This window comes from Vreelandella olivaria (assembly GCF_023507745.1).
Taxonomy (GTDB): Bacteria; Pseudomonadota; Gammaproteobacteria; order Pseudomonadales; family Halomonadaceae; genus Vreelandella; species Vreelandella olivaria_A.
Window position 1 is genome coordinate 1 of sequence record NZ_JALPZO010000034.1, and the last position, 105,459, is coordinate 105,459.

Below are 105,459 nucleotides of genomic sequence, written 5' to 3' on the forward strand. Positions count from 1 at the left end.
GCTGATCACCAGGGTGACGGTCTCGCCTGCGGCGACGTCGACGGTGGTGCCGCTGATCTCGACACTGGTGACGTCATCCAGGGCGCCCAGGGTGACGCTGAGGCTGCCGTCGAGGGCATCGAGTTCGACCGTGTCGGTGGCATCGATGGTGTTGCCGTTGTTGTCCGTGGCGGTGGCGACCACGGTGAGTTCCCCGTCGGTCAGGCTGTTGACGTCGACAGCGTCCACGCTATAGCTGCCGTCCGGGTTAACGGTGGCGGTGGTGTCGACGGTGGTGCCGTTCTGGTCGGTGATGGTGAGGACGACCGTTGAACCTGCGGGCACATCCTGGGTGGTGCCGCTGATATCCAGGGTGGCGGTGTCGTTGTCGACGGTGGCCGCCACGGTGATGCTGGACGCGACGGCATCGAGTTCGACCGTGTCGGTGGCATCGATGGTGTTGCCGTTGTTGTCCGTGGTAGTAGCGACAATTGTGAGCGGGCCATCAATCAAGCCGCTGACATCGATATCACCCACGCTGTACGAACCATCTGGGTCCACGATGGCGACCGTCTCGACACTATTACCACTTTGATCAGTAATAGTAACAGTAATAGTGTTGCCAATAGGAACACTACTCACTGCACCACTAACCGCTAACGTGCTTGTACCAGTACTAGGGGGCTCAGCAACGACCGTCAGCGAACCATCAGGAGATGGCTCAACAATGGATTCGTCTTCCGCCACTAGTGCCGCAGAAGCACCATCGAACTCAACAAACTCAGCTTGTTCAAGCCCTCCTGAGGTTTGGAAACTTAGGGGGTCGGTTTCTTCTGCAATACGAGCAACACGTACGAAACCGTGCCCATCACCACCGCCACCACCGGCACCACCTGCTGCAGCTGCATCAAGTAGCTCAAGAAGGTCCCCCTCTCCTTCTTCTAAGGCTGCTAATAGCGCTTCGACATCATCGTCAAGTGCGCTTGCATCTTCCGTGGCAACAATCTGTTCACTGTTTAGCTCAGGGCTAACCGCAACCTGCTGGCCGCCCTCAACAACGTTGGAACCGCTACCGTCAGCGAAATCTAACTCAATACGACCATCGCTGGAGGTAATAAGCGTTTCACCTTCCTGAAGCACATCACCGATGCGCAGTTCGCGTAAATTGCCAGCTTCATCACGCGCCCAAGCCTGGCCCGAAATAGCGATAACGGTTGCGATTGCCATATGTAATCCTCGATCATTGTTGAGAGCCGTATCACTGGCGCATCGGCACTAGTTCCAATAACGGCATATGCATTGATCGTAGGAGAGAGAGGAATAAAAAAATATTGTACCGATGGACAAAAATAGCGTTTCCAAATGCCCCCTGTAATACCTTCACCATTTATCCAATAGCACTATTATGAACATGAAAGGCCAGTAAAACTTCACATTACTCCTTGGCCCGCTCGGCAATTGGTGCAAGTTTTAAGATAAGCTGAAGGCGATCCCGAACCGCCAGCTTTTTGAAAATAGCGCTGAGATGAGCTTTGACTGTGCGCTCAGTAATATCAAGCTGGCGTGCAACTTCCTTATTTGTAGCCCCTCGTGCCACTGCCAGGGCGACGCCCCGCTCACGCTCTGTTAAACACGCAAGATGCTCACCGTGCAGAACCCTATCGCCTTCACCACGCTGCTGGAGTGCTTTAAAGGAGCCTCCCAACACTTTGGCAAGTAGTTCCTGGCCAACCCACACCCCTTGGTTAGTGACTACCAACGCGACTTGTTTGAGCACTTCGGGGGCAGCGAGTGTATGTACATATCCTCGCGCCCCAAGGTCCAGCGACCTCAACGCTTCATGGTCATTGGGCGAGTAACTTAATACAACCACAATCGCGTCCTGGGCTGCTGCGGCACTAATAAGCTCCGCCCACCCTTCAACAGTCGTTGACAACCACACCACGTCATTTGGCTGTGCTTTACCAATAAATACATCTGGTTTAGAAGCTACCAGCTCAGGAAACGCCTTTTTCCAGCGTTCCTTGAGGCTCCCATCTGTTGTTATAAACCAATGCTTCATTAGTTAGCGCTCCCCCATGGAATCTCGCCACGCCCTTAAAACAGGCTTAAGCAGAAACTGCATTACTGTCCGCTTACCCGTCACAATATCCACTTGCGCCGTCATGCCTGGTATTACCTGCAACCTGTCAGCGACGCTTTCATTCTCTAAGCTGCGCACTCTCACCAAGTAGAAGGTATTGCCATCATCATCGGTGATGGTATCGGCACTAATATGCTCCAGTTCAGCCTGTAAACCACCATAGATGGCGTAGTCATAGGCGGTAAGCTTGATAGTGGCAGGCTGACCAGGGTGCAGAAACGCAATATCCTGCGGGGCAATACGAGCCTCTACCAATAGCTGGTCATCACTGGGAACAATCTCTACAACTTCCTGGCCAGGCTGAGCCACACCGCCGATGGTGTTGATATGAATGCGTTGAACAACCCCATCCACAGGTGAACGAATTTCGGTAAGGCGTACCCGATCCTGTAACCCCGTTCCAGACTGTTGCAAAGCATTTAAATCACCGAGCACCTGAGCCAGATCGTTACGCCATTCACTGCGTCTTTCCGCCCCCAACTCTCGCAGTTGCGTTTGCGCCTCTTCCACCGCTGCCTGCAAGCGAGACACGGCTGCATCTGCCTGGCTGCGCTCACCTGTTGCACGGGAAACTTCCCGCTGCAAACGCAGCACCTCAACCTCAGACACCGCACCCGAAGCAAGAAGGGGGCGGGTTAAATTGAGTTCCTGGCTGGCCATACTGGCTTCACGCTGTGCAGTGTCGCGTCGCGCCTGAGCTTCTCTGAGTTCCTCTTGGCGTTGCCGGATACGGTCATTGAGCACATTCTCTTGCTCACGTAACTCTTCACGCCGACTTTCATATACCTCACGCTCCTGGATCACGATATGAGGTACTTCCTGACGCAGTTCTTCGGAAGGTTCAAAAGGCGTATTGGTAGCTAGCGCACGCAGCCGTTCGGCCCGTGCTTCCAACGCAAAGCCCTGCGCTCGATTTTCACGAAAATCTGAAACAAAGCGGGTTGGGTCAATCTGCATTAGCACCTCGCCAGCACTCACCACCTGCCCTTCCCTTACCATGATTTGCTCGACCACCCCTCCATCAAATGACTGGATGCGCTGTAGCTGACTGGCTGGTATGACTCGCCCCGCCCCACGAGTAACTTCATCAATAGCAGCAAAATACGCCCATACAAGCAGCGCAACGATGGTAATCAGGACGGTATAGAGAAACAGTCGTGCCCGAATGGGTTCTTGCTGCATACGGGCCCAGTCAGTATCACTGGCCCAATCACGGCTGAGGTGCGCAGAAGTAACCCGCCGGGCAAATATCCGGTCAATAAAGGGACGAAACGGTTTCTGGCCTTTTTCAGAGAAACGGCCTATCGCCTCAAAACCTTTCTGCTCTGATGTTGAAGAGGGTGCCTTCGCCATTACGACGCCCTCCCAATCTGCCCTTTACGCAAAGCATCCACAACGGTATCGCGCGGGCCATCTGCAACGACTTTACCTGCATCCATTACGATAATGCGGTCAACCAAGGAGAGCAGCGAAGTGCGGTGTGTCACCACCAGGATCGTTTTACCTGCCGCCACATTAATAAGGTTCGCCTTAAACGCTTCTTCGCTGGCGTTATCCATCGAGCTGGTGGGTTCATCCAATAGTAAAATGGGAGGATCCTGGACGAGTGCCCTGGCAATGGCTACCGACTGTTTTTGACCTCCTGAGAGAGCCTGCCCACGCTCGCCTACCTGAAGGTCCACCCCACTTGGATGACTATTGACCAATGGCTCCAGCCCGGCGATTTCGATTGCCCGGAGCAGAGCCTCATCATCCACACGATCGCTTCCTCCTCCGGCTACAATATTGTCACGCAAGGAGCCTGCAAACAGGCTGACATCCTGAGGTACATAGCCAATGTGACGACGTAGTTGGAGAGGGTCCAACTGGCGAATATCGACACCATCGACAAGTACGGCACCAGAGGATGGCTGGTAGAAGCCAAGTACCAGCTTATTGAGAGATGATTTGCCACAACCAATGCGTCCCAGAAGCGCTACTTTCTCTCCTGCTTTAATGGAAATGGAAACATCTCTTAGCGCTTCCCGCTCTTCGTTAGGGTAGCGCAGGGTGACTTTTTCTAAACGGATGCTGCCAGTGAGGTTTGGTTTTTCCACATAGGCCTTGCCCTCATGACGCTCTACTTTTTTATCCATCACACCATTTAACGACTCCAGCGCCGTGGATGACTGATGGTATTGGGCGAGTAACGCCGCGGCCTGGCTAATAGGAGCCATCGCTCGCGACGACAGCATATAAGCAGCAATCAGCCCCCCTTGGGTCAAATTGCCCTCAATAATCTGGTATACCCCAATGATAATGACGCTAACAGCCACACTATGCTGCGCCCACTGGGCGACATTAGAAACCGATGTGCTCACCAGTCTTAGCTGCGCTGACGTACGGGATAAAAACGCGGTTGCCTTTTCCCAGTGGCGCTGAATACGGCTTTCCGCTCGCAATGCCTTGACATTTTCCAATTGGGAAATTGACTCAACCAAAAGGGCATTACGCTGAGCCCCTACTTCCCAGGTGGTTTGTGAGAGCTCGTGCAACTTACCTTGCGCGGCTAAAGCGTATAACAGTACAAATGCAACCCCAACCAGTACAGGCAACACCAGCCAGGGGTTTACAAGCGCAATAATGGCTGCAAATAGCAAAACGAAAGGCAGATCGACAATCCCCAAAATGGTTGCCGAGCCAATAAAGGCACGCACCGACTCAAATGATTGAAGCGTTGATGTAAATGACCCCGTTGAGGCTGGTCGCTCTTCCAGGCGCATACCCAGTGCTTTCGCCATGATTGAGGAAGATAACTTTACATCAGCGCGACTTGCGGCAAGATCAACAAAGCTACTGCGCATCAAGCGCAACGCCAAATCAAAACACAAGACAATAAATATGCCGATCGCAAGCATCCAGAGGGTTTCAGTCGCCTGATTGGGTACCACGCGGTCATAAACATTGAGTACAAATAGCGGCATCGCCAATGCAAACATGTTAATCGCGATAGAGCCCAAGACAATATCACGGTATAACCGCCTGTTTTCCTGAATCACTCCCCAAAACCAATGCTGATCCTGGCGTTTTTTCACACCAGCATCTGCTGTGTTGTCCACTCTAAACTTGGGCCGTACGTAAATGGCTTCGCCACTATAGCCTGCAAATAGCTCATCCAGCGGTACTTCAATATCTGCTTCGGAGAGTTCAGGAAAGATAACTTTCGCTTTTTTCTGCTTGAGATCCAGCCCAAGCAGTACGCAGGCACGACCAGGCTCCAGCAGTAGAATAGCGGGAAAAAGCGCAGGATTAAGACCTGATAAATTGCTCTTAACAATTCTTGCGGTCAGCCCAGCCCGTGAAGCCGCTCGCCCAAACACAGAAGGGATAAGCTTGCCTTGCTCCAAAGGCAGGCCTGCTTTCAATGCTTCTGATGACACTTCGTGCTGATGGTATGATGCAACTGCTTTTAAACACTCCAGTAGCTCATCGCTTGTTTCCTGCCCATCGTTACGGGCAGTCCTCTGCACTGTCAGCTTATTTTGTGCCACAGAGTCCTTCTCTCCCTTTCAGAACCTGCATGTTCCTACTGTGTTTACATGAATATGGCTTGCGGCCTGCAGAAAGCATTAATCACCCGGCCGCCTGTACATCGATATTCTGCATCATATACACAACCATGAGTGAGGGTTGTGACAGCAAATTCAGTCACGTCCCTGAGGGTGAAAGGCCGCCAGCCGCTACTACTCACACGTCATTAACCAGTTTGTGGTTTAACTGGTTAGCCAGCAACTCCGTATACCCAGGGTCAGCGTATGCCGTTGGGTACATACTATCGGGTAATGCGGAAATTCCGCGGGTGAAGTCCTCTAGAGTAAAGCCGCTTGGGCCATCTATCGCGCAGGCCTGCTCTGCACTCAGGGTCGCGCCTTCGTAACCCAGTTCAGCCAAGCTTGGAATATCATCACGGGCTACCTGTAGGGCCTGCATGAGTTGTCCCATCGCCGCCAGGGTACGAGCCTGTGCCAGCGTCAGGTCAAACTGTGCATTGGCATGGGCACGGCTTGCCTCGAAATATTCGTTCTCGCTGTCCAGAACGTCCAGCAGTGTGCGTTGACCTATATCGAATTGTTGTTGGTAAGCGCCACGCACCCGGTCAATCGACTGGCGATGCTCATTCAGATAACTTAGTTGCTCACTTAAACGCTGCGAATCGTTATAGGCAATTTGGGTTGTCTGCCTAACGTTAGTACACGCCAATTCGCGCTGATTTTCGGCCTGCTCAATACGCGTTGTCGCTGCATTAAAGGCCGCCAGATCAGAGCCACCGCGATAAAGGTTCATACTGGCAACCAGTTGGATACTATGCTCATCCCGGCGGCCGGCAATTGCATCATCCTGGTTATTAGTGCCTGTACGTCCCTGAATATCCAGGCGCGGCATAAAGGCAGATCGTGCACCTTCACGCTCTGCGCGTTGTACCGCAATATTTTCAATAGCGGCGTGGAAGTCGGGATTACCCTGAAACGCCATTTCCACGGCTTGGCTCACATCAGCCGGAAGCTCACCGGAGAGTGAAGGTACAGGCGACATATTTTGCGCTGGCAATGTACCCACAATGCGCTGAAAACGCGCCGTAACATCATGAAGATTTGATGCTTCCGACATTAAATTTGACTCAGCCAACGCCAAGCGGCCACTGATTTGCTCCAGGTCAACACCACGCCCTGCGCCGGAAAGTGCACGCTCTTCAATCTGCCCAAAGACACGCTGGTGCTCACGGTAGTTATCCTGGGCAAGACGGACCAATTCCCGGTAGCGCTGCACATCTAAATATGCCCGGAATGCTTCAAGAGTGACTTCCTCGCTTGCTCCAAGCAGTTCGAAGTAGGCAATCAGTCTTGTACGGTCCAAACGCTCCACTTCACTTCGTGTAGCAAAGCCATCAAACACCATCTGGGTGAGGGTTAATTCCGCAAAGTCACTGTTATAGCTACCTCGACCATCATTTTGCTGATCCTGTCGCCCTACCCCGGCGGACACATCAATAGATGGTAAGTAATTGCCTCTGGCAACCCTGACATCGCTGCCTGCAGCGCTAAAGTTAGCCCATGCAGCGTTTACCTCAGGGTTGGTAATAATGGTTTGCTGAATAGTACCCGATAAATCTATTGCACCAGGTGCATATAGGCTTGCCGGTAGCGACTGAGCCATTAATGGCAAAGGAGCACACACCAACGACGCCAACGCAAGAGGGGTTAATACATAGCGTAAGGTTGGCTTTCGTGAATACAGTGCTATTTTATCCATTGCGATTCCCTTTCTACTATTATCCCACCCGCTCCTATTGCCTGCTGTTTATTCATGTCAGTTTGCTTGGCTTTAGTCAGGTGGAGAACGATGCCCTTTGTGCGCTTCCCGAGTGAAGATCGGTATTCAAGCGCCCCCTTAGGCAACCACTTCCATACGAAAAGATTACTTCCACACAAGAAGAGTTGCCATACCCACTCATTACAAAACCAAAAGTAACAAAAAATTACAAACAAAACCACATTAAAAAAGCCTGTCACCAAAATATTATTCAGATGATGTGACACCAAGCGTTTTGGTTAGCAAGTCATATGGTTCAGTAATAGCAGGGTAGCAGAGCAATCATCGTCAGGCGCCCAAGACGCGAGAAATTACAATAGCGCTCCATTATTCATAGCCAGACGCCGCAAAAGGTGACCTATAAACGACTTACTGACGCTGCTGGAGCCCCAATCCGGTCAGGATAAGTACCAAACCAAACAGAGTGGAAGGCAGAATGGGCTCCCCGACAATTGCAAACAACAGCAAGAGCGAGACGGGTGGAGAGAGAAAGATCAGGTTTGAAACCTTGGCGGTTCTGGATACTTTATGTACGGCTGTCTGCCAAAGAATAAAGGCAATGCCCATTTCAAAAAGCCCCACATACACCCCCGCCCCCAGTGCTGGCCAGCCATGCCACTGTAAGCCAGGCCCTAATAGCAGCAATAGTGTTAGTACAGGCAGTCCGACACTAAAGTTTTGCCATTGCCCTACTAGCGGCAAACGCTGATCCCTGGCATTCAAAAGCCAATAGAGAGCCCATAGAATGGTCGAGGCAAGCGCAAATAAAACCCCCAAAAGATCCGCAAACGCTATATTGAACACACTGCCACGGGTGGCAATCACCCAAACCCCAGCATAAGCGATAAACCCCGACACAATATCCATGCGTGTCAATCGCTGCTTAAGAATGGGAACTGCCAGCAACCCCATCGCCAACGCCCAGGTATAATTTAGCGCCATCGCTTCCTGCCCTGGCAGGCAATCGTAAGCAGCAAACAGAGCCAGATAATAGGCAACAGGGTTCATTAAGCCAGCCCAGGCTGCAGTACGCCAACCCGAGCGCAATGCCAGCGGGAAGTGACCTTGGTGCCAGAGAATACCCCCCATCAGCACCCATGACACCAAAGCGGCCAACCACATCAGCTCAAGGGGACTCATCCACGTAAGCGCAAGTTTGAACGCAGTAGCAACTGTCGACCATAAAGCAACAGCACCTAGTCCATACAGAACAGCCTGACGATCCTGAGTCACCGGTCAAGGTGCCCTAAATCACGCGTGGGTTCGATGTGATCCCGAACCTGTTGCTTAAGCGACTTAATATCGGGAAAACCTCCGTCGCGCTTGCGCTCCCATAGCAGCTTGTCGTCACACCAGATTTCAAAAGTCCCTCCATGGGAAGGAGTTAATGCGACTTCCGCTAGACTTTCACCGAAAGTGGAGAGTAGCTCCTGCGCATACCATGCGCTGCGAAGCAGCCACTGACATTGAGTACAGTAACGAATTTGAATGCGCGACATACTTGAGTTCCTTAAAGCGTTTTAATATGGCATCCAGCACCGCCATTCTGTCAGCTTATATTAGTAATCGCCAAGGAACCAAGATGACAAAAAACAATGTTTATCAATCTCGTTTATATGAGTGGTTGACTGGTGATGAAGACAGTCGCATGTGTGATGACATACCCGATGGCGCCTGTAAGGAGCAGCCCCGCAACTTCGCCTTACACCTATTTGCCGCGTTGGGTAATAAACTTGCTGATGAGCTGTCCAGTGCTCGCCTGATCCTCCCATGGCTAATGGGCATTATTGGCGCTCCAGTATGGATGGTGGGGCTACTGGTTCCCATCCGGGAAGCTGGCGCCCTTCTACCACAATTGTTTGTGGCGGGTTTTATTCGCTTGAGACCTAAACGTAAATGGGTATGGGTGGCCGGAGCCATCCTGCAAGCAATAGCCGCGCTGGCTCTCGCCATACTTTCGCTCATGGGCAATGGCTCCATAGGAGGCATACTTGTATTAGGTGTGCTTGTTTTGCTCTCGTTAGCACGAGGCCTGTCCTCAATTGCCACTAAAGATGTATTAGGAAAAACCATCGCCAAGCGGCGGCGGGGTACACTCATGGGCTGGAGTGGAAGCGTGGCTGGCGCCGTTACGTTACTGGCAGGCGTTGTTCTTATGTGGTTCGGCGATCAACCTAGTAACGTCGCCCTAGCGCTATTACTTAGCATTGCTGCGTTAGGTTGGTTTCTGAATGCCTGTTGCGCCGCATATATTCAAGAGGTACCGGGGGCCGTCGAAGGCGGAGAAAACGCCTGGGACAGTATTCGGCTGGGATTATCTTTGATGCGATCTGATCGTACCTTTTTGCACTTTAACCTTTCCCGTGCCCTGCTGCTGTCTAGCGCCTTGGCCCTCCCGTATCTGGCACTGCTGGGTCAGCAGCAAAGTGGTACCGAGCTGGGAGGGCTGGGCCTTTTAGTCGTGGTATCAGGCATTGCAGCCATGCTGGCAAGCCCCATATGGGGCAAGCGCGCTGACCAGTCGAGCCGCCGTGTAATGCGCGACGCAGCCGTTGGTACTGTACTGTGTTGCCTGTTAGGCGCCTCCCTGGTTTGGCTTCCCGGCGAATGGACACAAACCGTGTGGCCCTATGCAGTGATTTATGCCCTGCTGGTCATCGTACATCACGGCGTACGGATTGGGCGTAAGACCTATCTTCTGGATATGGCCAACCAGGATAACCGTGCGTTATACGTTGCCCTTTCCAATACGCTAACAGGTGTTTTGATGCTAATAGTGGGCAGCGCTATTGGCGCCGTTGCACAGTGGCTAGGCAGTGCGACGCTGCTGCTCGTGCTGGCAGGTACTGCCTTTTGCGCCATGTTAAGCGCACAAAAATTGCCTGAGGTAGAGTGATGACTTAAATTGCACTATCTACAACACCCGCCAGGATGGAAGCAAATAGCGGTAATTAGCCTGTTTTTTGCTATTCTACCTGTGTTGTTGGTACGCCATACAGCCAAGCCCCGCGTTGATGGACATCGCCATAGCAGTGGCAGAGTGAAAGCAGCAACAGGAACCCATTGATGAAACAACCTCCCCTGATCAGCCCAGAGCTACTTGAGCGCATTGTTGATGCTTCAGAAGATGGCATTGTCGTTGCAGAGCGAGAGGGCGATGACAATATCCTCATCTATGTTAACAAAGGATTTGAGCAATTAACCGGCTACAGCGCCGATGAAGTCCTTTACCGCGACTGTCGTTTTTTACAAAATGAAGACCGCGACCAGGACGCTCTGGCAGTCATTAGAGATGCACTGAAGAATGGCCGCACATCCCGGGAAGTGCTGCGTAATTATCGTAAAGACGGCACTATGTTTTGGAATGAACTCTCCATTACCCCCGTGTTCGATCAGGCAGATAACCTGATGTACTTCATCGGGGTACAAAAAGATGTAACCGAGCGCGTCGAGACACACAAGGCGCTGGCTACTCTTCAACAGAAGCAAGCTCAATAGCCAAAATCCACAACAAATTGTCATCAAGGACTTGAATTTCAATCCAAGTGGCGTTATACAGCGGCTAAGCGCTTACAGTAGTGCTAGGCGCTTCTTATCCAATCAACGTGTTAGATAGGAAGCCGTTGTGATGCCGGTACGCCGGCTTGGGTTGGAGGGCATACCATGAGCCGTAACCCCTTAAATCGTGAAACCTATATCAGCGATGGGCTTGACGCTGACGAGTTCGATAACGTAGACGCCGTCAACGACGATCATTACGGTAAGAGCAAACCCAGCAAGGCAGACACTCTGCGCGCCCGGCGCCAGGTTGAAGCATGGCTTGAAGAACGACGATTACAACGTGCGATTGAAGACGATTGGGATGAAGAAGAGTAGCCACACTTACACTTAAGTGCAGTACCAACGTCCTACTGACAACCTTTGTCCGTTGACCGTCCTGTCTTTGAAATACAGTATTATTGCAGCAGTAACAGCATAGCCAGCAGGATTGTTGTTGCAAATCGCTACTGTTAAGACAGTAGCTCCTTCTACCACTGCTCTAAACTTTAGGGGCAATAGCATTACCGCCCCTTACCTGTGTATTTCCACGAATTGTTCGTGATCAGGGTGGCCTGTCTTCTGGCCTTTGGCCGCACTGGGCACTATCATCTGAACCTCATGCCAGCACTCTGCTGCGTCTCTTTTTTTCAACAACCTAATGGATTTCCATGGCGCAATACGTATTCACCATGAACCGGGTTGGCAAAGTTGTGCCGCCCAAAAAGCAAATTCTCAAGGATATTTCGCTATCGTTTTTCCCTGGCGCCAAGATCGGTGTACTGGGTCTGAACGGTGCCGGCAAATCCACACTGCTGCGTATCATGGCCGGTGTCGATCAAGAGTTTGAAGGTGAGGCTCGTCCGATGCCAGGTATCAATGTGGGTTACCTGCCACAGGAGCCCCAGCTTGACGACGAAAAGAGTGTCCGTGATACCGTCGAAGAAGCCTTAGGCTCGATTAAAGAAGCCCAAGAGAAGCTGGACGCGGTATACGCCGCTTATGCTGAGCCTGATGCCGATTTTGACGCCCTGGCGAGCGAGCAGGCGAGACTTGAGAACATCATTGAAGCCGCTGACGCTCATAACCTCGAGCGTAAGCTTGAAGTCGCTGCCGAAGCACTGCGCCTCCCCCCCTGGGATGCCAAAGTAGGTAACTTATCAGGCGGTGAGCGCCGCCGGGTTGCACTCTGCCGCTTACTGCTTTCCAGCCCGGACATGCTGCTGCTTGATGAGCCTACCAACCACCTGGATGCGGAATCCGTCGCATGGCTTGAACGCTTCCTGCACGACTACAATGGCACCGTGGTTGCCATTACCCACGACCGCTACTTCCTCGATAATGTGGCAGGCTGGATTCTAGAGCTTGACCGGGGCCAGGGTATTCCATTCGAAGGCAATTACTCCCAGTGGCTGGAGCAGAAAGAGCAACGCCTCACCCAGGAAGCCAAGCAGGAGGCCTCACGCCAGAAAGCGATCAAGCAAGAGCTGGAGTGGGTGCGCAGCAACGCTAAAGGTCGACAGGCGAAAAGCAAAGCTCGCCTTAACCGCTTTGAAGAGATGCAGTCGGGCGATTTCCAGAAACGTAATGAAACCAATGAAATCTATATCCCACCTGGTCCACGCCTGGGTGATAAGGTCATTGAATTCCATAACGTGACGAAACGCTTTGACGAAAAGCTACTTTATCAAAACCTTACCTTCACCATCCCCCCTGGCGCCATTGTGGGCATCGTGGGTGGCAACGGTGCTGGTAAGTCCACACTCTTTAAGCTGGTGACAGGTAAAGAGCAGCCTGATGAAGGCGAAGTAGTCATTGGTGAAACGGTTGATATCGCCTATGTCGAGCAGTTGCGCGACGCGCTAGACGATAAACAAACAGTTTGGGAAGCTGTTTCTGACGGCCAGGATATTCTCAATATTAATGGCTACGAGGTCTCCTCGCGCGCCTATGTTGGTCGCTTCAACTTTAAAGGCAACGACCAGCAGAAGCGCTTGGATGAGCTTTCCGGCGGTGAACGGGGCCGCCTCCAGCTTGCACAAACCTTAAAGCTGGGCGCTAACGTATTACTGCTGGATGAGCCCTCTAACGATCTGGATATCGAAACCCTTCGGGCCCTGGAAGAAGCGCTGCTGGCCTTCCCTGGCTGTGCCATGGTGATTTCTCACGACCGCTGGTTCCTTGATCGTATTGCGACCCATATTCTGGCGTTTGAAGGTGATTCAGAGGTTGTCTTCTTCGATGGCAACTACACTGAATACGAGGAAGATCACAGAAAGCGTGTTGGCAACGACACACCTAAACGCATGAAATATAAACGTATTGATGCATAATTCAATAAGCAGAAACGCAAAAAGCCCCTGCTGAGGGGCTTTTTGCTGAGAGGAGAACCTCCGTTGGAGCGGAATAATAGCTAACGGCGCCGCCCAGTAAAGAGTGATATCACAAATAAAATTAAGAACAGCGCAAATAGCACCTGGGCAATGGTTGAGGCCACACCGGCAATACCAGAGAAACCTAATACACCTGCAATTATCGCGATAATCAAAAACAGCATTGCATTGCCTAGCATCGTCTTTCTCCTTTTCCATGGTGACGTTATTTATATAACCGACATAAATCCTGTTGGCGGTATAGATCCTACCGTCTGTCGGCTGCCTGCACATACAACAGCAATTCCCTATTAAGGGTTGGCAATAATTCGCCATTCGTCAAGTTAACAAGTAAAAGTAGGCCCTAGGTGTAATAAGCGACTTTCAGCATTCCGCCCACAACCAGACGCATGCCCCACTTAATCGGTGCAGGAAATCGGGCGCCCCCCGCCTCGATAGCAAGTTGGGCGTGATGGGTATTATCTGCCGCTATCTGTCGAAAAAGAGTGCGCGAACGTTGGTCACTCACCGGTAACTTAAGTAGTTGCTCATTTAACTGCCGTCCCATCAACTCTTTCGTGGCAGCAACAACGCCCAACCCAATACGCTCGCTGACACTGCCTGCCGTTAATCCCAGACCAAGAGAGGCACCATAGCAAACGGGGATAAAGTGGCTGGTACGGCTATGCAACTGGGTCAGCCGCTGATTGCACCAGGCAAGATGATCCATCGCCTCTTGCTGTGACTGCATTATCTGACGACGGGAATCCGGCAGCTTGATAAGCCCGGCCTGCCCCTGGCAAAGCCCTTGAATACTCACCGTAGCCATATGAGTAACACGCATTAAACTTGCTACGTGGCGTCGCTCAAGCTCATCCAGAGCAGCTTCTGAGGCCGCAGCAGCAGGGTTGGTGCGTTGCGCAACAACAGCATTGGGAACCACAGTGCGTAAGGCACTATCAAAGTGGGCAATCAAACGATCAGAACGACTTAGGTGACGCTCTATCATAACGCTTACTCCGTTAAGCAGTGTGCAGAGCTGCAGGCGCGCCCTTTAACCTGCTGGCCAGGTAAATTGGCGTCCCCCCATTAAGTGCATATGAATATGGTAGACCGTTTGCCCACCCATTTCGTTGCAGTTCATCACCACGCGATAACCATCATCGGCAAAGCCCTGCTGTTTGGCTAGTTGGGCAGCAGTATATTGCAAACGCCCAATCATCGCTAAATGGTCAGGCTCAATATCGTTTAGGGTTGCAATATGCTGTTTGGGGATTATCAATTGATGCGTTGGCGCCTGGGGACTTATGTCGTTAAAGGCGAGAACGTATTCGTCCTCAAATACGATATCAGCAGGAATGTCGCGATTGATAATTTTGCAAAACAGGCATTCCATAACAGCCTCCTTCATTTTTATAAGAAAACAAAACAGCCTACTTAGCGAAAACGACGCTGAGCAAGCAGATGACGCACCAATGGCGCCAATATCAACTCCATAGCCAGCGACATACGTGCGCCCGGCACCACCAGGGTATGCGGACGGGTCATAAAGGCATCTTTAATCATTGCCAACAACCAGGGGAAATCCACCGTGGACGGATCTCTAAAACGTATTACCACAAAGGATTCTGCATCAGTAGGAATATCCTGTACCTCAAAGGGATTCGAGGTATCCACCGTGGGTACCCGCTGAAAATTGATGTGAGTCCGGGAAAACTGGGGTTGGATATAGCGAACATAATCATCCATCCGCCCCAGGATGGTATCGATAACCGCTTCCTGTGAGTACCCGCGCAGCTTGGTATCGCGATCAATTTTTTGAATCCACTCCAGATTCATCGTTGGCGCCACCCCCACCAACAGATCAACGTGACGAGCAATATCGTACTCTTGGGTAACCAGCCCACCATGTAAGCCTTCATAGAAGAGCAAGTCCGTACCGCAAGGCAGCGATTGCCACTCTGTGAAGGTACCAATGCGGTATCCTGCTTCAATTTTCTGTTTATCTTCTGCGTGAATATAGTGGCGAAAGGTCCCTGTACCATGTTCCCCATACTCAATGAACAATCCTTCCAACCGATCCAACAGGTTGGCTTCAACCGCAAAGTGAGACAGTTCATCTTTACGCTCGGGCTCTTCACGGAAAATACGCTGCAGATCATCCCGTGTATAACGATGAAAAGCGTCGCCATCGACCATGGCGGCATGCACATCTTCACGCAGGAACATGTGCTCAAAGCTACGCCGGACGGTAGTCGTCCCGGCTCCAGAGGAGCCGGTTACAGCAATGATCGGATACTCCCGGGACATTTACACCCCCCTCGCCTGAGCTAATGCCTGTTTCACTTTTTCAGGCACTTCAGCGGGGCGTCCCGTTGTAAAATCCAATAACAGTTGATTGACCCTGGCGGTTGCGACCACTTTATCTGTGTCAGGGTTACGAATACGCTGATATACCGTCAGGGCTTTACCCTGCGGCTGAGGTACAGCGGTTTCAATGATCAGCGCATCCGGCCAGCGGGCCTCATGCTGATACTGCACAGCTAAATCCGCTACAACACTTGGATAACCCTGCATATCCCACTCAGGAAGGTCGAGGGCCGCAAAAGCCTGCGCTCTGGCTTCATGAAGCAACGACACAAGGGTATCATGCCCCAGGTGTCGCCCGTAGTTCATATCGGTTACCCGCACCGTTAAGGGGTGACGATGAATAACCGCTTCTGCTGGGAAATCCAGCGTGACACGCTCCATGCCTTACTCCTTATCGGTGACGACGTATGTGACTCGTTTTTACTTACGCTTCCCTGGCCATGGCGCGAAACGCGATATCACGGCGAAACTCAGCACCATCCCAGTGAATAGCGCTTACCCCTTGGTATGCCTGCTGCTGTGCCGCTGAAACACTTTCACCCAAGGCAGTGACACACAACACGCGCCCACCTGCCGTAGTAATATCGCCATCGACGGTTTGGGCAGTACCAGCATGAAACACCTTGCAGTGTGCTCGTTCAGCCTCTGCCAAACCATGGATCACATCTCCCTTACGGTAGCTTCCTGGATACCCGCCCGCCGCCATGACGACACCTACAGCTGCCCGGCTATCCCATTCACACTGCTTGCCCGCAAGCTGCCCTGTGGCACCAGCCAGGCAGAGCGCAGCCAGATCAGATGTCAGACGCATCATAATAGGCTGGGTTTCAGGATCGCCAAAACGGCAGTTGTACTCGATGACTTTCGGGTTGCCTTCAAGGTCGATCATCAGGCCCGCGTAGAGGAAACCGGTATAGGCATTACCCTCTTCCGCCATGCCCCGCACAGTGGGCAAAATCACCTGCTCCATGATACGGGCATCCACTTCGGGAGTGACCACCGGCGCAGGAGAGTACGCCCCCATACCACCGGTATTGGGGCCGGTATCGCCATCGTAGGCACGCTTGTGATCCTGACTGGTCGCCATGGGAACCACATTTTCACCATCGACCATGACGATAAAACTGGCTTCTTCACCCTCAAGAAACTCTTCAATTACCACACGGGCACCAGCCCCCCCAAACGCGTTGGCTTCGAGCATATCGCGTATGGCCGCTTCCGCTTCCACTTCGCTCATGGCGACGATAACGCCTTTGCCTGCCGCCAGACCATCTGCTTTGATGACAATAGGCGCGCCCACTTGCGCCAGATAGTCAAGCGCTGGCTCAACCGCCGTAAAAGTTTGATAGGCGGCGGTAGGGATGTTGTGGCGAGCCAAAAAATCTTTGGTGAACGACTTGGAACCTTCCAATTGTGCCGCCTTGCGGGTGGGGCCAAAAATGGTCAATCCTGCTGCCTGGAAACGGTCTACCACCCCTTCAACCAAAGGCGCCTCAGGCCCTACCACGGTTAAGCCAATTTGTTCGCGCTGGGCAAAGGCGACTAAACCCGCCAGATCGGTGGTGGCAATATCGACATTAGTGAGCGCAGGCTCTATTGCGGTTCCAGCATTCCCTGGTGCCACAAACACCTGTTTAACATCTTTGGATTGCGCCAGCTTCCATGCCAGCGCATGTTCACGGCCACCACCGCCTATCATCAAAACTTTCATGGTCGTCCTTCTCAAACGGGAGAGCGTTTATGGGCCGCATTATGCCACAACGTGGCTCCCAAGTGACGTTAAGAGCAGTGATGTCAGGAGCTTTTGTCCTCTTCTTCGTCGTCATCAGTTTTAGTTGGCTGGTTAAGGGCATTTTGCCAAAAACGCATGTTTTCCTCCGCCAACTCACGCATAAACTCTATAGGAGAGTGACGCATGGCTTGCTGCCATTGGCTCTGCATACGCTTCTGCTGCTCCAGCATCAGCCGGGTACCCTGCTCAAGATAGCGTGCCAACGGCAGCGGGGATGACATATCATAGACACGAATCAACTGGGCCAGCAGATCGTTTGAGAACACTTCAGCTTCACTATCCGCTTGCTCTTGTTCGATAATAATCGACAACAGAATCGTGCGCGTCAGGTCTTCACCACTTTTGGCATCCTCGACGCGGAAGGGTTCTTCTTCGATAATCAGACGCCGCAGATCCTCAAGCGTGACATAACGACTTTGCTGAGTATCGTACAACCTACGGTTGGCATATTTGCGAATCACGCGCACAGCGCATCTCCTTAAACGCGATAGAGGCTTTTGTCGCCGTTGCTGGTATTGTGCCTGCAACGCGTACCCATGCAAGCCAGCTTAACTGATTAGCATGGTTAAGCGAGCCACACTTATGACCAATAGACGACCATCATGAACCTGATATTGCTTGACCCCAGGGATATAGACCCCGACCACCACGCCCGTATTGTGGACTCCCGCCGCCTTAAGCATTTAACCGAGGTGCATCGAGCCACTGAAGGCGACAGGCTCACCGTTGGCATCCAGGGTGGCCGCATGGGAAAAGCACAACTTATAGAGCTAAGCAAAGATCAGGCTATTTTTGCATTGGAGGGTCTTGATGAGCTTCCACCTCCCTCCCTGCCGGTACATCTCGTACTGGCACTGCCCCGTCCTCGCATGCTGGCGCGTACGCTAGAGCATGTCACCGCTCTTGGAGTGAAAGAGATCACGTTACTACACACCAAGCGGGTTGAAAAAAGCTATTGGCAATCGCCTGAACTTCGCTCCGACAAAATCCATCAACACCTTGTGTTAGGCCTGGAGCAGGCACGGGATACGCAGCTACCCCGCATTACACTATGCAAAGGATTCAGGCCCTTTATTGAAGAGCAGTTACCGCAGTTGCTAAGCATACGACGGGGATTAGTTGCCCACCCTGGTATGCCCAACGCCTGCCCAAGAGGGATTAGCGATAATACATTGCTACTGGTAGGCCCGGAAGGTGGATTTATTCCGTGGGAGGTTGAACAACTGCTTGCCGCAGGCTGCGAGGGCATGCATCTTGGCCCTCGCATTCTGCGGGTTGAAACGGCTGTTACCGCACTCTTATCACGACTGTTTTAAACAAGATTAAGACTGGTCGTCCTCAGGGTCATGCGGTACATAATCCGCATTTTCCCCACACTCAGGGCTTTGCAGAAACGTATTACGCACATCCAGCAACCCCAGGTGGCTTATGGTGCGACGCCCCAAGAGCATCGGGTAGATCATCTCTTCCCGGTCTCGCAGGCTGAATTGCTCTTCATAAACAGTATCCCCCATGCATATATCCATGAGCACTACCGGGCGCTCATCACGACCACCAGCGCCACGGACAGCTTGCTCACGGTAAAGCGGGCGCTCAATTTCATCGCTGAATGTTTCACCGCTTGCCTGATCTTCAAGCTTTAGGCGAAAGCGCACCCACTCTTCACCGTCGTTGTCAAAAATTTCAATATCCCTGGCGTCCAGCGATGAAGTAAGCGCACCGCTGTCCAGTTTAGCTTTAACCGCAATTCCCCAAGGTTCAATAATGGTATTTTCCACCCAGCCAAATACCTCAGGTTCTTCCGCATGAGCAGTCGCACTAAATAGCAACGCACCTGCTAACGTACTGCCCCAAACAACTCCTAACAACGTTTTACCCATCGCATCTCGTCCTTGGTGGAAAGTTAACTAACCAGTCAACAGCCATGAATAGCGCTTTAGCGGCTAACGAAGACGTTCCAACAACGCTTGAGTGGCAAAGCCATCGGGCGTAAGCCCTTGATCACGTTGGAAAGCACGCACCCCTTCCCGTGTATTGGGTCCCATAATACCGTCTGCGGCACCCACTGGGTAACCAGCACTATTCAAACGCTGCTGGAGGGCTCTGACATCATCACGGGTCAAAGGTGCCTGGTCTCTTGGCCAAGACTGAGTAATACCTTCCCGCCCGGCAAGCGCATCTGCCAGGGTTGCAACGGCCAGAGCATAGCTGGTGGCGTTGTTGTAACGCAAAATAGCGCGAAAATTAGGTCCTACAATAAAAGCAGGCCCCTTCACACCGGCAGGTACGATCACTGCCGCACTATCAAAAGAGGGAAGCTCGCCCCTTACTGCACGCACCCCCTGGCTGGCCCAGACAGCACTGCTACGGCGATCCGTTTGCGCATAATCAAACGATGCTGGCAACTCCACCTCTACCCCCCAGGGCTGGCCGGCCTGCCACCCCGCCCGGGCGAGGTAATTAGCCGTGGATGCCATAACATCAGGAATGCTCCCCCAGATATCGCGGCGGCCATCATTATCGCCATCCACTGCGTAGGCCTCAAAACTACTGGGAATAAACTGGGTGTGCCCCATTGCGCCGGCCCATGAACCTTTCATCTGCTCCGCAGCAATATCTCCCTGGTCAATAATACGCAGAGCAGCCAGTAACTCCCCACGGGCGAAATCGCGACGGCGACCGTCATACGCCAGCGTTGCTAGCGACTCAAGCGTTGAGAAATCCCCAAAATTGCTACCGTAGTTACTCTCAATACCCCAGATCGCCACTATAATTTCAGCGGGCACACCATAGCGCTGTTGCATCTGCTGCGCGGTAGCCCGGTGCATCTCAAGCTTCTCACGACCATTGTTAACGCGCGTATCTGAAACCGCTGTATCCAGGTATTCCCATATAGGGCGTACAAATTCAGGCTGGTAACGATCCAGTTCAATGACCCGTTCCCGATAGCGTACGCCATCAAGTGCAGAAGCAAGTGTGGCCTCGCTAATCCCCTGACCCGCGGCATAACGTCGAAACTCGCTTAGCCACTGGTTAAAGCTCGCATAGCGAATTTCTTCTGCAGCGCGTGCATCCACCTCGGTCATAAGTTGCTGGCTCGCCTGTGCGCTGACACTCATCAACGACGCAGAACTGGTCACGAGCATTAATGACAAGCAAAATACAGAGCGACACCCTAGCGACCCTTTCACTTTCAAAGACATAGCATTGATCTCTCGGCAATCCTTAGCATGAGACTGATAATGGCGCAGAAACGCAGCAGATGCCAGCCCTCCCCATGGTCATGCATCAGAACCACCGACAACAGCGTGTTCTGCTTTTACTCGTTATGCCTACCCATAGAAAAAGCCATTCAAATCTGGAATGGCTTTAGAAACTGGCCCTGCATGCTTAACGCGATCAGTCCGGATCAGTATCCCGTGGATGACGTTTGGCATTTTCATGGGTTTCAAGACCACTTTTCAGCTCATGAGTCAGCGGGTCGTAATTTGGACGCAGCTCATCCTTCACTGTGCCACTCCATAACCGCGAGCCAACAAAGTATCCTGCACGCCCAATCACATGGGCAGCCACAGGAGCTGTCATCAAGATAAAGACAATAATCGCAAAGGAGCGCGCGACAATGCCTACCTCCGCAAAATGCATAGCCGATGCAAGCATAATCAGGATAACCCCCAGTGCTGCCGCCTTGGTGGTAGCATGCATACGCGTTAATAGATCAGGCAAGCGCAGCAGGCCAATGGCAGCCAGCAAAACAAACAGCGCCCCTGTAATTAACAAAGTGCCTTTAATAAATTCAATCATCCCGCGGCCCCCCGCGTTCCAAAAAGCGTGCAAAGCCAATCGCGGCCAAGAACCCCATCAGCGCAATCACAATGGCAGCGTCAAGAAAGCTCGCCACACCGGACTGGATAGCGTACACCCCAACCATACCGACAACAGTCGTTGAGAAAAGCTCTAAAGCGACTACCCGATCAGGCAGACTTGGACCTCGCACAACACGTACGAAGGTGAGAACAAGCGCCAGCCCCATTATGACCTGACTAATTAAAATGACGGTATCCATCAACGAAATAACTCCAGTGCACGATGCTCCATCTCTTTCAGGCTACGCCGTAACTCATCTTCGTCATCAAGGAACATGGCATGGATGTACAGCACTTTACGATCATCCGAAACATCCAGACTCAAGGTTCCTGGCGTCAGCGATATCAAATTGGCCACCATGGTGATTTCCATTTCCGTGCGTGCCGAAAGCGGCAGTGCAATTACCCCTGGTTTCATATGCCAGGGAGGGGTCAGAATATCGAACGCAACACGCAAATTGGCTTGTACCAACTCTTTGATAAAGAAGCCAATAAAACCAATAATACGCGGTAAGCGTGCGGGATAGCCTTGTAGTGCGCCCACCTGAGGCTCAATGAGCACCAGTGCGATATAGCCAAACACCATGCCCACCAGGAGGTTCAGCCCGGAGAAGTCCCCGCTGAGCAGTACCCAGGCCAACCCCAATAAAAGATTCCAAATTGCACCGGTCATGGGGCCTCCTCCAGGCTGTCACCTGCCAGCTCCGACGAAAGCTCAACGGGCTCCAGCAGCGCTGCCTCAGCGCTGGTAGAAGCTCCCAACACTGCTTCAATATAGTTTGAGGGGGTCATAAGCTGATCACCGATAAGGGTCATCACATACATAATGGGCTCCGCAAAGATACCTATCAGCAGCGACATCATGGCCAGCACAATAACTGGCAGATACATCATCCACAGGCTTGGTTTCAACAACCGGCCATCATCCCCCACTGGCGTTTGCGATGCAGGCACATGGTTATCTTCAGGCAATGCTTTCCAGAATACCTCGTTCCAAATTTTTACCATCGAGTAGAGCGTCATCAGCCCAACCGCCAATGCAATCCCGGTGGCCACATAGGCTTCCGCCTCCAGACCCGCCCGCACTAAAACGAACTTGGCAAAAAAGCCTGACAAGGGGGGAATCCCCGCCAATGAAAACGCAGAAATAAAGAAGGCCACCGCTAGCCAGGGCCGCTCCCGGTATAGCCCTCCCATCTTTTTAAGTTGGTAGGTACCTTGCAGGCGGTGAGTGATACCACTGATGAGGAACAGATTCGTTTTCACCACAATGTTATGCATGATGGCAAATACACCACCGGCAATGGCAAGTGGCGTGTAAAGCGCCAATCCCAAAATCATGTAACCAATCTGACTAACGATGTGAAAAGAGAGAATACGCCTGAACTCATACTGGGCAGCGGCACCCAGTACACCCGTCACCATGGTAAACACGGCCCCCCACAGCATAATGTCCTGCAGATATCCCATTGTTTGATCAAACATCAGCGTAAACACACGGAACAGCGAGTAGACGCCAACCTTGGTTAACAAGCCAGCAAACAGGGCCGACACCGCAACGGGTGGTGTGTGATAAGACGCAGGTAGCCAGAAAAAGAGTGGAAATGCAGCAGCTTTGATGCCAAATGCCACCATAAACATCACCGCCAATACTTCCACCATACCGCTATGCTCAGCGGCATCCAGGCGCAAAGCAATATCCGCCATATTGAGCGTGCCAACCGTGCCGTACAGTAAGCCAACGGCGGTAAGGAAGATAACCGACGCCAGCAGATTCAAGGTCACATATTTGATGGCACCTTCCATCTGCGCACGTTCACCACCAAGGATCAATAGGGCAAAAGAGGCCACCAGCATGACCTCAAACCATACATAGAGGTTAAAAATATCGCCGGTCAAGAATGCACCGGCCACCCCCGCCAACAGCAAATGCATCAGTGGGTAGTAGCCGAACTTTTCATGACCACGGCCAGTGGAGGCAAGGGAGTAAATTCCCATGGCCAAACCAATAATGCCCGTTAGCAGTATCATGACGGCACTCAGCATATCCGCAATCAGCGTAATGCCAAACGGTGCCGGCCAACTGCCCATCTGCATGGTGACATAGCCGTCAGACAGAACGGCAATAAACAGCCATAGACTAACGACCAGCAGGGCTACGTTGCCCGCCACTGCCACAAAGCGCTGCATAGGACGAGAGCGCCAGAAAAGCAGTGAGATGGTTCCAGAAAGCAGCGGCAATAAGACGGGAAGTGCAACTTCAGGCCTCACGTGTCGGTATCCTTCATCTTGTCCAAATCATCTGCCTTAACAATCTCATAGGCACGGCGAATCAATACCACTGCAAAGGCCAGCACCCCAAAGGCAATAACGATGGCCGTTAGGACCACCGCCTGGGGCAGCGGATCTGCCACCTCTCCCAAAGGTTGCATTGCGCCTTCCGGGATGAGGGGTGGCGCGCCCCTCGTCATCCCCGCAGTGGTAAAGATCAGCAGGTTCGCCCCATTGGATAACAACAGTAATCCGATCACTAACTTTACGATTGAGCGGCGCAGCATCATAAAAATGGCGGTGGCGTACAACAGCCCAATCGCCAATGCCATTATTGGTTCCATAACTGGCCTCCTGTTAACTTAAGGTTCATCCTTATCCACCTCCATCAAGGCCATCACCATACCCATGACTGAACCAAGAACCGCTAAATAAACGCCTACATCAAAAATAAGAGGCGTAGAGGCTTTAAAGTCGATAACAGGGATAGTCCACCACTGAGCTGTCAGAAAGGGCTGCCCCACAAACCACGCTGGAACCACAGAGACCATACCAAACAGTAGCCCTGCGCCAATCAAGTCCCGGGGGTCAATCATTCTTAACACTTCTTTAGTGGCACTTACCCCGAAGGCAAACAGATAGAGAGTGAAGGCACCTGCCGCCACCAACCCAGCAATAAAACCACCACCCGGTTCATCGTGGCCGCGTAGCAGCAAAAAAACTGAAAACATAAGCTGTAACGGCATCAAAAAGCGCGCCGCCGTGTTGAGAATAATGGTGCCTGACTTAACCATCGTACGGCTCCTTAGCGCTGTTTTTGTCACTTTCGCTGGCTTTGCTGTCGCCTGACGCGTCATGCCGCAACTTCAGCATCGCAATCACACCAATCGCTGCCAGTGCGAGCACAAACATTTCACCTAACGTGTCGAGAGCACGATAATCCACCAGAATGACGTTAACGATATTGCGGCCATGGGCCAAAGGCGCACTGTTTTCCACCATATACGTGGAGATTGACTCAAACTGATCAATACTCCATCCCGTCATGATCAGCAGGAATATCAACACCCCCATAGTAGCGGCAACAGAACCATCCCGGATGCGCTCCAGGCTAGTGGACAGGTTAGAGAAACGCGGCAGGCGGAAGAGCACCAATACCAGCAGGATGACGGTCAGGGTTTCCACCAGCAATTGGGTGATACCCAGGTCAGGAGCACTAAAGAGAATAAAGATCAGGGCTATGGAGAAGCCCATGATACCGACAGAGACGACGGACGCTAAACGTGACCGGGATATCGTGGCAAATAGCGCCCCCATTGCCATGGTGCCAACAACAATCAGTTCATGGAAACGAACATCCACCACGAAAGAGAGCTGAGGCGTATGACGCACAAGGATTGAATTGCCAATTAGCGCAATCAAAACAACCAGCATAACGAGGATATAGTTGCGCATATAGCCATTCTGGAGCAGGCGCGTTTGCCACTCAGAGAAGCGTACCGTGCCATTCATCAAGCCTTCATAGCCGGCTTCTGGGCCGTGGCGCATGACAGGAGCCAGCAGAGAGAGCTTCGCACGAACATTATCCCAGTGCTTAAACAGCAAGAAACCCAAGGCAATACTGACAATCGACATAATCAGCGCTGCATTAATGCCGTGCCAAAGCGACAGAGACACCGCCAGCGGTTGGCCGGATACAGCTGTCGCTGCGGCGGACAATAGTGCATCCCCCCCCAGCATGGCAGGTAACAGTCCCAATGAGAGCGAGCCAAACGCCAACAGGCCCGGCCCCAGCAGCATACTAAAGGGAGCCTCATGAGGCGTTTTAGGTGTTTCGTGGCGCTGGCCGTAAAATGGCCTTACGGCAATGATGGCCGCGACGGCAATCGTCAGAATGGCAGATGAAAAGGCAAACAGTATCAGTAATGCTCTAAAACCATCCGCTCCCAGTACCGCTTCCAGCATGAGCTCTTTACCGATAAAACCGAATAACGGCGGCACCCCCGCCAACGATAGCGCTGCAATCATGGCGATGGCTGCCGTTATCGGCATAAGCGGTCGCAGCCCTCCCATGGCGGTCACATCTTTGGTACCGGTTTCATGGTCAAGAATACCCGCCACCATAAATAGCGCGCCTTTATACATGGAGTGGCCGAGCAGGAAAGTGACAAACGCTGTCATGGCATAATCAGTGCCAATACCCACCAGCATGGTCAAGGTACCTAACGCCATAATGGTGGAGTAAGCCAGCAGCTTTTTGATATTGGTATGATGAATTGCCAGAAACGCGCCCGTGAGCATGGTGGTCGCCCCCACTACGGAGAGGATACCCACCCATAACGTTGTACCGCCCAATTCTGGCTGCAAGCGTGCCAGCAGGTAAATACCCGCTTTTACCATAGTCGCCGAGTGGAGATAGGCAGATACAGGCGTTGGGGCTGCCATGGCATTGGGCAGCCAAAAGTGAAAAGGAAACTGTGCTGACTTGGTAAAGGCACCAATAAGCAGGCAGAGCAGCATCGGTGTATATAGCGCATGCTCCCGCAGATCGCTCTCCATCTGACCAATTTCAGAAAATGACCAACTGCCACTGGCCACCCCTAACAGTACCAGCCCAGCCATTAGAGCAAGTCCACCGGCGACAGTGACAAACAGCCCCTGCCGTGCAGATTTGCGTGCTTCAATGTCGGTGTGATTAAAACCAATCAACAGATATGACGTAATACTGGTAAGTTCCCAGAAGACAAAGAGGGTTAGCAGCCCATCCGCCAGCACCAGGCCAAGCATGGAAACCATAAAGGCGATGAGCGCTAAGTGAAAGCGCGCAATATCCACATGCCCTTTCAAGTACCCACCGGCATAAATCAGCACACAGGCGCCAATGACAGTAATCAACAGACCAAATAGCAACGATAGCCCATCCAGCATAAAGGACAGGCTAATGCCCAGCGAAGGTACCCACTGCCATTCCAACAGCAACGGCCCGTTATTGAATACAGCGGGGGCCTGGCTAACCAACCAAGCGGCTATCAAGGCCGGAAACAGCGCCAGCACAAGGCTTGCCCGGTGGCCAAACCAACGGTTAAGCAATGGCGACGATGCGGCCAACACAAACCCCATTAACACGGCGAGTTGCATCTAGCGATATCTCCTGAGTTACATTCCCACTGAACAAGCAAGAACTTTCCATTAGCGCATACTTGACCAGCCACTTGGACTGCCAGGCGGCAGCTGACGTGCACGCCAAGATCATGCTAGCGTTGAATAAATGTGATTCTAAAGTTGTAAACCTTATAACATGAACGAATGGGTTTCTAGGCGAACCCTTTCTAACAGCCAGGAAACGTCTTCCCGGCAATCGCGATACGCATTACATCATGAAGGTGTTCTGCATCTACAGCCAACCTGATAGCTCATTGTTAACCACCGCTAATAATGCATCGATATGATCGTCACGGTCATTCAGGCAGGGAATATAGCTAAATGTCTCACCACCCGCTTCCATAAAGCTATCGTGAATCTCCTCCTTGATCTCTTCCAGGGTTTCAACACAATCAGATGAAAATGCGGGTGATAAAATAGCGATATGTTTATGGCCCTGCTTGGCCAGTTCAGCCACATGGTCAACGGTTTGAGGCCCTACCCATTGTTCGGGGCCAAATTGTGATTGAAAAGCGGTATCCACCTCCTCTTTACTAAAGCCAAGCGTTTCACGCAGCAACCGTGTGGTTTTTTGGCATTGGCAGTAATAGGGGTCCCCCTCCCTCAGGTAGCGCTCAGGCACACCGTGATAACTGGCGACCAGTTTCGATGGCCGTGTTTTCAAGCCACTATATGCTTCCTGTACGGAGTTGGTCAGCGCCTGAATATAGGCTGGATGCTCAAAATAAGCAGGCACGGTACGAATATAAGGCTGCCACTTCATCTTCATCAGCGTTCGGAACGCCTGGTCATTTGCTGTGGCGGTGGTGGGTGAACCGTACTGGGGGTATAACGGGAAAAATACGATTCTCTCGCACCCCTTCTCCTTCATACGAGTTAACACACTTTCGGTAGAAGGGTTACCGTAACGCATACAGAAATCGACCTCAACACTGCCCCCGTAAAGCGCTTTTAAGCGCTCAGCCATTTTCTGGGTTTGGGCACGGGTAATCGTCAGCAGTGGGCTCTCATTTTGCTCGTTGTTCCAAATACTTTTGTAGGCACGGCCTGACGAAAACGGACGCTTGGTCAAGATAACCAGTTGCAGCAGCGGCTGCCATTTCCAACTGGCGTAGTCCACCACCCGCTTGTCGGAAAGGAATTCATTAAGGTAACGACGCATGGACCAGTAGTCGGTAGCATCCGGTGTCCCCAGGTTGGCCAGCACCACTCCCACTTTGGCACACGGCACGGCAGGATGATCACTCGGCGCGTGAGCCAAATGGCCCTCACCGAAAAGCTCCTTCACAGCACTATCGGTCATCACGTCCACTCCTAATAAACTGCTTTTAATCGCAAAATCTTAACACTTTTCACCAGTGTTGCGGCATAAAGTTATACTATCAGCACCATTTGTATAACTACAGGCAAACACATAACCAAGCACATCAATAACCCACTACTCACCGCCGTTCGCTACGGCTTTATCTTATACAGAAGATTGGCCTTACCATGGCGCCATGCGGCATTTTGTCGGGGGAAGTAATCACAGGGCCACCCAGAACGGCAACGGAATCTATAGGGCATTGCGGGAAAGTGATATAACGGTACAAGTGCCAGCGCGCCCTTTTTCAGTACTGGGCAACCGGCAGCTTGGCCTGGACGCCTGTGTTAAGCAATCAACCCAGGCTGTCTTTTAGCCCCTTGCGGCATACGCCCTGGGCAGTGGTGGGGGAAATGCAATGTAAAGGTCAGTGTAAGCGCAACTACAATCAATGCGCGGTTAAAATACCAGCGGCATGCGCGAGGTTAGCGGCTCACTGTAATGTGCATCACGGCCAATCACTTCATCCTGCGGCACATGCTGAACCAGATAGGCACGGTGAATACCCGCACGCTTTAACTCCAGATAGACATCATCCAGCGAACGAAACAGCATAGGTTTACCACGCTGCGTCAGCATATGACGTTCGCCTTCAACATCTTCAAGTTCCATTTGATAAAAACGACTGCCCGAATGGGTGATAACACGAATTTCAAAATTATCGTGGCTTGATACGAACTGCTTAAGAGCATTCAGTTCCATGGATCCCTCCTGTTATTGGTCATCGTCATGGGAATAGCATGACGCCACCCCATGACAGTACTATTACCTTGGCACTAACCGCCTAAGACGACAACTTAACAGAAGAGTTCCTGACCAAAAAGTCAACTTGTCTGTCGCGCTATTGATATTCGGAAGGGTCGATGGCTTTGCCAAGCGAGTTTCGGTCAATCCAATTACCCGCCTTTGTCTCCTTGTAGCGAAAGACAACTTTATCCCCTACTGCTACTGGCAGTTCTGCATCTTCTGTTTGATAGCTGTATTTTTCACCTTCAACCACCAGGAAGTAACGATAGAGATCGGGCATGCCCAACCACTCTTTAAAAGGCCCCTCCCGCTCCAGTGACTGTAGCTCCCCACGCCCTTCCAGCTTGGGAAGACGTTTGCGGTTACCACGTCTAAAACCACCTGCCATTTGCTACTCCTGTCTATCCATTTCGAAAAGGATGGGCACTATACAAGCCCCCGCTTACGCTCAGGCTAATCGCCAAACGCCTCGCCATAGCTATCGGGCGCTAAATCTTCAAATCGGGTATATTTACCTATAAATGCCATATGTACCGTTCCGATAGGACCGTTACGCTGTTTACCGATAATCAACTCCGCGATCCCCTGATTATCCGGGTTATCCGGGTTATATACTTCATCACGGTAGACGAAGGCGATAACATCCGCATCCTGTTCGATCGCTCCGGATTCACGTAGATCCGACATGACCGGGCGCTTGTTGGGACGCTGCTCCAAAGAGCGGTTAAGCTGGGATAGTGCAACCACCGGGCAATTAAACTCTTTCGCCAACCCTTTTAACGAGCGGGATATCTCCGAAATTTCTCCAGTACGATTCTCGGAAAACCCAGGGATCTGCATCAGTTGTAGATAGTCAATCATGATCAATGCCAGATTACCGTGCTCACGTACCACCCGGCGTAGGCGTGAACGCATCTCATTAGGTGAAAGCGCAGCGGTATCATCAATAAACAACTGTTTATCTTTCAGCAAATTGACGGCAGATGTGAGCCTTGGCCAATCCTCGTCCTCCAACTGCCCGGAACGCACCCGAGTTTGATCAATACGCCCCAGCGACGACAGCACACGCAGCATAAGAGATTCAGCGGGCATCTCCATGGAGAACACCATAACCGGTTTGTCGCTGGCAATGACCGCGTGCTCTACCAGATTCATGGCAAAGGTGGTTTTACCCATTGAGGGACGGCCAGCAATGATCACAAGATCAGATGGCTGAAGCCCGGAGGTCATTTCATCCAGGTCGCGGAACCCAGTGGAAAGCCCAGTCATCTCGCCTTTTAGGTTAAACAGTTCATCAATCCGATCAACAGCCTTGGTGAGCAGTTCGCTCATACCGATAGGGCCACCGGTTTTAGGGCGCTCCTCCGCGATCTGAAAGACCAACCGCTCAGCCTCATTAAGCAGCTCATCGGCGGGACGCCCCTGGGGGGAAAAAGCACCCTCAGCAATTTGGTTGGCGGCACGAATTAACTTCCGCAGCGTTGCCCGCTCACGCACAATATCGGCATAAGCACGGATATTACTGGCAGACGGCGTATTACGGGCCAGTTCAGCCAGAAACGCCAAACCTCCCACCGTATCCAGTTGATCACGGGCCTCTAGCGCTTCTGAGAGCGTGATTACATCCAGAGGTTGCCCTGATTCAGCCAAATGGATCATCACATTGAACACAAGACGATGTTCATAGCGGTAAAAATCGTCGGCCACCAAGCGCTCAGAGACATTGTCCCAGGCTTGATTATCCAGCATTAGCCCGCCTAACACCGACTGCTCCGCTTCCAGCGAGTGCGGCGGCAGCTTTAGCGCTGCCGTTTCCTGATCGGCAGCAGGCAAATCCTGCATAGCAAGCTCCTTCAAAATAAAGCGTAACCCACAAGGCTGACTATCTTAACGGGGCAACCCTAGCCATTCCACTAGCAGCATACCCATACTAAGCGGTATTCAAAACAACCGGCTTATCAGTGGCTGGCGCTTTTCAATAGCGCTGCGTTACCACCCTGTTCAGCCAGGTGATCGGCCAACAACAAGCCGGCAGTCTGTAAAAGACAATCAGTAAAAAAACAAAGGGCGCGGGAATACCCGCGCCCTTTGAGGCGTCAGCGTTATCGAGAGCAATTACTCTGCGACGACTACCACGCGTACAACGGCGTCCACTTCTGCGTGCAGGTGAAGGTCGATGTCGTATTCGCCAGTTTGGCGAATCGGACCCTGCGGCATACGCACTTCGCTCTTGGCAACTTCAATGCCAGCAGAGGAAATCGCGTCAGCCAGATCACGCGGACCGATAGAACCGAACAGCTTGCCTTCGTCACCCGCTTTAGAAACCAACGACAGCTCGATGTCGTTCAGCTGCTCAGCACGTGCCTGGGCTTCTGCTTTACGCTCTGCCGCTTGCGCTTCAAGCTCAGCGCGTTGCACTTCAAACGCTTCAACGTTTTCTTTGGTGGCCGGTACGGCAAAGCCGTAAGGCACCAGGTAGTTACGACCATAACCAGGCTTAACAGTGACCTTGTCACCCAGGCCGCCCAGCTTACCAATGTTGTCGAGCAGAATGACTTCCATCTCGTAAACCTCTTGTCAATTGCTGCGGGCAAGGCGTGCGCGAACGTTCGCGAATGTGTCAATCAGCCCCAACAGCAGCACAATGAGAATCGTGGGCCAGGTCGTGATCAGCAGCACATAAAATGCTACCAGCCACAGCCCGTTCATCCCCTTTAATCCAATAAACCCGTGCACTAACGCAACGCCAGCAACCAATAGCGGAATCCAGCCAAGCATCGCCAGGGCATGGGCTCCCAGCATCATTCCAACCACCCCAAGCACCACTAAAACAGCCAGCTCTCTAGGGGTTAAGCGCAACGCATGAAACTCCTCACGGAAGCCACCGGGGTTATAAAGCCCAGCCTGCCAGCTTCGCGCAAGAGCCAGACATGCAATGCCGGCCAGAAGCACTACAAGCCCCGTTACCCCACCTACCACTACCGCGGCCAGGGTTTGGGTGTCATACCCCTGGTTAGCAAACTCGGTCAGCATGCGATCGACTTCAGCCGAACTCTCTCGTAGCTGCTCCAGCATCAGCTGTGTTCCACCGGGGGGGATAAAGATACCAAGCTGTACCATGACCGCGGCTGCCAATGCACCCACGATCAAAGCTTCGCTCCAACGCATCCTTTCGCGCAGAATGACCGCCATCAGTGTCACCAGCAGTACGCTGGCCAACGGAATAACGTCTCCCTGCGCCCACCAAAAACCTGCCGGTAGCGCGGCTGCGATAATGACGGGTAGCGCAGGGGCAAACCCTTTGCGTAATGTCACTAACGCCGCAATGGCTGTTCCCAACCAGAACAGCCAAGGCACTAGCGTTGCCAGCGCCGCCCCGCCTGCAGCGTAGGGCGTGCCCCGCATCAGCCATCTTGCTAGTGCCAGCATCACGTTAAACGCTTACTGGTGGCTATCGGAGTAGGGTAGCAACGCCAGGTAGCGCGAACGCTTGATAGCAGTCGCCAACTGACGCTGATAGCGTGCTTTGGTGCCGGTGATGCGGCTTGGAACGATCTTGCCGGTCTCGGTAATGTAAGCCTTCAGCGTATCCAGATCTTTATAATCGATCTGCTTGACGCCTTCAGCGGTGAAGCGGCAAAACTTGCGGCGACGGAAAAAACGTGCCATGGACTAGCTCCTTAAAACGTGCAGTGGATGGAATCAGGCAGTTTCTTCAGCTTCAGCGCGAGGCTTTTCTTCGCGACGCGGACGCTTTTCTTCTGCCGGCTTCATCATCGGGGAAGCTTCAGTAATCGCTTCCTTGCAGCGAACAACCAGGCTGCGGATGATGGCGTCGTTGAAACGGAAGATGTTCTCGATCTCTTCGAGAGTCTCACCGGTGCACTCAACGTTCATCAGCACGTAGTGGGCCTTGTGGATCTTGTTGATCGGGTAAGCCAGGTGACGACGGCCCCAATCTTCCAGACGATGCACAGTGCCACCGTTTTCGGTAACGATGCTTGTGTAGCGCTCGACCATAGCCGGCACTTGCTCGCTCTGATCCGGATGGACCATAAACACGATTTCGTAATGACGCATGGAATCTCCTTGCGGTTTGGCAGCTTCCGTTGTGTGTTTACGCAAACGCGCTAGACGACAGGGAAGCAAGGAGTTAACTGAAATGCCCTTGCATACCGCATGCGATAATGCACACCAGGACATTAAGCAGAACTGTTTTTGTATTGGCTATCAACCAATACCAACGCCCGCTTATAGATAAACGGGCGCAAGCATTTTAGTGGGAGGTGTCTTAACTTGCAAGCTGTCGCTGCCGAACGGCCTCAAACAAACAGATACCGGTCGCCACCGAAACATTCAGGCTGGAGACCTGACCCGCCATGGGCAGCCTGGCCAAGTTATCACAAGCCTCACGGGTCAGGCGGCGCATTCCCTTCCCTTCTGCACCCATCACCAGTGCCGTGGGGCCTGTCAGATCAATGTCAAACACGCTAGCCTCAGCCTCACCGGCAGTCCCGGTAATCCAAACGCCGGCATCCTTTAGCTTGGCTAATGTACGGGCAAGGTTGGTTACCTGGTATACCGGTACCACTTCGGCAGCACCGCAAGCCACTTTACGAACAGTGGCGTTCAGCGGCGCCGCTTTATCCTTCGCCACAATCACCCCATGGGCACCGGCAGCGTCGGCACTGCGCAGGCAGGCACCAAAGTTATGCACATCGGTTACCCCGTCCAATACCAGCAAAAGCGGTGGCACAGGAGCTTGCCAAGCGCGCAGCTTAAGCCACAGTGACTCTTCGCCTTCCGGCGTTAGCGGTGGGCAAAATGCCACTACACCCTGGTGGGCAGCCCCCTGGGTAAGCTGGTCCAACAGATCCCGCGGCTGCTCTTTGATCCGTGTGCCCCGCGCCTGAACGCTACTTATCACATCCTTCAGACGGCTACCTGCTCCTTGCTGTACCCATAGCTCACGAGGCGTTTCTCCCCGTTCCAGCAGGCTCTCAAGCGCGTGTATGCCATACACTTGATCCAGGCCATCCGGCGTACGGATGGCTGGACGCGGGCCACGTCGAGATGACGCTGATTTCATGCTTACCCCTTATTCGGCGATGGTTTACGCGATCCGTTACGGGTACGCCGAGGGCCACGACGGGTAGGCTGCTTATCCGCTTTTGCTTCTGCCCTGCCTTCTCCGCCTGAACGCTTGCGCGGTTGACGGCGCGGGCGTGGCTTGTCATCCGCCAGCGCGAAATCAATCTTACGGTCATCCATATCGACACGCGCTACCTGAACAGTAAGGCCATCGCCCAACCGATAGGTTGTGCCTGTCCGCTCCCCTTTGAGACGGTGCTTCTCTGCTTCATAGTGGTAATAATCAGAAGGCAGCGAAGTAACGTGAACCAACCCCTCAACAAAGAAAGCATCCAGACGCACAAACAGGCCAAATTGAGTCACCGAAGCGATAGTACCTTCGAACGTCTCGCCCAGCTTGTCCGACATAAACTCGCATTTGAGCCAGCTTTCAACATCTCGGGTTGCCTCATCGGCCCGCCGCTCCGTCATCGAGCAGTGCTCACCCAGCTCAAGCATCTGTTCAAAGGTATAAGGGCACCATTTGCTTGGCGGATCGACCGGAGCGCCTTCAACCCGGACCACAGTATTGGTTTGGCGTGGGCCACGGATAACCGAGCGAATAGCGCGGTGCACCAACAAATCAGGGTAGCGGCGAATGGGCGAGGTGAAGTGGGCATAAGCTTGATAAGCCAGGCCAAAGTGCCCCTCATTCTGCGGTGAATAGACTGCCTGATTCATTGAGCGCAGCATAACCGTCTGGATAATATCGGCATCCGGACGATCAACAATGGCTTCTCGCAGCGCCTGATAATCCTGCGGTGTCGGCATATCCCCACCACCAACAGACAACCCCAGCTCGCTTAAGAATAAACGCAGCTTGTCAAGACGCTCGGGAGTCGGGCGCTCATGGATACGATAAAGCGCTGGTAGATCGTGTTTATCAAGGAAACGTGCCGTCGCCACATTCGCCGCCAGCATGCACTCCTCAATAAGTTTGTGGGCATCATTACGGCTACGCGGCACGATTTTTTCGATCTTGCGCTCGTCGTTAAAAATGATTGCCGTTTCAGTGGTATCAAAGTCGATCGCACCACGTTCTTCACGCGCCTCACGCAGCAGGCGGTACAACGCATGCAGATTCTGCAATGGCTTAACCAACTCTTTATGCTCGCTACGCAGCGCCGACCCCTCTTCACTCTCATTATCGAGCATTGCCGCGACCTTATTATAAGTAAGGCGGGCGTGGGAGTTCATCACGGCTTCGTAGAACGAATAGCGGCTAATGGCGCCAGTCTTGGAGATATTCATCTCACAGACCATCACCAAACGGTCTACATGAGGGTTTAACGAGCACAGTCCATTCGACAACAGTTCAGGTAGCATCGGCACTACCTGACCAGGGAAGTAGACCGAGTTGCCGCGGGTGCGCGCCTCATCATCCAGTGACGTGCCAGGGCGCACATAATGCGAGACATCCGCAATGGCGACCAACAGCTTCCAACTGCCCGACTTGGTTTGCCAGGCACATACGGCGTCGTCGAAGTCCTTGGCCGACTCATCATCAATGGTCACCAGTGGCAAGTTGCGCAGATCGACACGGTGCTGCTTATCAGCTTCCAGTACTTCCGCCGAAATGCCACTGGTCTGGTCCAGTACCTCTGGGGGAAACTCCGCAGGGATATCGTAGCTGCGAATAGCGATATCAATTTCCATACCAGGGTCCATACGCTCGCCCAGCACTTCAATCACTTCACCAACGGGCTGCACACGGGTTTCCGGCTGCTGAACAATTCTGGCTGAAATAACCTGACCATCTTTCGCACCAGCGCTGACCGTATGAGGGATAATCACCTCTTGGGTGATCCGCGGATTTTCGGGAATCAGCACCCCAAATTCTGGTGTATTGCTACGATAAACGCCCACCATGGTTTGCGTATTACGGGCGATTACATCTGCGATCGTAGCTTCATCCCGACCGCGGCGGTCGCGACCACTGATGCGCACCAACACATAGTCACCATGGAATACCCGGCGCATTTGCCGTGGAGGCAACACGAGGTCCGGCTTTTTACCATCATCGCGCAGTACAAAGCCAAAACCATCCCGGTGGCCAAGCACTTTACCCTTGATAAGATCCAGTTTATCAATCAGTGCATAGGCGCCACGGCGGTCGCGGAGAACCTGACCATCTCGTTCCATAGCAGCCAACCGGCGGCGAATGGCCTCCAGGTGGTCTTCGTCTTCAATCCCCAGCATACGGCTCATGTTTTCATGAGTAATCGGCTTGCCGTAACTTTCCAGGGTAGCTAATAAATATTCACGACTGGGCGCGGGGTTGTCATATTTTTGCGCCTCGCGCTCGGCGTGTGGATCATCACTTAACGTCCAATACTTCATGCGATCAACATCCTTGATGGCGTCTGCGGGAGGCGTGTAAAAAGCGCAGTGGACAAGAACTGCGTACGGGGAGATTCAGCCACTGTATTGACAACTGTTTCAATTACCAGCGGGCTAAAAAAAGTCATGTTTTGTTTGGTCATAAGTGCAGTATAGCGCCGCAAGTTCAATCACCCAACCACCTTGGGGCGTAATTATGCGGTTTGAGGTGCAAAAAACGCTCTCTGGGGCTTGCATTTAACCGCGACCTCGGTATCATACGCGCCACTTGCCCAGATGGCGGAATTGGTAGACGCGCTAGCTTCAGGTGCTAGTGTCCGTATGGACGTGGAGGTTCAAGTCCTCTTCTGGGCACCACATTTCATCATGTTATCCCCTTTTCATGGTGTAAAACGGTGCCAAGGCAAGTGGGAGTGCTTATATACAGCACTTCAATAATGTTTGTATTCGCCCAGGTGGCGGAATTGGTAGACGCGCTAGCTTCAGGTGCTAGTGTCCGTATGGACGTGGAGGTTCAAGTCCTCTCCTGGGCACCATACGAATACAAACAACAGATAACGATGATGCGCCCAGGTGGCGGAATTGGTAGACGCGCTAGCTTCAGGTGCTAGTGTCCGTATGGACGTGGAGGTTCAAGTCCTCTCCTGGGCACCATTGCCATGGTCCCGTCCGCATCATTGCTCTCCACTCTGCTTAAGATCATCCCTTACACTCGTTATGCTCTTTTAGCTCAAGTCATCGCTAATTCCGGCGTTGAGACTGCACTTTTGATGCAACCTTTCAACGCTTGCTGTTTCCATTACCTACTAATTGATTGCCAGCTCCTGCTTACCACTATTTTCACGCATAGCGTGTTGGCTAACCGAATGGTATATGCGCCGAAAGACAAACCTGCGCAAAGGCCCCATGCGTTTAGCACATACCCCTATTCCCACTCTTCGCTTTATACCGGCATTAAGATGGCGTTAGGTTGTTATGCCATGAACTTCATGCATAGCAATAACGATAATGGGAGAATAATATGCCGATAAAGTCGCTTCGACCGTTGGTATTCTGGCCAACATTTCTAGTTCTATTGGCGGCAGTCATTGCCAGTTATTTCAATTTAGAAGCATTTTTGACCGTTGCGAATCGGCTTAATGCGGCAATCCTGACCAATTTCTCCTGGCTTTTCAGCCTGGGTAGCCTTTACCTTCTCGTGATGGCGGTTATCGTATACTTCTCTCCCATTGGCCATGTGCGCATTGGCGGCCCTACTGCAGAGCCTCTCTTATCACCTTTACGCTGGTTCTCCATCACTCTTTGCACCACCCTGGCCGTTGGGGTTCTGTTTTGGACCACCGCTGAACCGCTTTATCACTTCATGAGCCCTCCAGATTCAAGCGGGTTGGAGGCAGGCACCAGCGATGCCATGCTGTTTGCGATGTCGACCATGTTTTTACACTGGACATTCACGCCTTACGCTATTTACGCAGTACCCGCATTGATCTTTGCGCTGGCGTTTTATAACTTGCGCCTCCGCTTTTCTATTTCCAGCATGCTTGAGCCCCTCTTCGGCCCAGGAATCAAACGTTTCGCGGGATTGATTGATGCAGTTTCCCTCTATGCCCTGGTAGCAGGCATGGCCTCTTCGCTCGGCACTGGCGCCTTGACACTAGCGGGCGGCGTTGGGCAATACCTGGGAGGAGAAACCAGCCCCATCCGCCTCGGCATTATCGTTGCCATCATCGTAACCACATTCGTTCTTTCCGCCGCCAGCGGGCTTCAAAAAGGCATTGCCCGGCTCTCATCACTGAATGCAGCGCTGCTGTTAGTTCTCGGTGTATTTGCCTTTGTCGCGGGACCAACCATTTTCAGTCTGGCTCTCGGAGTAGAGTCTTTTGGGGTCTTTATTGATAATTTTTTTACTAAAAGCCTATTTACCGGCACGGCGGGTGATGACCAGTGGCCACAGTGGTGGTCCATATTTTACTGGGCAGTCTGGTTCTCCTGGGCTCCTGTTGCCGCCCTGTTTCTGGGCAAAATCTCCCGTGGCTACACCGTAAGGGAGTTTATTCGCGTCAACCTGCTTTATCCCGCCCTATTTGCCAGCGTCTGGATTCTGATTTTTTCTGGGGCTGCGCTTTACTATCAGTCACATAGCGGTATCGACCTCTACACGACTCTTAGTGAACGTGGCGTGGAAAACGTCCTCTATGAGCTATTCCAGCAGCTACCATTCTCCGGACTTTGGATACCGATTCTGCTGTTCATTGCTTATATCTCTTATGTGACGGCCGCCGATTCTCAGACCGATGCCATCGGCAATCTCTGTACCCGTGGACTAACCGCTGATTCAGACCTTAACGCTGGGATTACCATGAAAGTAACCTGGGGAGTGATCATCGGTATCGTCGCCTGGGTGATGGTGAGTTTTGTAGGCATTGATGGCGTCAAAATGCTGTCTAACCTGGGCGGACTTCCTGCGCTGTTCATCGTACTGATAGCAACCGGTTCGCTGTGGGTCTGGCTAAAAAATCCGGAACAGCTTGGTCGCGTTCCAACACCCACCGGCAACAAGCGTGAAGCATGAATATCAAGCAAGACTTTCCACATCACACCCGCGAAATAGAGAATAGCTGGATTCCTCTGTCTGACGGTACCCGCTTAGCAGCGCGTATCTGGTTACCGGTTAACGCTGAAGCACAACCCGTTCCCGCTATCCTGGAATATCTTCCTTATCGGAAGCGGGATGGAACCGCGATTCGCGATGAATTAACCCATCCCTACTTCGCTGGCCATGGCTATGCCTGCATCCGGGTAGATATGCGCGGCAACGGCGAATCAGATGGTTTAATGGAGGATGAATACGCCCCTCAGGAGCAGGAAGACGCGCTTGAAGTCATCGAGTGGATTGCCAACCAGCCCTGGTGTAACGGCCAGCTCGGCATGATGGGCATATCCTGGGGCGGCTTTAATAGCTTACAGGTTGCAGCCTTACGCCCGAAACCGCTTAAGGCCATCATCACGCTGTGCTCAACCGACGACCGCTATGCTGATGACATCCATTACAAGGGTGGCAATATGCTACTGGAGAACCTTGGCTGGGCAGCCACCATGCTGAGCTTTTCTGCGGCGGTGCCAGATCCCGCACTGGTGGGCAACAAATGGAGAGATATGTGGAAGTCTCGCCTCGATAATATGCCGCTACTGGCCGAAACCTGGCTCACCCACCAGCATCGCGACGGGTATTGGCAACATGGCTCCATCTGTGAGGACTATGCCAGCATTGAAGCGGCCGTCTACATGATAAGCGGTTGGGGCGACTCCTATATCAATACGATTCCAAGGATGATGGAACATCTTCAATGCCCACGGAAGGCACTGCTGGGTCCCTGGATGCACAAGTATCCCCATTTTGCGCTGCCCGACCCGGCCATTGGCTTTTTGCAGGAAGCGCTGCGCTGGTGGGATTACTGGCTCAAGGACATTGAGACAGGCGTAATGGATGAGCCCAGCTGTACATTTTATCTTCAGGATGGCGTTCCACCCGCTCCCAAGTACCTGGAGCGGCCGGGGCAGTGGGTGCGCACTCATGGCTGGCCAGCGGCTGAAGACGAGTGTGAATCCACCACCCTGATACTGGGTGACCACGGGCTCGCTCCGGATACCCACCTCAGCCAGGATCGTCTGATTGCATCGCCTCTTACCACTGGTGCCTTCCAGGGTGAGTATATTCCACTATGGTTTGGAGCCGACTTTCCTCCCGACCAGCGCCGTGATGACGCTCTTTCACTGACATTTGACTCCGAGCCTTATGCACAAGGGCTGGATATACTGGGTCAACCCACTCTTTCCTTAACGCTGGAAAGTGCCAAAGCATGCGGCCAGCTACATGCTCGCCTGTGCGATGTGGCTCCGACGGGTAAAAGTGCCCTGATTACCTACGGCACGCTGAACCTGAGCTTGCGCAACGATGTGGGCACGATTGAGCCACCCATACCCGGTGAGCCCATCAAGGTGCGCCTTTCAATGGACCTTATCGGCTACCGGCTACCAAAGGGTCACCGATTACGGGTCGCCCTCTCCAGCGCCAGCTTTCCGCTGGTTTGGTCACCGAAAGAGCGGGCCGACCTGACGCTCAAGTCAGGCCAGCCCATCCTGGAGCTGCCGTTATCCAAGGGGCTTTATATACCCATGCCTTTCGAGCAACCCGAAGGTGCCCCACCCTGCGCAGTGGCGACCATTCGCACCGGCCAACCCAAGCGCACGGTCAGCGAAGATGTCGGCAGCGGTGAGGTAAGCGTTATCATCGAGGATGATATGGGGGAAATTCAGTTTCTTGACCACGGCTTGCAGGTTGAACAATTCGCCAAGGAAACATATACCAGCCACCCTGACGATGCGACCCGCACACGCGCTGATATTGAGTGGGTGTACCGTGCCCACCGGAAAGGAGAGCAGGACAGCTTTGCTGTCACCGTATTAAGCCATTACCATCTGCACTGCGATCAGCACATGTTTTACCTGAGCGCTGAGCAGCAGGCATATGAAGGCAGTGCATTGATCAGCGATAAATCGTGGCAGCGGGAGATTCCTCGCACAGCCATCTAACCTCACCCTCTGTCGGGCGGCAGCCGCTATTCTGCGGTGGTATACTTGGCGTCACCGGGTCCCTATTTCGAGGGTTGATTCATGCGTGATGCCTTACCGCCGCTATCCTGCCTGCGCGCCTTCGAAGTTGCCGCACGATACTGTAGCTTCACGCAGGCAGGAAGCGAGCTCAATCTCTCGCAAAGTGCCGTCAGCCGACAGATCAAGCGCCTTGAGCATGACCTCGGGCGCCTTCTTTTTGAACGGCATCATGAAGGACTGCGACTCACCCCAACTGGAGAGCACTACTTTCGAGTAGTGCAACGCCTTTTACGCGACCTGGGCGATGAAACCGCACGCCTCAGGCGCCGTGGAGACAACAGGCAACTGACGCTTGCTTCAAGCCCGACCATTGCCTCAATCTGGCTGGCACGCCAACTGCCTGACTTTCAGCGGGCTTATCCAAATATCGAAATTCGCATCCTGACGGTAGAGGATCCTCACCGTCTCGACCTGGCAGAGTTCGACCTTGGCATCTATTACCATCTTCCTAATGAAGTTGACCCACCGGGCCTTATCGCTAACGCCATTTTTGAGCATGAAATGGTAACGGCCGTTTGCAGCCCCATCTACCTGGAGCGACATGACCACGCAATTGAGCCGACACAGCTACTCGTAGATCACACGTTGATGATAGTGGAGGATCACTACCATGACTGGCTTACCTGGGAGACATGGTTCCGTGAACTCGGCCTGAAGTGGCAAACGCCGCTGCACACGTTACGCGCCAACAGCTTTCAACTGCTGATGAATGCCACTCTGGCAGGCCAGGGGGTGACCTTAGGCTGGATGCGTATTTTAGATGCCGAGCTTCGTCAGGGAACTCTTGTGCAGGCGCTGCCGCTCGCCATACCCAGCCGAGGAAAGCTTTCTCTCTTTACGCCTCAGCACCGCCACCTGACAGAGCCAATGAGAGCCTTCCAACAGTGGGTGTTCAATACCCATTATACGCCCTATTGAAACCTGCCTGGACGGCGGGAGACGTCTTCAAGTGCCCACCCTTCAGTGCGCAGTTCACCCTCCAGTACGGCCTCCATTTCTGCTGACAGGTCAGGGAAAAAATTAAGTCCCGTGCGTGCCTCAACCTCATCAATAGTGACGAGATAATCCTCAAGGGGTTCGTTACCCCTCACCTCCTGGGGCATGATAAAGGCCAGTGCCAGTGGTACTTCATCGTGCGGAGCAACAATGATTTTATAAAATGCTTCGGGCACCTCTACGAAACCAACACGATTGAAGGCGTTATCCATAAAGCGCTCGGGGAATACAGGCCCGGTGATCACTTGCAAGCGACCAAAACGCGGCGCGAAATGATCCATCACCGACTCTTCCAGGCGTTGCCATAGCTGGCGATTTAAGTTCGGTCGCTGGGGCGACATATTGCTCATCAGGAAAGTATCGATCTGGGCACTACGTCCATGCACGGCCGCAATGGCATAGTTGGGAGCCATATGGCCTCTGTCGTACCCACTTCCCGCATAGCTATCCGTGCTGATTGGCCATAGCGTTCGCCAGTCGGCCTGAAAATTGGGGCGTGGACCAATACGGATATCATCAGACACGGCTTGTAACTGATAACTTACCCAAAGAGGATTTACCCGAACATCCGACCAGCCCACCAGAAACCCGTCGTTACGCAATACACGGTGAAAAGTCGTGGGATGAAAACCATCCCAGGTGGGTACTCCCATCCATGTGTAAGCATCCTGGTGCTGGCGCCCCTGAAACTCCCACAACCCGGTTCCGACGATGACGAACAACACTGCAATGCCCAGGCGTCTTCCCTGGCGACGCCAGCGCAAAAGCGATTTACCCAATAGACTTGCTCCCTTGCCGTTAATCTCTTTTTCTTATGAGGCACACTGCTTTCAGGCGCTGTTACCTCAATTACCAGCCAAGAGAAAACATGGTTTCCAGGTCGTGGCGGGAGTGCACCTGCATAGCGTTCAGGGTTTCCGTATCGCTGATACCTTCTACCGCGTTAAGGCGCTCAGTGACGAGCTCGGCAAGGCTTTCGAAATCGCGGGTACGTGCGATGGCAACCAAATCATAGCGACCACAGGTGGAGTAAACTTCACTGATCCCTTCTACATCGGCAAGGCGTTCGGCTACCGACTTGACTTGGCCTTTTTCGGTATTAATTAAAATGACTGCGTTTTGCATAGTGCCCTCGCTAGAAACAGTGAAAGAAGCAATATCACGTATTGGCAACGAGCCGAGTATAACAGTCCGTCAGGAAGGGCCAAGCACTACAGCAGAACGTGACCAATTGTCGCGTTTTTCATAAGGTTATTCGCACTACATTCGAGCATGCGCTAGCATGTAATTGATAATTCCGGCTTACTAATTGTAATTGCTGGAGCATTAAAGAGGTGGATCACCACCCGCTAATTATGACCAGACGTCAAACCGTGACATTAAAGGAGATACCATGGCTAACCAAAGCCGTCGTAAGTTCATGCGTAACAGCGTGCTGGGCCTTGCTGCCCTGCCGTTTGGTGCAGGTATTCTGTCGAAAACGGCCTTTGCCCAAGAACTGCCCCGCCTAGACCCTTCCTCATCGACAGCACAAGCACTTAACTATGTTGAAGTGGCAAGCGATGCAAGCGATCACCCTGCCTATGAAGAGGGTGAGCTGTGCTCTAACTGCATGTTCTTTAATGCCGACACGGAAGGTTGCCAGTTGTTCCCTCAGAACAGCGTCGAACCGGATGGCTGGTGCCAGTCCTGGATCGCCCAAAGCTAATCGCCCAACGGCAAGATGAACAACACATGATTACCCCGCGCCTGCGCGGGGTAATCGTTTAGACGCATTACTGACTTGCATCACTGTTGTCATCCTCTATCGGCCAGTGGTAGCGGCGTGTCACCCGCCCCTCTTCCATGGAGACCAGATGCACAGGGAAGCCCCACAACTGTTGCAGGTGGCGTATCACCGGGTAAACACTGCGGCCAAGTGGGCGACGGTTATCCTGGACATGGTGCAGAGTAAGTGAGCGATCACCACGAATGGCCGCCTCCACCACCTGGATATTGGGCTCGCGCACCGACAGGGCATACTGGTTTGCAAGTGCTTCACGCACCCGCCGATACCCTCGATCGTCATGAATCGCCGCAACCTCCAGCATGTCGGTCTGGTCGTCATCAACAATTAAGAACAGCTTTAAGTCACGCATGACCTTGGGCGACAAAAACTGCTGAATAAACGACTCATCCTTGAAGTTGCGCATAGCGAACTCCAGCGTCTCCCGCCATGGGCTACCGGCAATATCAGGAAACCATTCCCGGTCCTCATCCGTTGGCGACTCACAGATTCGTTTGATATCCATAAAAATGGCAAAACCAAGCGCATAGGGGTTCAGGCCACTGTAATGGGGACTATCAAACCCTGGCTGATTGATAACCGCCGCGTGGGACTGCAGGAACTCAAGCATCAGCCCTTCATCAACTTTACCTTCATCGTACAACCGGTTCATGAGTGTGTAGTGCCAAAAACAGGCCCAGCCCTCGTTCATCACCTGAGTTTGCCGCTGAGGGTAAAAGTATTGTGCCAGCTTGCGCACAATCCGCACGATCTCACGCTGCCAAGGCGCTAACAGTGGTGCGTTTTTTTCAATAAAATAGAGTAAGTTTTCCTGAGGTTCGGGCGGATAGCTGCCCCCGCTATGCAGCCCCAACGGGTCCTCGTCGCTGTGCAAACTGCCTGGCAGTACGGATGCCCCTGCGGAGCTTTCCGGGATTGTTCGCCAGAGCATATTCACCTGAGTCTGCAGGTAGGCTTCGCGCTCCTCCTGCCGCTTGGCCTCCTCTTCGGCGGAGATGGGTGATGGACGTTTGTAACGGTCAACACCGTAGTTTTGCAGCGCGTGGCAGGCATCCAATAGCTGTTCAACAGCATGTACACCATGGCGCTCTTCACATTGGGCAATATATTTGCGCGCAAATACCAGATAGTCGACGATGGATTCTGCATCCGTCCAGGTACGGAACAGGTAGTTGCCTTTAAAGAAAGAGTTATGTCCATAGCAGGCATGGGCAATCACCAGCACCTGCATCATCAGGGTGTTCTCTTCCATCAAATAGGCAATACAGGGGTTGGAGTTAATCACCAACTCGTAGGCAAGGCCCATCTGGCCACGCTTATAGGCCTGTTCTACTGCAAGGAACTGTTTACCGAACGACCAGTGATGGTAACCCACCGGCATTCCGACACTGGCATAAGCATCCATCATTTGCTCGGTGGTAATCACCTCGATTTGGTTAGGATAGGTATCCAGCCGATACTCATCAGCAAGCCGGGCGAGTTCTTCATCAAAGCGCTCCAGCACGCTGAAATTCCAGTCAGAACCGGTCGCTATCGGTTTGCGGGCTACACTCATGGCGCACTCCTCAACTCGTGTTACCGCGTCTGGCTTAAGCGGCGTTTAAACAGCTCACGAAAGACGGGGTAAATATCCCCCGCATCCACAATCTGGCGCATGGCAAAACGTTCCGGAAACTGTGCGGCCACAGCCTCATACTCATGCCACAGCGATTGATGTTCATGGGGAGTGATTTCCACATACGCGTAGTACTGCAACTGTGGCATGAGCTGTTTAGCCAGCAGGTCACGGCAAATATTAGAGTCATCGTCCCAGTTGTCACCGTCCGATGCCTGGGCGACATAGAGATTCCACTGTCCGGCGGGGTAGCGCTTTTCAATGATTTTATCGACCAGAGTAAGCGCACTGGAAACAATCGTGCCCCCGGTTTCCCGTGAGTAAAAGAACTCTTCCTCGCTCACCTCACGTGCTGCCGTATGGTGGCGCACAAACACCAGCTCCACCTTTTCATAATGCTTCTCCAGGAATAGATAGAGCAGCAGGAAAAAGCGCTTGGCAATATCTTTATGGTTTTGCGTCATGGAGCCAGAGACATCCATGACACAGAACATAACTGCCTGACTGGAAGGTTGCGGTTGCGCCGCCAGTTGGTGGTAGCGGAGATCGTAGGTATCGATGAAGGGGACGGCTTCGATGCGCTTTGCCAGACGCTCAATTTCCGCTTTTAGCTCAGTGATGCGTGCGGGGTTGCGCAGCACCGGGTCCTTACGCTCCTCAGCTGCAAGCGCTTCCTGGGCTTCTTTTAGCGCGCGTTTAATAGGTGCACGCATCGCTATGCGTCGGGCATAAGCTTCCCGCATGGAGCGGGTAATGCTAATGCGGGAGGGCACACCATCGCGGGCCAGCCCCGCTCTCACCATTTTGATCTCTTCGAGAGACTTCAGCGGCTTACGCTGTAAATGAGGAAGCTCAAGCCCGTCGAAGACAAACTCCAGAAACTCCTCACGACTAAGGGTAAACGCAAACTCATCGGCGCCCTCTCCCTGGTCAGAAGCACCACCTTCACCAGCCCCCCCTCCGTCACCCTGGCCACCAGGGCGACGAATTTTATCCCCCTCCAGAAACTCCTTATTGCCAGGCGAGACGATATTGCGGGCACCGCCTGGTCCATGTTGAAACACCGGCTCTGAAATATCTTTGGTGGGTATCGATATTTTCTCTCCTCGCTCCATATCAGTGATGGAGCGGCGGTTAACCGCCTCCTCCACCGAACGCTTAATATGCTTCCGGTAACGCTCCAAAAAGCGCTGACGGTTAACCGCGCTTTTATGTTTGGCGTTAGGTCTGCGATCAATAAAGTAGGTCATACGACCTCCTTAAGCGATATCCGCTACTGTGACTTGCGTACGCGCAGGTACCACTCAGAAAGCAGTCGAACCTGTTTCTCGGTATAACCACGGTCAACCATGCGTGCCACAAAGTCTTCGTGCTTTTTCTGATCCGACTTCGATGCCTTGGCATTGAAGGAGATCACCGGCAGCAACTCTTCGGTGTTGGCAAACATCTTATGCTCAATGACACCTTTGAGTTTTTCGTAGGACTGCCAGCTTGGGTTCATACCGTTGTTTTGCGCACGCGCCCTCAGCACAAAGTTAACCACCTCATGGCGGAAATCTTTCGGATTTGAAATACCCGCCGGTTTCTCAATTTTTTCCAGTTCCTCGTTAAGCGACTGACGGTTCAGCAACTCACCCGTTTCAGGGTCGCGGTACTCCTGATCCTGAATCCAGAAATCCGCGTAGGTAACGTAACGGTCAAAGATGTTCTGACCATACTCGCTGTAGGACTCCAAATACGCGGTTTGAATCTCCTTACCGATAAAGTCCACATAGCGGGGAGCCAGAAACTCTTTGATAAAGCCCAGGTAGCGCTCAAATACCTCGGAAGGCAACTGTTCCCGCTCCAATGCCTGCTCCAGCACATAGAGTAAATGCACGGGATTGGCCGCCACTTCAGAGCTGTCGAAGTTAAACACCTTGGACAGAATCTTGAACGCAAAGCGGGTGGAAAGCCCCTGCATGCCTTCATCCACTCCGGCGGCATCACGATACTCCTGTATCGACTTTGCCCGTGGGTCGGTATCTTTCAGGTTTTCACCATCATAGACACGCATTTTGGAGTAGATACTTGAATTCTCAGGTACTTTTAGCCGTGAAAGCACTGAGAACTGCGCCAGCATTCGTAGCGTATCGGGTGCACAGGAGGCTGCGCTCAGCGATGAGTCTTCAAGCAATTTCTGATAAATCTTGATCTCTTCAGAGACACGCAGGCAATAGGGCACTTTAACAATGTAAACCCGGTCCAAAAACGCTTCGTTATTTTGGTTATTACGAAACGCCTGCCATTCAGATTCGTTGGAGTGGGCCAGAATGACACCATCAAAGGGAATTGCCCCCATACCTTCAGTAGGGTTGTAGTTGCCTTCCTGGGTAGCGGTCAACAGCGGGTGAAGCACCTTAATCGGCGCCTTAAACATCTCAACAAATTCCATTAGCCCCTGATTGGCACGGCACAGCCCGCCAGAGAAGCTGTAGGCATCGGGATCATCCTGGGAGTACAGCTCCAACTGGCGAATATCCACTTTACCCACCAGCGAGGAGATATCCTGGTTGTTCTCATCCCCCGGCTCGGTTTTGGAGATCGCCAGTTGATTGAGACGTGAAGGATACAAACGCTCCACCCTGAACTGGGTAATGTCACCGCCATACTCTTTCAAGCGTTTGGCCGCCCAGGGCGACATAACACTGCGCAGGTAGCGCTGGGGAATACCAAACTCGTTTTCGAGAAGCTCTCCGTCCTCTTCCGGTGAAAAAAGTCCCAGCGGAGACTCATACACTGGTGACCCTTTAATAGCATAAAACGGGATACGCTCCATCAGCAGCTTAAGACGTTCGGCCAGGGACGACTTACCACCGCCCACCGGCCCTAGCAAGTAAAGAATCTGTTTACGCTCTTCTAACCCCTGAGCGGCGTGGCGGAAGTAGGCCACAATCTGCTCAATGGACTCTTCCATGCCATGGAATTCGGCAAAGGCAGGGTAACGGCGAATCACTTTGTTAGAAAAAATGCGTGACAGACGCGGGTCTTTCGCCGTGTCGATCACTTCAGGCTCGCCTATTGCTTCCAGCATGCGCTCGGCGGCGCTGGCATAAACCTTGGGGTCTCGGCGGCAAAGCGCCAGATACTCCTCAAGGCTCATGTCTTCTTGCTGAACGCGGGCAAATCGGTCTTGAACGTGATCAAAAATACTCATGGAACTCTCCTGTGGCCCATCCCCAGGCAACGACCGCCAAATCAGATTATCAGGACGGTGTGCAATAAGAGGTGTCGCTCTATCAGCGTAGTCAGCATTAGCAAAAAGTGATGACTCAACCTTCAACGCAGCGCTCTTAACGCTATGAGCACATCAGTAGAGTTTAGTTGCGTTGAACATCTAGAACGCAACACGCCGCCTAAACAGCGACGTGAGAGAGCCTTGGGTCCAAGCAACCGTTTGGCTGCTATTCCAGCACCGCTGTCACATCGGCCAACAATTGATCCAACAATTCAACGGTAGTGTTCCAGGCACACACAAACCGTGCCCCACCAGCCCCAATAAAGGTGTAGAAGGTCCAGCCTTTTGCTTTCAACGCTTCGATGGCATGGGGCGGCAATTCAACGAAGACACTGTTCGCCTGGGTAGGAAACATGAGCGATACACCGGGCAGCGCCTGCAGCCCTTCTGATAAATAGCGCGCCATCGCATTGGCGTGTTCAGCGTTGGTTAACCAGGCACCACTTTCCAGCAACCCCAGCCAGGGGGCGGAAACATAGCGCATCTTAGAGGCCAATTGCCCCGCCTGCTTACAGCGGTAGGAGAAGTCTTCCGCCAGCTCACGGTTGAAAAACAGAATAGCTTCCCCGAAGGCCAGACCGTTCTTGGTACCCGAAAAGCATAGCGCATCCACCCCCACTTGCCACGTTAGCTCAGCGGGCATCGCATTCAGGCTGGCGCAGGCATTGGCAAAGCGCGCCCCATCCATATGCAGGCGTAAGTCATATTTATCGGCAACCGCACGTATCGCCAGTAGTTCATCGCGAGAATAGACCGTACCAACTTCCGTGGCTTGAGTAAGCGAAACCACTTTGGGCTTGGGGTAGTGAATATCACTGCGCTTGGTGACCAGGGCTTCGATACCTTGCGGGGTTAATTTGCCGTTCGCCCCTGGTGAGGTGAGCAGCTTGGCTCCATTGGAAAAGAACTCAGGGCCGCCACACTCGTCAGTTTCAATATGCGCGAGTTCATGGCAGATCACGCTGTGGTAGCTGCGCCCCATCGCGGAAAGCGCCAGAGAGTTTGCAGCAGTACCGTTGAACACGAAAAAGACGTCGCAGTCGTAATCAAACATTTCACGAAAACGATCAGCAGCACGGGCGGTCCACCGGTCATTGCCGTAGGCCAGGTCATCATCCTGATTGGCTTCCAGCAGATACTGCATGGCTTCCGGGCAAATACCGGAGGTGTTATCACTGGCTAAAAATCGCGGGGTACACTCCGAGGGCATGACGATAGTCCTTTTATCTGACGGTCGTGCGGCGCAGGCTGGGTGCCACCCGCGCCTTGAACATCCAGCTTCGCTTAGTTGCTGGATTGATCTGCCAGTCTATCGTCATTTTAACGTTGACGTCACCCGTGCGACTCACGCTGTTCAGAGAGCAGCAGCCAAGCGTGTACCTTGGTCAATCGCACGTTTGGCGTCCAGCTCAGCCGCCTCATCCGCGCCACCAATGATATGCAGGCGAGCTCCCGCCTGGGACAACGGCGCTATAAGCTCCCTTACTGATTCCTGACCAGCGCACACAACGATGGTGTCCACAGCCAATACCTGCGCTTCGCCCTCGCGGCGAATATGCAGCCCGTCATCGTCGATTTTTAGATATTCGCAGCCTGTCAGTGTTTTAACTCCGCGCTGTTTTAACGATGCGCGATGTACCCAGCCTGTGGTTTTTCCCAGATGCTTGCCGGGCTTGGAGCTTTTGCGCTGTAGCATCACAATACTGCGGGGAGAAGCAGGTGGAACAGGCGGCTTCAAGCCCCCCCGCTCGCCGACAGCCAGATCAACGCCCCACTCTTCACACCATGCGGCAATATCCAGTGCGGGATGGCCCTGGTGGGCCAGCAACTCTGAGACATCAAACCCAATACCACCGGCACCAATGACCGCCACGCTTTGGCCCACACGCTCTGGATACTCAATGGCCTCGGCATAACTCAATACGCTGGGATGATCAGCACCGGGCAGCGCCAGCTCCCTGGGTACAACACCTGTGGCAATGACCACCTCATCAAAGTCAGCCACTATTTCTGAGGTTGCGGCAGTGTTGAGGCGTACATCGACCGCGTGTTTTTCCAGCATAACTCGGAAATAGCGCAGGGTTTCGCTGAACTCCTCTTTACCGGGGATTTTGCGCGCATAGTTAAACTGACCGCCCAACTCGCCACGGCGCTCAAATAGCACTACCCGGTGTCCACGGCTTGCCGCCGCCACGGCGGTGGCCAGACCTGCCGGACCGCCGCCGACCACCGCTATCTGCTTCAGCGTCGTTGCTGGCTCAAGGGTTAACTCAGTTTCGTGGCAGGCTCTGGGGTTCACCAAGCATGAAGTCAGTTTGCCCATAAAGGTGTGATCCAGACAGGCTTGGTTACAGGCAATACAGGTATTGATCTCCTCCGCAAGCCCCGCTTCGGCCTTACGCACCCACTCGGGGTCGGCCAGAAATGGCCGCGCCATGGAAACCATATCCGCGTGCCCCTCTGCTAACACACGCTCGGCAACCTCCGGCATATTGATACGGTTAGTGGTAATCAACGGAATCGCGATAGACGCTTTCAAACGTCTGGTCACCTCAGTAAAGGCCGCCCTGGGTACGCTGGTGACAATGGTTGGTACCCGCGCCTCATGCCAGCCGATACCAGTATTAATCACATTGGCGCCAGCAGCCTCAACAGCCTGCCCAAGCTGAACGATCTCTTCCCAGGTGCTTCCATCTTCAACCAGATCGATCATCGAGAGACGAAAAATCATTACAAAGCGTTCGCCTACTGCCGCACGAATGCGTTTCACAATTTCCACAGGAAAACGGATACGCCGCTCAAAACTACCTCCCCATTCATCGTCGCGTTGATTGGTGCGCTGACAAATAAACTGGTTGATCAGGTAACCCTCTGAGCCCATTACCTCCACACCATCGTAGCCGGCCTGCTGGGCAAGCACGGCACAGCGAACATAATCGGCGATTTGCTGTTCAACCTCATCACCCGACAGTGCACGCGGAGTGAACGGGTTGATAGGCGCCTGCAGCGCTGATGGCGCAACCAGCTCTGGCGAGTAGGCATAACGCCCTGCGTGGAGTATCTGCATACATAAGTGCCCGCCAGCCTGATGCACGGCATCCACGACTTGGCGGTGTTCTGCTACCTGGGAGACATCTGTTAACGCGTTGGCTCCCTGAAATACCGCCCCTTCTGAATTGGGTGCAATCCCCCCGGTTACTATCAGGCTCACTCCCGCACGGGCGCGTTCGGCATAAAACGCCGCCAAGCGCTTAAAGCCATTGGGCGCCTCCTCTAAATTGGTATGCATCGAGCCCATCAATACACGGTTAGGCAGTGTTAGATGGCCCACCGTTAATGGGCGAAACAGGTGTGGGTAAGCAGGCGCACGGGTCATCACGGTTCTCCTGGATATTATTTACGCATTATTCAAACAAGCGTATGACATACTTAACGCAACGTACAGCCCTCACTTGCTTTAATCCAGGCCTGTTTGCTCTTGCCCAACTCGGCAAAGCACGTCACATTAACCGGCTAACGATAAGGGAACGTGCTATGCCATTGATTTACTTTCTGCCACCGCTGGCTACCGTATTGATTTGGTCAGGGAATATGACCATCAACCAGTTAACCGTGGGTGCGATTGCCCCCAGTAGCATCGCCTTTTTGCGTTGGCTATTGGCTCTGGCAGTGATGACGCCTTTCGTATTACCGGCGGTACTGCGTCATCGCGATGAAATACGCCGCAACTGGTACAAACTGGCACTGCTGGGGCTGCTCGGTATGGGACTGTGGCAGGGGCTGGCCTATGTTGCGGCAGAAACCACTACGGCCACCAATATGGGCATTCTGGCGGCGATGGTGCCACTGCTGACCGTGCTGTTAAGTGCCTTGATTTTACGTGAACCGCCTACTCTTGGCGGTGTGGCAGGCGGAGTGCTGGCGTTTATTGGCGTGACCGTGCTGCTTGGCCGGGGTAACCCGCTTTCACTGCTGCAACTGCAGGTAGCCTATGGGGACGCTCTTATGGTGGTGGCTGCCACCTGTTACGCGCTATACGGCGTGATGCTTAAGCGCTGGGCAATGAACTTACCCCCTTGGGTGATGCTCTATGCACAAGTGTGCTTTGCGGTACTATTCCTGCTACCACCCTACCTTATGGGCCCCATGACGCCCGTAGACAGCCATAACCTGTGGCTAATTCTTTACGCTGGCATTCCTGCTTCGGTCATTACGACCTTTTTGTGGATGCGCGCGGTACGCCAGATTGGCGCCAATCAGGCGAGTATATTCATCAATCTGATGCCTCTGTTCAGCGCACTGATTGCAATGGCATACCTGGGTGAGCGAGTGGCTGGCTTCCACTTTATCGGTGGACTCCTCATTCTGGCAGGAGTCATTATGGCGCAAACGCTCACACGCCCACTGGTACGTGGTGTAACAGCAAGTAAAACGAGCAACGCTCAGCAATGATACGATAAGCCAACTTCATTCTACTGTTGGAACCCCCTGAATATGTCTCTAGAAGATCTGCACCTTAATCTCCGCAACCTGACCAGCGACGACTACGGCCAGCTCAAGTCGTTGATGGATGCGGTGTATCACGATATTGGTGGTGCATGGCCGAAGCATACTATCGATAAGTTGATCCAGGAGTTTCCTGAAGGACAAATCGCCATTGAAGATGATGGCGTCTTGGTAGGCGTAGCACTGACGGTGCAGGTGGATTATGACGAGTTTTCCAACCCGCATAAGTACGATGATTTGATTGGTCATCGCGAAATTATTCTTAACGACCAGGATGGCGACGCCATGTACGGGCTGGATGTACTGATCCACCCTGATTATCGCGGCTATCGCCTGGGCCGTCGCCTTTACGAAGCGCGCAAGGAACTGTGCCGTTCGCTGAACCTGCGGGCCATTCTGGCAGGCGGGCGTATCCCCGAATATCACCAGCATGTCAATGAGCTAACGCCAGCACAATACATCGATAAAGTCTCCCGTAAAGAGATTTACGACCCGATTCTGTCATTCCAGCTCGCCAACGACTTCCAGGTAAAGCGCCTGCTACGCAAGTATCTGCCGGAAGATGAGCAGTCCCGTGGCTATGCAACGCTACTGGAATGGAACAATATTCTGTTTGAACCCGCCGAAAGCGTGTTGGACACCCGTCCCACCCAGGTGCGTGTGGGCGCCGTACAGTGGCAGATGCGCGAATTTTCCTCAGTGGAAGCCACGCTCCAACAAATTGAGTACTTCGTAGACGCTCTGTCGGACTACCAAAGTGACTTTGCCGTATTCCCGGAATTATTCAACGCGCCACTCATGGGGTTACAGGATCGCGCGGCTCAGCAGGACCAAATGGGCGCGATACGCTTTCTGGCAGGTTTCACCGAACGCTTTAAAACAGAGCTTTCACGGATGGCAGTGTCTTACAACATCAATATCGTGGGCGGTTCAATGATCGAAGTAGGCGAAGACGACCGGCTGTACAATGTCGCCTATCTATTCCACCGCGACGGAGAGGTTGAGAAACAGTCGAAGCTGCATATCACGCCACAAGAGCGGCGCGATTGGGTAATCGAGGGCGGCGATGATCTACAAGTGTTTGATACCGATGCAGGCCGCGTGGGTATTTTGATCTGTTACGACGTAGAGTTCCCGGAGCTGGGCCGCCTGTTGGCTGACCAGGAGATGGATATTCTCTTCGTCCCCTTCTGGACCGACACTAAAAACGGCTACCTGCGGGTACGTCACTGTGCCCAAGCGCGTGCGATTGAAAACGAGTGCTACGTGGTGCTGTGCGGCAGTGTAGGCAACTTGCCTTCGATTGAAAACCTGGATATCCAGTATGCTCAATCGGCGGTCTTTACCCCTTCCGATTTTGCGTTCCCCCACGATGCGGTGTTAGCGGAAACCACACCAAATACGGAGATGATCTTCTTTTCGGACCTGGACCTGACCCGCCTGACGGTTGTACGTGCCGAAGGTTCGGTCACTAACCTGAAAGACCGCCGCAAGGACCTGTTTGACCTGCGCTGGCGGGACTGGTCGTTGAAATCAGGTGCTAACCTGGAAGAGTAAGCAACATAAAATGCCGCTCACAATGTAAGCGGCATTTTTTATAGGCATGCTTGCTGGCGACAACATTGAACGTTAGTCAGGCCAAAGCAGATGAGCAGGCACCCGCCCTTTGCTATCAAACATCACGCCCTCATCACGTAGTTTCTGATGCTGACGGATAGCGCCGCCATGATCAGCCAGTTTCAGCGACGCGGCAATCACCCGGTGCCAAGGTAGTTGATGACCATCAGGCAAGTGGCGCATCGCCGAACCAACCATGCGCGGAGTGGCGCCCTCAGTCATGGCTGCAATACGACCGTAGGTCGTCACGCGTCCCGGCGGAATTTGATCGACAATCGTGTAAATCTGTTCGAGTAATTCGGGCCGGGCCATGGCGACGTTATCCTTTTATTGCTTAAGTAATTATAACCCCTCAACCAACTGATCTATCGCTTGGAAAGCTTCTTTTAACGCTGCGGTGCGCTGCTGCTCACCCATATTCAAACCTTCAGCATAGACAACGTTGACATCGGTAATCCCCATCAGGCCCAGCATGGTTTTCAGGTGCGGTGTTTGGCTATCAAATTCGGTGCCCGCATATTGGCCGCCACGGGCAGCTAGAATAATCGCCCGTTTGCCTTCCACCAGTCCCTGGGGGCCATTTTCAGTATAACGGAAGGTTTCACCAGCGCGCAGCACACGGTCAAACCATGCTTTCAACTGAGAAGGAATGCCCAGATTGTACATTGGCACAGCAATAACCAGCACATCGTTGCCTCGCAGCTCTGCCAGCAACTCCTCGGAGTAGGCCGCCAGGGCTTTTTGATCATCACTGCGCTCCTCCGCAGGCGTTTGCCAGGCACCTAGCTCCTCAACCGCCAAGTGCGGTAACGCATTCGCTACTACATCACGGAGGGTGACCACTATCCCATCACAGGCATCAGCCTGAGCTTTGAAATGGTTGGCAAGCGCAATGGACTGGCCGTTTTCGCCAAGAATGGAAGAAGTAACAAGCAGTGTACGAGTGGTCATCAGTAAACTCCTAAACACATAATAGATGGGTATTGGCGGCTATTCTACGGCGCTTTCAGATAAGCAAAAGCGCAACGTTTTCCCCATGACATTCGACAAAATCGAATTTATGCCCATTAAGAAACCCCGCCCTGAGTTAACAGTGACGGGGTCTGGGTATATCAGCGCGTTGCCGTGCTTGCCTTATTTCTTCGGCCAGGCCTTGGGATCAACCTTGTTTACCAGCCTGGGAAATTTGCTGGGATCAAAAACTGGCTCTTTACCCGCTTTTAGCTGTTCGTCGTAATCCCGGAACAGCGCAAACGCAACCGGCGAAAGCATCAGAATAGCCACCAGATTGATAATCGCCATCATCCCCATGGAGAGATCTGCAAAGTTCCAGATTGCTCCCAGGCTTGCCACCGACCCCACCATAATCATGCCTAATACCGCCAGACGATAAAACAACACAGCGACCGGCGCACGACGTCCAGCCAAATACTCGATATTGGACTCACCGTAGGAGTAGTTGGCAATGACCGACGTAAAAGCAAACAGCAAAATAGCCACGGCCACAAACATGCCTCCCCAATCCCCCACATGGGTGGAAAGCGCCATCTGGGTAAGCTGAATGCCGTTGGCTTCGTCACCGGCCAACAGTTCAGGGCCAGCCATAATGATAATGGCTGCCGTTGCGGTACAAATCACCAGGGTATCCAGGAATACACCCAGCATCTGGATAAAGCCCTGCGCTGCGGGATGGTCTGGGCGTGTGCTCGCGGTGGCTGCTGCATTAGGTGCAGAGCCCATGCCCGCCTCATTAGAAAACAGACCGCGCTGGATGCCATTAATGATCGCCTGGGAAACGGCATAGCCCACCGCACCACCTGCTGCCTGCTCAAAACCAAAGGCACTTTGTATAATCGTAAATATCGCCGTGGGCAGTTCACTGATGTTCAGCGCTACAACAACCAGCGCCAGCACCAGATATAGCAGAGCCATCAGAGGCACCACCAGTTCGGCGACCTTGGCGATTGACTTCAGACCCCCGAAGATAATCGGCGCCACCACAGCTATCAGTACCAACCCCATTGCCCAGGTAGGAATTGCAAATGCCTGTTCCATAGCCTGGGCGATGGAGTTGGCCTGAACACTGTTAAACGCCAACCCGAACGCAATAATCAGACAGATAGAGAACAACACCGCCAACCAGCGTAGCCCCAGTCCACGCTCAATATAGCGGGCCGGGCCACCCCGGAAGGTATTGTCTCCGTGGTCGGTTTTATAAGCCTGTGCCAGTGTGGATTCCACAAAACTGGTCGCCATACCCACCATGGCAGTCATCCACATCCAGAAGATGGCACCAGGGCCACCAAAATAGATAGCTACCGCCACACCCGCCAGATTACCGGTACCCACCCGTGCCGCCAGGCTTGTAGAGAGCGCTTGAAACGATGATATACCACCGTTGGACTGGCGAGAGCCTCTTAACAGCTTGAACATATGTCCGAAATAGCGCACCTGAATACCGCGGGTCATCACGGTGAAGTAGAGCCCCGCGCCAATCAATAGATAAATCAGCACACTGCCCCACAGCAACCCGTTGCCGCGATCAACCACCGCTGTCAACAGGGAAGGAAGAGTAAAATCCATACTGAACGCACCTTATTAAAACAGTTAAGTCGCGTTATTCTTCACGGCTGCACCAGAATGGCAAGAAAATTAGCAAAATCACTTTATATCAGCAAAAACCACTCACTTTATTGAGTCACACAGCCACTTCCATACCAGCGCAGCTTCATTACGAATGAGGCGCCGGCTAGGGCGCACCAGCCAGAATCGTTCATCACTGAGTACGCTGAGTTCAAATGGCGCCACCAGATCGGTGCGCCGTTCCAGTAAACGTCGATGGGTAAGCGCGATACCACCACCCTGGCTCGCGAGTGCCAATGTCATCACCTGATGATCGCAGGTCATTGACCAGCACTGGGCTTCCAGATGGGCCACACCCGCTTCTTGCAGCCACCCCGGCCAGCCTACGCCAAAGCCTGTCGCATGGAGCAGTGTATGCCCGGCCAAATCAGCAGGGGTCGTCAGTTGTTCAGCCACCCCATGGGAGCAGACAGGCAACAGTTGCTCTTCGCCTAGCGACTGCATCTCAACACCAGTCCACTCCCCCTTACCGTAGCGAATTTCGATATCCGCTCCTTCGAGGCCGAAGTCATCTGGCCAGATAGCGCTAACCAGCCGAATAGCCACTTGTGGGTAGGCCCGGTGAAAGGCGATTAGACGCGGTGCCAACCACGACTGCTGAATGACCGGTGTCGTACGCAGCGTGACCGGTTGTTCCGACATGCTGCCAAAGACTTCCAAAGTACCTTCGCTGATACGCACAAACGCATCATGAATACTTGGTAGCCACGCCTGCCCTGCTGGGGTAAGCGTTAAACTGCGCGCGTGGCGTACAAACAGTTTCTGCCCAACGCGGTCTTCCAGCAGCCTAACGCGCTGGCTAATCGCTGCCTGGGTGACGCCTAATTCGTTGCCAGCGGCGGTAAAGCTCAATGTGCGCGCTGCTGACTCAAAGGCTTGCAGCCATAGTAGTGGCGGTAACTGACTCATGAAAAAGTGACCTATAAGTAAAATGATGCCTTAGGGGCCAGATTAATCATTTGTCACCACCTCGGCTACTCATCATCCTTAGTAGCACACACGCCCCCCTCAGGCGCTACAGCTAAGGGAGCTATTGTCGGAGTTTTAATGAATAACGCCGCACAAACCATGCCAACGGCAACAAAGGACAGCCCTCAAACGCCAGAGATGGGCGAATTAACTCCTTATCAAACCGGTCCAGCCCTCACTCAGGCCATGCTTGCTCATGGTGGCGTCGCACTAGAGTGGCAAGATGGCCAACAAACCACCCTGCCTCTGCTTTGGTTGCGCGACCACTGCGCCTGCCAGGAGTGTCGCCATCCTCAAACCCGCGAAAGGCTTTACTTACCGCTTGAAGCCATTACTGAACCACCCAGCTTGTTGTTACTGGATGGACATTTGCAGCTGAACTGGCAGGATGGTCATGTCAGTGCATTTCATAGCGGCTGGCTTTACCAGCGTCGCCCAAACATCATGCTCCCCTCTGCCGTACCCGACACCAAGCCATGGGAAGATAGCTTCACTCCCGAACGTGTGAGCCATAGCGATTTTTTAACGCCTCAAGGCGAAAAATCCTGGCTAACCGCCATGCTGCGGGACGGGTTGGCACTGATTACCGATGGCCCGGTGGTAGAAGAGGAAGTAAGCCGCTTGGCTGAACGCATCGGCCCCCTGCGCGCCACTAACTTTGGTGCCCGTTTTGATGTACGCTCCAAACCCAATCCCAATAATGCGGCTTATACTGCAATAGGATTGCCACTGCATATCGATTTGCCCAACTGGCGTCAGCCGCCGGATATTCAGTTGCTCTACTGCCTTCAAAATGAAGCCAGCGGCGGAGAATCGCTGTTTGCCGATGGTGCCCGGGTGGTAGAGGCCCTGCGTCAGCAAGACCCAGCGGCATTAGCCATTTTGAGTAAGACCCCCATCGATTTTCGCTTCCAGGATGAAACTCACGATATTTCTATACGGGCGCCAGTTATCACGCTGGATAGTGAAGGAGCCTTGGTTGAGATGCGGTTGAACAATTGGATTCGCGATGCTCTTCATCTTCCCCTGGAGCAGATAGATACCTGGTACAGCGCCTACGCCCTTTTGTGGAAGTTATTTCATAGTGAAGCGCATCAGCTCGAGTTCACCCTTCGCCCAGGTCAGATGATCGCTTTTGATAACCACCGTGTACTGCATGGACGGCGCGAGTTTGACCCCAATAGCGGTGCACGCCATCTACAAGGCACCTATTTAGACCGCGACATGCTGACCTCACGCCTGCGCGTACTAGCCCGTAACGTTTAAACACGGCACGCAAGAACAACTATGATCTAACAAGAACGCCTATCCGAGAATAAAACCTAGCAAAGAGAACCCTATGATGACCACGTATTCTTTTGATATAAAAGCGCTTGGAAAGAAAGTCACGCTAAGTACTACCATCAGCATGGTGATGTTAACGGCCGCACAAGCCGATGACCAAACCCTAGACTTCGGTGTTCCTGCCTGGCCAGGTATTACGGTAAAAACGGCTATTGCTGAGCAGCTTCTCAACCCGCTGGGATACGCAACCAGTGCTCACGAAATTGGCCTGCAGGTGGTTTACCAAGGTATTGAGAGTGGCGATATCGATGTTTTCCTGGGTGCCTGGCTGCCGGCTCAACAGGAGATGTTCAATCCCCGTAAAGCATCGGGTGTGCTGATTGATGTCGCCAATAATGTTGATGGCGCACAAATGACCCTGGCCGTACCTGAATACCTGTATGAGAGCGGCATCCAGAGCTTTGCAGACCTGGATGAGCACCGTGACCAGTTCAATGGACAAATCCATGGCTTTGGTACGGGTTCCGCCGCCAGTGAAATTTTGCTTGATGCAATCGATAACGACACTTGGGGGCTAGGGGACTGGCGGCTGGTCGATACCAGCGAAGTGGCCATGCTTTCCGCCGCACGAGACGCGATCTCCCGCGAAGAGGCCATCGTTTGGGTCGGTTGGTCACCCCACTGGATGAACCTTGAACTACCGATGCGCTACCTGAATGACCCTAAAAATCTGTTCGGTGAAAACAACGGCGAAAGCGACGTGTTGACGCTACTGCGCAGCGAATATGCCGATGCCAACCCCAATGTGGTGACGTTTTTTGAACAGTTCACCTTCACCGCAGAAGAGCAAAGCTGGATGATTCAAGCCTTCGGTCAAGAAGAACGCGACCTTACCGAGGTCGCCGTGCAGTGGATCAGCAACCACCCTGAGCGTATCGAAGCAATGCTGGACGACGTAACCACCACCGACGGTGATCCCGCATGGCCCGTGATAAAAGAGGACTTTAACCTGTAGGCGGACGTGCTCGTGGTTGTGATTGCTCTTCACAACCATTCAGTGTTGCCAACAAACGCCGTGGCCCACCCTGGTCGCGGTGCTCCCCCAGCCATATCCCCTGCCATGTACCCAACACCAAACGACCGTCGCGTACCGCCAGGGTAATTTGCGTACCCAACAGGCTGGCTGCCACGTGAGCGGGCATATCATCAGGCCCTTCCAGCGTATGGCGAAAATAGGGCAGTTCTGCAGGCACCAAACGACGTAAGAAAGCGTCTAGATCATGGCGCACGTCAGGGTCGGCACTCTCATTGAGGGTTAATGAAGCAGAAGTGTGCATCAGCTGTAAATGCAGCATTCCAATATGACAGTCACTTAGGCATGGCAGTGCACGCGCCACGTCATCGGTAATCAGGTGAAAGCCGCGAGATATTTCCGGCAAATGAATTTCTTGTTGGTGCCACATAAAAACACTCCGTTGTTTCACTTCAGAGGCGCCCTGTCATCACGCTTGTTTTCCTGCCGAGACGCTTCATTATTGTCATCAGTACACAGTTACCGCCTTCAGGTTCACATCCACCTGCGAGAGTTACAAGATAGCCCATGATTCATCGCTTGTTTGGCAAATCACGTCCGCCTCTGCCAATCGTCGTTTGGGACGAAGCGAGGCACCGCGTGCCACTGCTATCCACCCTTAATGCCAACGAGGCCGAACATCTCGGCCAGCGCGCCTGGGAGTTTCTTCATCACAAAAGAATCACCCTGCACCCTGAACTAAGCGGCACCACGTTTGATGCAGCAGCGCAAATGACATTGGCAGGTCAGGCATGCCTATTGACCCTGGGCTGGAACCAGGCAGAGCATAATGAAGCATTCGTCAACGTTCATGAGATTTTCATTCTACCCGATGGGTTCACCCGAGATGTGGAGGAGATGGACGAATTCGGTATCGTACATCGCTTCCAGGACAGTCGTGCAGGTGAGACATCGTATCAAGGGCCGGTGGTACTCTCCTTCACAGACCTGATGGCCAGTGGTTCATTCAATGGTTTCAACGTGCTCATCCATGAGCTTGCCCATAAGCTGGATATGGGCAACTCCATGGATATCGACGGCTTTCCGCCTCTTCCCAAGCACATCACACCTCACACATGGCACCGCACCTTCAGCGCAGTATGGGCAGACCTCATCCAGCGTACCGAGAAGGGACTACCCACCGCAATTGATAACTATGCGGCAAGCCACCCCGGAGAGTGCTTTGCAGTGGGCTGCGAATATTTCTTCGCCGCCCCCAGAACACTTGCCGATGCGTACCCGGCCCTCTACGACTTGCTATGTCAGTACTTCAACCAAACACCTTTAGCAAGGTGGGACAAGGCGCGCCTCTCCTGAAAACCAATCATCAGCGAGCTGATAAACATAGCGCTGCCAGGTAGTCACTCGGGCAGGCCAGGTATCCTGCCCACCATTTCACGTTGCAGAAAATCAACCCAGGCGAGCAGCCGTACAGGCACGTGCGGTCGCTGTTCATACACAACATAAAAATCAGCTCTTACACCTTGCCAGTTTGGCAACAGCGGCACCAATGCGCCCTCCACCAGATGCTCACGCACATCCCACCAGGAACGCAGGATAACGCCATGTCCATCCAGAGCCATCCGGGTGATTACCTCACCATCATTACTGGCAAGGTGACCACTGATCTTAACGGATTCGACCTGCCCCGCCGTCACTTTGCTCTCGAATCTCCAGACAGGAAAATCACTGTCGTTTTCACGAATCACCAGGCACTCGTGACGACTCAGATCGCCAGGGGCGTCGAGAAGCGGCATGCGCGCTATATAGGCCGGAGAAGCACACAGTACCCGGCGATTGGCCATAATCCGCCTGGCCACCAGCCGCGAATCGGGTGGTTCACCTACCCGGATACCCACATCAAAGCCGTGATCCCCCAGGTTCAAGGGGAAATTGGTTAATTCAATCCAACTTTCCACCCCGGGATGCAACTCACAAAACTTCGATAACAAAGGGGCAACGTGCCGCCTCCCAAACCCAAAAGTAGCATTGATGCGCAGGCGGCCTGTTAGCTCCTCATGCTCAACCAGTGAACTTTCAAGCTCCACCAACGCTTCAAGAATAGTGCTGCCCCGTGACAGGTAGCGCTCGCCTTCTGTTGTTAACGTAAGCCGTCGCGTCGTGCGCGCCGCCAGAGAAACGCCCAGGCGGGCTTCCAGTTGCTTTAGCCGCTTGCTCACCGCGGAGAGTGACAGCCCCAGCTCCCTGGCGGTTGCTGTCAGGCTCCCCGCTCTCGCCAGTGTCTGAAAGAAAGCAAGATCATCAAGAGGCATCACTACATTATCCACTTCCAGGCAATAATAGGTTGCATAGTAAACTGATTATCTTCTCTCCAATAGAGGCTACACTCCTAGCAGTCGCGTCGAGTAGACCCTATCGAATACCAACAACCCTGACGCGCCCGTTCACACTGGATAACACAAGGAGTTCACATGGCTCACCGCATAGCAGTTATCGCTGGAGACGGTATTGGTACCGAAGTCATGCCTGAAGGGTTACGCGCACTGGAAGCTGCCCGGCAACGTTTTAACATCCCGCTGGAGTTCACCACATTCGAATTCGGTAACTGCGACTACTACCTGAAACACGGCAAAATGATGCCGGACGACTGGTTTGAGCAGTTGAAAGCGTTTGACGCCCTTTTGTATGGCGCTGTCGGTTGGCCAGAAAAAGTACCGGATCATATTTCGCTATGGGGCTCCCTCCTCCAATTCCGCCGCCGGTTTGATCAGTACATCAACCTGCGCCCCTGCAAGCTGATGCCTGGCATCAAGAGCCCATTGGCAGGCCGCGAACCGGGTGATATCGACTTTTATGTGGTGCGTGAAAATACCGAAGGGGAGTACTCAAGCATCGGCGGTAAAATGTACGAAGGCACCGAGCGTGAGATCGTCATTCAGGAAACCGTGATGTCACGCACGGGAGTGGACCGCGTTCTAAAGTACGCCTTTGACCTAGCCCAGACCCGTCCGCGCAAAAAGCTCACCTCTGCCACCAAATCCAATGGCATCTCGATCACCATGCCCTACTGGGATGAGCGTGTCGCCGAGATGACCAAGCAGTACCCGGATATCAACGTGGATAAATTCCATATCGATATCCTGACCGCTAACTTTGTCCTGCACCCGGATTGGTTCGACGTCGTGGTGGGTAGCAACCTGTTTGGCGACATTCTTTCCGACCTGGGCCCTGCCTGTACCGGTACCATTGGCATTGCACCTTCTGCCAATATCAACCCAGAAGGCAACTTCCCCAGCTTGTTTGAACCCGTGCACGGCAGCGCGCCTGATATCGCTGGCAAAGGCATTGCTAACCCCATTGGTCAAATCTGGTCTGGCGCGATGATGCTGGAGCATCTGGGCTATAAAGAAGCCGGTGATGCCATCGTAACCGCCATTGAGACAGTGCTGAGAGAAGGCGATAGCCTGGTACTTACCCGCGATGTTGGCGGGCAGGGCACCACCACCACGCTGGGTCAGGCAATTGCGGCCAAATTGGCAGGGTAATTACCAATGGCACACCCTGCATCTTAAAGGTGTGCCATTCACGACCATCCACGTCTTGGGCATGATCAACTAATTAAAGAGAACTGGTGTGTCCGAGCCTACGCGATATCTCACTCGCTGCTGCTAAAACCTTATCCTTTAGTTTCCCATGGATATCCTTCATACAGGGGATGGACTCGTAATCAGAGACATTAATACCTGCCACCACATTTCCCTCACTATCGCGGATAGCGACAGCCACTGACGATATCCCCGATACAAACGACCCGGCGATGTATCCCCTTTCACGCTCTACTCTGAGGCACTCTTTCAGTTCATCAAAGGTTGCCGGTTCAGTGTAGTTTTCAACTCGAAGGTCATAACCTGCATATTTTTCAGCAACCACGCTTTCTGGCAACTCAGCCAGTATTGCCCGCCCAATCGAACTTACATGTGCAGGTAACCGCGACCCAACATGTCGATTACTCGAAAGTCGCTGATGAGATGCTGCCCGGTATATGTAAAGAACATCAAAATCATCAATCAACGCCATATGCGTGCTCGCCCCGGTCGTATCACGTAAACCATCCAGGATTGGCCGCGCGACTTCGACAAGCTCCTGTGAATGAAGATAGTCAAACCCAAGCGTTAGCACACGGGGGCCCAGCGAGTAATAGTTGGAGTCTTTAAGCCGGACTAAATAGCCCTCATGCTCCAGTGTGTAAACCGTTCGGAAGACAGTCGCCCGCGACAGTTTTAGCTCCTTGGCAATATCCGTCAGCCTCATGGCAGGCCGATCCTTACCAAATAAACCCAGCAACGATAAGCCCCTCAAAAGGCCGGGAACCATATAACTACTGTTCACATCTTCTGATGTTTTATCCATGACACTACCCTCCCTTGGCTTTTCTTATCTTTAACACGGTCGTTCTTCTGCACCTTTTTACCAATATTTTTAAGCGCTGTCTGGCAAAGCCTTGACAGATATTTTCTAGCCATCTATGTTTTATATACGAACCATTGTTACGCATATAAAACAACAAGGCAAATGGTTTATCCTTCCAAATAACACCGGAGCTAATTAGATGCAGAATAATCACAAGACAATTCAAGAGCCTGCGCGTCACCTAGCGTGCTTGTTGGAAACTGATATCGCAGTGGTTGGTGGTGGAACAACAGGCCCAATGGCAGCGTTAGCCGCAGCACGACAGGGTAAGAAAGTAGTATTGATTGAACGTTTTGGCTCTTTGGGCGGAAACATGACACTGGGCCTTAATACAAAACCGTCCGGTGTCTTATCCGGGGGCATCCCCCTTGAGATCTGGAACCTCGCCCGCTCGGTGGGTGGCGTCGGTGCCGACTACGTGGCTACTACCAAGATTAAAGACGTCAAAATCGCCTCGCCGTGTGACCCGGAAATCATGAAGATGCTGCTTACCCGGTTATTGCACGAAGCAGGCGTAAGAGTGCTGTTTGAAACCGTGGTTTCGGCACCCGTGATGGAAGGCAATGCCGTGTCAGGCGTGATTATCGAGAGCAAGGGCGGACGCCAATACATCGCCGCGAAAGTCGTCATAGATTGCTCCGCCGATGCGGATATTGCTGCATCAGCAGGGGCTCCTTATATCTTAGGCGATGGCGATGCCCATGCAGTCCAACCTGTTTCAATGTATTACACACTGGCGAATGTCGATGTCAAACGACTTGCCGATTGGGCTCGGCAGAACCCCCAGGAAGTTCCGGCACGCTCCATACCAGAAGATGATAAAGATCTCGATTACGGCCTATGGCTTACCGGATTCAATAACCTCATCAAGGCGTATCAGGAAGAAAAGGGCATTGCGTTGCAACGTGAAAATATCACGCTAAAAACCGCCAATGGCGTTCTATACGTTAATGCCACACGGGTACTGGGCGTGGATGGCCTCTCCCCGTTGGAGATGAGTGATGCCATGCTGGAAATATATCGGCAGATAGAGGCTTATACTGCATTTCTGATAGAGAAAGTTCCTGGCTTCGAGAACGCTCATATCGGTCAAATTGCACCGGTTATCGGTGTACGCGAAACCCGCCATATAACGGGTGAATACACATTAACTGGCAAGGACGTGGTCGATTGCACCACCTTTGAAGACAGTATTGGTGCTGACAATTGCGCCATGGATGTACACGAAGTAAAAGGTGCAGATGTCGATTTCCAGGGTTTAGGCCCGTACGAAATTCCTTACCGCACGCTGGTGCCCTTACAGGTAGAACAGCTTTTAGTCGCAGGGCGCTGCATATCGGCGGACCATATAGCTCACGGCCGGACTCGTAATATGCCCGCTTGCATGGCAACTGGTCAGGCCGCTGGCGTTGCCGCAGCCGTCGCCATTGATACAGATAATTCCGTCAGAAATGTCGACGTCAAAAGAGTACAAGAGATATTACGCAGTATGGAGATGCCCTTGAAAGCAAAAGAGATCGCGTAAGTACCTCCAGTCAGCCTCGACCGGCTGCTGGTTGAGGCGTTACTCCAACAACAATGACAACAATACCCTGGCAGGGATTGCCGAATCTCCATTTGGGTTGCCAAAGGGCAATTGCCTGTTGCCCTCGCCACCCGGCCCATAAGAGGGAAAAACAATGAAAGTGGAAGTACGAATCATCACTGCCATCATGGTCAGTGTAGCACTGTACCACTTCTATATAGCGCTCAGCGGAGTTCCAGAGCCCATGGTAGTCCGCCCTCTACACGTCAGTGCCTTAATATTCCTGGGCTTTCTTGTATTACCTTTTCGCTCCAGGTCCCCTACTGAAGACGAAGAAGCGATCCAGTCTCCGCATTGGTCCGGGTGGGTACTGGCAGTACTCGGGCTGGTATCTGCGTTTTATCTAATCCATGACTATGAGCGTATCGTATTCCGGATGGTATACCTGGATCCGCTGGAGCCGTTGGATTGGATGATCGGACTACTAACTCTATTCCTCGTCATGGAGCTGGCACGCCGAGTCGTCGGCTTAATTCTGCCGGTACTCATTCTTTGCTTTGCCACATTTACGCTGTTTGGAAACTACCTGCCGGGCCTTCTTCGCCACCAGGGCACCAACGCTGAAAAACTTCTGGATCATGTATTTCTGACAACGACAGGGCTATACGGCTCACTCGCCTCGCTATCGTTATCCATCGTCTTCATGTTCATTGCTTTTGGTGCCTTTCTTCAGGCAGCCGGGGGGGATCGCTTATTATCCCATCTGATCATTGCTCTAACGCGTGGACGTAAAGGTGGCCCCGCCAAGGCCGCAGTCGTCGCCAGTGTGTTATTTGGCGCATTAACTGGCAGTGGTGCCGCCAATGTTTATGCGACTGGCGCCGTGACTATCCCGTTAATGAAGCGTGCCGGGTATCGTCGTGAGTTTGCCGCAGCAACCGAGGCTTGTGCCTCGCAGCTGGGTCAACTACTCCCGCCCGTAATGGGCGCAGCAGCATTTATCGTTGCCGAATTTAGTCGGGTTAGTTATGCCTATGTCGCCTTGGCGGCTCTTGTACCCTCGTTCTTTTACGTGATGGCCTTGTATCTTGCTGTACATATTGAATCCAGCAAGGCAGGTATCGGGATATATGAACCTGAGGGCGGCAACGTTGATATCCGTTCGGTGCTACGAACTTATGGGCACTTAGCAATACCGCTTGTCATTCTAATCATCCTGCTCATGTTGCGATACACCCCTTACTTTGCGGCCACCGTTGCCACTCTATCCATCATTCCTGTCAGTTGGCTACGCAGGGAAACCCGGATGGGGTTCATGGCATTAACAACAGCGATTACGTCAACGATGCAGCGTGTCGTTAGTATCGGGGTGGTACTCGTCTGCGCAGGCATTGGTATTGCCATTCTGGAAATGACAGGTGTGCCCTACCAAATCACTGGCTTTTTGATCAACATGAGCGGCGGCCACCTGCTCCCGGCCCTGTTAATCGTGGGCGGCATGACCATCGTGCTGGGCTTCGGCATGCCCGTCACTGGTGCCTTCCTGATTGCATCACTCTTCGGGGCATCTGCACTCATGCAGTTTGGTCTGGAACCATTCGTGGCTTATATGATTATCTTTTTGTTTGCACTGACGGCCAACATCACACCGCCTGTTTGCGTTGCCACCTTCGCAGCAGCCTCAATTGCCAACTGCAACTTTATGCGCGCAGGGTTTACCGGGCTTCGACTGGGGATGCCCGCCTACATAATTCCCATCATCATCGCGTATAACCCAACACTGTTAAATATTACCGAGCATGGCATTTGGTTCGGCCTACAAGTGGTGCTGAGTACAGCAATCGCCGTGATAGGGCTGGTTATCCTAATGTCCAACTGGATGCTACATCGTCTCAACCATGTCCAACGGGCATTGTTACTGGCATCTTTACTAGCCATTATTCTGCCATCCCTGCTAACAGATGCTCTGGCTGCTCTGGCCGTTGGCATCGTAATGCTATGGCAGTGGCTCGACTCAAAAAGAGCGCGCGTCGAATCACAGCACACGTAATACCAGCAAGCAGTTTGTAATGACCAAGTTTAGGACTGAGCTCAAACCGTGTTGCCAACAACAATAGAAAACATCAGGAAGGAGCACAAAATGTATCATTTAAAAACCATCACCGCTGCAGGCCTCACATTGGCAGCCACCCTACCTGCCAGCCACACGGCTATGGCTCAGAATGAGCCTATCACGGCCTATGCTGGCTCAGTGGGAGGTCTATATATGGAAGTAATGTCTGTCTGGATATCACAATGGGAAACAGATATTGAAGGTCTGGATATATCAGCAGTATCGGGCGGTGGTACGACCAATCCATTTCATATCTCACGCTCACAACCCAATCAGGCAGTGGGTCTGACAGACACCATTACCTCCGCTGATGCGATGGAGGGTACTGGAGATATCGGAGATCGTGCCCCCGAGGGGTTACGCAACCTCAGGGCTTTAGTACGCCTTAATGCTTTGAGTTACTCATCATTTTTGACACGCAAGAGCCTATTGCCAGAAGGTGTGACAACCTTGGGAGAACTACTCGAACAGCAGCCCTCCATGCGGTGGGCATTTCTACAGCGTGGTAATCCGGGCGAATTAACCGGCAGAAGATTTCTTGAAACCTACGGTTCAAGCTTTGAGGAGCTGGCTGAGTGGGGTGGTAGAACCTCCTTCAACCCACAGGGCGAACACTCCTCTTTGATGATAGATGGCCATGTCGATGTATCCATGGTCATGACACGGGTTCCTGCAGCCTTCATGCTGGATATTGATGCGTCAATCAGAGATCTGGTATGGCTCGCCATAGAAGAAGAGATGGTTGATCAACTGGTGGAAAGTTACGGTGGCTACATAAAAACCGAGTATCCAGCCGACTTCTACGACAGCTTAAGCGAGCCTTTTGTGACAGCTGCTGTAGATCATGTGCTCTTTGTACATGAAGATATGGATGACGAGTTAGCTTACCAACTCACCCACACCGTTCTGGAAAATGCTGAAGCCATGCGGAACTCACTACAGTCAATGAGTGAGTTCTATCCGGATGTCATTTGTCACGATACTGGACAATTTGACCTGCACCCCGGTGCAGAAAGGGCATGTATGGAGCTTGGATATCTTTAAGTAAGTATCTTAACACCTCGCCTTTCGGGAGCAGTGCCAGGCACTGCTCCACTCGCTTGAAGGATCACTACTGGAATGCCACCGGTCAGCACTGTTGCCCCTCACTCGACACGATTGAGTACTGCTCTGAGATTGATGTTGCCCTTTGCACTTGCCTATTTTTTATCGCATATCTATCGCAGTGCAAACGCCGTCATTGCACCTGACCTGGTTGAGTCCCTAGGACTAAGCGCTGCGGATCTCGGCTTGCTTAGCAGCACCTTCATGCTAGCGTTTGCCATCGCTCAACTCCCCTTGGGAGTACTGCTTGATCTTTTAGGACCTCGACGTGTCAACGCAGCTTTACTACTTATTGCCGCTTCAGGCGGATTACTCTTCGCCTTGTCATCACATGTCACAACCATGGCGATTGCGCGAGCAATGATGGGCATAGGCGTTGCCGCCTCTCTAATGGCTGCCCTTAAAGCCATGGCCAACGAATTCCCGCCCCACTGGATGATGCCGATGCATTCCATCATGGTCGCCACCGGGGGAGTGGGAGCCATTGTGGCAACAGCCCCACTCGAGACAATCGTAAGGCTCTTCGGCTGGCAAGCAGTATTCTTACTACTGGCAGTAGCCACTCTTATTGCCTCGATGGTCTTACTTGTATCAGCACCGGAGGTCAAAAATCCACGCCGTAACACCAGCTGGTGTCAAGAGTTAGCCGGGCTAAAGAGCGCCTTAAGCCACTGGTTCTTCATCGGAGTAGGCCCAGCCGTCGGTCTACTCCAGGGAGGGTTCATGGCGATCCAAACACTATGGGCTGGCCCCTGGTTATATATGGTCGTGGGGCTGAATAGAATGCAGGTGGGTTACTCTTTACTATTGATGGCGGCGGGCATGGTGGCAGGTTATTTAATCAACGGGTTCTTAGGAGCCAAGGCCCCCAAATGGGGCATCAACCCAATAGCCGTTGCTCTTACGGGTGCCGGACTACTACTGGTTACGTTCGCCACCATTATATTAATGGGCGCACAAGCGCCACTTACGCTTTGGGTTATCTATGGTTTCTTTGGAACCAGTGCGCCCATGAGCTTTGCGTTAATTGGTCAGGAAGTTCCTATAAAATACGTGGGAAGAGTCAGTACATCGATGAACTTTTTAGTGTTTTCCATTGGTTTTTTATTCCAATGGGGTATCGGTGAAATCATTCGATTCTGCACCAAAAGCTCATACAGCTTGTCTACAGAACACGCTTATCAAATGGCTTTTTCAATAACATGGTTCTTACAGCTGGGAGGATGGGTCTGGCTCGCTCGGACAACTCTACTCATGCGACGTCTAACATTAACTAAAAGCACATGAGCAGAGTAACCAGCAGATATCCTACAAACCGGTAAGCTATACCTTTATCAGAAAGGGATTAGTCAGCCAGCTTCGCCGCAATTTTCGCGACATGCTCACCCTGGAAACGTGCAATTTTCAGCTCACGGTCATCAGGCTGACGAGAACCATCGCCCCCTGCAATCGTGGCCGCCCCATAAGGTGTGCCACCGCTTACCTTGGAAATATCGAACTGCTCTTCTATGCCATAACCAATCGGCACGATCACCATGCCGTGGTGGGCCAGCGTTGTCCATGTGGAGGTAATGGTCATTTCATCACCACCGCCGGTACCGGTTGAAGTGAACACACTGGCGACTTTGCCCCGCAAGGCACCTTTTGCCCAAAGGCCGCCGGTTTGATCCAGGAAGGTGCGCATCTGCCCTGCCATATTACCAAAGCGCGTCGGTGTGCCGAAGATAATGGCATCGTAATCAGCAAGCTCCTGAGGAGACGCTTCAGGCGTGGTGTAATCCTGCTTGCCACCCGCGTTTTTAAACGCCTCTTCCGGCATGGTTTCAGGGACACGTTTAACGGAGACTTCAACCCCGTCAACGCTTTTGGCACCTTCGGCCACTGCGGCCGCTAACGTATCAATATGTCCATACATGGAATAATAGAGAACTAATACCTTCGTCATTGCTTGCTCCTTGGCATTGCGATGGGTGGATACCCAGTAAACGATACCTACTAACCATACCCCAGCCGATAGTAGATAAAAGCGAATGTTTTCGACCGGGATCTTCGATTTCATTAAAGCCAACCCATAAGGATCACGACGTACAACGGGGTTTATCAGGGCGTGCGGTAGCACTCCATTGGCAACAGTGAAGAGCGCGATACGCCCTATCAGCAGGTTCTCACCAGCTTGATGCGGATGAATGCCAGCCCCAAACGAAAGCTCTTATGCAGATTGCGGAATAGGCGATTTTATACTGTTGATTTTCATCATCCCACCCACCATTTTCATGCTTACGACTCGCCCCCTTGTGGCTGACGCTCAGCGTGTTAAAGGTACTCAACCTAAAAGCTGATGCCCCACGCCCAAGGAACCACGCATGCTAGGCCAATGGCTCGACTGGACACTTGATGATAAAAGCCCTACGCCGCGCACAGGTCGCTTTACCAGCGGCACGTATCAACTTCATGCCCCCGGTGTATTGGAACTGACACCGGATGTCGAGCGCCCTGATGCCCACGCCTGTGTGTTTTCTGCTGCCATCCATGGCAATGAAACCGCACCCGTAGAGCTGCTGGGCGATTGGCTATGCGCCCTTGAGGCTGGCATACGTCAGTTGGGCGCACCGATATTAGTGATTCTGGGCAATATTCCCGCGCTGCAAGTACAACAGCGCTTTATCTCCACCAATCTCAATCGTCTGTTTAAGCGCGATTTAACCGCCACAGGGCCAGAGCCAGACCGCGCGCGTGAGCTAATGGCAGCAGTGGATGCCTTCTATACCCGACATACCCGGTTACCGAAACTGCACTATGACCTGCACACCGCCATCAGGGGCAGCCTATACCCCCGCTTTGTTGTCGAACCCTACGCCGAAAGCGTTACACACCTGGCACAATGGAAGTGGCTTGCCGCAGCAGATATACAAGCCGTGCTGCATCAACACCAACACAGCTGGACCTTCTCCCATTACAGCAAGCACTATCACCAAGCCCAGGCGTTCACATTTGAACTGGGACGCGTCGCCCCTTTTGGACAAAATGATATGACATCGCTAGCGCCCATGTTGGTGCTAATCAACGCCCTGAGTTCAGGGCACCAGCCACCCGTTAAGCCTGCTAACACCATGGTATTTTTCCAGGTAAAGCATGAACTGATGCGGCACGCTAAGGACTTCACCCTCTGTTTTGATGATAATGTGCCTAACTTTAGCCGGTTTGAACCCGGTACATGCCTGGCAAAAGATAGCGTGTCCGGTAACTTCATCGTTGAAGGGTCACCTCTGCATGTGGTGTTTCCCAACGCCCAGGTAGAGATTGGCGCACGGGCGGCGCTGTTGGTGGCAGTCAGCCCCTCGGCCCCAGAGCTGTAAAAATAGCACTTTGATAACAATAATGTAGAGGCGGCCCCAGGCCATGTAATGTGCACCAAGACGAATGTCGCCCTTTTAAAACAAGCGCGCCATGCACAAGGCCTGATAGAATCGCCCCTTTTTTCGCGCCAGCCGCAATTCAAGCACTCGTTTAAACCTGTTGCTGCTGCGGCAACCCTGTACTGGAGCCTAAGTTATGGCCACTACGCCTACGCCCCTTGAAGTACGCAATATTAAAAAGCGCTTTGGCGATACGGAAGTCCTCAAAGGCCTCTCTCTTGAAGCCCAAAAAGGTGATGTCATCACCCTCATTGGAGCATCAGGGTCAGGCAAAAGTACTTTTTTACGCTGCATGAACCTGCTGGAACAGCCGGACGATGGGGAGCTCATTGTCCACGGCGAACACATTCGCTTTAAAACCACCAAGCATGGCCGCGAGCCCGCCGACTGGAAACAGGTGGTGCGTATGCGCGCCAAGCTGTCGATGGTGTTTCAGAGCTTTAACCTCTGGGCACATATGACGCTGCTCGAAAATATTATTGAAGCCCCTATCCATGTACTGGGAAAACCCAAAAAAGAGGCGACAGAGCAAGCCCATGCTCTTCTGGAGCGTGTTGGGTTGAGTGCACGAGCCAATGCCTACCCGGCGCAAATGTCCGGTGGTCAGCAACAGCGTGGCGCTATCGCCCGTGCGCTCGCCATGGACCCGGAAGTTATGCTGTTTGACGAACCCACCTCCGCCCTCGACCCGGAGCTGGTGGGTGATGTCCTCAAAGTAATGCGGGATCTGGCCGATGAAGGGCGGACAATGGTGGTCGTCACCCATGAAATGAGCTTCGCCAGAGACGTTTCCAGCCAGGTTATCTATCTGCACCAGGGGCTGGTGGAAGAAGCCGGCACTCCCCAGGAAGTGCTGGGTAATCCTCAATCGCCGCGACTAAAACAATTCCTGGCCCCAAAATACTGATCTGCGAGGCACACCATGCTTGATCTGCAAGGTTACGGCCCCCGCCTGATCGAGGGGGCAGGCGTCACACTCCAACTAGCGGTCCTGTCGCTGATACTGGCCATTGTGCTTGGCCTGCTGACCGCGACTGCCAAAATGTCGCGTAGCTGGTTACTGCACCGCACCGCAACGGTCTATACCACAGTTATCCGGAGTGTACCGGATCTGGTTCTGATGATGTTGCTGTTCTTTGGCGGACAAATCGGGGTTAACGCCATCAGCGATATGCTGTATGACCATTACGGCATCGACATCTATTTCAACTTCAACGCCTTCGCGGCAGGCGTACTGACCATCGGCTTTATCTTTGGTGCTTATATGGGCGAAACCTTTAGGGGCGCCTTTATGGCTGTGGACTACGGTCAAATCGAGGCGGGCAAGGCGTACGGCATGAGCAACGCCCTCGTCTTCCGGCGTATTCGCTTTCCTCAAATGATGCGCCACGCACTACCAGGCCTCTCCAACAACTGGATGGTACTGCTGAAAACCACTGCGCTGGTATCCGTTATCGGTTTAACCGACATGGTACGTGTAGCCGCAGAAGCGTCACGGGCCACTCACGAACCCTTTGTCTTCCTGATCCCAGTGGCATTGGTTTACCTGTTAATCGCAAGCGTATCCGAGTGGATGTTTGCACGATTACAAAAACGCTATGACATTGGCTTCGGGGGGCAGTGAGATGCTGGATATTTCTGCATGGTTCAACGATCTACTCGCTGGCAACCTGATTTTTACTCCAACCACGCTCGGCTACTACTGGCAAGGATTGGTCACCACCACTCAACTGGTGTTCCTATCGCTGGTAGCGGGTCTGGTGCTGGCTATTCCATTAGCGATTATGCGCAGTTCCAAGCATAAATGGATTAGCCTGCCGATTTACTTTTACACCTATGTGTTTCGCGGCACACCGCTGCTGATCCAACTCTATATCATCTACTATGGCGTAGTGTTTATTGACGGGATACAGCAGAGCTTTCTATGGCCTATCCTGCGCGAAGCGTTCTATCCGGCCCTGATTGCCTTCACCCTGAACACGGCAGCCTATACCACGGAAATTTTTCGCGGCGCCATCAAAGCCACCTCCAAGGGTGAAATTGAGGCAGCCCGGGCTTACGGCATGTCGGACAGCCTGATGATGCGGCGCATTATTTTACCCAGCGCATTCCGTCGCGCCCTGCCTGCCTACGGCAACGAGGTGATCTTTATGCTGCACGCCAGCGCTATTGCCAGCGTTGTTACATTGATGGATTTAACCGGCGCAGCCCGCTTCGTATATGCACGCTTTTATGCACCATTTGAAGCCTTCTTGTTTGTGGCTGCTATTTATCTATGCTTAACGTTTGCCATTTTATACTTCTTCCGCTTTCTGGAGAAAAAACTACTGGCTCACTTGCGGCCCCAGACAAATTAGGTGAATAAACGACTTGCCGCTCAAAGCGGCAACCGTCAAACAAACGTTGGTTTGTAACGCGTTCATTCCCCTTTTCGTCAACCCCAAGCTGGGGTACGTTAAGGAGGATCATTGTTGGTGAACCTGTTTTCTACGGAGTAAAAAAATGAAAAAACTAGTCACTATATCCGTACTTGGCCTGGCCATGGCCGCAGCTTCCTCTGCTCAGGCACGGGATTATGACCACGTACGTATCGGCGTCGACATTCCCTACGAACCAATGGAATACCGCACAGCGGATGGCGAGCTTACCGGCTTCGATATCGACCTGGGCAATGCGCTATGCGAGCGTATCGGTGTTACCTGTGAGTGGGTCGAACAAGAGTGGGACGGCATTATCCCTGGCCTGATGTCACGTAACTACGATGCCATCATGTCATCCATGACCATTAATGATGAGCGTCGTCAGCAGGTACTGTTCTCCGATCCCTACATCACCATGCCCTCAGCCTGGTTTGCAGGCAGCGACCTGGGCATCGAAGAAGCCAATGAGGAAACGCTCAGCGGCCTGACAATTGGCGTTCAACGCGGCACTCTGCAGGATAACTACGTTACCGACCTGTTTAGCAGTGTAGCCAGTGTCAGCCGCTACTCCACCGCAGATGACATGGTGCTTGATCTGGAAGCTGAGCGTCTGGATATCGTGTTCCTCGACTTCCCCATCGGCCAAACCACACTGCTCGACAGTGAGCGTGGTGACTACGTTGTGGTTGGCGAGCAGATCACCGAGCCTGCTGAATACTTTGGTGATGGCTTCGGTATTGCCTTCCGCCAGCGTGACGAGGCACTAGCCGAGAGATTCAACAATGCCTTGGCAGAACTGCAGGACGACGGCACCTACGATGAAATCTACGAGCGTTACTTTGGTGAAGACCAGGAGTAAGCCCTTTACTAACCCCCCGGTTCTCCAGGGGGTTTTCGTTTTCAGCGTCTAAAAAATTATCTTGAACCAACCCTGCAAAGAGCACCAGAAGCTCACTCAAAGCTAACAGAATTAGCCAATTACAACCCATCTAGCAATGCCATATAACGGGAATGGGCAACGCTGTTTGCCCTCCCCGTTCTGACAGGGAGCATTATGAAACATATTATTCTCACCACGATTACTGCCGCCACCCTCGTTATTGGTCACGCTCAGGCCCGCGATAGTTACGACCATATACGCTTCGGGGTTGATGTCCCTTACGAACCGATGGAATACCGAACGCCTGATGGGGAATTAACGGGCTTTGACATCGACCTGGGTAACGCTTTATGCGAGCAAATGGAGGTTACCTGCGAGTGGGTCGAGCAGCAGTGGGATGGCATTATTCCAGGCCTGCTTGCCCGCAACTACGATGCCATTATGTCATCCATGACGATTAACGACGAACGCCGTGCCCAGGTTCTGTTCACGGATTCTTATTTAACGGTTCCATCTGCCTGGTTTGGGCCAGTGGACGTTGAGTTTGAAGAAGTTAATGAAGCCAATCTGGAGGGGCTGACACTGGGTGTTCAGCGTGGCACCCTGCAAGATAATTACGCTACCGATTTTTACGGAGATATCGCGACCGTTCGCCGTTACGCCAGTGTCGATGACATGCTGCTGGATATGGAAGCAGAGCGTGTAGACATTGTGTTTGTTAATTATCCAGTGGGTAAAACGACGCTGCTTGACAGTGAACGCAGCGAGTACCGAGTGATTGGCGACATGATCAACGAGCCTTATGAGTATTTTGGTGACGGACTTGCCATCGCCCTTCGTCCCCGCGATGAAGGTCTGGCTGAGCGTTTTAACGCGGCCCTCGCCGCCGTGAAAGAGGATGGTACCTACGACCTTATTCATGAACGCTACTTTGGCGACGAATAAGCGGCCAGCCCCCCCTCTAGGTTGATCTGGTCAACAACCATCCCATCACCCCGGCAATAACCGGGGTGATGCGTTTCAACATGAATCACAGGTGCCCAACACTCACTTGCCAAACCCAACAGCGGCGCCAGCTTAGTGAACTATGTGAATCAGCCTTAGTCTGTGTATCATCGGTCATAATCAACACGGAGGTTTTATGGCTTACCCCGCTGGTCCATATGAAAATACACTGGCCCGCCCCTCTTCCAACTGGACAGCATGGGGTCAATGGCTTGCGCTATTCACGATGACCGTGGACCACCTGACGCGCTATGTATTGCCCGGCGACTGGGATCTCGGATGGGCAGGCTCCTCGATTGGCCGTATTGCATTTCCACTATTCGCTGCCATGGTGGCCTGGCACGGGCTGTTTAATACCCGCAACCCCCTGCGCTACTCCCGCCGTATTCTGGTTATCGGGCTCGCCGCACAAGTGCCCTATATGATGATGCCACGCGCATCAGATGCGTTTATTCTGAATGTCTGCTTTACACTCGCCAGCGGTTTGGCGTTGGGGGCGTTAGCGCGTCAGGGCTGGCAGCATTATCAGCAGCAAACCCTGGGCTTTGGCTGGCTACTACTGGGAACAGCCGTGGGTGTCACCGTTTGGTATCTACTCGGCTTTTGGGTGGAGTACAGCCATAACGGCCTGCTACTGATTCCACTGTTCATGTTTGCCATGCACGCCTTGAGTGAAACCCGCACCGCGCTGAAATCGCGCCTATGGGCCGGTTTGGCGGCATTTCCAGTATTATGGATTGCAGGCCAGATGAATGCCTCGGATATGGCGAAGTCCTTTACGGTAGGTACCTGTATTCTTGTGCTTATACTGGCGGCAGGGGCTGCTCAGCGTGTGCCCCAGGTCGCCTTTGCGATGCCACGACGTCTTTGGCTTACCTGGTATCCTGGCCATTTCGCGCTGATTGCGCTTTGGCTGCTTATCAGTGGGCAACTGACCAGCTAAGCGATAGTCTTCCTGATAGTTGCAAGCGCCGTAAACGCAAAAGCCGCCTAATTCAGGCGGCTTTTTCAAGGTTAACGCTAGGGCGTAAAGCTCCACGCTACGTCTGGCGCATCAGGCAGCAACGCCTGGCAGGCACGCACTTTTTCCAACAGCTCAGCATGGGTTTCCGCCACTACATTAACGTGCGCCAGCTTGCGCCCTGCCCGCTCCACTTTGTCATAGCGGTGCAGATGGGTATTTTCAATCGCCAGTATGGCGGCGTTGTCACCTTCACGGCCAATCACATTCACCATGCAGGTAGGGGCAATGGCCTGGGTACTGCCCAGGGGCAATCCCTGCACAGCACGCAGATGGTTCTCAAACTGGCTGGTTACTGCTCCATCCATCGTCCAGTGGCCGGAATTGTGCACCCGTGGCGCCATCTCGTTAGCCAATAAACTGCCATCGCGGGTTTGGAACAGTTCAAGGGCCAGCACACCCACATAATCCAGCTCATCCAACAGCGAACGAATATAGCTATCGGCGGTTGCCTGAACACTGGCATCCAAGTCCGGCAGCGGTGCAACGGAGTAGCGCAGAATTCCCTCCACATGCTGGTTTTCCGCCATGGGGTAAAACACCACCTCCCCATCACGCCCGCGTACCGCAATCATCGAGACTTCCCGCACAAAATCGACAAAGGCTTCCACAACCAGTTGGCGATGACCAATGGCATCCCAGGCCTCCTGTGCCTGCTCCGGTGTTTTCAACACCGCCTGGCCTTTACCGTCGTACCCCTCAGTGACCGATTTGGCAACCACAGGGCAGCCCAGCGCTTGCGCCGCAGTGGCCAATTGCTCTGCGCTTTCGACCACACGGTAAGCAGGTGTGGGGATACCCAGGCGATCAAACAGCGCTTTTTCTTCCACCCGGTTTTGGCAAACGGCAATGGCTTTACTACTGGGGTAGACCGGTTTGTGCTGCTCAATTTGCTGAACCAGTTCAACAGGCAGGTGCTCAAACTCGTAGGTCACCACATCAACCTTATCGAGAAACTCCGCAAGCCGCTGGTTGTGGGGGTCTACGATGACATCACCAATACCTGCGCTAGGGCTTCCGGTGGTATCCAAAAAAGTAAACCGGTTACCTAGCGGATAACCCGCCAACGCCAGCATGCGGCCCAACTGGCCCGCGCCTAACACGCCGATATTCATGGCCGGGCCTCCTTATTGCGTTTCTGCGTCGGTATCGGGGCGAGGATCAGGGTTATCCAGCACCATTTGCGTTTGCTCGGCACGGAACGCATCCACCGCCTCACGAACCGCAGCGTCTTGCAAACCGACAATCTGTGCGGCCAGCAGGCCTGCATTGGTAGCTCCGGCCTTGCCAATCGCCAGCGTTCCCACCGCAATGCCGCCAGGCATTTGCGCAATAGAGAGCAGTGAATCCAACCCCTTAAGCGCTTTGGATTCGACGGGCACCCCCAATACCGGCAGCGGCGTTTGCGAAGCCACCATGCCCGGCAAGTGGGCAGCGCCACCGGCCCCCGCCACAATCACCTGCAAACCTCTCTCAGCAGCGCTTTTGGCATAATCGAACAGCAGGTCAGGGGTACGGTGTGCTGAAACCACGCGGGTCTCATATACCACGCCCAGCCGCTCCAGCATCGCCACCGCGTGCTCCATGACCGGCCAATCAGACTTTGACCCCATGATCACGCCCACCTTGGGTGCGCTGTTCGACATGCAAAAACTCCTCGGCCTTACGGCCTGCTAAAGCAAAAAGCGATCAACGAGCCGATTATCATCAGTGGCTCACCAGAAATAGGAAGGCGCATAGTTTACCAGAGCCTGCCCGGTTGCGGGCTTTATGAAGGGTGCGAAATTTTCATCTAATTAGGCATTGAAAAGCGCGTGACTTGGCGGCATTGTGTATTTGTCATTTCAGACTGATGGAGTCACATGAGTACGGCATACTCAACTGCTCACGCAGAAACACTGGATCCTCCGCGAAGCAGCCCTGACCTTGACGTCAGGGAACTGGAAAAACGTACACGCCTGATGCGTATTATTACCCGCCTGATCGCCGTATCAGACCTGGGAAGCCGCGAAATCGCCCACCGGGCGGGGCTACCAGTGCAAAAGATCAGCGATCTGCTCGCCGGAAGGCTTGAGCACTTGAACATTGATGAACTCAATGTTCTACGCAGCACCTTAGAGCTGGAGGCGCCATAGCAACAACCTCCACGCCTGATTTCACTGTCTCTGCTTTGCTCCGCTCCAATTACTGGGGCGGAATGACGATCCCGCCCAATGCCACTACCAGTACCACCATCCATGCAGGAAGCTTCCACACGGTCAGCAGTAAAAAGCCCGTGAGCGCCAGAGCAAACTCGTAAGGCCCAATAATCGCGCTGGTCCACACTGGCTGATAAAGTGCGGCGCCTAAAATACCTACCACCGCCGCATTGGCACCACGCATGATCGCCTGCGCGCTTCCCCACTGGCGAAAGTGGTTCCAGAATGGCAGCACACCCACCAGCAGCAGAAAGCCAGGAATAAAAATCGCCACTAACGCCAGCAGCGCGCCTACCACCCTATTCATATCAGGCAGCAGCGCGCCCACGTAGGCGGCAAAAGTAAATAGCGGGCCTGGCACCCCCTGGGCCGCGCCATAGCCTGCCACAAATTCATCTGCCGTAAGCCAGCCCGACTGTACCACTTCCGCTTCCAGCAGCGGTAACACCACATGACCGCCACCAAAAACCAGCGCACCCGAGCGGTAAAATGCATCCACTACCGCTAACCACGCGGCACTGCCCGCCAATAGAGGTAGCAACACTAACAGCGCCACAAAAAGCCCCAATGCCAACATGCCCGCAAGGCGGGATACCGGGAATTGCAACGCCCCATCTGCCGTGGCAACAGCACTTTCACGGCACAGCAGCAGCCCCGCTACACCGCCCAACACAATGGCTACTACCTGCCCTACCACCCCACTGACAAGCACTACGGCCAACACAGCGAACAGGGCAATACCCGCGCGGATTGTATCCGGGCACAGGTGACGCGCCATCCCCCACACCGCGTGGGCCACAATCGCCACTGCCACCACTTTGAGGCCATGGATAATGCCGCTGGCAACAGGGCCATCCAGCACCGCTGCTCCAAACGCAAACAGCACCAACACAATGGCGGAAGGCAGCGTAAACGCCAGCCACGCCATAGCGGCACCCCAAGGGCCTGCGCGCAGTAAACCAAGTGCAAAACCAACCTGACTGCTCACGGGCCCCGGCAAGAACTGGCACAGTGCGACTAAATCGGCGTAAGCCTGTTCAGTAAGCCACTGGCGGCGTTCCACAAACGCGGTACGAAAATAACCAAGGTGCGCCACCGGCCCGCCAAATGACGTCAGCCCCAGCACCAAAAACGACCAGAATACCTCACTGACTCGCCCGCACGCCCGCTCCTGTTGTGCCATCTAGCTCACCGTTTACCCAATGAAAAAGCGCAAGGCTTTCATATTACGCCTTACGCTTTATATCTTCATGACAGCTTGAGAACCAAGCCGGGTTACTCGTGGTCAGTCACCGCCCCCGTGCTGGCCGAGCTTACCAACCGAGCATATTTGGCGAGTACACCACGCGTATAACGGGGTTCAGGCTGCTGCCATGCCGCCCGGCGGCGCATCATATCTTCGTCACTCACATCTACATCAATGGTGTCGGCTTCAGCATCAATGGTAATAGGGTCGCCATCCTGCACCAGCGCCAGCGGGCCACCGTCGAAGGCTTCCGGCGATACATGCCCCACTACAAAGCCATGGCTACCACCGGAAAAACGACCATCGGTAATCAGCGCCACGTCGTTCCCCAGGCCACGCCCCATAATCGCAGAGGTTGGCGTGAGCATCTCCCGCATACCGGGGCCGCCCTTCGGGCCTTCGTAGCGAATCACCACCACATCACCTGCGACTACGGTGCCATCATTAATGCGCGCCTGGGCTTCCTCTTCGGAACCAAACACCCGCGCCGAACCGCTGAAACGGGTGCCTTCCTTGCCGGTAATCTTTGCGACGGCGCCTTCTGGGGCCAGATTGCCAAACAGGATGCGCAGGTGGCTTTCCGCTTTAATCGGGTTACCCAGCGGCGCGATAATCTGTTGCCCCATCGGGTAGGGCTCAACATCGGCAAGGTTGTCCGCCAGGGTCTTACCGGTCACTGTTAAGCAGTCGCCGTTGAGCAGCCCGGCGTCCAGCAGAATTTTCATCAACGGCTGAATCCCACCAATGGCTACCAGCTCACTCATCATATAGTGGCCGCTGGGACGCAGATCAGCGAGTACCGGCACCCGCTTGCCGATCTCAGTGAAGTCCGCCAGGGTCAGCTCCACGCCGATGGTGCGCGCCATACCGATCAGGTGCAGCACCGCATTGGTAGAGCCGCCTAGCGCAATTACCACGGTAACCGCATTCTCGAACGCTTCACGGGTCATGATATCGGAAGGCTTAATATCGCATCCCAACAATGCCAGTACCGCCTCGCCCGCGGCTTTGCAGTCGTCGCGCTTTGCCTGGGAAATGGCGTTCTGCGCCGAGCTACCCGGCAGGCTCATACCCAGCGCCTCAATGGCCGAAGCCATGGTGTTGGCGGTATACATACCACCACAGGAGCCAGGACCAGGAATCGCACTCTCTTCGATATTTTTAAGTTCGATCAGATTGATATCGCCACGGGAGTGCGCCCCCATCGCCTCAAATACCGAGACAATATCGGTATGCCCTTTGCCGGGCATAATGGTGCCGCCATAAACAAATACGCTGGGGCGATTCAGCCGCGCCAAGCCCATTACACAACCCGGCATGTTTTTATCGCAGCCACCAATGGCAACTACGCCATCAAAGCCTTCACAGCCCACCACGGTTTCAATGGAATCAGCGATGACCTCCCTGGACACCAGCGAGTACTTCATGCCTTCGGTGCCGTTGGCGATGCCATCGGAAATGGTGATGGTATTGAAAATTACGCCCTTACCACCTGCAGCATCGGCACCATCGCGGGCAAACTCCGCCAACTCACCGATATGGCTGTTACACGGGGTGACCATACTCCAGGTGGAAGCAATGCCCACCTGCGGCTTGTTAAAATCATCGTCGTTAAACCCCACTGCCCGCAGCATGGCACGGCTGGCTGCCTTGCCGGGGCCATCCACCACCGAGGCAGAGTGGCGGCGGGAATTATTGGCAGGCTCGGTCATCACGGACTCCTCAGGAAACGCATTACGGTGACCACAGCTTGGCGATATAACGTTCATCCCGCAAGGCACTTAACTTATGGCACCATAGCGTAACTGCTACCTGTGACGCTTATCGCCGTGAAGGAACACCACCGCATGCCTGCTAACGCTTTGCTAACTCCCACCTCTCTTAACCCTGGCTTTATGGTGGTGCATGCTAACCGCCTGGAAGACCTGCGCGGGCTGGCGGTGGAGTGGATGCGCAGGCATCCGTTGGGGCCGCTGGAAAATGAAACCATTCTGGTACAGAGCAACGGCATAGGGCAGTGGTTAAAGCTGGCGCTGGCGGAAGACCCCATAAATGGCGGTGCCGGCATTGCCGCCGCGCTAAATGTCATGTTGCCAGCACGCTTTTTATGGCAGGCCTACCGTACAGTGCTTACCCACGTGACGGGGGATCCCACGGCAGTACCGGAAACATCGCCGTTTGATAAATCCCGGCTGGTATGGCGGCTGCTGCGCCTGTTACCCACCCTGGCGGGCAAAGAGGTATTCGCCCCACTGGCCCAGTTTCTGGAAATTGACCGCGACCAGCGCAAACACTACCAGTTGGCTGAGCGGCTTGCGGACCTCTTCGACCAATACCAAGTGTACCGGGCCGACTGGTTAGACGCCTGGGCACAGGGTGATGACGTACTGATTACCGCTCGGGGAGAGCCCCGACCGCTGGAAGAGCATCAGCGCTGGCAGCCTGCGCTATGGCGTATACTGCGTGATGATGTGGCTGCCAGCCAAGGGGAAGCAGGCCTGAACAGCAGCCGCGCCCAGGTGCACCGGCGCTTTCTAACCGCTACCGAACAACTGGCAGACCAGACCTGCCCACCGGGGCTGCCCCGCAGGCTGATTATTTTCGGCATTTCCTCCCTGCCCCAGCAAACCCTGGAAGCCCTGGCGGCGCTCTCCCGCTGCTGCCAGATTGTGCTCTGTGTGCATAACCCCTGCCAGTATTACTGGGCGGATATCATCGAACACAAAGACCTGTTGCGGGCCAACCGCTATCGCCAGCGACGCAAAGCAGGCATGCCAGAAACGCTGGACGTGCTGGGCACCAGCGACGCAGATGACGCCCTGCACCTGCACGCCCAACCGCTGCTGGCCGCCTGGGGCAAACAGGGTCGGGACTACCTGCGCCTACTGGATGAACACGATGATACCGGCCACTATCAAACCCTGTTTGAGCAGCAGGCGCTGCGTATTGATATGTTTGAGCCGTTTAACACCCCGGAGCATAACTGCCTGCTCAGCCAGCTCCAGGATGATATCCGCGAGCTACGCCCCGTCGCGGAAACCTGCTCCCATTGGCCTGCCCTCAACCCGGCAGACGACTCCATCGTGTTCCATATTGCCCACGGCCCTCAGCGGGAGGTGGAGGTTCTCCACGATCAATTGCTGGCCGCTTTTAGCCAGGACCCCAACCTGCGCCCACGGGATATTATCGTGATGGTGCCGGATATCGACCGTTATGCACCGCATATTGAAGCGGTATTTGGCCAGCTACCTGCGGATGACCCGCGTTTTATCCCTTACACGCTTTCCGACCAGGCCAGTCGCCACCGACTGCCACTGATGATTGCCCTGGAAAAACTGCTGCGTCTGCCGGAACTACGCCTGTCGGTCAGCGACCTGCTGGATTTGCTGGATGTACCCGCCCTGCGCCAGCGTTTTGGGCTGGAACAGCGTGATCTCCCCATACTGGCGCGCTGGATGGAGGGCGCAGGTATCCGCTGGGGGCTAAATGCCAGGCAACGCCAAACCCTCGACCTGCCCGATGGGCTTGCCCAAAACACCTGGGCATTTGGCCTGCGTCGCCTGCTGCTTGGCTATACTGTCGGCGCAGGCAGTGCCTGGCAGGGTATCGAGCCATTTGACGACATTGGCGGGCTGGAAGCGGGCCTTGCCGGGCCGCTGGCCACCTTGCTGGAAAAACTGGAAAGCACCTGGGAGACCTTTTGCCAGCCCACGGATGCGGCCAGTTGGGTAGCCCGGTTGCGTAGCCTGCTGGAAACCTTTTTCCTGACCGATGATGCCCAGGAAAGCGTGATGCTCACCAGGTTGGAAAACGGCCTTCAGCAGTTGCTGGAAAGCAGCAGCGAAGCCCAGCTGACCGAGCCGCTGCCCCTTTCTATGGTGCGCGAACACTGGCTGGCACAGATTGATGAGCATAGCCTTTCCCAGCGCTTTTTAGCCGGGGCGGTCAACTTTGCCACCCTGATGCCCATGCGCGCCATTCCGTTTAAGCGGGTGTGCCTGCTGGGCATGAATGACGGCGAATATCCCCGTTCCCAGCCACCGCTGGATTTCGACCTGATGGGCAGTGACTATCGCCCCGGCGACCGTTCCCGACGGGAGGATGACCGCTACCTGTTTCTGGAAGCACTGCTTTCCGCCCGGGAACAGCTCTACATCAGTTGGGTAGGCCGCAGCCAAATCGACAACACACCGCTTCCTCCCTCTGTGTTGGTAGGCCAATTGCGTGATCACCTGGAGGCAGGCTGGGGCTTTGAATCCGGTGAACCGCTGCTGGAAGCACTCACTACCGAGCACCCGCTACAGCCCTTTAGCCGTCTGTACTTCAATAAGGAGATCAATGAGGGGAGTAACGAGCAGGCTGGGCGACTATTCACCTATGCCCATGAGTGGCGGGAAGTACACGCACCACGCCCAGCCCAGCCGCTTGTTCAACCTCTCGCACTGTCAGCGGAAAACACACCTGCCACTTTAACACTGGGCCTGTTGGGCAGCTTTCTGCGCGAACCGGTGCGCACTTTCTTTAATACCCGGCTGGGAGTCTACTTTGAGCAGCAAGCAATTGCCGAGCTGGATGCCGAACCCTTCGCCCTGAATGGCCTGCAAAACTGGCAGCTACAGGATCAGTTGATTGCCACCCAACGCCACGCGGTGGATAACGGCCAGTCACGTATTGAAGCCCTACACGCGGCCCTGGACCGCTTACAAGGCCAGGGAGTACTCGCCATGGGCGCCTTTGGTGAACGCATGCGCGAATCGCTGGCCGACCCCATGGAGGAGCTATTCAACGCTTACGAAGAGGCACTAGCCGCGTGGCCCATCGCACTGCCTGCGCCAGAAGCTATCACGGTAGAGGGTAGTGGTGGCCTTGTGCTTGAGGATTGGCTGGGCGAGCTACGCCAGAACGAACGCGGCGAGCGATGCCGACTGCTGTTACTTAGCAGCAGCTTAATCAGCCAGGGCAACGGACGTGGGCAATACCGCTGGAGCCACTTGCTACGCCCCTGGGTGGCGCATCTGGCAGGTAATTTACACGGCCCGATGACCACCCGGTTGCTCTCCAAGGCGGGCCATATCACTCTTGAACCCATTAAGGCCGATCATGCCCGCATCCATTTGGTCACCCAGCTAAGCGCCTGGCAGGATGGCCTGGAAGCCCCCTTACCGCTGGCCACCATGGCCGCCTTTGCGTGGCTCACCAAACAGGGCAACATTGAAAGCACCCGGGAAAGCGATGCCTACGCCGCTGCCGCCACCAGCTATGAAGGCGGGCGCTTCCAGCAAGGAGACGTTACGCTTAGCGCATACCTAAGCCACCAATGGCCTACCTTTGAGCAGCTGTTTAGTGAGCAAACAGTCCACGGTCACCGCTTTGCCACATTAACCGATGCGCTCTATGCACCGCTGTTTAATGCCGTTAAAAACTTCTCTGCCAAAAGCTCCTCTATTAAAAACTCATCTATTAAAAACAAGGCAGAGAAAGATAAGCGGTCATAAAACGGCCCAAGCAAGGGCTACACGCTTGCACGGCTCAAGGAGAGCACCCGCTTCGCCAGCGAGATCATATCCTGGTCGCCGGTGTGCTTATCAGGAACATCGGAGAGTTTGATCACCGGTAACCAGTCCTGCCCCTCGGGACGGGCTTCCACCATTTTGATCACCATGTTCATTGGCTCGACACCAACATCGTTGGTGAAATTGGTGCCGATGCCAAACGCCATCCCAATCCGGTTCTGGCAAAACGTCTGGATGCGTTCGACCTTTTCCGGCGTCAGCGCATCGGAGAAGATAATCGTCTTGCTTAACGGATCAATACCCAGACGCTCATAGTGGGCAATGGTCGCCGCCGCAAAATCGATAGGATCGCCGCTATCATGGCGCACACCGTCAAACAGCTTGGCAAACTTCTTATCGAAGCTGTCAAAAAACACCCGCGAGGTAAAGGTGTCCGTCAAGGCAATGCCGAGATCGCCGCGGTACACATCCACCCAATGTTCAAGCGCCAGGCTGTTCGCCATTTTGAAACCGAAGCGGGCACCATGGAACATAAACCACTCATGGGCGTGGGTACCAATCGGTTTAACACCATGGCGCATAGCCAGCAGCACATTGCTGGTGCCACTGAACGCCTCACCGCCATAGTGATGCAGTGCGCCAACCACGCGATCGTGAATCGCAAAGGAGAAACGCCGACGGGTGCCGAACTCGGCGATTTTCAACCCCAAACGGCGGTACAGCTCAATTTTATCCCGTGTCCGCTGCTCTACCAGGGCATCATCTTCCCGGCTCACGATGACATCGCGCAGCTGGTACCAAAGCTCGCTGATTAGCGCCATCAGCGGCACTTCCCACAGGATGGTGCGATACCAGGGCCCCTCTATCACCACGGACAGATCGTGCCCCTGCTGCTCAATAATCACCTCGGAAGGGTCGTAATGAAAGCCCGCAAGGAAATCGAGGTACGTTGGATCCAGGTAAGGGCAGGTCACCTGAAGATAGCGCTTCTCCTCATTACTCAGGCGAAGTGCCGCCATTTTATCGACCTCACGACGCAATACCGCGCCGAATCCATCGGGAAAATGGTGTTCACCTCGATTGATGAAGGCGTAACGCGCCTGTGCATACGGGAAGCGTTTGATCACGGCATTTTGCATCGTGATCTTGTAGAAATCGTTATCCAGAAGCGATGTCAGCATGAGTTCCAGTCTTGAATGTGAGCAACAGCCGCCGGTAGCGTAAACAGACCGCTCTCATAGTGGCTCGCGGACAAGATTATCAGGTGAAGCGGCTGCCATACAGCCCAAGGCCCTCACTGAAGCCTTTTGCTCCCTATCTATCAACGCGATATAGTGCCTCAGCTCGCCCTTGGTTACCTATCAAGGACGCTTTGCTTTACATCGCCAGCTCCTGGAGAACAGTGATGAGCCAGCCCTCCCCACTCAACCCCCTGAGCTTACCGCTGCACGGCAGCCGCCTGATTGAAGCCAGTGCGGGGACGGGCAAAACCTTCACGATTGCACTGTTATATGTGCGTCTGGTGTTGGGCGGGCAGCACAACGAAGACGAAACAGCCTTTATACGCCCGCTTACGCCACCGGAAATTCTTGTGGTGACGTTCACCAACGCCGCCACCCAGGAACTACGCGAACGGATTCGCCACCGGCTGGTAGAGGCCGCTGCAGTGTTTCGGAAAGCGCCGGGCGCGAAAGGAGCAAGTCACGAAGAGAGTCTTGTTCCAGGGATAGAAAAAGTAGCGCCCAAGGATGGGTTCACAGCGCCCTCGCAGTGGCCTGCTTCCGAGCTTGCGGACGACCCGCTCCTGCTCCAACTCCGCGACCAATATGATGAGGCCACCTGGCCCGCCTGCGCCCGCCGACTGGAGCTGGCCGCTGAATGGATGGATGAAGCCGCGGTTTCTACCATTCACAGTTGGTGTTACCGCATGCTGCGGGAACACGCCTTTGATAGCGGCAGCCTGTTCTCACTAAATCTTGAAAACGACCAGCGCGAACTAGAGCTGGAAGTGGTACGCGATTATTGGCGTACCTTCTATTACCCGCTGGATGCCAACGCCCTTGGTAACATCATCCGCTACTGGAAATCCCCCGGTGAGTTACACGCCCAGGTTACCCGCCTGTTGCCAGAAAGTGCGGCGCTGGGAGCATTACGCCCACCGCCCATTGAATCGCTATATACGGCAGAGGCAGAACGCAACGCACTCTTAAGCCAGTTGAAAGCCCCCTGGGTTAACTGGCTGGACAACCTGGTGCCTGCGCTCGAAGAGGCCGCCCAACGTAAAGCTTTCAAAGGGCAGAGCTTTAATGCCAAAAGCCGCACCAACTGGCTGGGAGCACTCAGTGAGTGGGCGGAAAGCGATGCGGACCGCCCCACACTCACTGACACCGCCTGGAAACGCCTAACCCCGGCAGGGTTGGCTGAGATATGGAAAGAGGGCCACCCACCCTGCCCAGAGGCCTGGGAAGCGTTAGCAGCGCTACCGGCAGCACTTAATGCCCTACCCGAACCGCGCAACGACTTGTTAATTCATGCGGTGCAGTGGTGCAAAGTGCGCCTTGAACGCGAGCAGGAACGACGCGCCGAAATGGGCCCTAACGACTTGCTTACCCATCTGGATCGCGCTCTGCAAGGCCCCAACAAAGAAGCCCTGGCCGCACAAATTCTGCGCCAGTTTCCGGTAGCGTTGATTGATGAGTTCCAGGATACCGACCCGATTCAATACCGCATCTTTAACGCAGTATACCAGGTAGCCAAGCCCCGCCGGGATGCCGCCATACTACTCATCGGCGACCCCAAACAGGCCATCTACGCCTTTCGGGGAGCGGATATTTTTACCTACCTTCAGGCTCGCCAGGACACCGCAGGCCGTCACGTTACGCTAGGCACCAACTTCCGCTCCAGCCGTGCCATGGTCGATGCGGTTAACCACTGCTTCCATTATGCCGATCAGCACCCGGCCGGTGCCTTTTTATTTCGCGAGACAAGCGGCGCTAACCCGTTACCCTTCCTCTCGGTGGATGCCAAAGGCCGCGACGAACAACTGGTACACCAGGGCCAGCCGGTGCCCGCCATGACCCTGTGGCCGCTAGCCTCCGATGAGCCGCTTTCCAAAACCGCTTACCAAACCGAAATGGCCGAACGCTGCGCCTCACATATGGTGGAGCTGCTGTCAGCGGGCCAGCAGGGCAAGAGTGGTTTTCAACACAGTGATCACCTTACAGCGCTAAAACCTTCCGATATGGCGGTACTGGTCAATGGCCTGCAGGAAGCCCGCGCTATTCGTCTGGCACTGGCCAGCCGTGGGGTAAAAAGCGTCTACCTTTCTGATCATGACAAGGTGTTTAGCTCGCCTATGGCTGGGCAGGTGGAGCGCTGGCTACGCGCTTGTGCCGAGCCGCTGGCCAGCTCCCGACAGGCCGAAGCGCAGCTGCGTGCAGCCCTGGCAACGCCGGTGCTGGGCTTGAGCCTTGCCGACCTGAGCCACCTGCAGCAGAACGAGCTGGCCTGGGAAGCGCGGGTGGAACAGTTCAGCGACTACCACCGGCTATGGAAACGCCAAGGCGTTCTGCCACTGGTAAGGCGCATGATGGTGGATTTCGATATTCCCGCCCGGCTGTTGGCAACCTCTGAAGAGGGTGAGCGTTTGCTCACTGACCTGCTACACCTGGGTGAACTGTTGCAGCAGGCCAGCCAGGAACTGGATGGTGAACACGCCCTCATCCGTTTTTTGGCAAACGCCATTGCCGACCCGGAGAGTCACGGCGACAGCTACAAGCTGCGCCTGGAAAGCGATGCGGATTTGGTTAAGGTAGTCACCATCCATAAATCCAAAGGGCTGGAGTACCCGCTGGTATTTCTGCCGTTTATCGCCAACCACCGGCCAGTAAAGGCCGAGGATGTGCCACTGCGCTGGCACGATGACAACGGTACGCTACAGCTAAACCTAAGCGCTGACAAAGACACCCTGGCAACCGCCGACCGGGAACGCCTGGGAGAAGACCTGCGCAAACTGTACGTGGCGCTCACCCGTGCACGCCATGCCACCTGGCTGGGGCTGGCCCCGCTTAAAGGGCTGGAGGCAAGCGCCCTGGGCTATCTGATCAATGGCGGCCACACCATCGCTCCGGCAGCGCTGACTCACGCCCTGGAAGCCTTGGCGGAAGGTAGCGGCATTCGTATCGACTCCCCCCCAGCCCCTACCGCCCAGCGGCTTGCTCCACCGACCGAAACCACCACGTTAGGCCACGCCCGCACCCCGCTGCGCCCCGCGAAGGAGCACTGGTGGATTGCCAGCTACTCAGCACTGCGCCTTTCCGGCACCTTGGCGGCACCTGTCGCGCCGCCCCTGGAACCCACCACCGCCCAGGAAGCCACGACGTTCGAGGTGTTGGATGAACCGCAAGACATTTCGCTTACGCCTGATGACACGGAAAGTCTTCGAGCGAAGGCCAGTCTAGGCAATCTTTCGCGAGAAGGCGGAGTTTACAAGGGAGTAAATAAGCATTTCGAGCAAAAGATTAACAACGAATGGTCGAGCGCAGATACTTTCCATCTGCACAAGTTTCCCCGCGGCCCCGGCCCCGGTACCTTCCTGCACGGGCTGTTGGAGTGGGCAGGCAGAGAGGGCTTTGAAGCCGTTGTAAAAGAGCACGAAGCGCTTAACGATATGCTCTGGCGACGGGTACAGCTGCGCGGCTGGCAGGCATGGCAGAAACCACTTTCGGGCTGGTTAAGCGCGCTGCTGACCACGCCCTTGCCCTTGCCACCGCCATTAAAAGGCTCAGTGAGCCAGCAAAGCGTGGCCCTGACCGAATTGAACAGCTACCAGGTGGAGCTGGAGTTCTGGTTCGCCGCGAAGCAAGTGAATACCCGAGCGATCGACCGATTAGTTAGCAACTACTTACTGCCAGGAATGGAGCGACCAGCGCTGGATAGCGATACCCTTAACGGCATGCTGAAAGGTTTTATCGACTTGGCTTTTGAGCATCAGGGGCGCTTCTATGTACTGGATTGGAAATCCAATTACCTGGGGGCTGACGATAGCGCCTACACCATCGATGCGCTGCACCAAGCGCTGCTTGCCAAACGCTACGACCTACAGGCTGCCCTTTACCTGCTTGCCATGCACCGGCTGCTCAAAGCCCGCCTGCCCAACTACGACCCGCATCAGCATTTAGGCGGCTCCATGACGGTATTTCTGCGCGGCAGCCGCAGCCCAGGGTGCGGTGTCGTGTGTGAGCCCACCCCGGTTGAGTTGATTGAAGCACTGGACCACCTGTTTGCAGGCACACCCGAAGAGGCCACCTCATGAGCAACTCACGCAAAGAGTTTCATACCCCGGACCTCTTTGGTGCCCCCCCGGAGACAGAACAGCCTACGGAGAATCGTGCTCTGAGTCCGCAAGTGAACGCTCACCCTGCGCTTAGCGATACCGATGCGCTACTGGCACTCTGCGAGCGCTGGGTAGCCAGAGGATGGCTAAAGGACTTGGATCGCGCCCTGGTACGCTTTCTGGCAGTGGAGGCACCTGATGCCTCGCCCCTACTGCTACTGGCCGCTGCACTGGCCAGCCACCAGTTAGGCCGCGGCCATGTATGCCTCGATTTAAACGCCACCCTGAGCGCGCCGGATTTCGCGCTTTCACTGCCACCGGAAGGGGATGATCTGACCGACCCGCCCCCGCTGCCCAGTGAGGTGCTGGCGACGCTCACCCTCGCCAAGTGGCAAACCGCCCTGCACCACCCCGTGCTTACCAGTGAAGGCCCCGGCAATACCCCGCTGGTGGTGGCGAACGCGGCCACTCAGCACGGCGAAGGCAGCCACACCACCCGCCTCTATTTACGCCGCTACTGGCAGTATGAACAAACCCTGCACCAGGAGATCGCCAACCGCTTAGCCACCAGCCATGACAGTGAACGCTTACCCTATGGCGAGTCTGCCGATTCACAACGCCTTCTTAAGCAAGCACTGGATACCCTGTTTACCCCCACAGACACCCTGGACTGGCAAAAAGCCGCTTGCGCCCTGGCGGCCCGCAGCCGCTTCGGTGTCATCACCGGAGGCCCCGGCACCGGCAAAACCACCACCGTGGTACGCCTGCTTGCGCTGCTGCAAACCCTGCAACTGGCCCAAGCGCCCAGCCAGCCGCTGCGCATCCGTCTGGCCGCCCCCACTGGAAAGGCAGCGGCACGGCTGAATGAATCCATCGCCGGGCAGGTAAATAATTTACCCATCGCGCAACTAGAAACGCTCTTAAATGAGCAGTTTGAGGAGCGACTCAACGCCGCATCGGCAAGCGCAATAGCGATACCCACCGAAGTCACCACGCTTCATCGCCTCTTGGGCGCTCGGGCGGACACCCGACACTTCCGCCACAACGCCGACAACCCACTAGCGCTGGATGTACTGGTGGTGGATGAAGCCTCAATGGTGGATATCGAAATGATGACCGCCGTGCTAAGTGCTCTGCCCGCCCAGGCACAGTTAATATTGCTGGGGGATAAAGATCAGTTAGCCTCTGTGGAAGCCGGAGCGGTACTGGGTGACCTATGCCGCCGGGCCGACGCTGCCCACTACACCCAGGAAACCGCCCAGTGGATTGAGCACGCCACCGGCCAGCCGCTACCGCCGGAGTACCTCGACCCCCACGGCCAGCCTTTAGACCAAGCCATTACCATGCTGCGGGTGAGCCATCGCTTTAATGCACAGAGCGGCATTGGCCAGCTTGCCCAGGCCATCAACCAGCCTGGCCATGTGCAAAGCGAACGGGAAAAACAGCAGGCTGTGCACAGCGTGCTGCGCCACGGTTACCCGGATTTACACCACCTGGTGTTAGGCAGACATAGCGGGCACGCCGACGAAGATAGCGAACTGGATAAGCTGGTCACTAGCGGCAGTCCTGGTGGTTTTCTGAATAACGGGGAGGGCCGCACTAACCACAAAGGGGAGCTTATCGCCCCCCCCACTGGCTACCGCCACTACCTACAGGTGCTTAAGCAGCGGCGTCCACAGGGGCTATCGTTTGAGGAGAATACTAACACCTATCACCACTGGGCCAGCGAAGTGCTTAACGCCTACAGCCACTTTCAGTTACTGTGCGCACTTCGCAAAGGCCCTTGGGGGGTAGAAGGCTTAAACCTACGCATCGCCAAAACGTTACGCCGCGAAAAGCTATTGCTCGGCAGTGATCACACCTTAGAAAACGGCTGGTTCGAAGGCCGCCCGGTGATGGTCACTCAAAACGACTACGGCCTGAAACTGATGAATGGCGATATTGGCATTACAATGGCGGTGCCAGATCCGCGCGCGCCCGGTAGAACGTTGTTAAGAGTCGCCTTTCCTTCTACAAGTGCCGCCAACGACTCAGAAAACCCGATCCACTGGGTACTGCCTTCCCGTCTGCACGCGGTCGAAACCGTATTCGCCATGACCGTACACAAGTCCCAAGGCTCGGAGTTTCAGCACACCGCCCTACTGCTACCGCAAACGCCCAACCCGATTCTCACCCGCGAGCTGGTCTACACCGGCATCACCCGCGCCCGGGATTGGCTCACGCTGGTGGAAGTTAAACGCGGGGTGTTGAATGAGGCTGTTACTAGGGAGGTTATGAGGGTGAGTGGGATGGGGTGTATTTAATGCAGAGTGCAGCGGCGACCTACGCTGTTTATGCGCGGAGCACATACATAAGACGTCCAGCCCAGGCGTCAGCCTGGGCGTAATGGAGCGATTTGTTATGAATTACTCATTTACCTGATATGTAATGGGTGTGCCAATGTAAGTAAGGTACAAAAAAGTACCATTGCTAAACTGCTGCGTGCTTGATGTAGCTTTAATACCAATTATCGCATTTGCATCCGAGGGAGCTACTGCGGCTAGCTGATCAATAGCTTCTTGATACTCATTTTTATTTTTTCCGAAAATATTCCGTAGAAGGCCCTTATTAGAAACCTCAATTGTCCTCGTCACTTGAACCATCGAATACATCTCTTTAATCTCACAGTTCGATGGCAGAACTTCTGTGCTTAATAGCAACATATTTTATTTCCTTGCTGATTGTAGATTCTTGGAAAAATCCATAATGCCTTGCTAGCCGAAAAATTGGGAGCGCAGCGAGTAATTTGCCCGTGAGCAGCAACCTGTTAAGTTCCGAATTCTTCCACAAAATTATTATCAACAATAAATTTTTGAATTTCAGAAAACAAATCTTGACTATTCAATGCGCTCAAATTTATACAAAAGCCTTCTACATCTTCTGTAAATGCTATTCCCATTCTCGGGTTAAAAAGCTCAATATGACTTATATTGAATGATTCTCTAGAGTAGTGATTCAATACAAGATAAACCAATATTTGCCTTAAATCCGATAAATTAAACCGCCTTTCACCAGACTTTATTTCAACCAATTTACAACCTGAAACAACATCACCAAATGATTCATTAATAAAACCGCAACCGTCAAATTTAGGATCTATGACAACACTTAAACCATCGGCAAAATATCTAATATACATTTGCCTAAAAAGCTGTTTAGCTTGTTCTTTCTCCTCAACAGAAAGAGGCAACGAACACTCAGCCCCATAACTAAATTTTGACAAATAATTCAAATCATTTTTCAACAACAATTCAAAGCGTTGGCTGTTAAAATACTCATTGCTATTTAGTTGATCTAACGTCTGAATTTTATTGCATAGCTCTCGTAGCATACTAAACGCATGCACATTAACTAATGCAATATTATTTTTTCGGTCAGCTGTATTAAAAGGTTCATAAACTGGCTCTAGCAGACCACCATTTATCAACCTGACATAGTTTTTTGAATTGGGTAATATTTCATTCCAAAATGAAGTAAACTTTCTAGAAAAAGTAGATTCTGAAATCATAGAGCTTCCTCCAGATTTTTGCTATTTTTTCGAAGCCCTCCCCACTCTCTATAAATCTCATCTATAAAGTTAAATTTAGCTTTATTATGAGTTAGCCAATGCTTGCCTTCATCACCTAAAAGATATGAAGAAACAATGAAAAGCCGCCTTTGCCAAGGGGTCATTGTCGGAAATGTTCTTCTCAGCTCAGATAGCCAATAGTGAGTATCCCACTTAGCCATTGCTTGTGTAACGACTAAAGTAATTAAAATACTATCCGTGTTTGAACGATGTATTTCAGTTAAAATCGTTTGCCCTTCAACATTATTTTCCTTAGCAAAAAGCTTAACAACGTATGCAAGGTTTAGCTCTGTTTTCAGAATAAAAGAATCTGTTTTAATTAGCTCTATAAGCTTATCTCTTACCATTTTTTTGGTTTTCACGTCTAACCGCGACCAATTTGTTGTAGCAACTTGAATTATTGTGTTAAATATCGGATATAACTCATTAATACTATTGAATATTACGTTAAAAGCATTCGACAAAACTCGATCATCAACAGCAGCAAATGCTCGAACAAGCTGTTTACTAAAAGGTTGATTAATTTTAGATTTTTGCAACTCGTCACTTAACATGCCAAGTAAATCAAAGTCACTCAATGCTTCCTTTATTTCTTCATACTGTTCAGCTGCATTTTGTGAATAAGGATCAAACCTAATAGGCAAGCTCATGAACTTAGCTTTCATAGGTGATCCTTCATCTTCATCAAGCCCAAACAACTTTGACTGAGTTAATGAAGTAAACTCATCCTTTGATAGGATATTCGTTTTATGCTTCTGAAGAGTTAAACCTTCATTCTCCATAAGCTTTCGACTAATAAAAGTAAGAACTGAATGTGCATCTTCTTTAGTCTCGCAGAATATTATAAAATCATCAACGTATCTTTTGAACTTTATCCCATTAATAAGCAGTATATGATCTAGTGAATCTAGAGCCAGCTCTGCAAGCATCCTTGCAGCAGGCCCTCCTACAGGAAGTCCATACGAATTAGTTCCTGAAAAATTCTGTATAAGCTTTTTTATTTTTGATGAGACATCTTTTTTTGGATCTATTCGATCTAAAGCATTTTCGAGTCTATGGTGATAAATTCTTGTATAAAAATCAGCTATATCACAAGTTAGAATGTAATTAATTGATTTATCATCTTTTGCTAGCTCCAAGCTGTCATTTTGAAACTTACGCCAACTTATATTCTTATCAAATAATGAGCCTGTATTAAAATCAGGAGAATACCTGTACGAGTACACATAATTATCAGCAACTCTTGAAGCTTCGATTTTTTCACTTACCGAAAGCACTAATCCTAGAAAATAGGCGTTCCAATATGGGTCTATTTGAGTAGCCCATCGGTAGCCATTATAGCCCACCGTTGAACATGTACTTATATTAACTGGCGGACACTCATTTAATCTATTCTGAAAGTCTTTATGTGTTTCATCTAAGGAAGTTAATAATTTTTCAAAAATATCTGAGAACATTCTGGTTTCGTATGGAAAAGGAAAAATATCGGTGTCACCAAACTTTATTATATTTTTGGTAGATAGCGCGAATGCTGACTTTAATTCACCTTCCCTGTAGGCAAAGGTTTCAGTTGTAACTTGTAGTACCATGAGCATTCCTTATTGACATTTGAAATTGCAGTAAGAACTTAACAAGTATTAGGCAGCGTGTTCTAATATTGGATGAACGTGCCAGCACGTTTATCGAAAAAACACAGCCCACCTTTTTGAATATAACCGACTGACCCGCAACAAAATTAATAAAAACTAGACTGTATTTACCGAATTCGCACACGCGCGGCCTTTTCCACTTCGACAACACTAGGTAAAGAATTAATCTTCCTTTATCCATTCACTACCGCCACACCTTCACCACCAAACGCCACCCTACCCGCAATAGCTTCCATGCCTTTAATTGGCTGCTCGTAGCTCCAGGCGATATCCTGGCGTTCACCCAGCGATAAAGTCACCGCATTCCCTTTAAACGGGCAATAAGTGGTGGTTTCTGAAACGGTGAGTAACTCCATCCGCACGTCTTCGTGAGGAAAGTAGTGGCGTGGCGGGTAGCCGCGTTCGCGGAGTTCAAGCGTATTGGTGGAATCAGCAATTAAGGTGCCATCAACATGCGCCTGCACGCGTTGGCTAATAGGGTGAAGCTCAATGCGTAGGGCATTTGGCATTAGGTTTGTTCCCTGCGGCGTTTTTCGCTCTAATAAAATTAGCTTAGCAGTTAAATCCGTTGAGTCCCACGCCTCCCTCGTAGCACTTTAGGCTACGGAAATGACCTGGGTCATATTTATGCTAATGCTGTCTATTTCACTATGACCGCCCTGCCACCGCCCGTAACATCTCCTTAGTTTCCCGTTTGCTTGAGTGGTCAAGCACAGACCTACTAACAAAACCGCCGTATAATGTTCGAGGGTTTTATCACCCCGGCACAATGACGAGAGCGCTAGCACGGGCACAGGAAGTACAGGAGACTAAGGAAGGTAAAGATGACCGGCAGCGTCTTGGCGCTGCTGGCCTTGGGAGAGGAAGCGAGCTATTTCGTGCTTTCCAGTTTGTCCGCGAGATCTTGGGCCAAAGCCACCATGGTCAGTGTTGGGTTCCAGGAACCACCCTGCGGCCATAAGCAACCACCGGTGACATACACATTATTGCTGCCTCTGAATCGATAATTCAGATCCACAGGGGCGGACGCTTCTTCACCAAGATACAGGGTGGAACTTTCATGAACCAGGGCATCAACCCGTCGCTGATCCTCGCTTGGCCGCTCGGAACTCCATCGACCCAAATCAGGGTCACCATGCCAGTACTCGACCTGAGAAGCCCCCATCGGAGAGAGCACATCTTCCAGGATACCGAAAGTGGCATTATCCATGGCATTCCAGGTCTGATAGTCCCGGGTATTCTCCTTGACCTGCAGCAATGAATTGGTGGTGATATTTTGGTCCTGATCATTGCACAAGAACCAGGATTCAGAATTTTTATAATCCAGTTCACCCAACACCGCACAGACAAATACCACATAGCCTGCGGATGTTTCCAGTTGGGTCGGTGATGCGGTTGCCACCACATCCGGCATGTAGCGCAATGCCGTACCCGCATTCTTCTTCGGGTTCACATCCCATAGCGACGACAGCTGAATATGGAATTGCTGTTCATAGTTTTTTTCAGCCACACCAGCAACATAACAGGCACTCAACTCCAGGTCGCCAAACTTATCTTGCGGATCCAGTGAAGATTTGGGAACCCGTGCCACGATGGAACTGATGAAATGCGCGGAAAAACGTTCGCCCAGCGTTTGGGTGCCTGGAAAGGAGTTGCGCAGGAGAGTAGTGGGTGGCAAGGTGCCCATGGCAAGAACCAGTTTTGCCTCGCCCAGCGGCAGCACGCCTCGGGAGGTTTCCAGGGCAGTGGCCTGACGAGAACCATTGATCTCTTGTTGCTGAATTCTTTCTACAATGCACTCAGTGACAATATCCAGCCTGGCGCCCTTCCCGGAAACATGCAGCTTGGCCTGCTGATCGGCCAGTGCGAGAATATCGCCGGGTGTTGAATACTTCTGGAAGTCAACGCCGTTGAAATCCTCAGAGGCAGACGCCAAAGGTGCGGCCTGGGTTCGGTAGATTCCCTCGACGCTTTTCCCCTTTTCTTCAAGCAGCGATTGAATACGCTTCTGCAGGGGGCCATAGACGGGTCGACTCTTGCCTATGACGTTTAACTCCTCTGTACTGCGCCCCTGGTCGACTTGATCGGCTCTCTGGACTCGCAGCAGTTCCTCGGCCGTATCAAAATACTTTCGAGCGGCATCAATGGTGGCTTTTGGCCAACCGTTAAATTCAGCATCATTCGGCCGTGGACACCAGGCGCTCCACAGCGTGGAGCGACCGCCGAAGAAAGGCACCATGCCGTGTTGCCAGCGAACCGGGCCATTCTTGCCCAGGGCAGTAGAAGCGGACATCGTCCAGGGGAAGGTTTCAGAAAGTCCACCCAGGGTGTCTTTAAAGGGCAAGGGGAGGTTTTGAAAATGCTCCGGAAGAAAGAAGGGACCGCGCTCGATCATAAGAATACGGCTATGAGGGTTTGACGCTAGAACGTGTTTCGCAAACGCCAGGGCACAAAACCCAGTCCCCACCACCACGTAGTCGTAACGGTTCTGCTCTCTGGCGGCTTTCCACCCCGCATTGGACAAGAAGAACACATGATCCATTACCCGTTGCCCGGAGGGGGTTTGCGGCCCGGGTGTCGGGTAACCATATTGAAGATTCTGACTTGCGGCTGCTGTTCCCATGTCGTAGCTCCCTACGTTGATGTTATTTTCATTTTCCTGGGGTTCCGTGCGGGGTTGTTCCCGGCTATTTATTCACTCTCTCGTCTCCCCCACTTCCTCCAACGGTTGCTCATAGCTCCACGACACATCAGCCAAATCATCAAACGAGGCCTAGGGTCATCTCTTGCGTATAGGCTATGTCGTTATGTGTTCTTAATGCTTAAGTGCTCAGTCTAGTACCTAATAATGATTTGTCCATGTGTAGGATGGCGGGTACCAGTAGAGAATGCCCGCGAGTTGGGCGTCTCGGCTTTAGAGCATTGACTAACATACAGTTGCATGTTGGGTCCGCGATTTATTTCTTTATCTTTGGCTTGTTCTTTAATGCTTGGGAACGAAGGGCGGCCTCGAATGAGCGGTGTGCCCAGATGGCTGCTTGCTCGCGATCATCCATGATTTCATCGGGTGCCAGGTAATAGGACATCCTCATTAACTTGCCGCTCTTGTTGTACTTGAACGAACCCAATCCCTCTTTCTCGAAGTAGCCTGAGTTTTCAGCGTCCGCTTTCAAGTAAAGGGTGTCTTCGGCGACGAGAGCAAACATCAATCCATTGTGGTATATGCCGTACCCACCGAACATTTTCCGAGCGGTGATTGGCCCGAAGAGCTCGAAGACTTCCTGAAGGTACTCAATGTATTCACTCATAAATTAATCAAGCACTCCTAGGCTCTGTCTGAAAAGTCATCAATGTTACGCTCTTCCTGCTCATTGAACCGGAGGGCTATATGGCAGGCCGTTACGAGCTGTCTGATCAGCGTTGGCAGATGATTGAGGACATCATTTCTCCGCCGCAGACATGGGGCATCCTCGCCGGGACTGTAATCCCCCATTTTTCGCAGCAGCTATTCGTAGAAACTTAACCTGTCATCAGTAGCTGCCGAGGAGGGATGCCACCGATAGCAGTATGGGGTCGCTCGTTATTGTATTGCCATAGCCACTCAGTCGCGAGTTCCTGTGCATGACTGACCGAGTGGAACTGATGCAACTCCAACTATTCATGCCGTACCGTACGATTGAACCGTTCGATATAGGCATTTTGAGTCGGCTTGCCTGGCGGGATGTATAAAAGCGTTATCCGATGGCTGTTAGCCCAATCGATCAACGATTGAGCGATGTACTCAGGGCCGTTATCCAGCCGGATGGCTGCCGGTTTACCCCGCCACTAGATGATGTGCTTCAGAGAGCGGATAACGCGGGCACTCGGCAGGGATAGGTCAACGTCGATACCTAAGCCTTCGCGATTGTAATCATCGATGACATTGAAGGTTCGCAGTGTTCGACCGTCGATCAGCGAGTCACTCATAACATCCATAGACCATACCTGGTTGATAGCCGTTGGCACACTCAAGGCATCTGGCTTATCTCGCATCAAGCGTCGCCTGAGCTTGATGCTCAGGTTCAACTCAAGCTCCCGATAAATGCGGTAAACGCGCTTATGATTCCAGGTGTAACCCCGCACATTACGCAACTGCAGATAGCAAAGCCCAACCCCTCAGCGCTTATTGGCTGTCGTCAAGCGCAGAAGCTTATCGGCAATGACGTCGTTCTCAGAACGCAGTTTGGGCCGATAGTAGTAGCAGGACTCACTGACGCTCATGCATTCACAGGCAAGGCGAATACTGACACCATGGCGTTTGATAGTAGAAGCGGCCATCTCACGTCGCTGAGATGGCTTTACCACTTTCCCTCAAGTGCTTCCTGACGGATCTCAGCTTTGAGCTTTTCCTCGGCATACATCTTCTTGAGTCGGCGGTTTTCATCTTCGAGCTCTTTTCATCCGCTTCATCAACGAGGCGTCCATGCCACCAAACTTGGCGCGCCACTTATAGAAAGTAGCACTGCTCATGCCATGTTCACGGCATCACGCTGGGACAGGCACACCTGAGTCGGCCTACTTGAGGATGGCGAGAATCTGGCTATCGGTAAATCGTGACTTTCTCATAGAAAACGCCTTACGCTCATTTTATCGGAATTTTCTACTTATAGCCGCTTCGGATTTCTGGGGGGATTACACCTTGAAGCGTGGCATGCTAACCACTCCTTGTTTGTTTTTTCGATCCTACCAAAACTTAGGCATCCGCGGGGTTTTTATACAGTCTCAACGCCCGGCTCACCGAGCAAATTTTTGATGGCGGCTTTTGTGCGGCTTTTTTGCACAAAAGATGACAGCGGAAATTTGTCCGGTGCAGCCGATTGTTACGTGTTATCTATAAAATGACGAATTTTTACGGCTGTCTTCTGGCCAAATTTACTTGCCAACGATTTGCAAAAATCTATTAATTTAAAACCAAATATTAGATTCAATATAGTAACCACAAGCAACACTAAAAACACTATTGACTTAAAATCAAAGTTCCAAATGTCACTAATAGAATCAGGGGTTGTGTACATTAGAGCGTAGCCCAGTAACAATACCCATAACCCTATAGTCGAAACCAAAAATATACGGTTAACGATAAGAGAAACTGTGTCAATAATTTTATCTATTTTCATAGTCTGATATGCTACTTCTTTTTCAGCATCTTCCAGCCTAGTGCCCAACTCTTCTGTATATATCTTTTTTGCTTTCTCTAAAATTGTGCTTACGGAACCAAACATATTGTCATCTGATGAAAACGCTTGATCCATTAGCTGGTCTCTCGCTGCCATGCTGTGGATCAACACGTGATAATCATGTTCGTTTATTTTTCCCTTTTCTTTGAGTCGGTTTACTTCACTAATATAATCTGACCACAATGAATCTGAAGGTAGAAGTGCTGAATAGCAGTTGGCAACTAACCTGTCCTTAGGAAGGCCGGCTGTTTTTTTGACAGATTTCATCCAAACCAAAGATGAGAATACATGGTCCCCCATACATACCGATGCATTGGAATGCCCGTATTGTTCATTAAAAAACAAGGTTGATAGTCTAGCTAACTGTGCATTTGTTGTTATAAAAATCGCTTTGCATCTATCGAGATAGTCTTGCTTTCTTCCCTCTCGTAGCTGGAAAATTGCCTGTAAGCAAGCAATATCATGCGCTCGTGCTTTCTCCGATTGGTGTTCGAACACGCTGGCAAGCTTTTCAGATAAAGCGCTTTCATCTAATGAAAATGCTTTAATTATTTCAGGTTTTTCTTCAACAAATATCCCTTTTTTATTTAGTTTTTCTTCTAGGCTATTCATTATAATCAGCAAGTCAGACGGCGTTATTGAATTCTGATTAATATAGTCGAAGACATCGCTTGGCCTATTTGGGTTTAGTCGACCATATTGGTCAATTTGATTTAGCGCGGCAAAGAATATGCCATGTAATTCGTCAAGGGTATTTCTGAAACAACGGGTATATACACCCATATCCTTTAGCATTTCCATTAACTCTTCACATGGAATGCATAGTTCTCTCTGAGAGAAGCCGAGAACCCTTACTAAAAACTGCGTATCTAAATAGACAACTACTTTCTTTAATGGCTTATTTGTAATGTCAGTAGCATTTTGAGAGTAATAAAATGTTTCTGTTAGCATTGCTCCACGAACAAATGAAAGGATTGATTCAAATGATTCCTGATCGTGCTTATTTGAGTAAGCCACAAATTTTGAAACTAGAAATTTGTTTTTGTCTGAGTGTGCAGCCTTGATCTTTTCAGCTTCGCTTAGGTTTACAAATAGTAATGGAGCAATGTCATATAATACTTCGAAGAAGTATGTTGAAGCGATTTCTTCCTCTACATCTACGGAATGCTGACTTTTACAGTAATTAACAAATTTCTGAACTAAGCCATTGTATCTTCGTTGCTCAGCATCACGCAAAGTAGAGAAGTTGGAACTTTTAACACGATCTCTTTGGATTTTATATATTCCGTGAGGCTGCTTCTCCAATAGTTGGTATTTATTGGTAGCTCTTTTTAGCAAGCTGAGTACCGCACCAGTCGGTATTTTAAACTCTGCAATTTCAACAAATTTTTCCTTGAATTCATCAACAGAGAAAACGTCAGCGGTCATCATACCCAGTGTTTCATGAACCAAAGGGATATAGTTATCTAGAATATCAGAGCCTTTCTTATCCCAATTGACCCTAACAACTGCCATATTTACAAGAAACCTATCCATATATTCTCTCTTATTTGATGCTTTCTTTTGTGTCGACTGACTGAGCCACGTAACGAGGCTGTAGAAAAACCCGATTTCGAGTCGTCTCCACCGCCTCTCGTCCTAATTTACTTACTCAGCCAGTCATCTGGCTGAGTAATCTTAATATCGGCATTTAGCCACTTGAGCGCCCAGCTAAAGCTTGTTTAAGTCGGCCTTTGGCTCTTAGAAAGCAGCTTACCCCGCTCTAAGCCCTTCAGGACGCGGCTAAGTTACCGTAATTCGCTAACTTCTCAATATTGTGTATCAGGCAGTAAAGCTGCCACTGGCCCTGTACTTTCTTCTTGCCCCGAAGACTGAAGCGGTTCAGTCTTTTCGTCGTGCCAATGTTTCCAAAGACGGGTT

At 52.8% G+C, this 105,459-nt stretch carries 91 protein-coding genes, 3 tRNA genes and 1 pseudogene; 33 read left to right on the plus strand and 62 right to left on the minus strand.

Translation table 11 applies throughout. The annotated features are described in order from the left end of the window. The 7 genes from HP566_RS02685 to HP566_RS02715 all read right to left on the minus strand — a co-directional run. Positions 1–1,206: retention module-containing protein (locus tag HP566_RS02685; protein WP_249975726.1), on the minus strand; the 1,206-nt coding region annotated here is incomplete at its 3' end. A gap of 208 nt (positions 1,207–1,414) precedes the next feature. Then, complete coding sequence (locus HP566_RS02690) at positions 1,415–2,041, minus strand: response regulator transcription factor (RefSeq protein ID WP_249975727.1); 627 nt, start codon at positions 2,039–2,041, stop codon at positions 1,415–1,417. A gap of 3 nt (positions 2,042–2,044) precedes the next feature. Next, positions 2,045–3,475 (minus strand): HlyD family type I secretion periplasmic adaptor subunit, encoded by a 1,431-nt coding sequence (locus HP566_RS02695; RefSeq protein WP_249975728.1) that lies wholly within the window; start codon positions 3,473–3,475, stop codon positions 2,045–2,047. Next, positions 3,475–5,652, minus strand: a complete 2,178-nt coding sequence (locus tag HP566_RS02700; RefSeq protein WP_249975729.1) for a type I secretion system permease/ATPase — start codon at positions 5,650–5,652, stop codon at positions 3,475–3,477. Before HP566_RS02700 ends, HP566_RS02695 begins: the two co-directional genes overlap by 1 nt. Before the next feature lie 196 nt (positions 5,653–5,848). Next, positions 5,849–7,411, minus strand: coding sequence for a TolC family outer membrane protein (locus HP566_RS02705; RefSeq protein ID WP_249975730.1), 1,563 nt, complete (start codon positions 7,409–7,411; stop codon positions 5,849–5,851). Positions 7,412–7,840: 429 nt separating this feature from the next. Beyond that, positions 7,841–8,704 (minus strand): DMT family transporter, encoded by an 864-nt coding sequence (locus HP566_RS02710; RefSeq protein WP_249975731.1) that lies wholly within the window; start codon positions 8,702–8,704, stop codon positions 7,841–7,843. Continuing rightward, positions 8,701–8,970, minus strand: a complete 270-nt coding sequence (locus HP566_RS02715) for a SelT/SelW/SelH family protein (protein WP_249975732.1) — start codon at positions 8,968–8,970, stop codon at positions 8,701–8,703. Before HP566_RS02715 ends, HP566_RS02710 begins: the two co-directional genes overlap by 4 nt. A gap of 83 nt (positions 8,971–9,053) precedes the next feature. Between HP566_RS02715 and HP566_RS02720 the strand changes: the two genes are divergently transcribed. The 4 genes from HP566_RS02720 to ettA all read left to right on the plus strand — a co-directional run bounded on the left by HP566_RS02720 (position 9,054) and on the right by ettA (position 13,341). Beyond that, complete coding sequence (locus HP566_RS02720) at positions 9,054–10,367, plus strand: MFS transporter (RefSeq protein ID WP_249975733.1); 1,314 nt, start codon at positions 9,054–9,056, stop codon at positions 10,365–10,367. A gap of 170 nt (positions 10,368–10,537) precedes the next feature. Beyond that, on the plus strand, positions 10,538–10,969 hold the full coding sequence (locus HP566_RS02725; RefSeq protein ID WP_249975734.1) for a PAS domain S-box protein: 432 nt from the start codon (positions 10,538–10,540) through the stop codon (positions 10,967–10,969). 165 nt (positions 10,970–11,134) lie between these two features. Beyond that, complete coding sequence (locus HP566_RS02730; protein WP_249975735.1) at positions 11,135–11,347, plus strand: PA3496 family putative envelope integrity protein; 213 nt, start codon at positions 11,135–11,137, stop codon at positions 11,345–11,347. Between the two features lie 332 nt (positions 11,348–11,679). Beyond that, positions 11,680–13,341, plus strand: a complete 1,662-nt coding sequence (gene ettA / locus HP566_RS02735; protein ID WP_249975736.1) for an energy-dependent translational throttle protein EttA — start codon at positions 11,680–11,682, stop codon at positions 13,339–13,341. 80 nt (positions 13,342–13,421) lie between these two features. On the opposite strand, the gene HP566_RS02740 is transcribed toward ettA, so the two are convergent. From HP566_RS02740 to phaR, 7 genes are all read right to left on the minus strand, one after another. After that, entirely contained in the window at positions 13,422–13,580 is a 159-nt protein-coding gene (locus tag HP566_RS02740; protein ID WP_249975737.1) for a DUF1328 domain-containing protein, read from the minus strand. A gap of 164 nt (positions 13,581–13,744) precedes the next feature. Beyond that, complete coding sequence (gene coq7, locus HP566_RS02745; RefSeq protein ID WP_284041286.1) at positions 13,745–14,389, minus strand: 2-polyprenyl-3-methyl-6-methoxy-1,4-benzoquinone monooxygenase; 645 nt, start codon at positions 14,387–14,389, stop codon at positions 13,745–13,747. Between the two features lie 45 nt (positions 14,390–14,434). Beyond that, positions 14,435–14,776, minus strand: a complete 342-nt coding sequence (locus HP566_RS02750; protein WP_249975738.1) for a histidine triad nucleotide-binding protein — start codon at positions 14,774–14,776, stop codon at positions 14,435–14,437. Positions 14,777–14,817: 41 nt separating this feature from the next. After that, positions 14,818–15,690, minus strand: a complete 873-nt coding sequence (locus tag HP566_RS02755; protein WP_249975739.1) for a phosphoribulokinase — start codon at positions 15,688–15,690, stop codon at positions 14,818–14,820. After that, positions 15,691–16,131 carry an acyl-CoA thioesterase gene (locus HP566_RS02760; protein WP_249975740.1) on the minus strand — a complete coding sequence of 147 codons (441 nt, stop codon included), beginning with the start codon at positions 16,129–16,131 and terminating at the stop codon, positions 15,691–15,693. A gap of 43 nt (positions 16,132–16,174) precedes the next feature. Further along, positions 16,175–17,461: a phosphoribosylamine--glycine ligase gene (purD, locus tag HP566_RS02765; RefSeq protein ID WP_249975741.1), complete on the minus strand. Its 1,287-nt coding sequence runs from the start codon at positions 17,459–17,461 to the stop codon at positions 16,175–16,177. Between the two features lie 83 nt (positions 17,462–17,544). After that, complete coding sequence (gene phaR, locus HP566_RS02770) at positions 17,545–18,009, minus strand: polyhydroxyalkanoate synthesis repressor PhaR (protein WP_249975742.1); 465 nt, start codon at positions 18,007–18,009, stop codon at positions 17,545–17,547. A 135-nt stretch (positions 18,010–18,144) separates the two neighbouring features. Between phaR and HP566_RS02775 the strand changes: the two genes are divergently transcribed. Beyond that, positions 18,145–18,858, plus strand: coding sequence for a 16S rRNA (uracil(1498)-N(3))-methyltransferase (locus HP566_RS02775; RefSeq protein ID WP_249975743.1), 714 nt, complete (start codon positions 18,145–18,147; stop codon positions 18,856–18,858). Positions 18,859–18,864: 6 nt separating this feature from the next. On the opposite strand, the gene HP566_RS02780 is transcribed toward HP566_RS02775, so the two are convergent. The 19 genes from HP566_RS02780 to rnr form a co-directional block, all read right to left on the minus strand. After that, complete coding sequence (locus HP566_RS02780) at positions 18,865–19,422, minus strand: ATP-dependent zinc protease family protein (RefSeq protein WP_249975744.1); 558 nt, start codon at positions 19,420–19,422, stop codon at positions 18,865–18,867. A gap of 63 nt (positions 19,423–19,485) precedes the next feature. Further along, positions 19,486–20,745, minus strand: a complete 1,260-nt coding sequence (locus HP566_RS02785) for a lytic murein transglycosylase (RefSeq protein ID WP_249975745.1) — start codon at positions 20,743–20,745, stop codon at positions 19,486–19,488. A gap of 196 nt (positions 20,746–20,941) precedes the next feature. After that, on the minus strand, positions 20,942–21,346 hold the full coding sequence (mnhG, locus tag HP566_RS02790) for a monovalent cation/H(+) antiporter subunit G (RefSeq protein ID WP_249975746.1): 405 nt from the start codon (positions 21,344–21,346) through the stop codon (positions 20,942–20,944). Continuing rightward, the gene (locus HP566_RS02795; RefSeq protein WP_249975747.1) at positions 21,339–21,608 is read right to left on the minus strand and encodes a monovalent cation/H+ antiporter complex subunit F; all 270 of its coding nucleotides are present in this window, start codon (positions 21,606–21,608) and stop codon (positions 21,339–21,341) included. Before HP566_RS02795 ends, mnhG begins: the two co-directional genes overlap by 8 nt. After that, positions 21,608–22,081, minus strand: a complete 474-nt coding sequence (locus HP566_RS02800; RefSeq protein WP_249975748.1) for a Na+/H+ antiporter subunit E — start codon at positions 22,079–22,081, stop codon at positions 21,608–21,610. The genes HP566_RS02795 and HP566_RS02800 overlap by 1 nt, the downstream gene beginning before the upstream one ends. Beyond that, the gene (locus HP566_RS02805) at positions 22,078–23,679 is read right to left on the minus strand and encodes a Na+/H+ antiporter subunit D (RefSeq protein WP_249975749.1); all 1,602 of its coding nucleotides are present in this window, start codon (positions 23,677–23,679) and stop codon (positions 22,078–22,080) included. Before HP566_RS02805 ends, HP566_RS02800 begins: the two co-directional genes overlap by 4 nt. Continuing rightward, positions 23,676–24,023, minus strand: coding sequence for a Na+/H+ antiporter subunit C (locus HP566_RS02810; protein WP_249975750.1), 348 nt, complete (start codon positions 24,021–24,023; stop codon positions 23,676–23,678). Before HP566_RS02810 ends, HP566_RS02805 begins: the two co-directional genes overlap by 4 nt. Before the next feature lie 18 nt (positions 24,024–24,041). Continuing rightward, a complete protein-coding gene (locus HP566_RS02815) occupies positions 24,042–24,473 on the minus strand; it encodes a Na+/H+ antiporter subunit B (RefSeq protein ID WP_249975751.1) in 432 nt (143 codons plus the stop codon). Continuing rightward, the gene (locus HP566_RS02820; RefSeq protein WP_249975752.1) at positions 24,466–26,817 is read right to left on the minus strand and encodes a putative monovalent cation/H+ antiporter subunit A; all 2,352 of its coding nucleotides are present in this window, start codon (positions 26,815–26,817) and stop codon (positions 24,466–24,468) included. The genes HP566_RS02815 and HP566_RS02820 overlap by 8 nt, the downstream gene beginning before the upstream one ends. 256 nt (positions 26,818–27,073) lie before the next feature. After that, positions 27,074–28,144, minus strand: a complete 1,071-nt coding sequence (gene hemH / locus HP566_RS02825; RefSeq protein WP_249975753.1) for a ferrochelatase — start codon at positions 28,142–28,144, stop codon at positions 27,074–27,076. 459 nt (positions 28,145–28,603) lie between these two features. Further along, positions 28,604–28,906 (minus strand): DUF6482 family protein, encoded by a 303-nt coding sequence (locus HP566_RS02830; RefSeq protein ID WP_249975754.1) that lies wholly within the window; start codon positions 28,904–28,906, stop codon positions 28,604–28,606. A 139-nt stretch (positions 28,907–29,045) separates the two neighbouring features. Beyond that, the gene (locus tag HP566_RS02835; protein WP_249975755.1) at positions 29,046–29,339 is read right to left on the minus strand and encodes a hypothetical protein; all 294 of its coding nucleotides are present in this window, start codon (positions 29,337–29,339) and stop codon (positions 29,046–29,048) included. 65 nt (positions 29,340–29,404) lie between these two features. Then, entirely contained in the window at positions 29,405–30,793 is a 1,389-nt protein-coding gene (gene dnaB / locus HP566_RS02840; protein WP_249975756.1) for a replicative DNA helicase, read from the minus strand. A 273-nt stretch (positions 30,794–31,066) separates the two neighbouring features. After that, complete coding sequence (gene rplI, locus HP566_RS02845) at positions 31,067–31,513, minus strand: 50S ribosomal protein L9 (RefSeq protein WP_249975757.1); 447 nt, start codon at positions 31,511–31,513, stop codon at positions 31,067–31,069. A gap of 15 nt (positions 31,514–31,528) precedes the next feature. Next, the gene (locus HP566_RS02850) at positions 31,529–32,380 is read right to left on the minus strand and encodes a hypothetical protein (protein ID WP_249975812.1); all 852 of its coding nucleotides are present in this window, start codon (positions 32,378–32,380) and stop codon (positions 31,529–31,531) included. Positions 32,381–32,392: 12 nt separating this feature from the next. Beyond that, positions 32,393–32,620 (minus strand): 30S ribosomal protein S18, encoded by a 228-nt coding sequence (gene rpsR, locus HP566_RS02855; protein WP_009097135.1) that lies wholly within the window; start codon positions 32,618–32,620, stop codon positions 32,393–32,395. A gap of 33 nt (positions 32,621–32,653) precedes the next feature. Further along, positions 32,654–33,031, minus strand: coding sequence for a 30S ribosomal protein S6 (rpsF, locus tag HP566_RS02860; protein WP_249975758.1), 378 nt, complete (start codon positions 33,029–33,031; stop codon positions 32,654–32,656). A 211-nt stretch (positions 33,032–33,242) separates the two neighbouring features. Then, positions 33,243–34,040, minus strand: coding sequence for a 23S rRNA (guanosine(2251)-2'-O)-methyltransferase RlmB (rlmB, locus tag HP566_RS02865; RefSeq protein ID WP_249975759.1), 798 nt, complete (start codon positions 34,038–34,040; stop codon positions 33,243–33,245). Between the two features lie 2 nt (positions 34,041–34,042). Then, positions 34,043–36,421 (minus strand): ribonuclease R, encoded by a 2,379-nt coding sequence (gene rnr, locus HP566_RS02870; RefSeq protein ID WP_249975760.1) that lies wholly within the window; start codon positions 36,419–36,421, stop codon positions 34,043–34,045. 270 nt (positions 36,422–36,691) lie between these two features. Here rnr and HP566_RS02875 point away from each other — a divergent pair. From HP566_RS02875 to HP566_RS02900, 6 genes are all read left to right on the plus strand, one after another. Then, positions 36,692–36,778: transfer RNA gene (locus HP566_RS02875), tRNA-Leu, on the plus strand. A 92-nt stretch (positions 36,779–36,870) separates the two neighbouring features. Continuing rightward, positions 36,871–36,957 (plus strand) — tRNA-Leu (locus tag HP566_RS02880). 31 nt (positions 36,958–36,988) lie between these two features. After that, positions 36,989–37,075 (plus strand) — tRNA-Leu (locus tag HP566_RS02885). 367 nt (positions 37,076–37,442) lie between these two features. After that, a complete protein-coding gene (locus HP566_RS02890) occupies positions 37,443–38,993 on the plus strand; it encodes a BCCT family transporter (RefSeq protein ID WP_249975761.1) in 1,551 nt (516 codons plus the stop codon). Continuing rightward, a complete protein-coding gene (locus HP566_RS02895) occupies positions 38,990–41,014 on the plus strand; it encodes a CocE/NonD family hydrolase (protein WP_249975762.1) in 2,025 nt (674 codons plus the stop codon). The genes HP566_RS02890 and HP566_RS02895 overlap by 4 nt, the downstream gene beginning before the upstream one ends. A gap of 81 nt (positions 41,015–41,095) precedes the next feature. Then, entirely contained in the window at positions 41,096–42,013 is a 918-nt protein-coding gene (locus tag HP566_RS02900; RefSeq protein WP_249975763.1) for a LysR substrate-binding domain-containing protein, read from the plus strand. Here the strand turns inward: HP566_RS02900 and HP566_RS02905 are convergent. After that, on the minus strand, positions 42,007–42,870 hold the full coding sequence (locus HP566_RS02905; protein WP_249975764.1) for a DNA/RNA non-specific endonuclease: 864 nt from the start codon (positions 42,868–42,870) through the stop codon (positions 42,007–42,009). The genes HP566_RS02900 and HP566_RS02905 overlap by 7 nt on opposite strands. Before the next feature lie 70 nt (positions 42,871–42,940). Beyond that, positions 42,941–43,216: an Lrp/AsnC family transcriptional regulator gene (locus HP566_RS02910; RefSeq protein ID WP_249975765.1), complete on the minus strand. Its 276-nt coding sequence runs from the start codon at positions 43,214–43,216 to the stop codon at positions 42,941–42,943. A 268-nt stretch (positions 43,217–43,484) separates the two neighbouring features. Here HP566_RS02910 and HP566_RS02915 point away from each other — a divergent pair, with 268 nt between their 5' ends. After that, positions 43,485–43,799 carry a high-potential iron-sulfur protein gene (locus HP566_RS02915; RefSeq protein ID WP_249975766.1) on the plus strand — a complete coding sequence of 105 codons (315 nt, stop codon included), beginning with the start codon at positions 43,485–43,487 and terminating at the stop codon, positions 43,797–43,799. A 67-nt stretch (positions 43,800–43,866) separates the two neighbouring features. Here HP566_RS02915 and HP566_RS02920 read toward each other — a convergent pair whose 3' ends face one another. The 5 genes from HP566_RS02920 to HP566_RS02940 form a co-directional block, all read right to left on the minus strand. Continuing rightward, complete coding sequence (locus tag HP566_RS02920) at positions 43,867–45,432, minus strand: SpoVR family protein (protein ID WP_249975767.1); 1,566 nt, start codon at positions 45,430–45,432, stop codon at positions 43,867–43,869. A gap of 20 nt (positions 45,433–45,452) precedes the next feature. After that, a complete protein-coding gene (locus tag HP566_RS02925; RefSeq protein WP_249975768.1) occupies positions 45,453–46,742 on the minus strand; it encodes a YeaH/YhbH family protein in 1,290 nt (429 codons plus the stop codon). A gap of 23 nt (positions 46,743–46,765) precedes the next feature. Continuing rightward, on the minus strand, positions 46,766–48,688 hold the full coding sequence (locus HP566_RS02930; RefSeq protein ID WP_249975769.1) for a PrkA family serine protein kinase: 1,923 nt from the start codon (positions 48,686–48,688) through the stop codon (positions 46,766–46,768). A 247-nt stretch (positions 48,689–48,935) separates the two neighbouring features. Then, positions 48,936–49,979 carry a threonine aldolase family protein gene (locus HP566_RS02935; RefSeq protein ID WP_249975770.1) on the minus strand — a complete coding sequence of 348 codons (1,044 nt, stop codon included), beginning with the start codon at positions 49,977–49,979 and terminating at the stop codon, positions 48,936–48,938. 144 nt (positions 49,980–50,123) lie between these two features. Continuing rightward, the gene (locus tag HP566_RS02940; RefSeq protein WP_249975771.1) at positions 50,124–52,145 is read right to left on the minus strand and encodes an NADPH-dependent 2,4-dienoyl-CoA reductase; all 2,022 of its coding nucleotides are present in this window, start codon (positions 52,143–52,145) and stop codon (positions 50,124–50,126) included. Between the two features lie 158 nt (positions 52,146–52,303). Here HP566_RS02940 and HP566_RS02945 point away from each other — a divergent pair, with 158 nt between their 5' ends. Both HP566_RS02945 and HP566_RS02950 read left to right on the plus strand, forming a co-directional pair. Beyond that, positions 52,304–53,221: a DMT family transporter gene (locus tag HP566_RS02945; RefSeq protein WP_249975772.1), complete on the plus strand. Its 918-nt coding sequence runs from the start codon at positions 52,304–52,306 to the stop codon at positions 53,219–53,221. Between the two features lie 42 nt (positions 53,222–53,263). After that, the gene (locus HP566_RS02950) at positions 53,264–54,832 is read left to right on the plus strand and encodes a bifunctional GNAT family N-acetyltransferase/carbon-nitrogen hydrolase family protein (protein WP_249975773.1); all 1,569 of its coding nucleotides are present in this window, start codon (positions 53,264–53,266) and stop codon (positions 54,830–54,832) included. Between the two features lie 72 nt (positions 54,833–54,904). Here the strand turns inward: HP566_RS02950 and HP566_RS02955 are convergent, their stop codons facing one another. From HP566_RS02955 to HP566_RS02970, 4 genes are all read right to left on the minus strand, one after another. Further along, positions 54,905–55,204 carry an MGMT family protein gene (locus tag HP566_RS02955; protein ID WP_249975774.1) on the minus strand — a complete coding sequence of 100 codons (300 nt, stop codon included), beginning with the start codon at positions 55,202–55,204 and terminating at the stop codon, positions 54,905–54,907. 30 nt (positions 55,205–55,234) lie between these two features. Next, positions 55,235–55,843: an FMN-dependent NADH-azoreductase gene (locus tag HP566_RS02960; RefSeq protein WP_249975775.1), complete on the minus strand. Its 609-nt coding sequence runs from the start codon at positions 55,841–55,843 to the stop codon at positions 55,235–55,237. A 183-nt stretch (positions 55,844–56,026) separates the two neighbouring features. Continuing rightward, positions 56,027–57,475 (minus strand): alanine/glycine:cation symporter family protein, encoded by a 1,449-nt coding sequence (locus tag HP566_RS02965; protein WP_249975776.1) that lies wholly within the window; start codon positions 57,473–57,475, stop codon positions 56,027–56,029. A 102-nt stretch (positions 57,476–57,577) separates the two neighbouring features. Continuing rightward, on the minus strand, positions 57,578–58,444 hold the full coding sequence (locus HP566_RS02970) for a LysR substrate-binding domain-containing protein (RefSeq protein WP_249975777.1): 867 nt from the start codon (positions 58,442–58,444) through the stop codon (positions 57,578–57,580). A gap of 138 nt (positions 58,445–58,582) precedes the next feature. Here HP566_RS02970 and HP566_RS02975 point away from each other — a divergent pair, with 138 nt between their 5' ends. After that, positions 58,583–59,770 (plus strand): TauD/TfdA family dioxygenase, encoded by a 1,188-nt coding sequence (locus HP566_RS02975; protein WP_249975778.1) that lies wholly within the window; start codon positions 58,583–58,585, stop codon positions 59,768–59,770. Positions 59,771–59,912: 142 nt separating this feature from the next. Beyond that, positions 59,913–60,803, plus strand: a complete 891-nt coding sequence (locus HP566_RS02980) for an ABC transporter substrate-binding protein (protein WP_425348165.1) — start codon at positions 59,913–59,915, stop codon at positions 60,801–60,803. On the opposite strand, the gene HP566_RS02985 is transcribed toward HP566_RS02980, so the two are convergent. Then, complete coding sequence (locus HP566_RS02985; RefSeq protein WP_249975779.1) at positions 60,793–61,251, minus strand: secondary thiamine-phosphate synthase enzyme YjbQ; 459 nt, start codon at positions 61,249–61,251, stop codon at positions 60,793–60,795. The genes HP566_RS02980 and HP566_RS02985 overlap by 11 nt on opposite strands. 137 nt (positions 61,252–61,388) lie before the next feature. On the opposite strand from HP566_RS02985, the gene HP566_RS02990 reads away from it, so the two are divergent. Then, the gene (locus tag HP566_RS02990) at positions 61,389–62,177 is read left to right on the plus strand and encodes a zinc-dependent peptidase (protein ID WP_249975780.1); all 789 of its coding nucleotides are present in this window, start codon (positions 61,389–61,391) and stop codon (positions 62,175–62,177) included. Positions 62,178–62,221: 44 nt separating this feature from the next. Here the strand turns inward: HP566_RS02990 and HP566_RS02995 are convergent, their stop codons facing one another. Further along, on the minus strand, positions 62,222–63,136 hold the full coding sequence (locus tag HP566_RS02995; RefSeq protein ID WP_249975781.1) for a LysR family transcriptional regulator: 915 nt from the start codon (positions 63,134–63,136) through the stop codon (positions 62,222–62,224). A 156-nt stretch (positions 63,137–63,292) separates the two neighbouring features. Between HP566_RS02995 and HP566_RS03000 the strand changes: the two genes are divergently transcribed. Beyond that, positions 63,293–64,366, plus strand: a complete 1,074-nt coding sequence (locus tag HP566_RS03000; RefSeq protein WP_249975782.1) for a tartrate dehydrogenase — start codon at positions 63,293–63,295, stop codon at positions 64,364–64,366. Between the two features lie 73 nt (positions 64,367–64,439). On the opposite strand, the gene HP566_RS03005 is transcribed toward HP566_RS03000, so the two are convergent. Continuing rightward, positions 64,440–65,231, minus strand: coding sequence for an IclR family transcriptional regulator (locus HP566_RS03005; RefSeq protein WP_249975783.1), 792 nt, complete (start codon positions 65,229–65,231; stop codon positions 64,440–64,442). Between the two features lie 199 nt (positions 65,232–65,430). Here HP566_RS03005 and HP566_RS03010 point away from each other — a divergent pair, with 199 nt between their 5' ends. The 4 genes from HP566_RS03010 to HP566_RS03025 all read left to right on the plus strand — a co-directional run bounded on the left by HP566_RS03010 (position 65,431) and on the right by HP566_RS03025 (position 71,320). Next, on the plus strand, positions 65,431–66,816 hold the full coding sequence (locus HP566_RS03010; RefSeq protein ID WP_284041289.1) for an FAD-dependent oxidoreductase: 1,386 nt from the start codon (positions 65,431–65,433) through the stop codon (positions 66,814–66,816). Between the two features lie 154 nt (positions 66,817–66,970). Further along, complete coding sequence (locus tag HP566_RS03015; RefSeq protein WP_249975784.1) at positions 66,971–68,866, plus strand: TRAP transporter permease; 1,896 nt, start codon at positions 66,971–66,973, stop codon at positions 68,864–68,866. 90 nt (positions 68,867–68,956) lie between these two features. Then, the gene (locus HP566_RS03020) at positions 68,957–69,973 is read left to right on the plus strand and encodes a TAXI family TRAP transporter solute-binding subunit (protein ID WP_249975785.1); all 1,017 of its coding nucleotides are present in this window, start codon (positions 68,957–68,959) and stop codon (positions 69,971–69,973) included. Positions 69,974–70,108: 135 nt separating this feature from the next. Beyond that, positions 70,109–71,320: an MFS transporter gene (locus tag HP566_RS03025; RefSeq protein WP_249975786.1), complete on the plus strand. Its 1,212-nt coding sequence runs from the start codon at positions 70,109–70,111 to the stop codon at positions 71,318–71,320. A 58-nt stretch (positions 71,321–71,378) separates the two neighbouring features. Here the strand turns inward: HP566_RS03025 and wrbA are convergent, their stop codons facing one another. Continuing rightward, complete coding sequence (gene wrbA, locus HP566_RS03030; protein WP_249975787.1) at positions 71,379–71,978, minus strand: NAD(P)H:quinone oxidoreductase; 600 nt, start codon at positions 71,976–71,978, stop codon at positions 71,379–71,381. A 418-nt stretch (positions 71,979–72,396) separates the two neighbouring features. Between wrbA and HP566_RS03035 the strand changes: the two genes are divergently transcribed. From HP566_RS03035 to HP566_RS03065, 7 genes are all read left to right on the plus strand, one after another. Beyond that, the gene (locus HP566_RS03035) at positions 72,397–73,389 is read left to right on the plus strand and encodes a succinylglutamate desuccinylase (RefSeq protein ID WP_249975788.1); all 993 of its coding nucleotides are present in this window, start codon (positions 72,397–72,399) and stop codon (positions 73,387–73,389) included. A 196-nt stretch (positions 73,390–73,585) separates the two neighbouring features. Then, positions 73,586–74,356, plus strand: coding sequence for an ABC transporter ATP-binding protein (locus HP566_RS03040; protein WP_249975789.1), 771 nt, complete (start codon positions 73,586–73,588; stop codon positions 74,354–74,356). A gap of 15 nt (positions 74,357–74,371) precedes the next feature. Next, entirely contained in the window at positions 74,372–75,073 is a 702-nt protein-coding gene (locus HP566_RS03045) for an ABC transporter permease (protein WP_249975790.1), read from the plus strand. 1 nt (position 75,074) lies between these two features. Continuing rightward, the gene (locus tag HP566_RS03050; protein ID WP_249975791.1) at positions 75,075–75,806 is read left to right on the plus strand and encodes an ABC transporter permease; all 732 of its coding nucleotides are present in this window, start codon (positions 75,075–75,077) and stop codon (positions 75,804–75,806) included. 145 nt (positions 75,807–75,951) lie between these two features. After that, positions 75,952–76,728 carry a transporter substrate-binding domain-containing protein gene (locus HP566_RS03055; RefSeq protein WP_249975792.1) on the plus strand — a complete coding sequence of 259 codons (777 nt, stop codon included), beginning with the start codon at positions 75,952–75,954 and terminating at the stop codon, positions 76,726–76,728. Between the two features lie 195 nt (positions 76,729–76,923). Continuing rightward, positions 76,924–77,694: a transporter substrate-binding domain-containing protein gene (locus HP566_RS03060; protein WP_249975793.1), complete on the plus strand. Its 771-nt coding sequence runs from the start codon at positions 76,924–76,926 to the stop codon at positions 77,692–77,694. 196 nt (positions 77,695–77,890) lie between these two features. Continuing rightward, positions 77,891–78,697, plus strand: a complete 807-nt coding sequence (locus tag HP566_RS03065; protein WP_249975794.1) for a TraX family protein — start codon at positions 77,891–77,893, stop codon at positions 78,695–78,697. Between the two features lie 77 nt (positions 78,698–78,774). On the opposite strand, the gene HP566_RS03070 is transcribed toward HP566_RS03065, so the two are convergent. Together HP566_RS03070 and purE are read right to left on the minus strand one after the other, a co-directional pair. Continuing rightward, a complete protein-coding gene (locus tag HP566_RS03070; RefSeq protein ID WP_249975795.1) occupies positions 78,775–79,890 on the minus strand; it encodes a 5-(carboxyamino)imidazole ribonucleotide synthase in 1,116 nt (371 codons plus the stop codon). Between the two features lie 12 nt (positions 79,891–79,902). Continuing rightward, positions 79,903–80,421, minus strand: coding sequence for a 5-(carboxyamino)imidazole ribonucleotide mutase (gene purE, locus HP566_RS03075; RefSeq protein ID WP_249975796.1), 519 nt, complete (start codon positions 80,419–80,421; stop codon positions 79,903–79,905). Positions 80,422–80,637: 216 nt separating this feature from the next. Between purE and HP566_RS03080 the strand changes: the two genes are divergently transcribed. Then, positions 80,638–80,910, plus strand: coding sequence for an XRE family transcriptional regulator (locus HP566_RS03080; RefSeq protein WP_249975797.1), 273 nt, complete (start codon positions 80,638–80,640; stop codon positions 80,908–80,910). 49 nt (positions 80,911–80,959) lie between these two features. Here HP566_RS03080 and chrA read toward each other — a convergent pair whose 3' ends face one another. Together chrA and ilvD are read right to left on the minus strand one after the other, a co-directional pair. After that, on the minus strand, positions 80,960–82,156 hold the full coding sequence (chrA, locus tag HP566_RS03085) for a chromate efflux transporter (protein ID WP_249975798.1): 1,197 nt from the start codon (positions 82,154–82,156) through the stop codon (positions 80,960–80,962). A gap of 92 nt (positions 82,157–82,248) precedes the next feature. After that, complete coding sequence (ilvD, locus tag HP566_RS03090; RefSeq protein ID WP_249975799.1) at positions 82,249–83,931, minus strand: dihydroxy-acid dehydratase; 1,683 nt, start codon at positions 83,929–83,931, stop codon at positions 82,249–82,251. 135 nt (positions 83,932–84,066) lie between these two features. Between ilvD and recC the strand changes: the two genes are divergently transcribed. Then, positions 84,067–87,714, plus strand: a complete 3,648-nt coding sequence (recC, locus tag HP566_RS03095; protein ID WP_249975800.1) for an exodeoxyribonuclease V subunit gamma — start codon at positions 84,067–84,069, stop codon at positions 87,712–87,714. 17 nt (positions 87,715–87,731) lie between these two features. Here the strand turns inward: recC and pncB are convergent, their stop codons facing one another. Further along, a complete protein-coding gene (gene pncB / locus HP566_RS03100) occupies positions 87,732–88,913 on the minus strand; it encodes a nicotinate phosphoribosyltransferase (RefSeq protein WP_249975801.1) in 1,182 nt (393 codons plus the stop codon). Between the two features lie 224 nt (positions 88,914–89,137). Between pncB and recB the strand changes: the two genes are divergently transcribed. Next, positions 89,138–93,046 (plus strand): exodeoxyribonuclease V subunit beta, encoded by a 3,909-nt coding sequence (gene recB, locus HP566_RS03105; protein ID WP_249975802.1) that lies wholly within the window; start codon positions 89,138–89,140, stop codon positions 93,044–93,046. Continuing rightward, complete coding sequence (gene recD, locus HP566_RS03110) at positions 93,043–95,370, plus strand: exodeoxyribonuclease V subunit alpha (RefSeq protein WP_249975803.1); 2,328 nt, start codon at positions 93,043–93,045, stop codon at positions 95,368–95,370. The genes recB and recD overlap by 4 nt, the downstream gene beginning before the upstream one ends. 102 nt (positions 95,371–95,472) lie before the next feature. On the opposite strand, the gene HP566_RS03115 is transcribed toward recD, so the two are convergent. From HP566_RS03115 to HP566_RS21520, 9 genes and pseudogenes are all read right to left on the minus strand, one after another. Then, a complete protein-coding gene (locus HP566_RS03115; RefSeq protein ID WP_249975804.1) occupies positions 95,473–95,769 on the minus strand; it encodes a hypothetical protein in 297 nt (98 codons plus the stop codon). A 104-nt stretch (positions 95,770–95,873) separates the two neighbouring features. Next, positions 95,874–96,614 (minus strand): hypothetical protein, encoded by a 741-nt coding sequence (locus HP566_RS03120; protein WP_249975805.1) that lies wholly within the window; start codon positions 96,612–96,614, stop codon positions 95,874–95,876. Next, positions 96,611–98,263, minus strand: a complete 1,653-nt coding sequence (locus tag HP566_RS03125; RefSeq protein ID WP_249975806.1) for an RNA-directed DNA polymerase — start codon at positions 98,261–98,263, stop codon at positions 96,611–96,613. The genes HP566_RS03120 and HP566_RS03125 overlap by 4 nt, the downstream gene beginning before the upstream one ends. Positions 98,264–98,496: 233 nt before the next feature. Then, positions 98,497–98,832 (minus strand): DUF427 domain-containing protein, encoded by a 336-nt coding sequence (locus tag HP566_RS03130; protein ID WP_249975807.1) that lies wholly within the window; start codon positions 98,830–98,832, stop codon positions 98,497–98,499. A 362-nt stretch (positions 98,833–99,194) separates the two neighbouring features. After that, positions 99,195–100,946 (minus strand): GMC oxidoreductase, encoded by a 1,752-nt coding sequence (locus HP566_RS03135; protein WP_249975808.1) that lies wholly within the window; start codon positions 100,944–100,946, stop codon positions 99,195–99,197. 334 nt (positions 100,947–101,280) lie between these two features. Beyond that, positions 101,281–101,631: a TfoX/Sxy family protein gene (locus HP566_RS03140; RefSeq protein WP_249975809.1), complete on the minus strand. Its 351-nt coding sequence runs from the start codon at positions 101,629–101,631 to the stop codon at positions 101,281–101,283. A 211-nt stretch (positions 101,632–101,842) separates the two neighbouring features. Then, a pseudogene (locus HP566_RS03145) lies at positions 101,843–102,928 on the minus strand (IS3 family transposase). Between the two features lie 254 nt (positions 102,929–103,182). After that, complete coding sequence (locus HP566_RS03150; protein WP_249975810.1) at positions 103,183–105,075, minus strand: hypothetical protein; 1,893 nt, start codon at positions 105,073–105,075, stop codon at positions 103,183–103,185. 235 nt (positions 105,076–105,310) lie between these two features. Further along, a partial coding sequence (locus HP566_RS21520) for a transposase (RefSeq protein ID WP_284041292.1) occupies positions 105,311–105,459 on the minus strand: 149 nt, incomplete at its 5' end.

Excerpts from the sequence above, each read along its gene's own strand:
- HP566_RS02690 (WP_249975727.1), bottom strand. The coding sequence starts at position 2,041 with ATGAAGCATTGGTTTATAACAACAGATGGGAGCCTCAAGGAACGCTGG.
- HP566_RS02695 (WP_249975728.1), bottom strand. The coding sequence starts at position 3,475 with ATGGCGAAGGCACCCTCTTCAACATCAGAGCAGAAAGGTTTTGAGGCG.
- HP566_RS02705 (WP_249975730.1), bottom strand. The coding sequence starts at position 7,411 with ATGGATAAAATAGCACTGTATTCACGAAAGCCAACCTTACGCTATGTA.
- HP566_RS02715 (WP_249975732.1), bottom strand. The coding sequence starts at position 8,970 with ATGTCGCGCATTCAAATTCGTTACTGTACTCAATGTCAGTGGCTGCTT.
- HP566_RS02720 (WP_249975733.1), top strand. The coding sequence starts at position 9,054 with ATGACAAAAAACAATGTTTATCAATCTCGTTTATATGAGTGGTTGACT.
- HP566_RS02725 (WP_249975734.1), top strand. The coding sequence starts at position 10,538 with ATGAAACAACCTCCCCTGATCAGCCCAGAGCTACTTGAGCGCATTGTT.
- HP566_RS02730 (WP_249975735.1), top strand. The coding sequence starts at position 11,135 with ATGAGCCGTAACCCCTTAAATCGTGAAACCTATATCAGCGATGGGCTT.
- ettA (WP_249975736.1), top strand. The coding sequence starts at position 11,680 with ATGGCGCAATACGTATTCACCATGAACCGGGTTGGCAAAGTTGTGCCG.
- HP566_RS02740 (WP_249975737.1), bottom strand. The coding sequence starts at position 13,580 with ATGCTAGGCAATGCAATGCTGTTTTTGATTATCGCGATAATTGCAGGT.
- coq7 (WP_284041286.1), bottom strand. The coding sequence starts at position 14,389 with ATGATAGAGCGTCACCTAAGTCGTTCTGATCGTTTGATTGCCCACTTT.
- HP566_RS02750 (WP_249975738.1), bottom strand. The coding sequence starts at position 14,776 with ATGGAATGCCTGTTTTGCAAAATTATCAATCGCGACATTCCTGCTGAT.
- HP566_RS02755 (WP_249975739.1), bottom strand. The coding sequence starts at position 15,690 with ATGTCCCGGGAGTATCCGATCATTGCTGTAACCGGCTCCTCTGGAGCC.
- HP566_RS02760 (WP_249975740.1), bottom strand. The coding sequence starts at position 16,131 with ATGGAGCGTGTCACGCTGGATTTCCCAGCAGAAGCGGTTATTCATCGT.
- purD (WP_249975741.1), bottom strand. The coding sequence starts at position 17,461 with ATGAAAGTTTTGATGATAGGCGGTGGTGGCCGTGAACATGCGCTGGCA.
- HP566_RS02775 (WP_249975743.1), top strand. The coding sequence starts at position 18,145 with ATGAACCTGATATTGCTTGACCCCAGGGATATAGACCCCGACCACCAC.
- HP566_RS02780 (WP_249975744.1), bottom strand. The coding sequence starts at position 19,422 with ATGGGTAAAACGTTGTTAGGAGTTGTTTGGGGCAGTACGTTAGCAGGT.
- HP566_RS02785 (WP_249975745.1), bottom strand. The coding sequence starts at position 20,745 with ATGTCTTTGAAAGTGAAAGGGTCGCTAGGGTGTCGCTCTGTATTTTGC.
- mnhG (WP_249975746.1), bottom strand. The coding sequence starts at position 21,346 with ATGATTGAATTTATTAAAGGCACTTTGTTAATTACAGGGGCGCTGTTT.
- HP566_RS02795 (WP_249975747.1), bottom strand. The coding sequence starts at position 21,608 with ATGGATACCGTCATTTTAATTAGTCAGGTCATAATGGGGCTGGCGCTT.
- HP566_RS02800 (WP_249975748.1), bottom strand. The coding sequence starts at position 22,081 with ATGACCGGTGCAATTTGGAATCTTTTATTGGGGTTGGCCTGGGTACTG.
- HP566_RS02810 (WP_249975750.1), bottom strand. The coding sequence starts at position 24,023 with ATGGAACCAATAATGGCATTGGCGATTGGGCTGTTGTACGCCACCGCC.
- HP566_RS02815 (WP_249975751.1), bottom strand. The coding sequence starts at position 24,473 with ATGGTTAAGTCAGGCACCATTATTCTCAACACGGCGGCGCGCTTTTTG.
- HP566_RS02820 (WP_249975752.1), bottom strand. The coding sequence starts at position 26,817 with ATGCAACTCGCCGTGTTAATGGGGTTTGTGTTGGCCGCATCGTCGCCA.
- hemH (WP_249975753.1), bottom strand. The coding sequence starts at position 28,144 with ATGACCGATAGTGCTGTGAAGGAGCTTTTCGGTGAGGGCCATTTGGCT.
- HP566_RS02830 (WP_249975754.1), bottom strand. The coding sequence starts at position 28,906 with ATGGAACTGAATGCTCTTAAGCAGTTCGTATCAAGCCACGATAATTTT.
- HP566_RS02835 (WP_249975755.1), bottom strand. The coding sequence starts at position 29,339 with ATGGCAGGTGGTTTTAGACGTGGTAACCGCAAACGTCTTCCCAAGCTG.
- dnaB (WP_249975756.1), bottom strand. The coding sequence starts at position 30,793 with ATGCAGGATTTGCCTGCTGCCGATCAGGAAACGGCAGCGCTAAAGCTG.
- rplI (WP_249975757.1), bottom strand. The coding sequence starts at position 31,513 with ATGGAAGTCATTCTGCTCGACAACATTGGTAAGCTGGGCGGCCTGGGT.
- HP566_RS02850 (WP_249975812.1), bottom strand. The coding sequence starts at position 32,380 with ATGCTGGCACTAGCAAGATGGCTGATGCGGGGCACGCCCTACGCTGCA.
- rpsR (WP_009097135.1), bottom strand. The coding sequence starts at position 32,620 with ATGGCACGTTTTTTCCGTCGCCGCAAGTTTTGCCGCTTCACCGCTGAA.
- rpsF (WP_249975758.1), bottom strand. The coding sequence starts at position 33,031 with ATGCGTCATTACGAAATCGTGTTTATGGTCCATCCGGATCAGAGCGAG.
- rlmB (WP_249975759.1), bottom strand. The coding sequence starts at position 34,040 with ATGAAATCAGCGTCATCTCGACGTGGCCCGCGTCCAGCCATCCGTACG.
- rnr (WP_249975760.1), bottom strand. The coding sequence starts at position 36,421 with ATGAAGTATTGGACGTTAAGTGATGATCCACACGCCGAGCGCGAGGCG.
- HP566_RS02890 (WP_249975761.1), top strand. The coding sequence starts at position 37,443 with ATGCCGATAAAGTCGCTTCGACCGTTGGTATTCTGGCCAACATTTCTA.
- HP566_RS02895 (WP_249975762.1), top strand. The coding sequence starts at position 38,990 with ATGAATATCAAGCAAGACTTTCCACATCACACCCGCGAAATAGAGAAT.
- HP566_RS02900 (WP_249975763.1), top strand. The coding sequence starts at position 41,096 with ATGCGTGATGCCTTACCGCCGCTATCCTGCCTGCGCGCCTTCGAAGTT.
- HP566_RS02910 (WP_249975765.1), bottom strand. The coding sequence starts at position 43,216 with ATGCAAAACGCAGTCATTTTAATTAATACCGAAAAAGGCCAAGTCAAG.
- HP566_RS02915 (WP_249975766.1), top strand. The coding sequence starts at position 43,485 with ATGGCTAACCAAAGCCGTCGTAAGTTCATGCGTAACAGCGTGCTGGGC.
- HP566_RS02920 (WP_249975767.1), bottom strand. The coding sequence starts at position 45,432 with ATGAGTGTAGCCCGCAAACCGATAGCGACCGGTTCTGACTGGAATTTC.
- HP566_RS02925 (WP_249975768.1), bottom strand. The coding sequence starts at position 46,742 with ATGACCTACTTTATTGATCGCAGACCTAACGCCAAACATAAAAGCGCG.
- HP566_RS02930 (WP_249975769.1), bottom strand. The coding sequence starts at position 48,688 with ATGAGTATTTTTGATCACGTTCAAGACCGATTTGCCCGCGTTCAGCAA.
- HP566_RS02935 (WP_249975770.1), bottom strand. The coding sequence starts at position 49,979 with ATGCCCTCGGAGTGTACCCCGCGATTTTTAGCCAGTGATAACACCTCC.
- HP566_RS02940 (WP_249975771.1), bottom strand. The coding sequence starts at position 52,145 with ATGACCCGTGCGCCTGCTTACCCACACCTGTTTCGCCCATTAACGGTG.
- HP566_RS02945 (WP_249975772.1), top strand. The coding sequence starts at position 52,304 with ATGCCATTGATTTACTTTCTGCCACCGCTGGCTACCGTATTGATTTGG.
- HP566_RS02950 (WP_249975773.1), top strand. The coding sequence starts at position 53,264 with ATGTCTCTAGAAGATCTGCACCTTAATCTCCGCAACCTGACCAGCGAC.
- HP566_RS02955 (WP_249975774.1), bottom strand. The coding sequence starts at position 55,204 with ATGGCCCGGCCCGAATTACTCGAACAGATTTACACGATTGTCGATCAA.
- HP566_RS02960 (WP_249975775.1), bottom strand. The coding sequence starts at position 55,843 with ATGACCACTCGTACACTGCTTGTTACTTCTTCCATTCTTGGCGAAAAC.
- HP566_RS02965 (WP_249975776.1), bottom strand. The coding sequence starts at position 57,475 with ATGGATTTTACTCTTCCTTCCCTGTTGACAGCGGTGGTTGATCGCGGC.
- HP566_RS02970 (WP_249975777.1), bottom strand. The coding sequence starts at position 58,444 with ATGAGTCAGTTACCGCCACTACTATGGCTGCAAGCCTTTGAGTCAGCA.
- HP566_RS02975 (WP_249975778.1), top strand. The coding sequence starts at position 58,583 with ATGAATAACGCCGCACAAACCATGCCAACGGCAACAAAGGACAGCCCT.
- HP566_RS02980 (WP_425348165.1), top strand. The coding sequence starts at position 59,913 with ATGGTGATGTTAACGGCCGCACAAGCCGATGACCAAACCCTAGACTTC.
- HP566_RS02985 (WP_249975779.1), bottom strand. The coding sequence starts at position 61,251 with ATGTGGCACCAACAAGAAATTCATTTGCCGGAAATATCTCGCGGCTTT.
- HP566_RS02990 (WP_249975780.1), top strand. The coding sequence starts at position 61,389 with ATGATTCATCGCTTGTTTGGCAAATCACGTCCGCCTCTGCCAATCGTC.
- HP566_RS03000 (WP_249975782.1), top strand. The coding sequence starts at position 63,293 with ATGGCTCACCGCATAGCAGTTATCGCTGGAGACGGTATTGGTACCGAA.
- HP566_RS03005 (WP_249975783.1), bottom strand. The coding sequence starts at position 65,231 with ATGGATAAAACATCAGAAGATGTGAACAGTAGTTATATGGTTCCCGGC.
- HP566_RS03010 (WP_284041289.1), top strand. The coding sequence starts at position 65,431 with ATGCAGAATAATCACAAGACAATTCAAGAGCCTGCGCGTCACCTAGCG.
- HP566_RS03015 (WP_249975784.1), top strand. The coding sequence starts at position 66,971 with ATGAAAGTGGAAGTACGAATCATCACTGCCATCATGGTCAGTGTAGCA.
- HP566_RS03020 (WP_249975785.1), top strand. The coding sequence starts at position 68,957 with ATGTATCATTTAAAAACCATCACCGCTGCAGGCCTCACATTGGCAGCC.
- HP566_RS03025 (WP_249975786.1), top strand. The coding sequence starts at position 70,109 with ATGTTGCCCTTTGCACTTGCCTATTTTTTATCGCATATCTATCGCAGT.
- wrbA (WP_249975787.1), bottom strand. The coding sequence starts at position 71,978 with ATGACGAAGGTATTAGTTCTCTATTATTCCATGTATGGACATATTGAT.
- HP566_RS03035 (WP_249975788.1), top strand. The coding sequence starts at position 72,397 with ATGCTAGGCCAATGGCTCGACTGGACACTTGATGATAAAAGCCCTACG.
- HP566_RS03040 (WP_249975789.1), top strand. The coding sequence starts at position 73,586 with ATGGCCACTACGCCTACGCCCCTTGAAGTACGCAATATTAAAAAGCGC.
- HP566_RS03045 (WP_249975790.1), top strand. The coding sequence starts at position 74,372 with ATGCTTGATCTGCAAGGTTACGGCCCCCGCCTGATCGAGGGGGCAGGC.
- HP566_RS03050 (WP_249975791.1), top strand. The coding sequence starts at position 75,075 with ATGCTGGATATTTCTGCATGGTTCAACGATCTACTCGCTGGCAACCTG.
- HP566_RS03055 (WP_249975792.1), top strand. The coding sequence starts at position 75,952 with ATGAAAAAACTAGTCACTATATCCGTACTTGGCCTGGCCATGGCCGCA.
- HP566_RS03060 (WP_249975793.1), top strand. The coding sequence starts at position 76,924 with ATGAAACATATTATTCTCACCACGATTACTGCCGCCACCCTCGTTATT.
- HP566_RS03065 (WP_249975794.1), top strand. The coding sequence starts at position 77,891 with ATGGCTTACCCCGCTGGTCCATATGAAAATACACTGGCCCGCCCCTCT.
- HP566_RS03070 (WP_249975795.1), bottom strand. The coding sequence starts at position 79,890 with ATGAATATCGGCGTGTTAGGCGCGGGCCAGTTGGGCCGCATGCTGGCG.
- purE (WP_249975796.1), bottom strand. The coding sequence starts at position 80,421 with ATGTCGAACAGCGCACCCAAGGTGGGCGTGATCATGGGGTCAAAGTCT.
- HP566_RS03080 (WP_249975797.1), top strand. The coding sequence starts at position 80,638 with ATGAGTACGGCATACTCAACTGCTCACGCAGAAACACTGGATCCTCCG.
- chrA (WP_249975798.1), bottom strand. The coding sequence starts at position 82,156 with ATGGCACAACAGGAGCGGGCGTGCGGGCGAGTCAGTGAGGTATTCTGG.
- ilvD (WP_249975799.1), bottom strand. The coding sequence starts at position 83,931 with ATGACCGAGCCTGCCAATAATTCCCGCCGCCACTCTGCCTCGGTGGTG.
- recC (WP_249975800.1), top strand. The coding sequence starts at position 84,067 with ATGCCTGCTAACGCTTTGCTAACTCCCACCTCTCTTAACCCTGGCTTT.
- pncB (WP_249975801.1), bottom strand. The coding sequence starts at position 88,913 with ATGCTGACATCGCTTCTGGATAACGATTTCTACAAGATCACGATGCAA.
- recB (WP_249975802.1), top strand. The coding sequence starts at position 89,138 with ATGAGCCAGCCCTCCCCACTCAACCCCCTGAGCTTACCGCTGCACGGC.
- recD (WP_249975803.1), top strand. The coding sequence starts at position 93,043 with ATGAGCAACTCACGCAAAGAGTTTCATACCCCGGACCTCTTTGGTGCC.
- HP566_RS03115 (WP_249975804.1), bottom strand. The coding sequence starts at position 95,769 with ATGTTGCTATTAAGCACAGAAGTTCTGCCATCGAACTGTGAGATTAAA.
- HP566_RS03120 (WP_249975805.1), bottom strand. The coding sequence starts at position 96,614 with ATGATTTCAGAATCTACTTTTTCTAGAAAGTTTACTTCATTTTGGAAT.
- HP566_RS03125 (WP_249975806.1), bottom strand. The coding sequence starts at position 98,263 with ATGGTACTACAAGTTACAACTGAAACCTTTGCCTACAGGGAAGGTGAA.
- HP566_RS03130 (WP_249975807.1), bottom strand. The coding sequence starts at position 98,832 with ATGCCAAATGCCCTACGCATTGAGCTTCACCCTATTAGCCAACGCGTG.
- HP566_RS03135 (WP_249975808.1), bottom strand. The coding sequence starts at position 100,946 with ATGGGAACAGCAGCCGCAAGTCAGAATCTTCAATATGGTTACCCGACA.
- HP566_RS03140 (WP_249975809.1), bottom strand. The coding sequence starts at position 101,631 with ATGAGTGAATACATTGAGTACCTTCAGGAAGTCTTCGAGCTCTTCGGG.
- HP566_RS03150 (WP_249975810.1), bottom strand. The coding sequence starts at position 105,075 with ATGGATAGGTTTCTTGTAAATATGGCAGTTGTTAGGGTCAATTGGGAT.